Annotated in this window: 86 protein-coding genes and 1 pseudogene (2 of these 87 only partly in view); 32 read left to right on the forward strand and 55 right to left on the reverse strand. The window is 68.3% G+C overall.

The genetic code is table 11. The annotated features are described in order from the left end of the window. On the forward strand, positions 1–966 hold the 3' portion of the coding sequence (locus tag IPI67_16570; GenBank protein ID MBK7581808.1) for a hypothetical protein. 222 nt of this gene lie to the left of the window's left edge; the window shows 966 of its 1188 coding nt (coding positions 223–1188); its start codon lies beyond the left edge, outside the window; its stop codon occupies positions 964–966. A 168-nt stretch (positions 967–1134) separates the two neighbouring features. On the opposite strand, the gene IPI67_16575 is transcribed toward IPI67_16570, so the two are convergent. From IPI67_16575 to IPI67_16600, 6 genes are all read right to left on the reverse strand, one after another. Further along, positions 1135–2181, reverse strand: a complete 1047-nt coding sequence (locus tag IPI67_16575; GenBank protein ID MBK7581809.1) for a hypothetical protein — start codon at positions 2179–2181, stop codon at positions 1135–1137. A 33-nt stretch (positions 2182–2214) separates the two neighbouring features. Beyond that, complete coding sequence (locus IPI67_16580; GenBank protein ID MBK7581810.1) at positions 2215–2355, reverse strand: hypothetical protein; 141 nt, start codon at positions 2353–2355, stop codon at positions 2215–2217. A 162-nt stretch (positions 2356–2517) separates the two neighbouring features. Beyond that, a complete protein-coding gene (locus tag IPI67_16585) occupies positions 2518–3327 on the reverse strand; it encodes a rhomboid family intramembrane serine protease (GenBank protein ID MBK7581811.1) in 810 nt (269 codons plus the stop codon). Positions 3328–3337: 10 nt separating this feature from the next. Continuing rightward, positions 3338–4189: a hypothetical protein gene (locus tag IPI67_16590; protein ID MBK7581812.1), complete on the reverse strand. Its 852-nt coding sequence runs from the start codon at positions 4187–4189 to the stop codon at positions 3338–3340. Positions 4190–4233: 44 nt separating this feature from the next. Further along, the gene (locus IPI67_16595; protein MBK7581813.1) at positions 4234–4770 is read right to left on the reverse strand and encodes a hypothetical protein; all 537 of its coding nucleotides are present in this window, start codon (positions 4768–4770) and stop codon (positions 4234–4236) included. Then, the gene (locus IPI67_16600; protein MBK7581814.1) at positions 4754–5257 is read right to left on the reverse strand and encodes a hypothetical protein; all 504 of its coding nucleotides are present in this window, start codon (positions 5255–5257) and stop codon (positions 4754–4756) included. Before IPI67_16600 ends, IPI67_16595 begins: the two co-directional genes overlap by 17 nt. Before the next feature lie 90 nt (positions 5258–5347). Between IPI67_16600 and IPI67_16605 the strand changes: the two genes are divergently transcribed. Together IPI67_16605 and IPI67_16610 are read left to right on the forward strand one after the other, a co-directional pair. Beyond that, the gene (locus IPI67_16605; GenBank protein MBK7581815.1) at positions 5348–5899 is read left to right on the forward strand and encodes an NTP transferase domain-containing protein; all 552 of its coding nucleotides are present in this window, start codon (positions 5348–5350) and stop codon (positions 5897–5899) included. Further along, positions 5896–6234, forward strand: a complete 339-nt coding sequence (locus IPI67_16610) for a hypothetical protein (protein MBK7581816.1) — start codon at positions 5896–5898, stop codon at positions 6232–6234. The genes IPI67_16605 and IPI67_16610 overlap by 4 nt, the downstream gene beginning before the upstream one ends. On the opposite strand, the gene IPI67_16615 is transcribed toward IPI67_16610, so the two are convergent. Beyond that, positions 6222–7556, reverse strand: a complete 1335-nt coding sequence (locus tag IPI67_16615; protein MBK7581817.1) for a hypothetical protein — start codon at positions 7554–7556, stop codon at positions 6222–6224. The genes IPI67_16610 and IPI67_16615 overlap by 13 nt on opposite strands. A 60-nt stretch (positions 7557–7616) precedes the next feature. Here IPI67_16615 and IPI67_16620 point away from each other — a divergent pair, with 60 nt between their 5' ends. The 3 genes from IPI67_16620 (at position 7617) to nikR (ending at position 10351) form a co-directional block, all read left to right on the forward strand. Continuing rightward, the gene (locus IPI67_16620) at positions 7617–8861 is read left to right on the forward strand and encodes an anthranilate synthase component I family protein (protein ID MBK7581818.1); all 1245 of its coding nucleotides are present in this window, start codon (positions 7617–7619) and stop codon (positions 8859–8861) included. Between the two features lie 127 nt (positions 8862–8988). After that, positions 8989–9858 (forward strand): SPOR domain-containing protein, encoded by an 870-nt coding sequence (locus IPI67_16625; GenBank protein MBK7581819.1) that lies wholly within the window; start codon positions 8989–8991, stop codon positions 9856–9858. Between the two features lie 58 nt (positions 9859–9916). After that, on the forward strand, positions 9917–10351 hold the full coding sequence (gene nikR / locus IPI67_16630) for a nickel-responsive transcriptional regulator NikR (protein MBK7581820.1): 435 nt from the start codon (positions 9917–9919) through the stop codon (positions 10349–10351). Between the two features lie 9 nt (positions 10352–10360). Here nikR and IPI67_16635 read toward each other — a convergent pair whose 3' ends face one another. Then, on the reverse strand, positions 10361–11482 hold the full coding sequence (locus IPI67_16635; protein MBK7581821.1) for a hypothetical protein: 1122 nt from the start codon (positions 11480–11482) through the stop codon (positions 10361–10363). A 154-nt stretch (positions 11483–11636) separates the two neighbouring features. Here IPI67_16635 and IPI67_16640 point away from each other — a divergent pair, with 154 nt between their 5' ends. The 3 genes from IPI67_16640 (at position 11637) to IPI67_16650 (ending at position 17241) form a co-directional block, all read left to right on the forward strand. Further along, positions 11637–12977: an SPFH domain-containing protein gene (locus IPI67_16640; protein ID MBK7581822.1), complete on the forward strand. Its 1341-nt coding sequence runs from the start codon at positions 11637–11639 to the stop codon at positions 12975–12977. Positions 12978–13023: 46 nt separating this feature from the next. After that, positions 13024–14499, forward strand: a complete 1476-nt coding sequence (locus IPI67_16645; protein ID MBK7581823.1) for a serine/threonine protein kinase — start codon at positions 13024–13026, stop codon at positions 14497–14499. A 99-nt stretch (positions 14500–14598) separates the two neighbouring features. Beyond that, positions 14599–17241, forward strand: a complete 2643-nt coding sequence (locus tag IPI67_16650) for a response regulator (GenBank protein ID MBK7581824.1) — start codon at positions 14599–14601, stop codon at positions 17239–17241. A gap of 27 nt (positions 17242–17268) precedes the next feature. Here the strand turns inward: IPI67_16650 and IPI67_16655 are convergent, their stop codons facing one another. From IPI67_16655 to IPI67_16675, 5 genes are all read right to left on the reverse strand, one after another. After that, positions 17269–18246 carry a polysaccharide deacetylase family protein gene (locus IPI67_16655; protein ID MBK7581825.1) on the reverse strand — a complete coding sequence of 326 codons (978 nt, stop codon included), beginning with the start codon at positions 18244–18246 and terminating at the stop codon, positions 17269–17271. A gap of 83 nt (positions 18247–18329) precedes the next feature. After that, the gene (locus IPI67_16660; protein ID MBK7581826.1) at positions 18330–19325 is read right to left on the reverse strand and encodes an ABC transporter permease; all 996 of its coding nucleotides are present in this window, start codon (positions 19323–19325) and stop codon (positions 18330–18332) included. Next, the gene (locus IPI67_16665; GenBank protein MBK7581827.1) at positions 19325–21115 is read right to left on the reverse strand and encodes an ABC transporter substrate-binding protein; all 1791 of its coding nucleotides are present in this window, start codon (positions 21113–21115) and stop codon (positions 19325–19327) included. The genes IPI67_16660 and IPI67_16665 overlap by 1 nt, the downstream gene beginning before the upstream one ends. Next, a complete protein-coding gene (locus IPI67_16670) occupies positions 21105–21971 on the reverse strand; it encodes an ABC transporter permease (protein MBK7581828.1) in 867 nt (288 codons plus the stop codon). The genes IPI67_16665 and IPI67_16670 overlap by 11 nt, the downstream gene beginning before the upstream one ends. 54 nt (positions 21972–22025) lie before the next feature. Beyond that, a complete protein-coding gene (locus IPI67_16675; protein MBK7581829.1) occupies positions 22026–22856 on the reverse strand; it encodes an alpha/beta fold hydrolase in 831 nt (276 codons plus the stop codon). A 1030-nt stretch (positions 22857–23886) separates the two neighbouring features. On the opposite strand from IPI67_16675, the gene IPI67_16680 reads away from it, so the two are divergent. Both IPI67_16680 and IPI67_16685 read left to right on the forward strand, forming a co-directional pair. Then, complete coding sequence (locus IPI67_16680) at positions 23887–24405, forward strand: hypothetical protein (protein MBK7581830.1); 519 nt, start codon at positions 23887–23889, stop codon at positions 24403–24405. A gap of 389 nt (positions 24406–24794) precedes the next feature. Then, on the forward strand, positions 24795–25286 hold the full coding sequence (locus IPI67_16685) for a hypothetical protein (protein MBK7581831.1): 492 nt from the start codon (positions 24795–24797) through the stop codon (positions 25284–25286). A 74-nt stretch (positions 25287–25360) separates the two neighbouring features. On the opposite strand, the gene IPI67_16690 is transcribed toward IPI67_16685, so the two are convergent. The 5 genes from IPI67_16690 to purH all read right to left on the reverse strand — a co-directional run bounded on the left by IPI67_16690 (position 25361) and on the right by purH (position 30311). Continuing rightward, positions 25361–26440, reverse strand: coding sequence for a membrane dipeptidase (locus tag IPI67_16690; protein ID MBK7581832.1), 1080 nt, complete (start codon positions 26438–26440; stop codon positions 25361–25363). A gap of 293 nt (positions 26441–26733) precedes the next feature. Beyond that, positions 26734–27045 carry a hypothetical protein gene (locus tag IPI67_16695; GenBank protein ID MBK7581833.1) on the reverse strand — a complete coding sequence of 104 codons (312 nt, stop codon included), beginning with the start codon at positions 27043–27045 and terminating at the stop codon, positions 26734–26736. Next, entirely contained in the window at positions 27042–28175 is a 1134-nt protein-coding gene (locus tag IPI67_16700) for a ParA family protein (GenBank protein MBK7581834.1), read from the reverse strand. The genes IPI67_16695 and IPI67_16700 overlap by 4 nt, the downstream gene beginning before the upstream one ends. A gap of 72 nt (positions 28176–28247) precedes the next feature. Next, on the reverse strand, positions 28248–28730 hold the full coding sequence (locus IPI67_16705) for a dihydrofolate reductase (protein MBK7581835.1): 483 nt from the start codon (positions 28728–28730) through the stop codon (positions 28248–28250). A 15-nt stretch (positions 28731–28745) separates the two neighbouring features. Continuing rightward, the gene (purH, locus tag IPI67_16710; GenBank protein ID MBK7581836.1) at positions 28746–30311 is read right to left on the reverse strand and encodes a bifunctional phosphoribosylaminoimidazolecarboxamide formyltransferase/IMP cyclohydrolase; all 1566 of its coding nucleotides are present in this window, start codon (positions 30309–30311) and stop codon (positions 28746–28748) included. A 55-nt stretch (positions 30312–30366) separates the two neighbouring features. Here purH and IPI67_16715 point away from each other — a divergent pair, with 55 nt between their 5' ends. Then, positions 30367–30921, forward strand: a complete 555-nt coding sequence (locus tag IPI67_16715; protein MBK7581837.1) for a hypothetical protein — start codon at positions 30367–30369, stop codon at positions 30919–30921. Positions 30922–30963: 42 nt separating this feature from the next. On the opposite strand, the gene IPI67_16720 is transcribed toward IPI67_16715, so the two are convergent. Continuing rightward, a complete protein-coding gene (locus IPI67_16720; GenBank protein ID MBK7581838.1) occupies positions 30964–32001 on the reverse strand; it encodes an RluA family pseudouridine synthase in 1038 nt (345 codons plus the stop codon). Positions 32002–32020: 19 nt separating this feature from the next. Further along, positions 32021–32908, reverse strand: a complete 888-nt coding sequence (gene argB, locus IPI67_16725; protein MBK7581839.1) for an acetylglutamate kinase — start codon at positions 32906–32908, stop codon at positions 32021–32023. Between the two features lie 145 nt (positions 32909–33053). Between argB and IPI67_16730 the strand changes: the two genes are divergently transcribed. Next, on the forward strand, positions 33054–34478 hold the full coding sequence (locus tag IPI67_16730) for a glycogen synthase (GenBank protein ID MBK7581840.1): 1425 nt from the start codon (positions 33054–33056) through the stop codon (positions 34476–34478). Here IPI67_16730 and IPI67_16735 read toward each other — a convergent pair. From IPI67_16735 to IPI67_16780, 10 genes are all read right to left on the reverse strand, one after another. Then, positions 34371–35342 (reverse strand): hypothetical protein, encoded by a 972-nt coding sequence (locus IPI67_16735; GenBank protein ID MBK7581841.1) that lies wholly within the window; start codon positions 35340–35342, stop codon positions 34371–34373. The genes IPI67_16730 and IPI67_16735 overlap by 108 nt on opposite strands. Then, complete coding sequence (locus IPI67_16740; GenBank protein ID MBK7581842.1) at positions 35339–37333, reverse strand: M1 family metallopeptidase; 1995 nt, start codon at positions 37331–37333, stop codon at positions 35339–35341. Before IPI67_16740 ends, IPI67_16735 begins: the two co-directional genes overlap by 4 nt. Further along, entirely contained in the window at positions 37317–38150 is an 834-nt protein-coding gene (locus tag IPI67_16745) for a hypothetical protein (protein ID MBK7581843.1), read from the reverse strand. The genes IPI67_16740 and IPI67_16745 overlap by 17 nt, the downstream gene beginning before the upstream one ends. 31 nt (positions 38151–38181) lie before the next feature. After that, entirely contained in the window at positions 38182–40008 is a 1827-nt protein-coding gene (gene dnaK, locus IPI67_16750) for a molecular chaperone DnaK (protein MBK7581844.1), read from the reverse strand. Between the two features lie 35 nt (positions 40009–40043). Then, positions 40044–41537, reverse strand: a complete 1494-nt coding sequence (locus IPI67_16755; protein MBK7581845.1) for a DnaJ domain-containing protein — start codon at positions 41535–41537, stop codon at positions 40044–40046. Positions 41538–41605: 68 nt separating this feature from the next. Beyond that, complete coding sequence (locus tag IPI67_16760) at positions 41606–42538, reverse strand: lysophospholipid acyltransferase family protein (GenBank protein MBK7581846.1); 933 nt, start codon at positions 42536–42538, stop codon at positions 41606–41608. Further along, positions 42535–42906: a hypothetical protein gene (locus tag IPI67_16765; protein MBK7581847.1), complete on the reverse strand. Its 372-nt coding sequence runs from the start codon at positions 42904–42906 to the stop codon at positions 42535–42537. Before IPI67_16765 ends, IPI67_16760 begins: the two co-directional genes overlap by 4 nt. Before the next feature lie 65 nt (positions 42907–42971). After that, on the reverse strand, positions 42972–43565 hold the full coding sequence (locus IPI67_16770) for a hypothetical protein (GenBank protein ID MBK7581848.1): 594 nt from the start codon (positions 43563–43565) through the stop codon (positions 42972–42974). 1 nt (position 43566) lies between these two features. Further along, the gene (locus tag IPI67_16775; GenBank protein MBK7581849.1) at positions 43567–44193 is read right to left on the reverse strand and encodes a hypothetical protein; all 627 of its coding nucleotides are present in this window, start codon (positions 44191–44193) and stop codon (positions 43567–43569) included. Further along, a complete protein-coding gene (locus tag IPI67_16780; GenBank protein MBK7581850.1) occupies positions 44190–44909 on the reverse strand; it encodes an RNA polymerase sigma factor in 720 nt (239 codons plus the stop codon). The genes IPI67_16775 and IPI67_16780 overlap by 4 nt, the downstream gene beginning before the upstream one ends. A gap of 154 nt (positions 44910–45063) precedes the next feature. On the opposite strand from IPI67_16780, the gene IPI67_16785 reads away from it, so the two are divergent. Next, positions 45064–45909, forward strand: a complete 846-nt coding sequence (locus tag IPI67_16785; GenBank protein ID MBK7581851.1) for a rhomboid family intramembrane serine protease — start codon at positions 45064–45066, stop codon at positions 45907–45909. Positions 45910–45922: 13 nt separating this feature from the next. Here IPI67_16785 and IPI67_16790 read toward each other — a convergent pair whose 3' ends face one another. Continuing rightward, entirely contained in the window at positions 45923–47530 is a 1608-nt protein-coding gene (locus IPI67_16790; GenBank protein MBK7581852.1) for a hypothetical protein, read from the reverse strand. 108 nt (positions 47531–47638) lie between these two features. Between IPI67_16790 and IPI67_16795 the strand changes: the two genes are divergently transcribed. The 4 genes from IPI67_16795 to IPI67_16810 all read left to right on the forward strand — a co-directional run bounded on the left by IPI67_16795 (position 47639) and on the right by IPI67_16810 (position 51229). After that, entirely contained in the window at positions 47639–49069 is a 1431-nt protein-coding gene (locus IPI67_16795; protein ID MBK7581853.1) for a sigma-54-dependent Fis family transcriptional regulator, read from the forward strand. 113 nt (positions 49070–49182) lie between these two features. After that, positions 49183–49746, forward strand: a complete 564-nt coding sequence (locus IPI67_16800) for a prepilin-type N-terminal cleavage/methylation domain-containing protein (protein MBK7581854.1) — start codon at positions 49183–49185, stop codon at positions 49744–49746. A gap of 243 nt (positions 49747–49989) precedes the next feature. Beyond that, positions 49990–50520 (forward strand): prepilin-type N-terminal cleavage/methylation domain-containing protein, encoded by a 531-nt coding sequence (locus IPI67_16805; protein MBK7581855.1) that lies wholly within the window; start codon positions 49990–49992, stop codon positions 50518–50520. A 124-nt stretch (positions 50521–50644) separates the two neighbouring features. Beyond that, the gene (locus IPI67_16810) at positions 50645–51229 is read left to right on the forward strand and encodes a type II secretion system protein (protein ID MBK7581856.1); all 585 of its coding nucleotides are present in this window, start codon (positions 50645–50647) and stop codon (positions 51227–51229) included. Positions 51230–51323: 94 nt separating this feature from the next. On the opposite strand, the gene IPI67_16815 is transcribed toward IPI67_16810, so the two are convergent. Together IPI67_16815 and IPI67_16820 are read right to left on the reverse strand one after the other, a co-directional pair. Further along, a complete protein-coding gene (locus IPI67_16815; protein ID MBK7581857.1) occupies positions 51324–53396 on the reverse strand; it encodes a sulfatase-like hydrolase/transferase in 2073 nt (690 codons plus the stop codon). A gap of 50 nt (positions 53397–53446) precedes the next feature. After that, on the reverse strand, positions 53447–55252 hold the full coding sequence (locus IPI67_16820; GenBank protein ID MBK7581858.1) for a hypothetical protein: 1806 nt from the start codon (positions 55250–55252) through the stop codon (positions 53447–53449). A 115-nt stretch (positions 55253–55367) separates the two neighbouring features. Between IPI67_16820 and IPI67_16825 the strand changes: the two genes are divergently transcribed. Genes IPI67_16825 through IPI67_16835 form a run of 3 tightly spaced genes read left to right on the forward strand, consistent with a single transcriptional unit; the run spans position 55368 to position 60154 of the window. Beyond that, complete coding sequence (locus tag IPI67_16825; protein MBK7581859.1) at positions 55368–55853, forward strand: hypothetical protein; 486 nt, start codon at positions 55368–55370, stop codon at positions 55851–55853. After that, positions 55840–56787 carry a hypothetical protein gene (locus IPI67_16830; protein ID MBK7581860.1) on the forward strand — a complete coding sequence of 316 codons (948 nt, stop codon included), beginning with the start codon at positions 55840–55842 and terminating at the stop codon, positions 56785–56787. Before IPI67_16825 ends, IPI67_16830 begins: the two co-directional genes overlap by 14 nt. 4 nt (positions 56788–56791) lie before the next feature. Further along, on the forward strand, positions 56792–60154 hold the full coding sequence (locus IPI67_16835) for a fused MFS/spermidine synthase (GenBank protein ID MBK7581861.1): 3363 nt from the start codon (positions 56792–56794) through the stop codon (positions 60152–60154). On the opposite strand, the gene IPI67_16840 is transcribed toward IPI67_16835, so the two are convergent. Together IPI67_16840 and IPI67_16845 are read right to left on the reverse strand one after the other, a co-directional pair. Next, positions 60137–62107: a sulfatase-like hydrolase/transferase gene (locus tag IPI67_16840; GenBank protein ID MBK7581862.1), complete on the reverse strand. Its 1971-nt coding sequence runs from the start codon at positions 62105–62107 to the stop codon at positions 60137–60139. The two genes, IPI67_16835 and IPI67_16840, sit on opposite strands and share 18 nt — an antisense overlap. Further along, entirely contained in the window at positions 62104–64620 is a 2517-nt protein-coding gene (locus IPI67_16845) for a fused MFS/spermidine synthase (protein MBK7581863.1), read from the reverse strand. Before IPI67_16845 ends, IPI67_16840 begins: the two co-directional genes overlap by 4 nt. A 28-nt stretch (positions 64621–64648) precedes the next feature. On the opposite strand from IPI67_16845, the gene IPI67_16850 reads away from it, so the two are divergent. Beyond that, positions 64649–66541: a sulfatase-like hydrolase/transferase gene (locus tag IPI67_16850; protein MBK7581864.1), complete on the forward strand. Its 1893-nt coding sequence runs from the start codon at positions 64649–64651 to the stop codon at positions 66539–66541. Positions 66542–66543: 2 nt separating this feature from the next. Here IPI67_16850 and IPI67_16855 read toward each other — a convergent pair whose 3' ends face one another. Together IPI67_16855 and IPI67_16860 are read right to left on the reverse strand one after the other, a co-directional pair. After that, complete coding sequence (locus IPI67_16855) at positions 66544–68025, reverse strand: PEGA domain-containing protein (protein MBK7581865.1); 1482 nt, start codon at positions 68023–68025, stop codon at positions 66544–66546. 1370 nt (positions 68026–69395) lie between these two features. Then, on the reverse strand, positions 69396–72071 hold the full coding sequence (locus IPI67_16860; protein MBK7581866.1) for a hypothetical protein: 2676 nt from the start codon (positions 72069–72071) through the stop codon (positions 69396–69398). Positions 72072–72244: 173 nt separating this feature from the next. On the opposite strand from IPI67_16860, the gene IPI67_16865 reads away from it, so the two are divergent. Next, complete coding sequence (locus IPI67_16865) at positions 72245–72577, forward strand: hypothetical protein (protein ID MBK7581867.1); 333 nt, start codon at positions 72245–72247, stop codon at positions 72575–72577. Between the two features lie 40 nt (positions 72578–72617). Here IPI67_16865 and IPI67_16870 read toward each other — a convergent pair whose 3' ends face one another. From IPI67_16870 to IPI67_16890, 5 genes and pseudogenes are all read right to left on the reverse strand, one after another. Next, positions 72618–74057 (reverse strand): 2-oxoacid:acceptor oxidoreductase family protein, encoded by a 1440-nt coding sequence (locus IPI67_16870; protein MBK7581868.1) that lies wholly within the window; start codon positions 74055–74057, stop codon positions 72618–72620. Then, on the reverse strand, positions 74054–75430 hold the full coding sequence (locus IPI67_16875) for a 4Fe-4S binding protein (protein MBK7581869.1): 1377 nt from the start codon (positions 75428–75430) through the stop codon (positions 74054–74056). Before IPI67_16875 ends, IPI67_16870 begins: the two co-directional genes overlap by 4 nt. A gap of 250 nt (positions 75431–75680) precedes the next feature. Continuing rightward, a pseudogene (gene rimO / locus IPI67_16880) lies at positions 75681–77148 on the reverse strand (30S ribosomal protein S12 methylthiotransferase RimO). A gap of 37 nt (positions 77149–77185) precedes the next feature. Beyond that, the gene (locus IPI67_16885; GenBank protein MBK7581870.1) at positions 77186–78067 is read right to left on the reverse strand and encodes a hypothetical protein; all 882 of its coding nucleotides are present in this window, start codon (positions 78065–78067) and stop codon (positions 77186–77188) included. Then, on the reverse strand, positions 78067–79575 hold the full coding sequence (locus tag IPI67_16890; protein MBK7581871.1) for a protein kinase: 1509 nt from the start codon (positions 79573–79575) through the stop codon (positions 78067–78069). Before IPI67_16890 ends, IPI67_16885 begins: the two co-directional genes overlap by 1 nt. 75 nt (positions 79576–79650) lie before the next feature. Here IPI67_16890 and IPI67_16895 point away from each other — a divergent pair, with 75 nt between their 5' ends. Further along, complete coding sequence (locus IPI67_16895) at positions 79651–80490, forward strand: hypothetical protein (protein ID MBK7581872.1); 840 nt, start codon at positions 79651–79653, stop codon at positions 80488–80490. A 12-nt stretch (positions 80491–80502) separates the two neighbouring features. Here the strand turns inward: IPI67_16895 and carA are convergent, their stop codons facing one another. The 5 genes from carA to IPI67_16920 all read right to left on the reverse strand — a co-directional run bounded on the left by carA (position 80503) and on the right by IPI67_16920 (position 86847). Continuing rightward, complete coding sequence (carA, locus tag IPI67_16900) at positions 80503–81630, reverse strand: glutamine-hydrolyzing carbamoyl-phosphate synthase small subunit (protein MBK7581873.1); 1128 nt, start codon at positions 81628–81630, stop codon at positions 80503–80505. Further along, complete coding sequence (locus IPI67_16905; GenBank protein MBK7581874.1) at positions 81627–82934, reverse strand: dihydroorotase; 1308 nt, start codon at positions 82932–82934, stop codon at positions 81627–81629. Before IPI67_16905 ends, carA begins: the two co-directional genes overlap by 4 nt. Positions 82935–83238: 304 nt before the next feature. After that, complete coding sequence (locus tag IPI67_16910; protein MBK7581875.1) at positions 83239–84774, reverse strand: GMC family oxidoreductase; 1536 nt, start codon at positions 84772–84774, stop codon at positions 83239–83241. Further along, the gene (locus tag IPI67_16915; GenBank protein ID MBK7581876.1) at positions 84771–85199 is read right to left on the reverse strand and encodes a hypothetical protein; all 429 of its coding nucleotides are present in this window, start codon (positions 85197–85199) and stop codon (positions 84771–84773) included. Before IPI67_16915 ends, IPI67_16910 begins: the two co-directional genes overlap by 4 nt. A gap of 49 nt (positions 85200–85248) precedes the next feature. Beyond that, complete coding sequence (locus IPI67_16920) at positions 85249–86847, reverse strand: amidase (protein MBK7581877.1); 1599 nt, start codon at positions 86845–86847, stop codon at positions 85249–85251. Between the two features lie 112 nt (positions 86848–86959). Here IPI67_16920 and IPI67_16925 point away from each other — a divergent pair, with 112 nt between their 5' ends. Beyond that, positions 86960–88627 (forward strand): NAD(P)/FAD-dependent oxidoreductase, encoded by a 1668-nt coding sequence (locus IPI67_16925; GenBank protein MBK7581878.1) that lies wholly within the window; start codon positions 86960–86962, stop codon positions 88625–88627. Positions 88628–88885: 258 nt separating this feature from the next. On the opposite strand, the gene IPI67_16930 is transcribed toward IPI67_16925, so the two are convergent. Both IPI67_16930 and IPI67_16935 read right to left on the reverse strand, forming a co-directional pair. Further along, positions 88886–90148 (reverse strand): imidazolonepropionase, encoded by a 1263-nt coding sequence (locus tag IPI67_16930; GenBank protein ID MBK7581879.1) that lies wholly within the window; start codon positions 90146–90148, stop codon positions 88886–88888. A 72-nt stretch (positions 90149–90220) separates the two neighbouring features. Continuing rightward, positions 90221–92527, reverse strand: a complete 2307-nt coding sequence (locus IPI67_16935) for a CxxxxCH/CxxCH domain-containing protein (protein ID MBK7581880.1) — start codon at positions 92525–92527, stop codon at positions 90221–90223. Between the two features lie 459 nt (positions 92528–92986). Here IPI67_16935 and IPI67_16940 point away from each other — a divergent pair, with 459 nt between their 5' ends. After that, on the forward strand, positions 92987–93250 hold the full coding sequence (locus IPI67_16940; protein ID MBK7581881.1) for a hypothetical protein: 264 nt from the start codon (positions 92987–92989) through the stop codon (positions 93248–93250). After that, positions 93247–94401 carry a sensor domain-containing diguanylate cyclase gene (locus tag IPI67_16945; GenBank protein ID MBK7581882.1) on the forward strand — a complete coding sequence of 385 codons (1155 nt, stop codon included), beginning with the start codon at positions 93247–93249 and terminating at the stop codon, positions 94399–94401. Before IPI67_16940 ends, IPI67_16945 begins: the two co-directional genes overlap by 4 nt. Before the next feature lie 40 nt (positions 94402–94441). Here the strand turns inward: IPI67_16945 and hutU are convergent, their stop codons facing one another. Next, positions 94442–96106 carry a urocanate hydratase gene (gene hutU, locus IPI67_16950; protein MBK7581883.1) on the reverse strand — a complete coding sequence of 555 codons (1665 nt, stop codon included), beginning with the start codon at positions 96104–96106 and terminating at the stop codon, positions 94442–94444. Between the two features lie 809 nt (positions 96107–96915). Here hutU and IPI67_16955 point away from each other — a divergent pair. Further along, positions 96916–101634: a tetratricopeptide repeat protein gene (locus IPI67_16955; protein ID MBK7581884.1), complete on the forward strand. Its 4719-nt coding sequence runs from the start codon at positions 96916–96918 to the stop codon at positions 101632–101634. 69 nt (positions 101635–101703) lie between these two features. Here IPI67_16955 and IPI67_16960 read toward each other — a convergent pair whose 3' ends face one another. After that, the gene (locus tag IPI67_16960; GenBank protein MBK7581885.1) at positions 101704–102228 is read right to left on the reverse strand and encodes a hypothetical protein; all 525 of its coding nucleotides are present in this window, start codon (positions 102226–102228) and stop codon (positions 101704–101706) included. Positions 102229–102433: 205 nt separating this feature from the next. Here IPI67_16960 and IPI67_16965 point away from each other — a divergent pair, with 205 nt between their 5' ends. Both IPI67_16965 and IPI67_16970 read left to right on the forward strand, forming a co-directional pair. Then, complete coding sequence (locus IPI67_16965) at positions 102434–103240, forward strand: hypothetical protein (protein MBK7581886.1); 807 nt, start codon at positions 102434–102436, stop codon at positions 103238–103240. Positions 103241–103285: 45 nt separating this feature from the next. Next, positions 103286–105310 carry an alpha/beta fold hydrolase gene (locus IPI67_16970; protein ID MBK7581887.1) on the forward strand — a complete coding sequence of 675 codons (2025 nt, stop codon included), beginning with the start codon at positions 103286–103288 and terminating at the stop codon, positions 105308–105310. Positions 105311–105697: 387 nt separating this feature from the next. Here IPI67_16970 and IPI67_16975 read toward each other — a convergent pair whose 3' ends face one another. Then, a complete protein-coding gene (locus tag IPI67_16975; GenBank protein MBK7581888.1) occupies positions 105698–107341 on the reverse strand; it encodes a hypothetical protein in 1644 nt (547 codons plus the stop codon). A 71-nt stretch (positions 107342–107412) separates the two neighbouring features. Here IPI67_16975 and IPI67_16980 point away from each other — a divergent pair, with 71 nt between their 5' ends. Beyond that, on the forward strand, positions 107413–109473 hold the full coding sequence (locus tag IPI67_16980; GenBank protein ID MBK7581889.1) for an amidohydrolase family protein: 2061 nt from the start codon (positions 107413–107415) through the stop codon (positions 109471–109473). Position 109474: 1 nt separating this feature from the next. Here IPI67_16980 and IPI67_16985 read toward each other — a convergent pair whose 3' ends face one another. Then, positions 109475–110557: a hypothetical protein gene (locus tag IPI67_16985; GenBank protein ID MBK7581890.1), complete on the reverse strand. Its 1083-nt coding sequence runs from the start codon at positions 110555–110557 to the stop codon at positions 109475–109477. Positions 110558–110604: 47 nt separating this feature from the next. Beyond that, complete coding sequence (locus tag IPI67_16990; GenBank protein ID MBK7581891.1) at positions 110605–112797, reverse strand: PAS domain S-box protein; 2193 nt, start codon at positions 112795–112797, stop codon at positions 110605–110607. Between the two features lie 13 nt (positions 112798–112810). On the opposite strand from IPI67_16990, the gene IPI67_16995 reads away from it, so the two are divergent. After that, a complete protein-coding gene (locus IPI67_16995) occupies positions 112811–113050 on the forward strand; it encodes a hypothetical protein (GenBank protein MBK7581892.1) in 240 nt (79 codons plus the stop codon). Positions 113051–113454: 404 nt separating this feature from the next. Here the strand turns inward: IPI67_16995 and IPI67_17000 are convergent, their stop codons facing one another. Next, positions 113455–115343, reverse strand: partial view of a hypothetical protein gene (locus IPI67_17000; GenBank protein ID MBK7581893.1) — the end only. The gene runs 2059 nt beyond the window's last position; only the last 1889 of its 3948 coding nucleotides appear in the window; the start codon falls outside the window, past its right edge; it ends in the stop codon at positions 113455–113457.

Raw genomic sequence — 115343 nt, forward strand, 5'->3', positions numbered from 1 at the left:
GGCACGGCTTCGAGCTTCGGCGATCCCGTCGAAACCATCCGGCTCCTTGGTGTGAGCGGCGCGCTCCATCTCGTGCTGGTCGTGCCGTCATTCAGCCAGCTGCCCTGGTACGCCGACCACCCGAGCGATCTCACCGTTCGCCAGGAGAGCTACTTGGTCGATGACCTCGTGCCGGCGGTGGAGGCGCTGTATCCCGAGACGCCGGCCAACCCCGGCCCTCCGAGGAGGCTTCTCATCGGATTTAGCAAGTCGGGCGTCGGCGCGCTGAGCTTGCTCCTGCGCCACGGCAAGCTCTTCGATGCAGCGGCGGCGTGGGACGCGCCGCTCGCGAAGCAGGACGTGAGTCAACTACCGGGAGCCCTCGCGATTTTCGGCACGCAGGCGAGCTACGCGACGTACGCGATCCCTTCGGCGCTCCCGGCCCATGCCGCCGAGCTACAGGGGCCCGCGCGCATCTGGCTCGGCGGCTGGAGCGGCTGGCACGCGGACATGATCGCTGCGCACGACCAGATGACGAACCTCGGCATCGCGCACGCATGGGTCGACGGACCTCAGGTCGCGCATCGATGGGACAGCGGGTGGGTGCAAGGCGCCATCGAGTTCCTCGACCAAGCCGCGCCCGCCCTCGCGCTCGGGATCGACGCCGGCACGGACGCGGGCGAGGAGGCCGGCGCCAGCGACGCGGGAAGCGACGCATCCGGCGCGTCGGACGCGGCCGCCGACGCTGGGCCTGACGCAGGCGCTGTCGACGCTGGCGTGAAGTCCCCCGCCGGCAGCGCGGGGAGCGGGGAAGGCTGTGCGTGCGCGAGCGCGGGTCCAGGCCCGGGGGATCCAGCGCTCCTGCTGTTCATCGCGCTGGTCGGCGCTAACGCCGTGGCGGTGAGACGCGCGATGGGTTTCAGGCGCCCGGCGCCGCGGGCCCGACGCCAAGCTCGAGCTCCCAACTATGAGCGCGTCGCGTCGTGAAGCGGAGCTTGGGCACTGGGGCGGGGGCGGCAACGGCAGCGGGAACCGGAGCGCAGGGGAGCGGGAAGGTCTTTCCGATGACCCCATCTCTCCGTTGGCCTCGCGCGATCGCTTTGGTTGGGCTAGCCGCGCACGGACCTCGCGAAGCGCTCGTCGTTCGACTCGACGCTACGGTGCGGCGAGCCCCCAGATCTTCTTTCCGCTGATCCAGTAGACGCCGGCGGAGTCCGCGGCCACCGACTGGGTGCGGAACGAGTCGCTGGCACCCGTGGCAGCGGCCAGCGTCGTCACCGCGCCGCCGCCCCGCGGGACGCGGTGAAGCGACCCGTCTTGCGACGAGACGAAATAGACGAAGTCGCCCCGCACCGCGATGCCGTGCGGGGCCTCGAACCCCTTGGCGAGCTCTTCGGCGCTGCCGCCCGTGAGCGCGACACGATAGACGCTGCCGTCGTGGTTGTAGGTCGGCTCGAAGCCGCCGCTGGACGTGCCGTACCGCGTGAAGAACACGAACTCGTCGTCGGCTGCCAAACAGCCGATGCCGCCTCCGTCGTCTCCCTCGACGAGCACGGTCGGCGCGCCGCCCGAGATCGGCACTCGACTGATGCGGGAGCCACCCTGACGCGAAAGCCAGACCACGCTCTGACCGGCCAGTGCGAGGCAACTGCTCGAGTCCTGACCGTCCGCAGCCAACTCGCTTGGCGTGGCGGTCTCGGATCCGCTCATCACGGCCCCCGGCGAGAGGTTGACCCAGAACAGACTGGAAGCATCGGCGGTGATCGCGATCGGCGCGCCTTGATTCGGAACGAGCACCACCGGGGCGAGCCCGGTGCTCGGGACGCCAAACACGGAGCCCCCAGCCACCTGGGCGTCGAAGCCCACCCACGCGACTTGCTGACCTTGCGCCGCAATTCCGAAGAAGCTGAGCCCGCCGGCGAGCTCAGCCACCGTAGTCGTGGCCCCGCCGGTCTTCGGGACGCGATTGACCACCGCGAACCGCTGTGCGCCGTCGAAGCGAACGTCGGTAAAGAACAGATCGCCCGAACGCACGCTCAAGCTCGCGGGGACCTCCGCGGAGGCGAGCTCGACTGCCGAGCTCGTGCCGCCGGCGCCTGCGCTGCCGCCGGCGCCGCCGGAGCTGGCAGTTCCACCCCCGTCTTCCGACGAGCCACAGGCCGTCAACGAGAGCGCGAGCACCAGCCCCTGAGCGCGAAGCATCGGACCCACGCGTGCCAGCCCGCGCGGCGAGCGTCAACCCGGCCCGGCGCCGCAAGCGGTACACTGCACCTCTGGCTCCGAAGGTGCACCACGGAGCGGCATGAAATACGGAGCCACGAGCGCCGGCGGTGCCGGCAGATCCGTTGCGTCGCGGACGAACGCGACTCGCCCCATCGAATTCAGCTCATACCCCCATCAACTCGGACCCCAATGACACGTGGCCCAGTGCGCTTTTCACTTCGACCACCCGCTCCGGGGGTGCCAGCTACACGTAGCCGGCGTCTCCCCCGATTGCAGACGCTTGAAAGTCGCCGGTAGCGAGCAGCGTGCTCTCAGCTAGTTCAGCATTCTCCCGTCGGGTCCACGCCGATCGTCGTCGTCCCCGCCGCCCTCGATGACCCGCAGACCCGAGCGCGCGACGCGACGTTTGCGCTCGTCGGATTGTTTGCGCTCTTCGCGCTCCAGCTTGCCCAAGCGCAGCTTGAGCCAGGCCTTCCGCGCCGGTGAGGGCGTGCCTCCTCCGAAGAGCCAACCGGACAACATGCCGCCGAAGGGCGCGATGAGTCCGCACATGGGTCGCTCGAGGGTGATGACGTAGAGCACACTCACGCCGACCACGAACAGGATCAAGCCGCGGGAGGTGACCGGCAGCACGAAGAACAGCCGCACCGTCTGGCCACGAAACGTCAGCGCCCAGGCGATGCTCACGGCCTCGACCGCGGGCAGGGCGGAGAACCAGTACTCACCGATGAGTTTTTCCTTCATCGATGCGGGCAGGGCCAGACCGATCAGGAGCTGCAGGCCGTAGGCCACGAACGACGACAGCAACAAGAACCGGATCAGGCGCGCGCCGCCCCAGGTTTGTTCGAGGGTCGGCGTGAGGAAATAGAACCCGAACAGCACGAACAAGATCCCGCTCACACTGGGCAGGTGGAGCAGTGGCGCGGTGAACAGCCGCCAGATCTCGCCGTGCAAGATCTTCTCGCTGTTGCCCGCGAACAGGAAGAAGGCGTTCTCTCCGGCGCCGCCCCAGTTCACCCCGACGGCGAACGCCAACCACACCGCGAACAGAGTGATGAGGATGCCCCACAGGGCTCGTCCCGGCCGCGGCAAGGCGGGCATCGCGCTCGGGTCGTCACGACTCATCGGCTCTCCCTCAGGGTGGCAGCTCGACGAGGTTGTCGCACGCAGCAGGGACGATCGCGCCGTTTAGGGCCTTGCGGTAGCAGGTGGTGCCCCAGCGCGGGGTCACCGCACCGAGCTCGAAGGCCTCGATCGTGAAGGTGTAGTTGGCTCCTGGCTCGAGGCCGAGGAACTCGATTGAAGCGTCACAAGCAGCGCCTGCGGCCGGTTCGTTGCTGCCGTCGCGCTTGACCGTGAACAGGGAGACGTCGCCGCCGCCCTCGCCACAGCTGAGGGCGCCCAGGGCGTCGCCGAGGCCCACCCGGACCCCGGTGGGGGTCTCGGGAGAGGTCGAGGTCAAGGGAGCGCAGCCGCGCACGAACCGCGTCAGGTACCAGGCAGCCGTCACCGGGCCTTCGGCCACCGAACCGTCGAGCGTCCGGCCGCAGGTCGTTGTCCAGCGCGGAGGCACGTACTGTCCGCTCGAATCGACGAGGTGACGACTGCCCGCGCCGACGGCGCGCAGATCTTCGCGGTCGTAGACCTCCACCTCGGCGTCGTACCGGTGGCCGGGGATCACGAACGAAAAGGCGGTCGGGGTCTCACAGCCCACGGGGGCGAAGCTCCCATCCGACTGGCGCACGACGCTGGAGGGCAGCGCGAACGGAGTCTGGGGCTCCGCCGCCGTTCCCAGATCGAACAGCGTCACGACGTAGCGCCGCATGGCGCCGGGGGCGGCCGTGCAGGGCACGTCACCCATGAAGTCCGCGGGTGCGACTCCCACCAGCGTGGGGGTCGTGGGGCCGGTGCCACCCCCCGCCACGGTGCAGCTCGCGAGAAATGCCATCGACGCCGCGAGCGCGAGGGTCGGACGGCACAGCTTCATGGCGGCGCGTTCTAGCGGACCTCTCCGGGCGCAGCCAGCCCGTTTCATTGTTTCGGCAAGAACACGCGCTTTTCGCTCGGTGGCGCAAACCCAACCAGCTGCTCGTCCTGCAGCAAGAAACGCGAACCTCCGCCGGCGATTTGGATCTCCGGCTCGGGGAAATCACTCGGCTGACAGCGGCGGGACATCACCATCGAGGGGCGCTCGACCTCGAGCGCGGGCTGGCCGTTGCGGCGCCCGAAGCGCACGCGGACCCTCACCTTGCCGCGCGCGCGACACTGGAACACGGCGCCGTTCTTCAGCTCGAAATGCTCCTTCAGCTCGAGCTTCTCCTCGGCGCTGTTCTGGCCCTCGAAGAGCGTGAGGGTGCTGCGCTGCTTCAGGTCGAAGACGGCGATCTTGCTGCGGGCGCCGCTCGCCCCGTGCTCTTCTTCGAGCGCCTGCCACACGCTCGCGATCGACAGCACCTCTCGCTCCGCCGAGAGTTTCTCGAGCGGGGCCTCGGCGTTGCCATCGCGTCCGCCGCACGCGGCGAGCCCGAGAATGAACGCTCCGAGCGCCGCGTTACTCCACCGTGGCATCCGAGGCGTCCGTGCCGGCGTCGAGCTCGGCGTCGGGTGTGGCGTCGGGCAGCTCGACGGGTTTGTACAAGAACTCACACTCCTCGGCACCTTCGGGCTCCTTGACGATGTCGCAGCTCGTCGTGTGATAGGTCTTCTGCGAGGGCAGGGATAGCGTTGGGTCGGCGGCACACTCGGCGAGCGTCGTGTAGCCCGCCTTGGCGCAGGCTCCCGCCGCCCGAATGGTCGCGACACACTCCTTGACGAGCGGTGCGCCGGGTCGCTCTCCCGCCGCCAGACCGTGCAGGCACTGGTCGCGGTAGAAGCGCTTACACTGGTCCACGTCGTCGACCAGGCCGCAGAATTTCCCGGCCTCGCAGCGGGCGGTCTCGATGTCGCGGCACTCCTCGAGCCCGACGGCGTCGGTGCCGCAGCCAGACGCATGCACCACGAGGAACGCAGTGATCGCGGAGGTGACACCGGCCGCTAGGGCGCGCAGCAACATCATTGCTCGTGGCGCTATCACGCATCTTCGACCCGAGGCGAGTTTCTGGGCGGAGTTGGCCCGCCGGCCCGGACGGCGGCAAGGTCCGCGGTGATGGCGCCCCGTGCGATGGTGCTCTGTGCCGGTCTCGGCACTCGGCTCAGGCCGCTGACCCTCGAGCTGCCCAAGCCCTTGGTGCCGGTGGGCGACCGCCCGCTGCTCGCTCACATCGCGTCGCGGCTGAGCGCCGCAGGATTCGCTGAGCTGGTCATCAACACCCACCATCTGCCGGAGAGTTTCTCCAGGCTCGAGCAGGACTTGGGACTCAAAGCTCAGGTCGTGCACGAGCCGCGGATCATGGGCACGGCCGGGGGGGTGTACGGCGCGCGGGCCCTGTTCGGGCGCCCGCCGATCGTGCTCTGGAACGGCGACATCTGGGTGGAGCCGGACCTGCCAGGCCTGTGTGCGAGAGCCGAGTCCGGAGGACTCGTGCTCGGGGTGGTGCCGCGGCCGCGGGGTCAGGGGACCGTCGGGCTGACAGCAGCGGGTGATGTCGCGCGACTCCGCGGCGAGGTGTTCGGCGAGGAGATCTCGGGGGCCGACTACGTGGGGTGGCCGCTCTCGGCGCTCGCTGCCTCGACAGCCTGCCCCGAGAGGGCTGTTTGATCGGGGACTGGGCCCTGCCGGAGCTCCGGCGGGGCGGAGTGATTTCCACCCTCGCTTTGGCCGGTGAGTTCAATGACGCGGGGGAGCCGACGAGCTACCTCGAGCTCAACCTCAGCTGGCTGCGACGTCAGGGGGCCGGAGCGTTCGTTGCCGAGAGCGCCGAGGTGACCGGGTCGGTTCGAGTGTACGAGAGTGTGATCGGTGCGGGCGCTCGGGTCAGCGGCGAGGGGCTGCTACGACGCGTCGTCGTCTGGCCGGGGGCTCGGGCTGTGGCACCGCTCGAAGACGCCATCGTCACGCGGGGGCACGTGGTGAGGCTCTCTCACTCGGCATAGAGCTCGAGGGTTCGGGCGGGGCTGAGATCGGTGTGATTGCCCCCGACCAGGCCGACGTGACCGGTTGGAAGCAGCAACGCCGTCGCGGAGGAGCGGCTCTCCCGAAGCTCGAGCTCGGTCGCCTTGCCGTCGGCAAAACGGAAGGCTCGGGTGACCGCCGCGGTCGATGCACCGACCACGAGGGCCGCCTTGTCGCCCAGGGAAAACGTGCGTGCGCCGGTGACTTCGACGCTGTCCCCCGCGGGCTTCGGATCGCAGCCTTGAGCGCAACCGAGGGCGAGCTCGACGCTGGCGGCCGGCGCGCCGGCGACACTCCCGCCCAATCGAAGCACGCTGCTGCTGTCGAGCACCACGAGGGCCGCTCCGCGGGTCTCGTCTGGGGCTTGAGGGAGTGGGGTGAAGGCCTTTGCGCCCTCGGGCAGGAGCTCGGCGCCGGCGCTGGTTGCGTCCCCGCCGCCGACGACCAGGAGCCCGCGGCCGGACACCCACACCGCGGCGGCGCCTTGGCGCGGGCTGGACAACGCCACGTGGGACAGCACCCCGTCGGCGCCGACCACGAGCACACTCGAGCTCGGTGCGCTCTCGCGGGTCCCGCCGACGATGTACGCGGCGCCCTCGGGGCTCTCGAGCGTCTGCCCACCGGCCACGTCTGCGAAGCTCCCGAGGCCGTCCGGCTCGGCCAGATTTCCCGAGCCGCCGGACACCGGGTCGAACCAGAGTGCCCACCCATCACCCACGGCAAGGGTCAACGTGCTGTCCAGTACGGCCAGCGAGCGCGGGGTGCAGCTCGCCGCGCCGCAATCTAGCGCGGGCGGCGATTCGATCGGCAACCAGGCCGCAAAATCGTAGCCCGAGAGCTCGAGCCCCGCCGCGCTGCCCGTGGCCGAGAGCAAGTAACGAGAGGCGACGACGGTAGCGACCGGTGCGGGGCCGAGATCGAGCGGGAGCTCACCCGGCGGTCGGCCGAACTCCCCCGCGCGCGCGACGAAGAGGGGCAGCGTGCCACCGGCGAAACCGCTGGGATCGATCAAGAGTGAGTGGCCAACCACACGGGTCAGGTCGGCCTCGTCGACCCCGCGGACCGTGAAGCGGCCCGCCTCCCCGAGTCCCATCGAAAACGACTGGACGGCCCCGTCTCGCGCGTCGAGCTCGATGACCGTGCCGCTCGACTTCTCTTTTTCCACCAGGGTGCGGGTTGGCACCGGGCTGACCGAGAAGGGATCGGGCTCGTGCCCGCTCACGAGCCGCATCCGCCCGGCTTCGATCAGCTCTTCGCTGCAGCCGAGCGCCAGCAGGGCGAACAGGGGAGTGAGGCGCAGCACGGCGGACACCTACCTCGAATCGCGGACCGGGGCTCGGCAAATGGTTGTAGAACCCGCTGTGTGCTGGTCGCCGTGGTCGTCCCCATCTTGCCGGACCCGCTGGCCATTGCCCGGCGGCTCGCACAAAGACCGGGCCTGTCGCTCTTGCTCGGTCCGCCGGGGGAACGCTCGTACGTCGCCGTGGAGCCGGTCGCGACCTCGAGCTCGTTCGATCCGGAGCCGGCCCTCCCGGTCCGGCCGAGCGCGCTAGATCTGTCGCGGGCCCCTCGCTGGTTCGGTCTCTTGCCCTACGAAGCCTGCCGCAACCTCGAGCGTCGTAGTCCGCGCGAGCTTCGGCCCCCGCCCCACCTGAGCGCGCCGCGCTGGCAGCGTCATTCGGAGGTGATCGAGGTGGGGGATCGCGTGCGCGTGATCGGTGAGGATCGCGCGCGGGTCGAGCGACTCGCCCGGGAGCTGACCGGCGCCGCACCCGAGCTGCCGGCGACGCAGCTGGCCGAGCTCGGTCCCGCGGAGCCCGACTCGGTGCACTGTGATCGAGTCCGCGCCGCGCTCCAGCACATCGCGAGAGGTGACGTGTATGTCGTCAACATCGCGCGCAGATTCCGCTTCGCGACGCAGGGGCACGTGGTCGCGTTGCTGGAGCGACTGGGACAGCGAGCGCGTGCGCCCTTCGCCGCCGCTTTCGCCTGGGATGGCCTCGGCGTGGTCAGCCAATCGCCCGAGCTCTTCCTCCAGACCCACCCGGACGGCCGGGTCGAGACCTGGCCCATCAAGGGCACGCGGCCGCGTGGTTCGGACGCGCGGGCGGACCGTGCGCTGGCCGAGGCGCTTGCCCAGGATCCAAAGGAGCTCGCGGAGCTCGCGATGGTGGTCGACGTCGAACGCAACGACCTCGGGCGCATCGCGCGCATCGGCAGTGTCCGGGTGATCGACGCGGGCACCGTCGTCACTCATCGAAGTGTCCACCATCGGGTCGCGCGCCTGAGCGCATGGCTCCGCCCCGGCACGACGCGCGGGGAGCTGCTCGCAGCCATGTTGCCGAGCGGCTCCGTCACGGGCGCCCCGAAGATCCGTGCCATGGAGGTGATCGCCGAGCTCGAGGCCGACCGTCGCGGTCTCTACACGGGCGCGCTCGGCGCGCTGAGGCACGACGGCACGCTGACGCTGTCGATGGCGATCCGTACCCTCAGCGTCGTGAACGGCGAGGGGCACTACTTCGCCGGCGGCGGCATCGTCGCCGATAGCAATGAGGCCCGTGAAGCCGAAGAAACCCGCTGGAAAGCCGCCGGCCTGCTCGGCGACTGACGCGGCGTGTCCCCGCAAGATGGCGGCCAACGAGGGCGCAGGTGGACCCGCATGCCCCGGAAATAGCGCAGAAAATTGGGCACTTTCAGCTCCGCTCCCGTACGTCTCCGAGGGTCCCGGAGGAACGATGACCATGGAGTCGGTGAACGTGCGGAACCTCGAGCAGATCCAGGAGGAAGATCCGAAACGACGCTCGTCGCGCCTCGCAGTGATGTTGCTGTCTTCGATCGGCGGCGCAGCCATCGTGATGGCGGGCGTGATGGCGGCGAAGCGCACCGGGCCGCCGGCCACGTCGGGCGACGACCCGCTCTCGTCGCTGGTGGCGCAGGCCAAGTCGTCGGCCAGTGTGCCCGCCGACAAGCTCGACGGAACTCAGGTGACCTTCCCGGACATCCTCAGTGATCAGGGCAACGCCACGACGGCCCTGGCTGCGGTCAAGGACGAGCGCGGAAACCTGCTCCGGCAATCGGAGGAGCTCGTCCTGCCGCCCGGGGCGCCCACTGCGCCGCCGCCGGCCTCGGACCGGCTGCCCGTCGTGCCGCTGCCGGCAGGCTCACTGCTCTCGCGGACCAACGTCACCGCGCAGCCCAAAGATCAGCTGACCCAGTTCGCGGCTAGCGCGAGCAACGTCGACAACTCGGCGACCGCAGCTCCGCCCGGCGCCGAGGGCGGGTACCAGATCCAGGTGGCGAGCTTCCGCATCGCTGGCGAGGCCGATGCCTTCGCGTTGGATCTGCAGAAGCGGGGTCACCGGGCCTACCGGCAGGCGGCGTACGTCGCCGACCGTGGGCTGTGGCACCGGGTGCGCATCGGCCCCTTCAAGACCAAGTTCGAAGCCATCAAGTATCGCGAGAAATTCGAGAAGACCGAGCGGGTCTCGCCGTTCGTGGTCGACCCCGCGAAGGTCAAGCTCGCGGAGGACATTCGCGCGCAGAAGATGGCCATTCGCGCCAAGAAGAAGGGCTCGGGGCGCGTCGTCACCGGCGGTGGCGACTGAACGAAAGAGCGCCGCGCGCGCGGCTTGACGTTCCGCCCCGCATCTGGTCTCTGACCGCATGTCAAAGCTCGTGCGTTTCGGGGTCGCGATGGAGCAAGAGCTGCTCGAGGAGTTCGACGCTGTCGTTGCGGAGAAGGGTTACGCCAACCGCTCCGAGGCGCTGCGCGATCTGGTGCGTCGTGAGCTCGACCAGGCGGCCTGGCGCTCCGGCAAACCGGCGGTAGCGACCATCACGCTGATCTACGATCACCACGTTCGCGAGCTCACCGAGCGGCTCACCGAGATCCAGCACGACTACGGCGAGCACATCGTGTCGGCGCTGCACGTGCACCTCGACCACGACCACTGCCTGGAGGTGATCGCGGCGCGCGGCCCGGCACGCGCGCTGAAGGAGCTGTCGGATCGCCTGACCAACACCAAGGGTGTGACCAGCGGGAGTGTGGTGGCCGCCGCGCTGCCGCGCACGCGTGCCAAACATCGACACCACGCCTGAGCGGCGGCGCTACTTGCCGCCCTTCTTGCGCTCGATCTGCTGCCGCGCGGCCTGCTGCACTGCGCCGGGGATGTTCTTGCTCTTGGCCAGGTCGCGCAGATCGTTGTCGCGCAGGAGCGGGATGATGCGCGCGGAGAAGGAGAACGGGCAGCGCGGGTTGCGGGTCAGGTTCAGCTTCACCTGATAGTTCCGGGTGAACTCGCGGTTCTTGGCGATTTCCCGCAGGACTTCCTCGCCGACGTTGCGGCTCGCGCTGATCAGGACGGCTTCGCTCTCGCGCATGGCGGGGCTCTTGACCGCCGCGACGGACACGAGTCGGTTGGTGTCGCGGACCAGGAGCAGACGCTCCGCCGCGGTCCCGACCTGGGCGCGACGGATCTTCTGTGACGCCGTCATCATGGCGATCTGCGCGTACAGCGGCAGGAACTTGTCCTTCAGCTGCTCCTCGCCTTCGTCGTCGACGGAGTGAGTGTCGTCGTCGTCGCTCTCGATGTCGTGGGCCTTCGCCAGGTTGTCGGTGTCGGCGAAGAGCAGGTCATCCGGGCTCGCCTCGCCGCTGGGCTCGGCGATCAGCTCGTTGGCGATGGCGGCGGCGGCTTCCTTGAAGGCCGCGAGGTTCAGCTCCAAGCCGTTGCGCACGGCGAGCTCGAGCAAGCGGTCGGCGGTCGACATGCGGACGCGCTTGTTCATGTACAAGCGCTCGATCACGTTCGGGAACGCCAGCAGCTTCTCTTCGTTGGTGGCGATCAGCTCGCCGATGCGTTCGTCGGCGCGGTCGGCCAAGATCTCGAGAGCGGCGCCGCCGAGCTGTGGCATGCGCAAGAGGCGCTCGACCACCTCGGCGTTCGAGGCGTAGGCATCCGCCAGGTGTTCGAGCACGGGCGGCTGCAGGTCCGCTCCGAGCGCGCCTTGCAGCATGGCGTCGGGCAGCTTCCGCAGCGTCTCGTGAGCGGTTTCCGCGACCTTGGCGTCGGCCGAGGTCGTCAGTGCCGCGAGCACGGTCACGACGTCGCCGGGCTTGAGGCCGGGGATGATGCCCCGGGCGGCCATCATCTGGGCGGCCGCGGGGGCGGTGCCGCCGAGGATCTTCTGGGCGGGGCCCGGGAGTGCGGTCAGGTCGAGGCCAAGCATGTCGAGGCTCCGGAGCCTAACGCCGGGGGCCCCGGTCACCAAGCCGCACGGCGATTGCAGGGGGGGCGTTGCCGGCCGCCGACGCCATGGCTATGTTCCGCCGGTCGCACCAACGCGGAAGTTTATCCGGCGTTGGCGACCGAGAGGAGCTCACATGGGAATCATGGACTTCGTCAAAGGCGGCGTGCGCGAGATGATGATCGCTCGCCCCGACGATAAAAAAGAGCTGGTTGTCTACAAACACCCGGATCAGAACATCCCGTTCTGGAGCCAGCTCACCGTCGACTCCGACGAAGTGTGTCTGTTCTTCAAGGACGGTCAGTACGTGGGTGGGCTCGGACCTGGGCGCCACACCCTGCAGACCCAGAACATTCCGTTCCTGAACAACATCATCAACAAGTTCACCGGCGGCGACGTCTTCATCGCCGAGGTGTTCTTCGTCACCTCGAAGGCGCTCTTCAATCAGGGCTTCGGTGGACCCATCGGTTCGATGCGTGATCCCGAGCTCGACATCCGCGTGAACCCGCGCGCCTTCGGCACGTATTCGTACAAGGTCGCCGATCCGGTGAAGTTCGTGCTGGAGTTCATCGGTCAGACCGGCACTGCCGACCCCGATCGCGCGATGCAGTGGGTGCGTGATCAGCTGATGATGGGGCTGAAGACGACGCTCACGCGGCTGATCAAGGCCGGCGACATGACCATGATGGATCTGGGCACCGCAGGGCCCGACGTCGCGCGTGCCATCGTTCAGGACTGCCCCGATCTGGTGAAGATCGGCGTGCAAGTGCTCGAGATTGCCAAGCTGAACATCAACCTCTCCGAGGAAGATCAGGCGCGCATCGACGAGTTCCAGGACCAGATCGTTCAAGCCAAGATCGACGCTCGCAAAGCCAAGATCGGTGTGAGCCAAGCCGAAGCGCAGGCTCAGCAGCGTCAGTACGAGCTCGATCAAGATTTCGCGAACCGCGCGCGCTACGTGAACCAGCTCGACATGGGTCGCTACCAGCAATACGCCGGCGCCGAAGCCATGATGGGCTTGGGTCAGGGCATGGCGCAGGGCGGCGAAGGGGCCGGCGGGGCAGGGGCCATGGCCGGCATGCAGGCCGGCATGGGGCTTGGCGCGGGCATGATGTACGCCCAGCGCATGCCGCAGCCCGGATATCCGCCCCAGCAGGGTTATCCACCCCAGCAGGGTTATCCGCCCCAGCAGGGTTATCCGCCCCAGCAGGGTTATCCGCCCCAGCAGGGTTACCCGCCCCAGGGTGCTCCTCCGGGCTATGGCCCGCCTCCGGGTTATCCTCCGCAGGGCGCGCCGCCTCCGGGCTACGGCCCGCCGCCCGCGGGTTACGGGCCACCGCCCGTTGCGGGGGCTCCACCCGTTGCGGGGGCTCCGCCCGCCGCCGCCGCTGGCCCGACCTGCGTCAAGTGCGGCGCAGCCAACGCGGCGAACGCGAAATTCTGCGCCGAGTGCGGCACCAACATCGCTGGCGGCTGATCTCCGGCAGACTCAACGGCAGATTCGCGGTACGCTCGATGACAGCGTGCCGATCGCGTCGACCGTGCTTTTCGGGAGCGGCGCGGGCGGGGGATCCCCGCCCGACGCCGAGCCGGCGTCCGTGCGCGGGCGGATCTGCCGCAGCTGCGGGCAGCAGTTCTCCGGCTCCGAAGCCCAGTTCTGCCCGTTCGATGGCGAGCTGCTGGAGGATTCACGCTGGGATCGGAGCAACGACCCGCTGATCGGCACGGTGGTCGATCAGCGCTACGAGGTGCAGGCGGTCCTCGGTGAGGGCGGTATGGGCACCGTCTATCGAGTCAAGCACAAGGCGCTCGAGCGGCCCCTCGCGATGAAGGCGCTGCGGAGTGATCTGTCCAAAGACGCTGACCTCCCCGCTCGCTTCATCCTGGAGGCCAAGGCCGCCGCGGCCGTCGAGCACCCGAACGTGGTGCAGATCACCGACTTCGGGACACTCCCCACCGGGCAGCCGTATTTCGTGATGGAGCTCTTGGAAGGGGATGCCCTCAGCCTGCTGATCCGCGAGCTCGTGCGGCTGCCGCAGTCGCGGGCCGTGGCCGTCGCCATTCATGTCGCGGAGGCGCTCGCTGCTGCCCACACCGCAGGCGTGGTGCATCGGGATCTGAAACCCGACAACGTCAACGTCCGCCGAGTCGGACATCACGATGTCGTGAAGGTGCTCGACTTCGGTCTGGCGAAGATCGCGGGGACCAGCCGCCTGACACGCGCGGGCATGGTGTTCGGCACGCCGCACTACATGAGCCCGGAGCAGGCCGCCGGTGAGCCGAGCGATCACCGGGTGGACATCTACGCGCTCGGAGTGATGCTGTTCGAGATGCTCACGGGCCGCGTGCCCTTCGAAGCAGAGACGTTCACCGGCGTGTTGGCGATGCACATGTACATGGAGCCGCCTTCACCCAGTGCCATCGTCGGCGTGCCTCTTGGCGGCGTGGAGGACGTGGTGCTGCGCTGCTTGGCAAAGAAGCCCGCGGAGCGCTACGCGACCATGGGTGATCTGCTCGCGGATCTCGACCGCGTGAGCGCACAGCTGAGTGTGCCGCCCGAACCCAGCTCGCGACGACGGCTGGAGGAATCCGGCGAGCTGTCGATGTCGCTCGAGCGGCCCCGGGTGCGGCGCGGGTTTCCGTTGCCCTGGGTGGCGGCCGGGGTGCTGGTGGTCGTTGGTTTGGCAGTCGCGGGGTTCCTCGCGGTGCGCCCCTCCGATCCCGGCCCCTCGTCTGCGGTCGCTCAGGTGCCCTCCGGTACCGCGCGGGAGCAGGAGCGAGAGGTGAGCTCGGGTGCAAGCCCCGCCGCCTCGACCGCGCCATCCGCGCCGGCCAACCCGCCGGATTCGGCGGCCGCCGCGGCCGAGCCGGCGCCGGCGAGCGCGGACACGGCGCCGAAACGTCCGGTCATCGGGGCGCAAAAGGCGTCGTCGGCGCCCCCGTTGAAGCGGACTCCGAAGGCGGGCGCAGGGGAAATCATCGATCCCTGGGGACGCTGACCGGCCCGGCGGCGGGCAGGCGCGTCGTCCCGCCTGGCGCGGGCCGCCCTGGCTCGCTATAAGCGGGAGTGCGCTCGAAACGAGGGCGGAGCTAGCAATTTGGCGAAGCGGCAACTCCTCCTGGTCGATGCCGACCCGCGCAGCGTGCGCGTGCTCGAAGTCAGCCTGAAGAAGTCGGGTTACAGCGTGACCACGGCTTCCGATGGTGCAGATGCGCTTGCGAAGATCGAGTACTCGACGCCCGACCTGATTCTCACCGACACCCGCCTGCCGACGCTGGATGGCTACGAGTTGGTTCGGCGGCTGAAACAGAATCCCGATCTGAGCGCGATCCCGGTGGTGTTCCTGACGAGTCAGAAATCCATCGAAGACAAGATCCGCGGATTAGAGCTCGGGGTCGAGGACTACCTGACCAAGCCCATCTTCGTCCGCGAGCTGACGGCGCGGGTGAACCTGCTCCTGGCACGTCGCACGCAGGAGCGCATGGCGACGAGCACGGCAGCCGGGGCGCGCACACGGCTCAGTGGCTCCCTGGCCGACATGGGGGTCGTCGACATCATCCAGACCTTCGAGGTCAGCCGGAAGAGCGGCGAGGCTCGCATAACGTCCGGGCGGCTCGAGGCGCTGATCTATTTCAGGGACGGCAAGGTCGTCGACGCTCGGCTCGGTCGGCTGCGCGGCGAAGAGGCGGTGTACCGCGCCTTGATCTGGGGTTCGGGGAGCTTCGAGGTCGAGTTCAAGCCCATCTCCAACGACGATGTCGTTCCCACGACGACACAGGGTCTGCTGATGGAGGGCATGCGGCGAGTGGATGAGTGGGGGCGTTTGCTCGAACAACTCCCGCCGCTCACGACCGTCTTCGAGATCGATCAGGATCAACTCCTCGACCGGCTGTCCGAGATCCCGGACGAGCTGAACGGAATTCTGCGTCTGTTCGACGGACGACGGACGCTCACCGAAGTGGTGGACGACTCGCCGTTCGAGGATCTCTCGACGCTGTCCACCGTGAGCAAGCTGTTCTTCGAAGGTTTGCTGGTCGCGGCCGAGCCCGGCTTGGACGAAGGCATCGATGACGTCGTGCCAAGCGCCGAAGGGGACTCCCTGCCGGTGTCGCGCACGGCTGGAGAGCTCGTGCTCGGCGAAGTGCCAGGGAGCGAGCCCAAGGTTCCAATCGCCGCGCCCGCGCCGTTCGCACCCTCTCTGCCATCGACGTCGGAGACTCTCCCGCGCGAAGCGCCGAGCGTTGGTCCGCGCACGATCCCGGGCGTCGATCCGCCAGACCGCGCCGCGGCGCAGCGCGAATCGGGGCCCATGCGCATGGTGGTGCCCCCGGTGGAGGTGCCGATCTCCCGCTCGCCGGACACCCGGTCGGGACCGCCGGCGTCCTTGTCGAGCACCCAGATGGGGCTCGGCCCCGAGCCGGCGCCGAAGACGACCCTGCCGGATACGCCGGAAGCACGCGCTGCGGTGGCCATCGCGGCGAGCGCGCTGGCATCCTCTGGCCCTGCGACTACGATGCGCGAGACGCCGGAAGCGCGGGCCGCTTCTCCCATTGTGCCCGCGAAGGTGATTCCGTTTCCGGCGAAACGACAGGACGAGTGGGCGGCGCTCCCGGACGCGGAATCGGACGAAACTTCGGGGGAATCGGCTCAGGAGGATGACGTGGGCAAGAAACGCTCTGCCGCCAAGAAGAAGAATAGGAAATTGGACGCACCGGCCGAGACGGTGCGTGCGACGCCAGCGGCTCAAGCGCGCAGCAGTGCCACGTTGCCGAGCGCGGAGGCCGAAGCCAGCGCGGCCATCGCCAAAGCTACGACAGCCGAGAAAGGCGCACCGGCGGAGGCAGCCTCCAAGGCTACAGGTGACAAGGCCGCGAGCAACGACAAGGCCGCGAGCAGCGACAAGGCCGCGAGCAGCGACAAGGCCGCGAGCAACGACAAGGCCGCGAGCAGCGACAAGGCCGCGAGCAGCGACAAGGCCGCGAGCAGCGACAAGGCCGCGAGCAGCGACAACGCCGCGAGCAGCGACAAGGCCGCGAGCAGCGACAAGGCCGACGCAGCTGCGGGCAAGGCCGGCGGTCCGGCGAAGCCGGGCGGCAAGGGCAAAGGCGCGGAGGACTCCTGGCACGGTCACCTCACGTTCTTCGCCGAGGGCGACGCTGGACGCTACGAAGGCGGGCCCGCCCACGGGCCCCAGCAGGATCACGCGGAGATGGAGGTGGAAGCCCGCCCACGACTCTCGGTGACACCCGAGCAAGAGGCCCGGCGCGCCAAGTTCGTGCGCTACGTCGCGATGATCACCGGCGTCGGTCTGGCCGTCGCGGTGTTCGCCATCTACCGCAGCTCTCAGAACACCGAGCTGGAGCCGGCGCCCACCCCCAGCGCCGTCGGCGCGCCGCCTGCATCGACTCCCGCGCGTGTGCTCGAGCCGAAGCCGGAGCCACCGCCCGCGCCAACGCCGACCGCCGAGTTGACGGCAGAGCCGCCGGCTCCAACGGCTTCGGTCGAGCCTGAGCCCCAGCTCGCGCCACCGCCAGAGCCGCCAAAGCCCGAGGCTGTGAAGCCGGAGCCGCCCACGCCACCCGTTGCACCGCCCAAGCCGGTTGCGCCACCGAAGCCGGCAGCGCCACCGAAGCCCGTCGCGGTCGCGCCCAAACCTCCGCTGCCGACACCACCGACACCACCAACACCACCGCCGACGACCACCGGCAAGCCCCCAACCGCGTCGTTCCCTCCCAACTGAGCGCGCCCGCTGCCGAGGCCGCTCGGTTCAGTCTCGCCCGCGCGCCGGATCACGGCGTGCGTCGTAGCTGACCTGCGCCAGGAAACGCGCTCCGTAGTAGTTCCAGAGCATGCCCGCGGACTCGCCGTGGAAGATGCTGACCCGTGGCAGCCAGAACATCGGGCCGGCGCTGGCGGCAATGGGCGCTCCCGTAGCGCGGAACGCGGCCCGATAACCCGCTTGCTGGACCGCCTTCGCACTCGACCGGTCATACGCGCCAAGCGGATAGAAGTAGGCCACCGGCGTTACACCCAGCCGCTCCTCGATCAGCTGGCGACTCAGCTCGAGCTCCTCCTTCAGCAAGCGACCAGACATGCCCGCCAGGCGTCGGTGCATGTGACCGTGGCTGGCAATCTCGCACAGCCCCGAATCGAGCAGCTCGCGCACTTGCGCCCAGTTCATGACGGGGGCGTTCTTCGGAGACTCCAGCATGCCCGTCGGGAGTCCGAGCGTGAAGCGAGCCTTGTGCCTCGCGAGCACCGGCCACGCCTGCGTGTAGACACTCGAGAACCCGTCGTCGATCGTGATCAGCGCGACCCGCGCGGGCAGCGCGATCCGGCCGTCGAGGAAGTCCAGGAGCTCAGTCGTAGTGACGATCTCGACTTCGTGCTGCTCGAGCCAGGTGAGCTGGGCATCGAAGTCGCGCGTCCGGACGCTGAGCGGAACGTTGCCCCGATTGAAGGAGTGATAGAGCAACACGACCGCGCGCGTCTCGGCGCGCGGGGCCAGGGGAAGCGTGAACTGACGCGCCGCCGCCGCCGCGGGTCGCACGGGCTCGGCTGGCGGCTCACGGCGCGTGAGCTCAGGGGCCTCCGTCGAGACCGTGCGGGTGCCGGGCAGCAGGGGCGGCTCCTGCGCAGACGGACGCGCCCGAGCAGGCCCGCGTGCCGTGGGGCCGGCCGGGGCAGGCGGCAGAGCAGCGCAGCCGACGGCCACCGAGAGCGCGAGCAGGGCGAGTTTGTGCACGTCGGCCCGAGCATGCGGGGTGGGGCCCCACGCGACAAATTTTCAGGGAACCTTCCCGCGGGGCCGCAATCGCCCCGGGGGCATCAGCGCCTCCGCACCCGGGGATCGAGCACGGCGTAGGACAAATCCACGAGGAAGTTCGCCAGCACCACCACCGTGGAGAACAGGATCACGACGCCCATGATCACAGGCCCATCCCGCTCGACGATCGCGTCCACGCTGAGCGCGCCGATGCCGGGCCAGCGGAAGATCTTCTCGGTCACGATGGCGCCCCCGACGAGCGAGCCCATGCTGAGCCCGATCACGGTCACCAGCGGCATCATCGCGTTGCGCAGCGCGTGCCGCACGACCACCACCCACTCCCGCTGCCCCTTGGCGCGAGCGGTGCGGATGTAGTCCTCTTTGAGCAACGTGATCATCTCGTCGCGCACCAGTCGTGTGTAGTACGCCGCGCCATACAGGCCGAGGGTGAGGGCAGGCAAAAAGGCAGCGTGAAGCTGCTCGGCCGTGGTCTGACCGTAACCGTCCAGCGGGAACAGCCGCAGCTCGCGCGCGAAGAAATGTTGCAGCAAGAGTCCGGTCAAGAAGGTCGGCGCGCTGATGCCCACGAGCGTGAGTGTGACAGTGCCGAAATCCAGGATGCCATGGCGCCGCATGGCCGCGAGCACGCCCGCCGCAGCCCCGAGGGTCACCTCGATCACGAGCGCGAGGAAACCCACGAGCAGGGTAGGGGGCAGCGCTTTGGCGAGCAACGTGGTGACGGGCTTGCGCTTCAGGTAGCTGACTCCCAGATCGATGCCCAACGGTCCGAGCCGCCAAGCACTGTCGTTCTTGAGGTCCGCGGGTGGCTTTCCGAAGCTCACGAGCCCCGTCATGTAGCGGGCGTAACGAATGTGGACTGGCCGATCCAGCCCGAGCTGCGTGCGGATGCGCGCCACGTCGGCGGGGCGGGCCTGGGGTCCGGCGATGACGCGCGCGGGATCCTCGGGCAACACGTTGTAGATGAAGAAGGTGGCGGTCACGACCGCCCAGATCGTGAAGGCCGACCACAACATGCGGCGCGCGAGGTAGGCGAGCATCAGCGACCGCCTCCGGCGAGGGCCAGCGTGGTCCTGGCCTGGTCACGCCCCAGACACCGGAGGCGATCGAATACCCCGCGGCGGCCGGAGCAGCGCTCCGAGAGCGCCACACTCTTCCGTCCTCCGTCGTCCAGCCAGGCGTCACGCAGGTACTGGCTGAGCACCGGGTGCGGTCGATACCCCTTCACGTACGGCTGCCAGATCTCGAAGTAGCTGTAGGTGTAGGTCGTGGCCCAGGGCGCCTCTCGCGCTACGACGGCCTCAGCCTGACGATAGAGCTCCTTGCGCTCGCCGTCGTCGGTCGAACGCCGCGCGCGATCGAGCAAGTCGTCGAAGCCCTTGTCGGAGAAGAAGGCTGCGTTCTGGCTCTCTTCGTCCTGAATGCTCTTGCTCGCCAAGATCGGCTCGAAGAAGGTGGAGGGGTCGGGGAAGTCCGCGTGCCAGCCGGAGAAACCCATGGGCGCCGTCTTGCGGCGGCCGGTCTTCGCCAGGAAGGTCGGCCAGCCAACAACCTGGATCTTGATGCGGAGTCCGATGCGCGCGAGCTGCTGCTGATAGACCTCGGCCGCGGTCTGCGCGTAAGAATCCAAGATCGCGAGGTAGGGGATCTCGTGTGGATAACCCCCCTGGCCGGTCTTCGGGTCATACGCGAAGCCCGCCAGTCGCATCTCTTCCAGGGCCAGAGCGTAGTCGTAGTGCTGCTGGGGGTAGTCCGCGGACGCGGGGATGAGCACGTTGGGGACCATCTTTGCGTGCGCCTGTACGTGGCCCGGTCGCACGCTGGCGACCTGTTCACGATCGATCGCGTAGCTCACCGCGCGGCGCACGTGGCGATTGTCGAACGGCGCCATCTCGGTGTTCATGAAGGTGCCGCCCGTGGTCAGCGACGGCTCCCACTCACCGCGGCCCTTCCAGGCCGGGCTGGTGCGGTAGAGCAGGCTGTCGGCCTCGCTCAGCTCGCGGATGTAGTCCAGATCCCCCTGCTCGAACTTGAAGCGCTGAGTGAAGCTCTGCATCGACAAGAACCAGTCGATGCCATCGAGATACGGGCGGCCCTTCTGCCAGTAGCCCTGGTGGCGGACCATGCGGATGATCTGGCCGTTTTCGTAGCGCGTGACCTTGAACGGTCCGGCGCCGCAGGGGCTGCCAGCGAAGCTCCGATCCCAGACCTTGCCCGCGCTCTTGCAGACCGGCGCCACGATCGGCAGGGCCATGATGTGCAAGAACGTCGCGTCCGGCTCGCTGAGCAAGATGGCGATCTGATAGTCCCCCTCGACGACGACGCCGGCCAAGGCGTCGGTCTTGCCGTCGTGGTAGTCGCTGAACCCGACGATGCGTTCGTAATAGGACGGCACGGGGCAGGGAGTCTTCACGTGTAGCGCGCGTTCGATGCTGCGCTTCACGTCGGACGCCGTGAGCTCGGTGCCGTCGTGAAACGTGACGCCGCGGCGCAGCGGAAAGACGTAGCGCTTACCATCGGGGGATTTGTCGATGCGCTCGGCCAAGACCGGGACGATTTTTCCCTCCTTGTCGTAACTGACCAGGCCGTCGTAAATCAGTGACTCGATGGCGCTGGCGGCGGTGTCGAACGCGGTCGCGGCGTCGAGGCCGCGCACGTCGGTGAAGAACGCAGTCCGCAGCACGCCGCCGCGCGTGGGAGGCACGTCGCGATCTTCGCCGATCGGGGCAGCCACGCCCGTGCTGCAGCCGAGCGCGAGCACACAAACAATGCCGCTGGCGAGGCCCTTCGCCCCGCCCCGGCGGTCGCCGCTCCTCGACTCAGTCTTCATGTGGGTCGAGCGCGTCTCGCAGCCCCTCTCCCATCAAGTTGAAGCCGAGCACGGCCAGGAAGATCATGATCCCGGGGGCCAGCACCAAGCGCGGTGCGACGGTGTAATAACGCTGACCCTCGAGCAGCATGCGCCCCCACGTGGCCGTTGGAGGTGGCAGGCCGACCTGCAGATACGACAGCACACTCTCGGCGATGATCATCTGGGCCACGGAGGCCGACGCGATCACGATCAGGGGGCCCGCGACGTTGGGCAAGATGTGGCGTGCCAGGATCGCCGGGGTCGATTGGCCGAGGGCGCGGGAGGCCACGATGAAATCGAGGTGTCGGACCTGAATGGTCTTGCTGCGGATGATGCGCGCGGTGCCAAACCAGCTCGTCAGGCCGAGCACCATCAGGATGGTGACGATGGTGGTGTCACCGACCGCGGCGCCGATCGCCATCACCAAGAGCAGGTAGGGGAAGCTCAGTCCCACGTCGACCAGCCGCATCAGCGCGGTGTCGAGGCCCGCCGCGCGGGTGCCCTCGGCGTACCCACTCACCAGCCCAACGAGCGCACCGACCACGATGCTGATCGTGGTCGCGAAGAAGGCCACCAAGAGTGAGATCCGCGCGCCGTGGGCGAGGCGGCTGAAGGAGTCCCGAAACAAGGGGTCGACGCCGAGCCAGTGGCCGGCGCTGACCCCCAGGAGCGCGCCGCCCGAGTCGCGTCCTCTGCCGAAGTCGCTGAGGTTGGGGTCGTGTCCGGCGAGCACCGGTCCAACCACGGCGAACAGCACCAGGAAGACGACCAAGATCGTGCCGATGACCGCGCCACGGTTCTTCTGGAAACGACGGAAGGCGCGCGGGTCGAACATGGTCAGGGCGGACGCCCGATCATTACCCTCATTTTCCGTCGCGCAGAAAGCCGCTCAGCGCTCGTCGGTCAGGAAGCGGCGAATCACCGCGCCGACCTGCTCTGGCCGCTCTTCCTGCGGGCAGTGGCCCGCGTCCACGAGCTCCAGGCGGGCGCCGCGGATTTCTCGCGAAAGCCGCTGGCCGAAGGCCGCGGGGCAGATCCGGTCGTGGCGACCCCAGACCACCAGCGTCGGCGTCTCGACCCGGGGTGTCAGGGCACTGATCGCGCGAGTGTCCGCCGTGCGACGCAGCGTCGCCAGGGCGCTGCCGCGGGCGGCCGGGGTGTTGAACAGATCGTAGTAGTGATCGATGCGCGCAGTCTCCAGATCGGCGTTCGGTGCGAGCAGCGAGCGGCGGAAGAAGGTCCGGAACGCGACCCGCCCGAGCAGCTGCTTGACGACGATGCCGCCCAGCAGCGGGACTGCAGCGACACGCGTGGGCCAGCTGGGCTCCGGCTGGTGCCAGGCCGCGTCGAGCAGCACGAGCTTGCTGGTCAGCTCAGGGTGACGGGCCGCCAGCGCGATCGCCACGGCGCCGCCGAGACCGTGACCCACCACGATGGAGCGCCGGAGCGCGAGCCCCGCGTACAGGTCCACGATGGCGTCGGTGAACGCTCCAATGTCGTAGGCGAAACGGCTCGCCGGAGGTTTCTCGCTGTCACCGAAGCCCGGCAGATCGGGCATGACGTGGTGGAAGTCCGGGCCGAGGGCACGGATGAGGGGCCTCCAGGTCGAGTGATCCAAGTACAGGCCGTGCAGGTAGAGCACGGGGGCCCCGGTTCCGTCCTCGGCAACACGCAAACGGACTCCGCGTGCCAGGACGTCGCGGTGAGCCCGCTCGGTCATGGCGCGAGACTAGGCATGACTCGCCGATGCGCAAAAGCAAAGCCGGGGACTGCGGAAGGAAGGCAACGAAATCACGAGGCTCCGTCCGCGCGGGCGCGCGGCCTCGGGCGCGAATCAGGCGAGCCGTTGGGCGCGCTCGGTGTGCGCCGCGTTTCGGCGACAGCCGCAGGCATGCGCCCGCGCGCCGCGCCGCTCACGCGCGACACCGATCATGCGCCTGCGCTAGCGCGCCGCGCGCCGCCTCCGCGCTTGCTCCGGCGCACGCCCGAGCGTCCAGGCATGCACTCGTACCCTCGCGTCATGGCTCTCGCCCTGGCTTTCTCCCACCCCCTCGCTCTCACCCGCGCCCGCCCTCGCTTTCGCCCGCGCCCTCGCTCTCGCCCGCGCCTTCGCCCGCGCCTTCGCCCGCGCCTTCGCCCGCGCCCTCGCTCTCGCTCTCGCCCGCGCCTGCTCCTCCGCACGACGCATCAACGACAGCGCGCCGCGCGCCGACCCGTATCGCGCTCCCTTCGCGCTGCGCAATACGACACCGCTCGCCCCGACCCCGCCGCATCGCTGAGCGCTGCTCGCTGCAACGCGCACTCCACTCGATCTCGAGCGCTCGAGCAACACCCCTCCGCTCGCACCGCGTGAGTCAGACTCACCCCGCGTGCGCGAATTCGTCCCGCGCCAAGCCGCGGCGAGAGCGTCTCTTTGAACCTGCGACAGGTAGTTCCATCTGAGTCCATGTGTGATGGAGTGGGGAATGGACACTCACCTGCACACGTGTGCGCGCCCAATCGTCCAGTGCGCAGGCGCTCACCCACGGTTAACGATGTAGTTCCATGTGTGCATGGACAGCAAATCAACCCGATGGACAACTCTTCAGGCAGGACAAATAATGTCTCACCTCAACGCGGGTTGAGCGTCCATGGAGCTGTCCCGGTTCGGCTGCAAAAAAAAAGGTGGAAAGCGTTTTGGGCGATCCACTCAATAGAATATATTCGCTCGCGTCAGAGGGTGCCGCGCTGCGGCGAGGACGACACAGACGATGCCGGGAATCGACGACGCCACACTTCAGCGACTCGAGCGAGACCGCGCCTCGGGCCTGAGCTCCGCCGAGATCCTCGACGTGTTCGCGACCCACGGGGTGGCGCTCTCGGAGGCGACGCTCCGCAAGTACGTGCAGCTGGGCCTCTTGCCCCGCAGCGTCCGGGTCGGCAAGAAGGGCAAACACCAGGGCTCGCAGGGGATCTACCCGGTGAGCGTGGTTCGCCAGATCCTGCGCATCAAGCAGATGATGGCGGAGAGCTACACCATCGAGCAGATCCAGCGTGAGTTCCTGTTCATGCGCAGCGATCTGCAGGCGCTCGAGCAGACCCTCGAGGGCCTGTTCGACAAACTCGAGCACATGGTGGGCGACAAGAAGCGGGGCGAGGCGACGGCCAAGGCCGTGGCGCGCGACGTGAGCGAGGCCCGTACGCTCAGCAAAGACTTGTTGGCACGGCTCGTGGCCATCGAATCGCGGCTGACGTCGCGAGCGAGGCTCGAGCGAGCCGTGGCTTCATGATGGGTTCAGTTGGAGAGGTCTCGGGGCAAGAATTGACTTAGCGCGACTCGAGCGAGGGAGATCATCACGACGGCGGGTTCGTCGTGGCGAGCGCTCGAATCGTCAGGCTTCGAACAAGGGATAGCGAAAACCACGTGATCGGGACGGGCTCCCGGCCGCGACGGGGATCGTGCGTGCAAGCGGTAACGGAAATCTCTGGAGGCAGGCGCATGGATTCGAACAATCAGGGCGGCACGCCCGACACGGCGGCGAACGAGACGACGGTTCAACCCGAGACGGTGGGAGCCACCGCTCTGGCCTGTGAGCCCGACAGCGAAGAAATCACCCGGGAACAGCGGCGGTCGCGCCGCAAGCGGGACGTGCGCGCGCGCACCATCAGCGTCAAGCGCATGACCAAGCGCGAGCTGGAGATTGGGCGACTGCTCTACCCGGAGTCGGACTACGAAAAACCCTCGACCCGCGCCGAGTGCGCCGAGGGCCCGCGTCCGTGCCCCTACGTCTCGTGCAAACACCACCTCTACATCGACGTGTCGCCGCGCACCGGCGCCATCAAGCTCAACTTCCCGGACCTCGAGGTCTGGGAGCTCAACGAGTCCTGCGCCCTCGACGTCGCGGACCGTGGCGGGACCACCCTGGAAGACGTCGGAGCAATCATGAATTTGACCCGTGAGAGAATTCGTCAAGTTGAAGTCAAGGCTCTGGCCAAGCTCGAGGCGCTGCGCGACATGCTGGCGCTGCGCGACTACATCGATGAGGGCCCGGTCGGCAAACGTCGCCTCCCGCAGCTGACGAAGGCGGATCTCAGCGCGAAGGACAAGGACGACGACGCGAGTGACGATCTCGATTCGGACGACGTCGACTTCGACGGCCTGGACGCCTGAGAAAGAAGAGCTCCCGTCCCCCTCTGCCGCGCCGCCCAAAGCTCGGGGTCGCGCGGCAGAGACGCGTCTGGGTCTCAGCCTCGCAGGGCTTCCACCGTGCGCAGGAAGCTCCGGCCCAAGATCTTCTGGATCGTGTCGCTGTCCATCCCGGCATCGAGCATCCGCTGGACCAGCCGCGGCAGCTCGAGGCACGTCGGCATGTCCCGCGGCGGCCAGATAGCGCCGTCCCAGTCGCTGCCCAGGGAGGCGTGATCGGCGCCCACCGTCTTCACGATGTGGGCGAGGTGTCGGACGACGCTCTCGGCCCGGCCGCCGAGGAGCGGGTCACCCAGGAAGCTCGACTGGTACATCACGCCGATCGTGCCGCCGCTGTCGGCGATGGCGCGGAGCTGCGCATCGTCGAGGTTCCGCCAGTGTTCGAACACGCCCGAGACGCCGGTGTGCGTGACCATGAGCGGCTGGGTCTTGTCGTGGATCTCCACCGCGTCCCAGAAGCCGCGCTTACTGATGTGGGCGAGGTCCACGAAGATCTTCTTGGCGTTCAGCCCTCGGACGAATTCCCGCCCGCGTCCCGTCAGGCCCGTGTCACGCCGTGAGGCGAGCGGAGAGCTGGTGACCCCGAGGCTCGACGACGACAGGTGCACCACCGTCACCCGTAGCACCGAGCCGTCGGCCAGGTGGTCCAGCGCTTCGGGCTCGACGTCGAGTGCGTTGCCGCCCTGAACGCCGATGAACGCCGCGTGCCGACCGCTGGCGCGCGCCGCGCGGTACTCGGCGACGTTGCGCACGAGGCTGAACTGCTCGCTGACTCGGCTGAAGACCCGCCGGAGCTCGGCGAGGTTCCGCACGAAGGTCTCGGCTCTGGAGGCGGCGGGTCGCGCCGGGTTGGTGGTGATCACCCAGGTGGCTCCGCCGAGCTGCGCCTCGAGCACGCGAGGGAAGTCGACTTGACTGTAAAAGCGAGCACCGAAGAGCCCGTGACCATGGCGCTTTTCGAGGTCGTAGACCCCAACGCGGTGCCAGATGAACGAGTCGACGTGAAGGTCGATGACGTCGCTCGCGAGGTAGAGCTCGACCGCTTCTCGGGAGATCCCGAGCTCGCGGGCCCAAGCCTCGGGGTCAGCTCGATGGTTCCGATATTCGAGCCGCGGCATGGCGACTCCATAACACGTGGCCCGCGGCGGCCGCTTCAACATCTGGTCGAGGGACGAAGGAGCGCGGGCGCGTCCGGGCACGGGAGGAGCGCGGCCGCACTCCCGTGCGTGGGAGTGCGGTCGGCCCCAGAGCGCCGAACAGGTTGAACGTCGTTTGTTTTCAGCGACTTGCAATGTGTTCGGCGCTCGCGCGCGGAGCGCGCACGGCCGAAGGCCGGGGGTTTGGGGCGCAGCCCCAACGTAAAGGTCCTAGAACACGAGCAGCGCAAGCTGATCGGTGTTCTAGCTGGCGGTCAGAGGCCCTTGGGCACGCTCTCGAGGTCGACCCCGGCGAGCGCAAACCGGATCAGCGCGCTGCGGTTCGCCTTGGTGAGTCCCTTGGACTTGAGCGTATCGACCATCTCGTCGAGCCGCTTGAGATCGTCGGTGTACATCGAGATGCAAATCACCTTGTAGTGCGTGGGTTTTTCGTCCCTCGCCCGCGCGGGTCGCGCGCTCGCGATGGGCCGGGGGCTTGCGTAGAAGTTCGAAGAGAGCACACCTTCGACCTCCTCTCGGTCGAGCACCCGCGCCGTTGCATCCCTGAAATCGTCTCTTTCCGTCACGCCACACCTCCCAATCGAGAAAGCTCGGGCGTCAGCGTGACGCCCACCGTATCTGCCAGTAGTTTTTCGACGACCTTGTCGTAGTCCGCGGCGGCGCCCAGGCCGGGGGCGTACTCGCGCAGGGTCTTACCCTCGGCGGGTGCCTCTTTGACCTTGATGGCGGTGCGCACCGGATCGAGGCAGCGCTCCTTGAAGTGTTCGCGCAAGGTGCCGAGGGCCTCGTGGCAGATGCGCGCCCGGGAATCGAACATCGTCGGCAGCACGCCCCACAGCGCGACCGGGTGGCCGAGCAGGCGATTCACCTGACGGATCGTGCGCAGCACCTGGCGCACACCGACCAACGACAGGTAGTCGCAGGCCACCGGGCACAGCACCGAATCGGCGAAACACAGCGCGTTTTGGTTCATCAACGACAGACTCGGGGAGCAATCCACCACGATGAAGTCGTAGCTCTCGCGGGCGCTCGCCAGGCGCTCCGCGAGCACGCGGTCACGCTGTCGGCGGCCTGCCAGGTAGAGCTCGGCGGCCGCGAGGGTCTCGTTCGACGGGAGCAGATCGAGGCCCGGACGAACCTCGGTCACCGCGTCGCGGATGGGCAGCCCCATCACCAGCACGTGGTACAGCGAGCGCTCGGCGCTGACTCCGAGCGAGACCGCGACGTTGCCCTGCCCGTCCGTGTCGACCAGAAGGACCCGCTCGCCACGAGCGGCGAGGCCGGCGGCGACGTTGACCGACGTCGTCGTCTTCCCGGTCCCGCCCTTGTGGTTGAAGACCGCGAGCACACGTGGCGACCCGGGGCGGCGCGACGGCCTCGCTCCGGCGCTCGGGCGGTGGTCGGCGGAGCTCGCGTTCGCAATGCGCGCGCGACACGTCTCGCTGCAGGCGTAGTGGCGGCGCCCGGCGAGATACAAGACCTCTCGGGCCAGCTCGACGGCGAAGCGACTCCCGCAGCTGTCGCAGGCGACCAGGCCGCTCGTCGCGGCGGCGTGACTGTGCGCCAAGCAGGCCTGCGAGCAGAAGAACAGTGTCTCCGGGCTACCGCCGCCGGCCCGCGGCCGGAGCTCCGCTTGATAGCGGAACTGGACCTCGAATTCGGCGTGACAGATGCTGCAGCACGGCTTTGGTTTCATCACATCCAGGCGGCGCTTGGTTAATGAAGCGTCGTCGAATCGGATGTCATGCCCCCCGGTCCAGGGCCAAGTTTAGGGGCGTTCCAGCACGAAATAAACCAAACCCTGGCTGCCCTGCCGCTCGCTCGTCTGCTCGAACCCGTCCGAGTCGAAGTCAAAGTGGGTGTCGCCTGCTGGCGCCCCTGGCACGCGAGTCAGGTGCACGCGCCGCACGTGCGGCATGGCGGCTTCGAGCAGCACCGCTCCGCCGATCACGAAGGGCTCGGGATCGAGCTCGAAGGCGAGGCGGAGCGCGGACTCGAGGTCCGGCACGGCGTGCACTCCGGGCGGCGGAGTGAACGAGCGACTGACGACGATGTTCGTCCGTTCGGGGAGTGGCGCGCCGACCTCCTCCCAGGTTCGGCGCCCCATGAGCACCACGTGACCGCTTGTGGTGCGGCGGAAGTGCTCACGGTCCTCCGGGTAGTCCCAGGGCAGGCGACCTCCGCGTCCCATGACCCCGTTCTCCGCGACCGCGAAGATCGCTTGCAGGCAGCGCGCTCGAGCGGGGGTCACGCGTCCTCGCTCGAGTCAGTGGCGGAAGTGCCGCACGTTGGTGAACACCATGGCCAGGCCGAGTCGATCGGCCGCGGCGATCACGTCGGCGTCCTTCTTGCTCCCGCCGGGCTGCGCCACCGCGGTAACCCCTGCGGCAGCCGCGGCCTCGACGCCGTCCGGAAACGGGAAGAACGCATCGGAGGCGAGTACGCTACCGCGTGCGCGCTCTGCCGCGGTCTTGCAGGCTACCTCGACGGCGAGCACCCGCGCGGTCTGCCCGCCGCCGATGCCTGCCGTGACGAAGGCGCCGGGCGTCTCACCCGGTCGCGCGAGCACGATGGCGTTGCTCTTGACGTGCTTGCAGGCGCACCAGGCAAACTCGAGGCCGAGGAGCTCCGTCTCGGTCGGCGGCCGTGCGCTGACGACCTTGCCCGCGCGCACCTCCCCGGCACCGGTGGCGTCGCGGCTCTGCAACACGTAGCCGCCTCCGACGCGTTTCAACGTGCGCGCGTGATGGTCACGTCCCAGCCACTCTCCGGTAGCGAGCAGGCGCAACGCGCTCTTCTGGCGCAGCCGCTCGAGGGCGGCGCTCGAGAAGCTCGGCGCGATGACACACTCGAGGAACGTCTCTGCGCAGAGCGCCGCGGTTGTTGCGTCGACCTCGCGATTGAGGGCCACGATGCCGCCGAACGCGCTCATGGCATCGGCGTCCCGCGCTGCGCGATAGGCGTCGGCCAGCGTCGTAGCAACGGCGACGCCGCAGGGGCTCGTGTGTTTGACCACCACCGCCCCGGGGCCCTCGAGCTCTCGCACGGCGTCCAGCGCGGCCTCCGCGTCGACCAGGTTGTTGAACGAGAGCTCCTTGGCTCCGCTGCCCAGACTCTCGGCTCGGGCAAGCGAGCCCGCCGGCGCGCCGCGCTCGCGGTAAAAGGCCGCCGACTGGTGCGGGTTCTCTCCGTACCTGAGGCCGTAGGCCTTCTCCATCGGCAGCGTGAGGTACCTCGGCCAGCCATCGGTCTCACCCTCGGCGCTGAGCCAGCCGCTGATTGCCGCATCGTAGGCCGCCGTGTGAGCGAAGACCTTGGCGGCCAGGCGGCGGCGGGACGCGAGGCTCGTCTCGCCGCTGGCCTCGAGCTCGGCGAGGACGAGGGCGTAGTCCTCGGGATCACACACCACGGTGACCCGGGCGTGGTTCTTGGCGGCGGAGCGCAACATGCTCGGGCCACCGATGTCGATGTTCTCGATCAGCTCGTCGAAGGCCGCATCTGGGCGCCCGAGGGTTTGTTCGAACGGGTAGAGGTTCACGACCACCAGATCGATGAGTCGAGCGCCGATGCGCTCCAGATCGGCTTCGTCGGTGCCTTCGCGGGCGAGCAGCCCGCCGTGTACCCGGGGGTGCAGCGTCTTGACCCGCCCGTCCATGACCTCGGGCGAGCCGGTGTAACTCTCGACACCCTCGACGGGGATGCCAGCGCTCTTCAATGCCGCGAGCGTTCCTCCCGTGGAAAGCAGGGCGACGTCGCGCTCTGCCAGCGCTCGTGCAAAATCGACGAGACCGGTTTTGTCGGACACCGATAACAGCGCGCGTCGAATGGGCATGGCGCGTCGCTATCGCGAAGGACGGTGCGGCGTCAATCGTGTATGCTCCGCGGCCATGCGGCGACTCCTCCTGGGCCTATCTTGCGTACTTTCGGCGGTCAGCTTGCTGGGCGTCGGGGCTTGTTCCTCGGACGACTCTGGCGGCGGGGGCAGTGGTGACACCAGCTACGAGCCGCCGGGAAACGGCGTGGGCCTCGGGGAGAGCGAGGCTTGCAAGGCCATCACCGGCGCCGAAGACGCCAAACGCGCGGAGCTGTCCTGCGGTCCGGTGACACGGCCGCCGTGCCCGACCTACCTGCAGAAGGGCAACCCGGCTTGCTCGGAGTACGATCAAGGGACGGTCAGCGCCTGTGTCGCCTACATCGCAGGGCACACGAGCTGCGCTGCGCTCACCCAGAAGAAGTGTGTCGTCAAGGTGCTGGCGGGCTCGGCGCCGAACGGCTGCCCCTCGAACGACGCGGGGCCAGATGCGGCCGACGACGCGGAGGCGGACGCAACCCCGGACGCCGGCAGCGACGCAGAGATGGACGCAACGAGCGACGCCGAAGCCGACGCGACGGCGGACGCAACGCCGGAAGCGGAAGCCGGGACCGACGCCGCGACTGACTGATCCCGGAATATCGCGTCCTCGGTCCGCGTGAGCGCTCGCGGCTCAGGTCGCGGCCGCGCGACTCTGCCAGAACGCCGCCAGATCTGCCGCGAGCGGGGACTCGAGCTCGAGTTGCGCTCCGGTGATGGCGTGGGTGAGGCGATAACGATGCGCGTGCAAGGCGTGGCGAGGCAGCTCCAGCGCGCGCAGATCGGCCTCGGTCAGCTCCCCGTCGGCGGCACGCGCCAGCATGCGCTCGTCGGGGCCGTAGAGTTTGTCGCCGACGATGGGAGTGCCGGTGACGGCCAGGTGCACGCGGATCTGGTGCTGGCGCCCCGTGTGCAACCGGCAGCGGCTGAGGGCGTAACCCGCCACCGAGTCGAGCAGCATCACCTCCGTGCGCGCCTCGAGGCCGCCCTGTCTTGCGACGCGCATCTTCACCCTCAGCGGGTTGTCCGTGTCGGGCTCCAGGGGAAGCTCGACGAAGCCAGCTTCGGGCACGCCCCAGGTGATGGCCAGGTAGTCCTTCTCGACGTCGAGCTCGGCGCGCCCCTTCGAGACCGCGACACTGCGGTCTTCGAGCTGTTTCTTGAAGGCGCGGTCCGAGGCGCGGGTCTTGGCTACCAACAGCAGGCCGCTGGTCTCGCGATCGATGCGGTGGATCAACGAAAAGAACTCGCCCGGGCGGGTCTTTTCCAGCTGTTTCATCACGGTGCCGTGGTGATGACGGGCAGTCGGGTGGACCGCCATCAGCGGAGGTTTGTCGATCACCAGCAGATGTTCGTCTTCGTAGACGACCGGTAGCGGTGCGGGTTCGTCCAGCTCTTCGAACGGGAGACGCCAGAGCACGACGCGATCTTCGGCGCGAACCCGGTCGTTGTGCTTGAGCTTCTTGCCTGCCGGCGAGTAGGCCGTGTTGTCGACGATGGAGCGGGCGCGGGTGCGGCTGGTGTTGCGCAGCTGTCCGGCCATGAACACGTCGAGGCGCATGCCTTCGGCTTCCGCCGGCACCCGCACCACGCGCAAGATGGCGTCCTCGGGGATGCCCGGGGGGCGCACGAGCGCGAGCTCACTGGCTCCGGAGTCGGGAAAAGCTGCCACTCTGCTGCCTTCGCCTCGGTCAGCCGGCGCGTCGGATCTCCGTGCCCACGCCGTGGTCCGTGAAGATCTCCAGCAAGAGAGCGTGGCTCCGGCGCCCGTCGATGATGTGCACCTTCTCGACGCCAGCGCTCACCGCGGCGAGGGCACAGCGCACCTTGGGGATCATGCCCCCGCGGATGACCTGGCGAGCGATCAGCGCCTCGGCCTCGGCGGCGTCGAGCGACGACAGCAGCGCGCCGGTCTCGTCCTTCACCCCGTCGACGTCAGTCATCAGGACGAGCTTGGCAGCACCGAGGGCGCCGGCAATGCGCCCGGCCGCGGTGTCGGCGTTCACGTTCAGCGCGAGGCCTGCCTCGTCCACCGCGATCGGCGCGATGACGGGCAGGAAGCCGCTGTCCAGGAGCTTGTCCACGATGCGAGGCTCGACTTCATCGACATCGCCCACGCGTCCCAGATCGACCAGCACATCGCCGCCCGCCGCGTCTTTTGCTGGCACCTCCGCCAGGCGATGTGCGCGCATGAAGTGGTCGTCCTTGCCGCTGAGTCCGACGGCGCGCCCGCCGTGTTTGCAGATCAGCCCGACGATGTCCTGGTTGACGGCGCCGCCGAGCACCATCTCGACGATGTCCATCGTGGCGTCGTCGGTGACACGCAGGCCGGCTTGAAACGACGAGTCGAGCCCGATGCGCGCGAGCATCTGGTCGATCTGGGGTCCACCCCCGTGGACCACCACGATCCGGATGCCGACGTAGCGGAGCAAACACACGTCGCGGGCGAAGCTCTCCTTGAGCTCGGCGTCCACCATGGCGTGCCCGCCGTACTTGACCACGAAGGTTCGGCCGTGAAAGCGCCGGATGTAAGGCAGCGCTTCGTGGAGAATTTTGGCCTTTTCGACCAGCAGTTCCATCGCCAAGGAGCGTAGTCCAGGCGGGGCGAGTGGAGAAGAACGGGCTGCCCGCCGGGGCGCCGGACCCGCTTCGACCCGGCGCCACAGCCACAGCCCGAAGGGCAGGGGGGACGCACGCGGGGTGTCGTGATAGACCGCCCCCACGATGGAAATCTTGATGGTCGCGCTCGAGCTCAGCCCGTTCGTCCGCGAGACGGAGGCGGCTGACGCCGTCCACTCGTTGGCCAAGGCGATGCGGCAGCTCGGACACAACGTCACCGTGGCGATCCCCCGCCAGCCTGGCTTCGAGGAGTCCGGGCTCTTGATGGCGCGGCGCCTGACGCCGCTGCCACTGCCGGACGGCGGTGAGGTTCCGGTGCTCGACGCGCAGCTGCCTTCGGGCGTGCAAGTGACCCTGTTCGACGCCCCGGTCTTGTTCGATCGTCCGGGTGTCTACTCGGAAAATGGCGTCGACTACCCCGACAACGCCAAGCGCTTCACCCTGCTCTCACAGGCGGCCGCGGCACTGGTGCGGCAGCGCGCCCAGCAGGGCACGGCGTTCGACATCGTCCATTTGCACGACGCGCCGGCGGCGCTCGTGCCCCTGGCGCTGGGCCGAATTCCCGGGCCGCCGGTGCCCACCGTGCTGACGATTCACGACGCCGCACGTCAGGGCAGCTTCGACAGTGATCAGGCCGAAGACCTGCTCGCCGAGATCAAGAAGGACACGTCGCTCGCGGTGGACGGCAAGCCGAACCTGCTGCGAGCAGGCATCGCCCACGCCGACGCGGTGACGACGGTCTCGCCCACGTACGCGACGGAGCTCGCCAGCGGTTTCGGAGATTTCTCCCGCGCCGTCGCCGCTTCCGGCAAGACCATCGTGGGCATCACGCAAGGGATCGACTACGCCGTCTACAACCCCGCGACCGACGCGGCGCTGCCGAGCCGCTACGACGCGGAGGACGCAACCAACAAGGGGATCTGCAAAGGCGCCGTGCTGCGCGAGCTGGAGCTGCCCATCGACGTCACCCGGCCGCTGCTCTTGATCGACGGTCCGCTGACGCACGAGCGGGGAGGGGAGCTGCTCGTCGGCGCCCTCGCGGGGCTCTTGAAGAACGATCTGGCGATCGTCGTTGCGTCCGAGCTCACGCCTGCCCAGGCCAAGAAACTTCGCCTCCTGCGCACGCGCCGCCCGGACGACTTTGCGCTGGTCGAGCGCCCGACTGCGGCGGGTGTGCGGCGCCTGTATGCGGCCGCCGATCTGGCGCTGATGGCTCCACGCCTGGCACCCTCGGGCCAGGCGCAGCTCATCGCTCAGCGCTACGGCGCGTGGCCGATTGCGCGGGCTGTCGGTGGGATCCTCGACACGGTGGTCGACTGTGAAGCGGAGCTCCTGACCGGCACGGGTTTCCTCTTCGACGAAGAGACCGAGGCTTCGCTCGCGGGGGCGGTGGCGCGTGCCCTCGCTGCCTACGCCTCGCCGTCAATGCCCCGGCTGCGGCGTCGGGTCATGCGACTCGACGTCGGCTGGGATCGCCCCGCTCGCCGCTACCTCACGGTGTATCGGCAGATCCTCGGCGCCGGGCGCTGAGGGGGGCGCAGTCTTCGCCCAGGTGCGCAGGTGCATCAGTGCACCCAGCCACACACTCCGTAGGGCGATCAGGCCGAAGATGACCGCCTGATGGACCAAGGTGGCGGCCGTCACCCGCGCCGCACCCGTTCGACCCACATCGATCGCGCCAAGCAACGCGCCGCCGCCGAGCGCGAGGCACAAGCCCGCCACGAGCAGAAACGTAGCGAGCGCGAGCATGACGAGGGCATGCTGCCGTAGGCTGCGGAGCGCAGCCCGGAGCGCGGCGAGCACGCGTGCGCCGCCGGCCACTTCGACTCGGGCGAGATCCTCGATTACCCCCAGCCCCAGCACGATGCACACGGACAACAGCGCCAAGCCGAGCTGCGCGAGGTCGGCACGACGTTCGTCCCAGACCAGATCGAGTCGGCGGCCGAGCGCGCCGATGCCGAGTGCCGCGATGACCGCGATCAGTCCCTGGAAGAACAGGCGGGCGCCGAACAGCACGCTGAGCCGAGGGAGCAGCTCGATACCACGCCGAGTCCACTCAGCCGGGCCGGTCCGGCGCGGCTCCGCCAGCGCACACAGCAGGCCGCCGACGGGGATCAACGTCAGCCACGCCAGCACTCCACCAATGATCAGGGAACCGCGGAGCTGGGACGCGAGCACCGGCAATGAACCTCTGATTGCATCCAACAGCTCCAGCCCACCGGGCTCGAACAGGATGGCGTCACCCCGCGGATGGGACGTGGCCCCTTGGCTCGTGAGCGCCCGCGAGAGCGGGCTCGCCAGGATCCACGCAACGAGCAGGCGGAGCGCCCAGACGCAGCCGACCGCGCGAATGGCCTTTCGCGTCGCTACGAATCCGGACCGGAGCGCACTCATGGGCCGACCGAGCCGAGCGCGAGCTCGGTGAAATAGGTGAATCGTTCGAGCACACGGTGACCAAAGGCAGGGCGTTTGCGGCGGGCGTTGTTGCCGAAGTCCTGGTCCAAGAGCACCTTGCGCTCGGGATCGACGATGGCGCCGACGACCTCGTCGGGCCCGGTCGCTTCGAATGTGGCCCAGTCGCCGTGACCGTCGAAGTAACGCCGTTCACTCTTGCCCGACGCGAAGATCAGATCGACGTGGACTGGAAACTCGAGCGTTCCGCGGCGGCGAACCAGCACGCGGCAGGAGTGGAGCGGGGCGTCTTTGGGTTTCTCTCGCTCGACGGTGGTCCGACCGGTCTGCCCGTCGAACACACCCGGGCTCGGTGTGCTCGGCACGCAGTCGAGGTCCGCGAGCACGTAGTCGACCCACCCCTTGTCGAACAGAGCCCGCTCCGCCATGTCGTGGGCGTCGCTGCCCATCTCGGCCCGGAGCTCGTCCAGGAAGTTCTTCGGCAGCGGGTGGCCAAAACGCTGGCGCCGAGCGTAGTTGCCGAGCGCGCGCTCGAGCGCTTCGCGCCCCCAGACGTTGCCCAGGGTCTCCAGGATCAGAGCCGTGCGGGCGTAGACCAGCGCACCGATGCTCTGGAAACTGGAGAAGCGTGCTGCAGGCTGTGCGACGGGATCGTCGTGAGCGCTCTCGAGGGCGACCGCGCGCCGCGCCGCCGAGCCCGAAATCTCCAGCCCGAAGCTGGACACCAGCGAGCCCGAGCCGAAGATGGCGTTCATCGCGCCCGTCTCCGCGAACGTGTTGAGTCCCTCGTCGAGGAAAGGCCAAGTGTATTCGTCCGACGCGAGCATGCCCTGAAACCACTGGTGGCCAAGCTCGTGCACGGTCACGCCCTCGACCATGCGCAGGCCCGACCAGGGTGCCCACCACGGCCCGCCGGTGGTGATGAGCGTCGGGTACTCCATGCCGCCGGCGTTCTTGGCGTGTTCGGGGGGATGAACGACGGTGAGCGTGGGGTGCGGATAGGGGCCGTACAGCTGGTTCATGCGAGGCAGCGCCGCGCGCACCGCAGACAGCTCGACGCCCGCGTTCTTTTCATGCCCCGGCGGATACAGCACCCGCACGTCGACCCCGGCGATGGTCTCGCGCTTTTCTCGAAAGTCCGGCCAGGCGGTCCACGCGAAATCGTGGACCCGATCCGCTTCGAAGCTGAGGTGTCTGCGGTCGCCGTCGACCTCGTTCTTCGTCTCGCGTCCGGTCGCGCCGACGATCATCTGGCGCGGCACGTCGAGGTTCACCTGGTAGCGACCGAAATCCGCGTAGAACTCCGCCTGCGGATGAAAGGTGAAATGGGCCCAGCGCCCGTCTGCTTCGCGGCGGGCGAGCTTGGGAAACCACTGGCCGACGAAATGGAAGTTCCCGGAGTAACCGCTGCGCTCCACGATGCTCGGCAAACGACTGGTCCACTCGAAATCGATCGTCAGGGTCTTGCCCGGCAGAACCTCGCTGGGCAACGGCAGGCGAATGTCGGTTTGGTCTTCCGGATCCCCCGGGCTCACGCGCGCCGCGTCGGGCCACAGGTCCTTGTTGCCGAGCTCGCGGATCGAGAGCCGCGAAACGTCGATGTAACCCCAATCGGTGCCGTGCTCTCCGCTCCGGCCTGCACCAAAAGGTGAGCGCAGAAAGACCGTCCGTTCGTTCTTGAAGGCGTTGAGGTAGAGGTGAAACCACAGCTCACGCGTGGGTTCACGCGCGGTATTGAGCCAGGTGAGCGTGCCCTTGCCGGTGATGATGTGAGTGGCCGCGTCGAGGCGGGCGTCGAGCACGTAGGAAGCCACCCGCGCAGGCTCGGCGCTGGGTGGGGGAGCCGGCGCGCTATCGGTCGGCTTCGGTGTCGCGCCGAGGGTGTCCGCGAGGCTCTCCCGGCTCCCGGCCAGGAGCAGCAGCCCCAGCGCCGAGAGTGTGACGCCGCCGAGCAGCTCAGCGAGTCGCGCCATCTTCGCCGAGCGCGATGACTCGCTGCTCGAGCAGGGTGTGCATGATTCGAAGCGCGTCGAGGCGAGGCATGCCGCTGATGTCCAAGATCTCCTCGAGCGACGAGCTGCCGTCGACCAATGAGAGCAGGAACCCGGCGCGGTGGTCGAGCGAGAGCCAGCGGACCTGGTCGGGAGCGATGGCGACCTTCACGGACTGTTCCAGCGAGCCGAGCCGAGCCGAGTACATCTGCAGCAGCACCTCGCGGCAGCTCTCGGCGAAACGGGCGGCGTCCTCGTTGCCCGGCTCTGACTCCAGGAGCGCCTCGGCCAGCTCCAGCGCGCCCGTGAAATCGCCGGCGGCGTAGCGGTCGCGCATTCGGCTGACGACCGGCTCTTCGACCGCGGGCGCGATGGGCGTCTCGAAGTCGGCCTCGAGGGATTCCGCGCTCAGACCGAGCTGCATTGCGTCGGGCGCTTTGTCGGACGGCAGGTGGAGGCCGAGGTCGTCGAACTTCTCCCGCTCGCCCATGGGCTCGTCGAGGTCCGGCACACTGTCGCCGAGGCCGATGGGGGTCCGGCGTTCGAAGCGGTGGTCGCCGAGAGGCTGCACGCCCGAGGCCTCCTCCTTCTCCTCGGCCAGCGCCATCGCGTGCCGAACGTAGTCGTCGCTTGGCTCCTCCGGGATGCTCGTGACCCGCTGAAACTCGTCCGCCTCGAGATCCGGGACAACCTGCAAACCGGCGAGGGGGATCGTCCCGCTCGCGTCGTCGTCCCACGCCATGTCGATCAGCTCGAGATCGGCGGGGGACTTGCTGGGTTTGCTGCTGTCGTTGCCCATTTACCTTCGTCCAGGCGCGGCTTCGATCACTTCAGGAACGTGCCACGACCCCCTTGAACATGCGCTCGGTGCGCTGAAGCTGCTCGATCTGCTCCTTGAGACCGTCGCTGTCGCCCTTCTCGATGCACGCGCGCGTCGCTTCCACGATGCGCTTGGCCTTGCTCATGGCGTCGCGTCCGAAGTCGGCTCCGCCCACCACGCGCTCCACGTCGGGGAAGAGGCGCTCGACCTCGGCGACCAGGGACTCGGCCTGTTGTTTCAGGCCCTCGAACGCCTCGTCGTGACGGCGCTCGACCATGTAGTCCTTGGCGTTCTCCATCATGCTCTTGATTTCGTCCTGGGTCAGACCGCTGGTGGCGGTGACCTGGATCGACTGAGCCTGGCCGGTCTCGAGATCCTTCGCGTGCACACTGACGATGCCGTCCGTGTTGATCTCGAACGTGACCTCGATCTCGACGTGCCCCTTGGGCGCGCGGCGGAGTCCGGTGAGGATGAACTCGCCGAGCAATTCGTTCTCGTCGGCCTTCTTGCTCTCGCCCTGCATGACGAGGATCTTCACCGCGGTCTGATCGTCGCGGCTGGTGGTGAACACCTTCGTCCGGCTGGTCGGGACCGTGGTGTTCTGGGGGATCAGCTCCTCGAAATAGCTGCCAAACGTCATGATGCCGAGCGCGTGCGGCGTGACGTCCAGCAGGATCATCTCGTGTTTCTCTTCGACCAGGGCAGCGCCCTGGATCGCCGCGCCGAGGGCCACGACCTCGTCCGGGTGCACGGTCTTGCTCGGCTCCCGGTTGAAGAAGTCGGCCACGGACTTCTGGATCGTGGGCATGCGGGTCATGCCGCCGACCAAGATCACGTCTTCGACCTCGTCGACGCCCAGCTTGGCGTCGTCGAGGGCCTGTTTGCAGATGTCGACGGTGCGCTCGACCAGGTCCTCGGTGAGCTGTTCCAAGGTCTGGCGGGTCAGCGTGCGCTGCAGATGAAGCGCCTCGTTGCGGCCGGTCGAGATGATGAACGGGAGGTTGATCTCCGTCTCTTTCACGCTCGAGAGCTCACACTTGGCCTTCTCCGCCGCGTCCCTCAGCCGTTGGAGGGCCATGCGGTCCTGGCGGAGATCGATCTCGTGCTCCTCTTTGAAGCTCTCCACCAGCCAGTCGATGATCCTGGCGTCGAAGTCCTCGCCGCCCAGGAACGTGTCACCGGTCGTGCTGATGACCTTGAACACGCCGTGGGCCCCGATCTCGAGGATGCTGATGTCGAAGGTGCCGCCGCCGAGGTCGTACACCGCGACGGTGCGGTCCAGGTCCTTGCCGAAGCCGTAGGACAGCGAGGCCGCCGTCGGTTCGTTGATGATGCGGATGACGTCGAGCCCGGCAATGGCCCCGGCGTCCTTGGTGGCCTGGCGCTGATTGTCGTTGAAGTACGCCGGCACGGTCACGACGGCCTTGCTGACCGGGTGCCCGAGGTAGTCCTCGGCGATGACCCGCATCTCTTGCAAGATCATCGAGCTGATTTCGGGCACGGAGTAGGTCTTGTCGCGCAGCTTGATCCGCACGTCACCGTGGGGCCCTTCGACGATCGAGTAACTCGACGTCATCAGCGCGTTCTTGACCTGTGGCGAGTTCCACTTGCGCCCGATCAGCCGTTTGGCCGCGTAGACCGTGTTCTCGGCGTTGGTGATCGCCTGACGCTTGGCGATGTGGCCAACGAGACGCTTTCCCGCTTCCGTCACGGCGACGATGCTCGGAGTGGTCTTGTAGCCCCCGCGATTGGGGATGACGACGGGCGCTTCGCCCTCCATGACCGCGACGCACGAGTTCGTCGTGCCGAGGTCGATTCCGATGACCTTTTCCGCCATTGTTCCCTTTCCAAGTCTCCGAGTCGTTCAGCGGATCAAGCGTCTCCGCGCTTGATGCGTTTGATCCAGTCCTTGATCGTATCATCGCCCGGATTCATCTGGCCGATGCGCTCGAACTCCGCCAAGGCGCTCTCTTTCATGCCCGCTTTGACGTAGATCTTGGCCAGGGTGAGCCGAGGTTCGACGGCCTTGGGGGCCAGCGCAACGGCCTTCCGGGCCATGTCCCCGGCCTTGCGCAGGTCGCCACCCCCCTCGTACAGGCAGGTCGCCACCTTGGCGAAAATGTTCGCGTTGGGCTTGCCACGCGAGACCTTTTCGTAGGTCTGCGCGGCCTCCAGGAAGTGCTTGTTGGATTCCTCGTACTTTGCCTGCTCGAGGTAGGTGTCGGCGAGGAGCGCGCTGGCCTTGTCTTGCACCATCTCGAAACGCTCCTTGAGGGCTTCGTCGTCGGGCGCGAGGCTGACCGCAATGCGCAGAGCATTGGCCGCGGAGATCACGTCGCGGGTGGCCATCGCGCCTTCGGCGGCGTCGACGTACTTCTTGACCTGGTTCTCCCGCGCCTGGCTCAGCCGCGCTTCGTAGCGGCGCTTGAGCTCGTCCGCCACGTGCTCCTGGATGGCAATGCGGTTGGACGGCGGGGCTTCCGGCGGCACCGAGGCTCGCCCCGGAGGTACCATCGAGCCGCGCAGCTTTCGCGCCAGCGCGCGCCGCCGCTCTTCAGGGTCCGCCGCCGGTGGCCAGGACGTGCTCGGTGGCGCCTGGCTCGCGCGCTCCGAGAGCCGCGCTTCTTGCTCAATTCGCTGCCTCACCGCCTCGAGCTCGGTGCTCTCGGTGCGCATCGCTCGCTCCAGCGCCTTGGTCCGACTCTGTGCGGCAAGATAGATGTCGTACTCGTCGCGCGTCGCCTTGCGCGCCAAGACCTCCTGCGCCTCGGTCAGGCGCTGGAACACCCGCTCGAGCTTGAGCTTGAAGCTGCCCAGCTTCTTTCCGTAGTATTTATCCGGGTGGAAGATCCCGACGACCTTGAAGTAGGCATCCTTGATGACCTTCTTGTCGGCGTCGGTGCTGACCTCCAGGAGCTCGTAGTGAGAGACCGTCTCGAGCCGATAGTAGTAGTCGAGGATCTTGCGCTTGCGCGGCAGCTCGAGCTCGACGTCCTCGTCCAGCTCGCCGGGATCGTAAAGGGCGGAGGCGGGGTGGGCTGCGTCCTGTTGCTCGGTTGATTTAGCCTCGATGACCGGGTGCGAAATTCGCACGCCCGGAGGGACGGTCGGCTGCTCCCTCTGCGGAGGCGCCGAGGACGTGGCCGCAACGGCGTCTTCGTAGCGAACCGCCCCGAGCTCCACGAGGCGCTTGAGGCTCTCCTTCACCCGACCACTGTCGATGCCCGTCGCGGCAGCGATGTCGGCTTCACTCGAGCGGCCATCGACGCGTGTCAGGACGAAGGCTTCCTCTGGACCGATGGGCAGCGCGCGCATGTCGATGCCGTCGACCACGCGAGGCAGTCGAGCCTGTTCACGCGATTGCACTATCCCTCGGTCTCCAAGCGCCCAAAATACCCGTCGAAGCCTAGCCCGTGGGTCGATTCTTCTGCAAATCAGCCAGGGTCGCCCGGAGCCATCCACAGCCACCAGTCTCGCCCGCTGGAAATGGCCTCCGATAGCGCGGACACAACGCGCTGCGTCATGACGTGCGCGTCGGCGTTTTCACTGTCGATGCGCCGAACGTGCAGCTGAAATCGGGCCGAGCCAGTCGGGCGCGTCAGGGACGCCACCAGCAGTGGAACGTGCGCGGCCAGGGCGAGGCGTGCCGGTCCCGTCGGCAAAAGAGTCCGCCGACCCAGAAAAATCACGTCCGTCGTCTCCACCCGCGCGGGCAGATCCGCGAGCACACCGAGCAGGCGTCCGGTGCGGAGCGCACGCACCATGCGCGTTGGCGCGCCCGCTCGCCCTCGGTGGATCACGGTCACCCCTCGCGCCAGCCGATGCTCGTCGATGTGAGGGTCCAGGTCTTTGTCGTAGCTCTCTCGCACGACGACCGCTGTCGGGAGCCCCAGCTCGGTGACACGCGGCGCGATCAACTCGAAGGGCCCGAGGTGCGCGCTGACCACCACCGCGCCGCCGGCGCACCGGAGCGCATGCTCCGCCGCCGGAGCGACGTCGATGAAATCACTCGCCCGTACGTCGGGGCGTCGCAACAACAGACTGAGCGCCAGGCTCTCGCCGGCATTGACGAAGCAGCGCTGGGCAACACGTCTCGCTTCGTCATCCGACATCACGTCGGTCGCCCGCTCGCGCGCGCGGCGTCGCAGGCCGGGGGAGAACCACCAAACCAGTCGACCAAGCCCGCGTCCGAGCTGCCTCAGCGTCGAAGCCGGTAGATGATCCGTGAAGCCGAGCGCGCAGCGCACCGCCGCGCGGATGCCGGCGTTCTTGCAGCGCTGCCAGGTGCTCCAGCGTTCGCCGAGGCGCTGGTCTCGCACGCGGACCGGTAGGCCGCCGCTCGGGCTGACGAGAGCGGCGCGAGTCACGAGTCGCAGCCGCGCCGCAATCGCTCCCGAGCTTCTGCGACGCGCTCGGTTGCCCTCTTGCAGCGGGCGCCGGGGTCGTCGGGCCCATTGAGAGTGCAGATCCGCGCCTTCGCGCGCTCCATCGAGGCCAGGGATTTCCTTGCGGTATCGCAGTCTCTGCCGGCCGAGAGCTCGCTGCCGAGGCGCTCGGCGCCCAGCTCGAGGGCCCGTTCGGCGTCGCCCAGCGAGGTCGGCGGCGGCTCGGCATATCCGCCCTGCAAGCCGTCCCCGTCCGAGCCCTCACCGCCCGGAGCCGGGCCGGATTCGGGGCTCTTGGATTCGGATTCCTTCGCTGCCGGCGCGCTGGTTGGGGCTCCGGCGGGAGGCATGGGACTCGCTCCACACGCCGCGATGGCGAGGCTCAGTGGTAGGCATACGAGGCCGAAGCGGCGGGTCATTGGCCCGCCTCCGCTGGGCCCGTTGCTTTCTCGATCACCTCGGCTTGGATCACCATCGACTTCTCGAACGCATCGAGGGCGCGCTTCTTGGCCTCTTCAGCCGCCGCAGACTCACCCTTGTCTTTCAAGCTCTTGCCGAGGCGCTCTTCGACCAGGCCTCGGATCTCGAACAGGTGGCCTCGGAAGTAGGTGGTCTCCTTGGCGAGCTCGAGTCCACGCTCGACGTCGCGCGCGGCTGCGGGATACAGGCCAAGCTGACTCTTCAGATCGGCGAGGCGCGCCAGGCTGTCGGCCAGCACCTCGCGAACTTCGGGCGCGCTCGGCGATGCGCCGCCCGGCGCGGGGCCGTCGACCAGGCCCTGGAGCGCGTGGACCGCTTGTTCGAGCCGGCCGGCTTCTTCGTGAAGATCTGCGCTGTGGTGAGCAGCCTTGGCTCGCGAGAGGAACGCCAAGAGCACAGGATCGATCGGCGCGGCGGCGTCGCCGTCCGGCGCTCGCTCGCTCGAACCCTTGCTGCACGCGCCGAGCGTGAGGGCCAGCGCGACGCCGAGCAGGCAGACCAGCCGAGAGAGGGGGTGTCGACGGGACATGTCAGCGAACCCCCCACAAAGCGTAGCGGTTGGATCTGAGCTCCCTCGAGCGGGCCAGGGCGATGCGATCGACGCGCGCCGTGGTCTCCGTCGCCTCGAATTTCTCCGAGAACATGGCGGCGGTCGAGCGTGAGACGGCGAGGTCTGCGGCGCGCCGCGCGAACCCCTCGTGACCCGCGTCGAGCGCGGGCGCGAGCACCAGGAACCAGCCTGCAGCGAGCGCTGCGATGGCAGTGGCTGCAGTCCCGAACGCCACGAACCGCACGTTGTTTCGGCGCGGGGCACCGGTGCGCCGCCCGAGCACCCGGGCGGCGACCCGCTCGGCAGCGAGGGCGCCGAGCTTGTCCGGAGTGGCGGCCGAGCGGAGTGCGTGGGCCAGCTCAGCAGCCGGATGTGCTCCGCGGCCTTCGAGTGCCTCGCGGAGTCGCGTGCTCTCCGCGATCTCTTCCGGGCTCGGGGGCGCCAGCGGATCTTCCAGTGCCGCGGCGATCAGCGCCTCATTGACGGCCTCGTCCAGCGCGCTGGGTGCGAAGGCCGCGCGGAGTGCGCGGCACAGCTCCTCCTCCTGCTCCTCCGGCAAGAGCGGGAGGTCGGCGTCGGTCGCGGGGTCTTTGGGGTGTTCGGTCATGTCCCACCCGCCTCGCTCGCGAGGGCCTTTTTCAGCGCGGCCATCGCTCGATGCAGTACCACGTCGAAGGTCGCCACGCTGACGGATAACTCGCTCGCCGCTTCCTCTCGCGAACGCTCCTCGAGCACTCGCAGGCGGATCGCCGTCGCGTAGCGTGGGTTCAAGCGCCCGAGCAGATCGTCGACCTTGCCGCGGGCGCGAGCCAGATCGTGCTGCTCGATCACCTCGGCTTCGCGCGAGTCCCGCTCGGCGGCGTCAATCTCACGTTCGATGTCCGCGGGCTCGAACAACACCTCGCGCTTGCGGGCGCGAAGTTGGTCGAGGGCCACACGCAGGGCGACCACGCGCAACCAGGGGTAGACCCCGACACTCTGCCAGCTGAACTGGTCGAACCGCTCCACGACCTTCATGTAGGTCGCACTCAGTGCTTCTTCTGCAGCCGCAGCGCTGCCCAGGCGCGGCAAGAGCACACTGCGATACAGGCGCGGGCCGTAGCGCCGGAGCAACGAGCCCAGCGCGTCCCGCTCGCCGGCCTTGGCTCGCTCGACGAGCAGGCGCTCCTCCTCGAGCTCTGCCGGGTCCCGCTCCTGCACCGCCCGGACTCTACACGGGGGGTTTGCCTCGAACAGCCCCGAGAAGAGCTGCCAGGCGAGCGCGGCGGCGGCGGCCCGGGGGTCCGGGAGGCTGGGGTAGGCCGGGAGGCACAGCGCGCTCATGCCAGCCGAACGGGCGAAAGGCCCCGGAGCTTACGCCCGTGTGTTCAGTGCCCGCTCGGCGGTCCGCTCGGACCCCGTTCTCGCCGCGCGAAGTGGGGCCGAGACACGATAGGGCTTGCCAGCACAGCCCTTGGCCGAAAGATTCCCGGGCACCGTGCCGCCCGGCTCCAGCATCTGCCCTCACTGCGGGGGACTGAACTCCGTCACCGAGAAGGTGTGTTTTCGCTGCGGCCAGAAGCTCCCGGGACCCCTCGGTCGGAGTGCAGCAGGGCTCGTCGCGACCGCGCTCGGTCGCGAGTTCCCCCTGACCAAACTCTACGTGATCCTGTGCGTCGCGGTCTTCGTCTTGACGGCGCTGGCGAGCGGCAAGCTGCAGATGCTCGGGGGGATTCGGGTCTCGGAGGCGCTCAAGTGGGGCGCGCTGTTCGGCAACCTGGGACGCGTCGAGCCGTGGCGTTACCTGTCCGCCATGTTCGTTCACTTCGGGCTCCTGCACCTCGGGTTCAACATGATGGCGCTCTGGGACTTCGGCCGCGCGACGGAGCAGCGCCTCGGCTCCGGCCGGTTCTCCCTCGCCTTCATCCTGACCGGGGTGCTCGGCTTCGTGACCAGCGACCTCTGGTACGCCTTCACCGGAGCGCCCGCGTTGACGGCGGGAGCGAGCGGCGGACTCTTCGGTCTGACCGGCGCGCTGATCGGTTATCTGTATGCGGCGCGCGATCCGGCGTGGAAACAGTTCTTGGTGCGGGTGGTGATCTACGCCGCGATCTTCGCGTTCGCATTGTCGGTGAACAACGCGGCGCACATCGGCGGCTTCCTGAGCGGATTTCCCCTGGGTTACGCGTTCTACAAAGAGCGTCAGCCCTGGAAGCGCAACAAACTCTTCGGCATCGTCTCCCTGGTGTGTGTGTTGCTCAGCGTGGGCTCCATCGCGCTCTGCCACGCGTCCGGCGTGTGGCAGGATGCGCGCCGGCAGGAGCTCCTGATGGGCCGCGACTGAGCTCGGCTCGCGGTCAACGCGGCGGCGGGGGTTTGTCCGCGCTGGCTGAGCCCGCGACGGGCTCCGTGTTCTTGCCCGAGCTGAAATTACCAACCCATGTCCCCGAGAACGAGCTGGGCCTGGCGAGATCGTCGACGATTGCGTTGGCGGTTGCCGCGATGACCAGCGAGGCGGAGGGAGCCAGTGGCTCCGCCGAGGCTTCGCTGGCCTTCTGCCACAGGCTGTTCATTGCCGCTTCGCACAGCGTCTCACAGCACGAGGCGTCGCACTTGTTGAACGCTTCGCCGGGGGCCGTTCCGTTGGCGACCAACGTCTGCGCGACCTTCTTGCAGCTCGCAACCTCGGCCAGCGCTTCTGCGACCGAGCCTGCGCCCGTCACCTGGGCCTTGGCGGGTCCGAGGGCGAGCGCCGTCAGGAGTCGCGAGGGGAGCAGATTGAGATCGACGCCGAGCGCGATGCTGTCGTCCGGGTGGGCCTGCCAAGCGGCCAAGAACTGCGTCGGAAATCCTGCCGCCGCGGCGTCCGCTCCGGCGACTTGCTCGAGCGACAGCCAGATCTTCGAGCTTACGCCGCTGGCGCTCGAGAGGTGGCCGCGAAAGGTGTCGGGGGATGCCAGCCCTTCGGCACCCTGGGTCAGCCAGGGTTTGACCCACGTGCGGAGCGCGCTCGGACCGCCGAGGGTCGTCTCGACGAGGCCGTCCCAGCCTGCCGTCTTGCGGGCAGCGGTGAACGCAGCAACGTCGGTGGCTTTGGCCTGCATGCCGGAGAGCAGCGCGGCGGCGTCGTTCGACGCCGGGGAGAGCGCAGCCAGCACGGCGTCGACCCCCAAGAGTGCGCCCCACTTTTCCTTGGCCCCCTCCAGTCCCAGGACCAGATCGAGCTCGGCGCCGTCGAGGTTCATGGGCAGATCGAGCACGGGCACAGTGACAGCCTTGACCTCCCCGGCATCGACCTCGCTCACGTCCTTGCAGCCAGCGATGGATTCCGCTCCCCGCAGCGTCACGGCCAGCGCGGGGCCGACCGGCACGTCCTCGACTTGCGGGCTCTGGCCTGCCGGAGCGCTGCCCTTGAGATCGCCGTCGGCGAGCAAATCGCCAGAGAGCTCGGCACAGGTGACCCCGGTTCGAACACTCGCGACCCAGCTCGAGATGCTGCGTTTTCCGGTGTAGCTCGGCGTCACCTGCAGGGTCGCAAAGCCGAACGCGCTGACACTTGCGCCGAGACTCGCGGAGACTTTGTCGCCGGAGCTAGCTCGGACGCTGAAGGTCGTGGCGGAGCTCGGGGCGGTGACGACCACGTCGGCTCGGCCGGCGGTGTCCGTCGTGACCTCGCTCTGGTCGAGGGCGGCGTCCTTGGCGTCGCCGAGCAGGGCGAACCGGACGGCATAGTGACCGGGCGGTGAGGCCTGAACGGTCAGCGTCTGCACATCCCCCGGGACGAGCTTCAGGGTTTCTGCGGGCGTGAACGCCAACGCGCTCGGCCCGCTGGTGGCACCGGCGGAGCCGCCGGTCCCGTCGTCTCCAGGCGCCGCCGCGCCGTCGCCGCAGCCCACACATGCGCAGACCACGCCGAGGGGCAGCGCCCAGCGAACGCTGCGAGGGAAGTGCCAGTAGACCGTCATCACAAAGCTATGAGTTACGCTCACAAGCCTAGGCTTCTGGCTGGACAAAGCAAGGGAACCGCCCGTCAGCGCGCCGGAGCCGGCCGCGTGATATGAACGGAGCTGTCGATGGATTCACTAATCCCGAGGCCCCTCAGCGTTCTCGTGGTGGACGACGAGCCCGGGATCCGGCAGCTGCTCCAGATCGCCCTGCGGCGAGAGGGGTACAACGCAGTTCTGGCCGCGGGGTACCGCGCCGCCATCGAGGCCATCGAAAAGAGCCCCCAGCCCTTCCCGGTCGTGCTCACCGATCTGGCCATGCCCGACGGCTCGGGCTTCGACGTGCTCGCGGCCGCCAAACGTCGGGAGCCATCGACCGAGGTCGTGCTGATCACCGCCCACTCGACGGTCGACAACGCCATCACTGCCATGCGCGGCGGCGCGTACGACTTCGTGACCAAACCCTTCCAGCCCGGGGAAATCACGGCGCTGATCCAGAAGGCGCTCGAAAAGCAGCAGCTCTCGTCGGAAAATACCCGGCTCAAGGCTCAGATCGGTCGCTCCGACAGCGGGGTGCTCGGGCGCAGTGCGCCGATGCGGGCGGTCATGGAGCTGGTCGACCGCATCGCCGCCACCAAGACCACGGTGCTCATCACGGGTGAGAGTGGGACGGGCAAGGAGCGCGTGGCCCGGGCGATCCACGAGCGCTCCGATCGGCGCGCCGGGCCGTTCCTGGTCGTCAACTGCGGCGCCCTGCCCGAGGCCCTGATGGAGAGCGAGCTGTTTGGCCACGAAAAGGGCGCGTTCACCGGTGCGCAGACCCGGCACCGCGGGCTATTCCGCGACGCGCACGGAGGCACACTCTTGCTCGATGAGGTGGGGGAGCTCCCCCAATCGCTCCAGGTCAAGCTGCTTCGCGTGCTGCAGGAGCGCAGCGTGCGCGCGGTGGGAGCAACGCAGGAGACCGCCATCGACGTGCGCGTGCTCTCGGCCACCAACCGTGACATCGAAGCCGAGGTGACTCGCGGCGTTTTCCGGCAAGACCTCTACTATCGCTTGAACGTGATCCGGGTGGAGTTGCCCCCGTTGCGCGAGCGGCGTGACGACATTCCGCTGATGGCAGAGCGGTTCTTGAAGCGCTTCGCGGCGGAGATGGGCAAGGACGTCAGCGGGTTCACGGCCGATGCGCTGCGCGCTCTCGAGCGCTATGAGTACCCGGGCAATGTTCGGGAGCTCGAGAACGTCATCGAGCGGGCGGTTGCGCTGGCCGGTTCGCGCTCCATTGGGCTGGGTGATCTGCCCGCGGAGGTGAGCGGCAGTGCCAGCGCCCCGACCGCCTCGCTCCTGACCCTCGCGCCCGAGGGGATCCAGCTCGACGAGGTCCTGAACGAGGCGGAGCGGCGCTTGCTGCTGGCCGCGCTCGAGCAAACCGGCGGCAATCGCACGGCGGCCGCCAAGCTGCTCGGGATCACGTTCCGCTCGCTCCGCTATCGGTTATCGAAGCAGGGCTTCGAGGACGGAAGTGATGGGGAGCCGGAGCCGGAGTCGGGTACGCAATAACTTCAGGCCCCGCCGCCGTTTGCGAGGCCAAAAAGCAGGCGCTCTGGCGAACCGCGGGCTAGAATCGATCGTGTTTGATGGTACGCACCGTGCATCTGTACACTGGATCGATCATGCGGCGGGTAGGACGTAAGACCACACCGCGACGCGGCCGCGGCTTCAGCTTGGTGGAGCTGATGATTGTCGTCGTGATGGTGGGTGTATTGGCGACCGTCGGCATCGTGATGTTCCGGCGTTGGATCTTCCACTCCCGCTCGGTCGAGGCCATTGGCATGGTCCAGAGCATCCGAGTGGCCCAGGAACGCTGGCGCGCGGAGACCGGGGGATACATCGACGTTTCGACGAACATGACCGCCTGGTACCCGACCACGACGCCCGGCCGGACCCTCTACGACTGGCAACAGGTCACCGGAAATAACTACGCGAAGTGGCAGTTACTGAACCCCACTGTGTCGGGACCGGTGCAGTTCGCCTACGTGACGAAATCCGGGCGACCGTTCACCGCGATGGCGGTACCGGTGACCGTCGACAAACCCACCTGGCCGGTGATCGCCGCAACCATCGAGCCCTGGTATGTGATCCAGGGGATGGGGGATACCGACGAAAACGGCGTGAAGTCGTACTACGTCGCGTCGAGCCTGAACGGCGAGCTGTTCAAGGAACACGAGGGCGAGTGACGCGGGGCGGGCGGGGATTTCCCTCGCGCAGCCGCTGTGCGTTCGCCGGGGTGTTCCGGGGCATATGTAAGTGCGCACGCTACCCTGTCACCTGTCGAACATTGGCAGTCTCGCGCGCACGACTGACGAGAATCGTCACTTCGATTTAGCCGCCTGAGCCTCAGGCATGGGAGGATTGCTGAAATGCCGCGAACAACCCCGCCGGAGCACTGCTGGTATGGTTGCTGCACTAAGCAACCGCAGATGCGTGGGCGTTCACCAAGAGGTTTCACCCTCGTCGAGCTGATGGTCGTGGTGGCCATCGTCGCGGCGCTGGCGACCCTCGCGGTGTACGGCGTGCGCAAATACGTGTTCGCGAGCAAGGCCGTCGAGCCCATCTACATGATTGGCCAGATCAAGACGGCGCAGGAGGCCTGGCGCGAGGAGTTCAACGCCTACTACGACGTGTCCACCTCGCTCAGCAGTTATTACCCGGACAACCCGAACAACGCGAAACGCCACTGGGTGAACACGGGCCACGGCGACTACCAGAAGTGGTTGTTCTTCGGGGTCTCCACGCCCAACCCCGTCCAGTACGGCTACGTCACGAAATCTGGCGGGCCGAGCGACACGCCCCCCGCCATGGGCACGACGAAGGTCTTCAACTGGCCAGCCACGGGCGAGCCGTGGTTCGTGGTCAAGGCTGTCGGTGATCTCAACCAGGACAGCAAGTACTCGATGTTCGTCGGCTCGAGTTTCACGCAGGAAATCTACGCGGAAAACGACAGCGAGTGATTCAAATCGATCGCGCCCGACCGTTCTCAGGAACCGGGCACCTTCTGTAACCGTGCGCGCGCGGCGGGTGGCCGGGCGCGGAGGAATGGCCCGTCCACCCGATTCACGAAGACAAGGAGCAACCATGAAAAAGAAACTGCAAAGAGGCTTTACGCTCGTCGAGCTCATGATCGTCGTTGCGATCGTGGGCGTGCTCGCCGCGCTCGCAATCTACGGCGTCCGTAAGTACATCGCCAACGCCAAGACGGCAGAAGCGCGCAACTCACTGGGCCAGATGTCGAAGGACTCTGCGAGCGCGTACGCCCGTGAAGGTATGGCCGGCGCGGTCCTGGGTTTGGGCTCCGTGGCCAACATCAGCAACAAGCTGTGCGACAAGGCCTCGGCGACCATCCCAGCGTCTTCTGCCTCGATCAAGGGCCAGAAGTATCAGTCGAGCCCGGCCGAGTGGTCGGTGGATTCAGCCAAACTTCACACGGGCTTCGCCTGCCTGAAGTTCACGATGACCGACCCGCAGTACTACATGTACACCTACGCCTCGAACGGCGCGGGTGACACTACCGGTTGGTTCAACGCCGTTGCCAACGGCAACCTGAACGGCGACGGCACGCTGTCGACCTTCACCATGGCCGGCAAGGTGCAGTCCGGTACGGCCGGTGGTCTCGAAGTGAACGTCGCGCCGAACATCCAGGAAGTCGATCCGGAGGAATGAGCTTCTCCTGACGCTGCAGCGTGCCCGCGGACGTTTCGTCCGCGGGCACTTTGCTTTTTGTGGACCTGGCTTTCCGACTCGCGTTTCGCTTTCCTCACTGCGTCGAGGTGCGACCGACTCGCCAGGAGCGGATGGCGTCCAGCTCGGTGTCCACGACGCTGCCCAGCAGCTGGCCAGTTGCTTCACTGCCCGGTGTACCGAGATCACGCGTCTCGTGGGGATCGGCGCACAGATCGAAGCGAGCCCGCCAACCGGCGTCGAGGTCTTCGATCCACTTCTGGCAACCTGTGAGGAGCGTCTGGGTGCGCCGTTCGCTCGACCAGCGCTCGGCGAAGACCCACGGCCGCGGCAGCGGACGCCCTGAACGCAGGTGGTCGACCAGACTCTGGCCGTGCCACGGATAGGCGTGAGGCAGGCCCAGGAGATCCATCAGGGTCGGCAGCACGTCGACCAAGCCCACGAGGGTGTCGATGGCTCGTGGCGGGCCGAGGTCGAAGCCGGGCGGCGCGCACAGCACCAGCGGCACGTGCAGCTCCTCCTCGAACAGGCTGTGCCCGTGGTTCGTCGTGCCGTGCTCCCCGAAGGCCTCGCCGTGGTCCGCGGTGAGCACGATGAGCGCACTTTCCGGCAGCTCTTGCAGGAAGGCGAGCAGCTCGGCATCCATGTCCCGCGCGGTGCGCAGGTAACCGCTCTGTCCCTCGCCGCCGCGATACGGCACATGCAGGTCCATCAGGTGAATTCTGAGGTGCAGCGGTTCGCTGGTCGGGGTCTCGCGCATCTGCGCTCGGGCTCGCTCCAGGCTGACCGAGAGGGAGGGGAACGAACCGTCGCCGGTGTTGGGCAAGGTTCCGCCCCGCGCGTAGCCGGTGAGGAAGGCGAAATTGTGCAGGTGAAACGGCGGAAAGACCACGAGGGTCGAGTAGCCCGCCCCGTCGAGCAACGAGGCCAGGGTCGGCGGCGTCGAGAGCAACTTGTTCTTGGGATCTGCGAGCGCGACCCGCCATGCGTCGCCGTCTTGCACGTGCCGTGCGCTCATTCCGGTGTGCAGCGAGAGCAGGGACTCCCCGGTCGAGTTGGCGTTCGCGTGGGCGTTGGTGAAACGGTGGCAGCGCTCGACGAAGCGGCGGGTCTGGGGCAGCGCCGAGCCGTCCTCGAACCAGTCGCCTCTGAGGCCGTCCACCGTCAAGAGAATCACTGCGGGTCTGTCCTTCGGAGCGGCGCGGTCCGAGCGCTGAGCGCGCGGGCTGGTGGGGCCGAGCGTCGCCGTCGTCAGCTGGAGGTTCCCGTCCTTGCCCGTGCAGTTTTGATCGCTGCCGTCGTCGGGGAGGTCGACGAAGGCGGGACTGCGGGTTGGATCGAGATCGTCGCAGTCGAGCCCGAACGGCCCGGAGCTGCCGTCGCCGTCGAAGTCCGTGAGCTCCTGCAGACCGCGCAGGGCGAGGGCGCTGAAGGGCGCGCGGGCAGAAGCAAACCGGCGCAGCGCGGCGTGGGTCGAGTCGAGCCAGAGTCCCACGAGCGCGAGACTGGCGATCAGGCCGAGCACGCGACCTCGCCAGGGCGGGACGCGCAGGGGGCCGCGGCCGAATAGCGTCATCGCGACCAGCGCGAGCGCCGGTCCCAAGACCGGCGCGTCCGCTGCCGACGTGAGGCTCGAGGCTGCCACGCCGAGCAACACCAGCCAGAGCAGGCCGCCGGCGAGGTTCGGCCGTTTCGCCAACGACTTGCCGCGCAGCTTGGCGAAGCCGAGCTCGAGAGCTGCCCAGACTGGCAACGCCCCGAGTGCGAACAGCGCGCCGGCGTGCCAGCGCAGCTGATAGTCGAGGGCCAGCGTCTTCGTGAGCGCGAGCGTGCTGACGGCGTAGAGCAGCGCGGCTCGCACGACGGCAGCCGGTGCATGCAGCACCTGGAGGGTGAACGTGGCGCGGCGCGTGAGCGGTTCACCCAAGGCGCGCGCGCGGCTGGCCGCGGTCAGCGCCAGGTCGAGGCCGGTGACGGCAGGCGCCAGGACCAAGAGCCGAGCCGTACGTGTGGCGAGCTCGAGCGCCGCCGCGCCGAGATCCGGGAAGTGAGCGGCGAAGGTGACGGTGCGGACGAACGTCTCGACGGCCGCGACCGAGAGCACGAGCAGCACACCGCGCGTTGCGCTGTCGCGCAGGGTCAGTGCCAAGGGTCCGATGCCTTGGGCTCTCGGCTCCGGCTCGGAGGCGGGGGTCTCGGTCACCGGCTGCTCCCCGCCCGAACTCCCGCCGCGGCTGCGTCGAAGACCGCGATCAGGGGATGACCGGGCACCAAACGCGTGAGCTGCGCACGAGCGCGGCCGAGCCGCGCAGTGTCACCGGTGCTGATGGCGGCGGCGGCTTCGAAGAACCACGCGCGGGGGTCATCGGGCGACTGCTCGATGGCCAGCTGCGCGTCGTGGTCGAGATCACTCGGCGCGAGCTGGCCGCGAAGCACCGCTTCGAGTGCCATCTGGGGAGCGGTCAGGTGTCGGAGCAGCCGATAACCGCGGGCAGCCAGCGCCGCGTTGGGGCCGGCCTTTCTCACGTACACGGCGCTCATGCCGTCGAGATACACCAGCGTCCACGCGGGGGACTTGGCGATGGGCGCGCCGAAGGGTTCGTTGGGTTTCGCGCGCACGATGGCCCACTCCAGGGTGTATTCGCTGACCAAACTCTCGAACGCGGCATCGTCTCGCAGGCTCGCGTGGAACTGATCGACCAGCGCCGGCGCGTGAACCCAGCTGCTGCGCCCGTCGATCATGACCAGGTGCTCCGGATACAATCTCCAGCTCAAGTAGCCGCCGAAGTCGAGATAGTTCCACATGCGGCCGGCGGGGTGCTCGCGTTCGATGAAGCTCACTGCGGCCTCCGGAAAATGTGCAGGCTCGAAGCCTCGGCCGAAGCTGGTGGGATTTTGCACCAGCAAGATCGGGCCGACGACCGTCAGGGATAGGCCCGAGAGCCAGTGCAAGCTGGGGGTGACCGGCGCGAGCGCAGCCAGGCGTCGGGCCACGATGGGCGCGGCGATGATCACTGCCACCGGGAGCATGCGGAGTGCACTCAGACCCAAGAACACCGCCACGGCCAGGAGCCCGAGCTCGTAGGCGGGGGGCACCCGGCTCTCGTTCGGCTCACGCCCGAACGCCAGCGCCAGCGCAACAACGACGCCGAAGGCGAGCATCCCGAGCTCGTGACGGGCCAGAAATTCCAGGCTCGTGCGCTGCCACTCGCCGATGCGCGAGAAGTCTCCTCCGACCCGGAGCGGCGCAGTGAGCAATTGATAGCCGGCGACGTTGGCGCCGGAGGCCGCGACGCACAGGCTCGCGACGATCAGAGTCCGACCGGCGTCACCCCCGTCTTGTTTCGGGAACAAGCGCGGGAGGCGGCCGCGGGTCAGGCGGCATGCCCCGCGGTAGCCTGCGTGAAATACGAGCAGAACCAGGCCCAGCACGGCGAAGCCGTGCAGGTTGACCCAGAGACCGAAGAGCGGGACGAGCAGCATGAGCCATACCCGGGTTCTCTTGCGGTCTGGCTCACGGCGATGGGCGTCGAGCACCCAGAGCGTGAAGGCAAGGAGCACGAACGACAACGTCGCGGGTCGCACCAAGATCCAGTCGCCGATGGCGGCGAGCGCGAGCGCAACGACCACGAGCGCGATCGGTCCGGCGCCTCGGCAGCGTGCCAGCAGCAGGAGCGCGAGCAGCGCCAGCAACACCGCGCCGAACAGCTGGAGCAGGAGGGGCCCCCCGACGCGCATCAATCCATAGAACCCGAGGTCACTCAGAAACTCGATGTACTGCACGGGTCGGTGGGTGAACGCCAACGGGTCGATGCTCGGGATTTTTCTCTGGCTCGCGATGTAACGGCCGAGCGCCAGGTGCCACGGCAGATCGGGGTCGGCGAGCCGCTTGAAGGCCTGGACCGCGAGCGCGCCCAGGAGTCCCACGCGGCCGATCCACTCGGCGATGGTCTCGGCCCGAGTGGCGCCCCGGGCGGCGTCAGGCTCGGGAACCGCGCTCAGCACAGCGCAAGGACAGTCCCATTCAGCCGCCGCGTCAACGTGAGGGCGGCGCCGAGGCGGGGCGTTTTTCCCGCAGGCGGCTTGTGTCTTTTGTTCGAACGTAGAAGGCTAACGGGGCGTGCGTTCGCTCACCCCCGTCGAAGCTGCGGTTGCGGTCGCGGTGGCCGCGTCGGTCCTCGCAACGGCGCTGCCCGCGTTCGTGAGGAACCTGCACGCATCCAAGTTGGTCGAGCCCATCGACGGGCTCAATCGCATCGCCACGCGAGCCACGGCCATGGCTGCGGCCCGCCCGGCAGCTTCCGCATACCCGGAGAGTGTGAGCCTGACCCCCGCCCTGGTACCGGCGGGCACGCGGGTCACCGACCCGCCTGGAACCTGGGAGCATCCAACCTGGAGGCTCCTGGATTTCGGCTTCACGGTGCCGCACTCGTTCAGCTTCGCCTTCGAGAGCGGCGGCAGCACCGAGCAATCCAGCTTCTACGCCCGGGCCCTCGGCGACCTCGACGGGGATGGCAGCACCAGCGAGTTCAGCATCTCGGGCGCGTCGCGCGCTGGCGGCGAGCCGACGGTCTCGGCCATGGACATGTATCGTGAAATCGAGTGAAGACCGCCCGGGTCGCGCGGGGCGGCTGCGGGGCGCGCTGATCGCAATGGCGCTGATGCTGCTCTGTGCAGCGGTGATCGAAAAGACGCGGCCGAACCTGGCCCAGCAGTTTCACGAGCTGAAGACCGGGACCGACATCTATGCGCTGCCGAGCCCCGAGCAGACGGTCGCGCTCAGTCTGGGTTTTCGCTCGGCCCTCGCCGATCTGCTCTTCTCCCAGGTGCTCGTGTCGTACGGCATTCACGTCCAAGAGAAGCGCCGCTTCGAGTTCGTCGGGAACTACCTGGAGACCATCAACGAGCTCGATCCGACCTTTCGCGGACCGTATCGCTACGCGGACACTCTCCTGACCCTCGGCGCGGTGAATCCACGCGAGGCGGACTACGTGCGCGCGCGCACGATCCTCGAGCGGGGCATGAAAGAGCGACCCCTCGACGCGGAGCTCTGGTCGCAAGCAGGGCAGTTCATGGCCTACCTCGCGCCAACGAACTTCAAGGACGCCGAAATGAAGCAGGAGTGGCGCCTCGAGGGTGCGCGGCGCCTGGCTCGGGCGTGCGAGCTGGTGGGGAGTAATGAAAACCTGCCGTACCACTGCATTACCGCCGCCACGATCCTGTCGAAAGCCGGCGAGCGGGAGGCGACGGTGCAATTCCTGGAGCGGGTACTGACGGTCGTCGACGACGAGGAGGTTCGGGCGCTGGCCCGGAGCTATTTGCAGAAGACCGCAGGCGAGCAGGCGCGCGACGAGGTCCAGTGGCGAGTCGAGCGCTTCAACAACGTGTGGTTCTCGGATCTGTCCTACCTCGGCAAGGACGCGCTGCTCGTCGCGGGCCCCCCGCTCGACGTTGCCCGCTGCGCGGGGCAGAGCAGTGGTCGCGGTGGCGACTGCAATGCCAGCTGGCGGTCGTGGGGCGAAGGGATCGATCGACGGTGAGGTCATGAAACCCGTCACGCCAAGGGTCGCAGTCTTCCTGTTCGGCTCCGGGATGGCGGCGCTGATCTATCAGACCGCTTGGGAGCGAATGCTGCGTCTCGTGTTCGGCGCTTCGACCGCCGCCTCGTCGGCGGTGCTCGCGATCTTTCTCGGCGGCCTGGGCCTGGGCGGGGCCTGGCTCGGCAAGCGCGCCGAGGCGACCGATCGGCCGCTCCTCCTGTACGGAAACCTCGAGCTTGGCGTGGCGATGTCTGCAGCGGTGACGCCGTTCCTCGTCGACATCGTGGCCCGCGTCTACTGGTCCATGGGGGGTAGCTCCGCGCTCGGCACCGGAGTGGCCACGGTGCTCCGGGTGGTGCTGGCCGCGCTCGTGCTGGGGCCTTCGGTGGTGTTGATGGGAGGCACCCTGCCGGCGGCGGCGCGGGCGGTCGAGCGTGACGAAGATCTCGCGCGCGGCAAGCTCGCGCGGCTCTACGCTGCCAACACCGCGGGCGCGGTGCTCGGTGCGCTGCTCGGCACGTTCGTGCTGTTCGAGCTGTTCGGCATGCGACTGTCGTTGTGGGTGGCCGCGCTCTTGAACGCGCTGGTTGCGATGCTGGCGCGGCGCGCGGGCGCCGAGCTGCCGAGGGTGCCCGCGAGCGAGGAGACCAGCGGCGCGCCGGACGCCGATGGCACCGCGGAACCGTCGGCTCGTCCTACGCGCGTCGTCTACCTGGTCGCCGCGGTGGTTGGTTTTGCCTTCTTGGGCCTCGAGATCGTGTGGTACCGCATGCTGGGCCCGATCCTCGGCGGCTCGAGCTTCACGTTCGGGCTCATCCTTGCCGTGGCGCTCGCGGGCATCGGCATCGGCAGCTTCGTCTACACACGACGCCGGGAGACGGAACCCGCCACCCTCTCGCTCTTGGCGTTCACCGTGGCGCTCGAGGCCGCATGTGTGATCTTCCCGTTCGCGCTCGGGGATGGTGTCGGATATTTCGCGGTCTACACGCGGCCGATGGCGAGCCTCGGGTTCGCCGCTCTGGTCGTGACCTGGGTCATGGTCACGGTGATTGTCGTGCTGCCGGCGGCGATCGTCGCCGGCTACCAGTTCCCGGTGCTCTTTGCCCTGCTGGGCACCGGTCGCACGCAGGTGGCTCGTCAGGTGGGGTTGACCTACGCGTTCAACACCGCGGGTTCCATCGTCGGCGCGCTCCTGGTTGGGTTCGTGCTGCTCCCGCGGCTCGGCGCAACCGGATGCTGGAAGCTGGTCGCCGCTGTCTTGCTGGGTTTGTGCCTGGTCTTGTTGGTGATCGAGGCCAGGACCGCTGCCAAGAAACGCCTGTTGGTCGCGCTGCCCGCGGTCCTCTCTGCGGGACTTGCCGCAGCCATGCTCACGGCCCGGGGCCCGACCGCGGTGAGCCGACACACTCCGATCGGCGCCGGACGCGTCTCACTCGGCGGTTACGACAAGAACGGCCTGCGCGACTGGAGCAACCGCATGCAGCTGCGCATGCTCTGGGAGAAGGACGGCGTCGAGAGCAGCCTGGGTGTGGCCACCGGCAACGGCATCACCTTTCTGGTCAGCGGAAAATCGGACGGCTCCGTATTCGGGGACCGGGGCACGCAGGCATTGCTCGGGATCTTGCCGGCGCTCTTGCACCCCGAGATGAAGTCCGCGTTCGTGCTCGGGCTCGGCACGGGCATGACGTCTGGCTGGCTCTCGAGTGTACCGGGCATGGAGCGCGTCGACGTCGCGGAGCTCGAGCCGGCGATCGTCGAGGTCGCCCGGGCGTCGGCCGCGGCGAACCAGAAGGTGCTCGACCAACCGAACGTGCACCTGTTTCTCGGTGACGGGCGCGAGTTCCTGCTGACCAACGAGCGCAAGTACGATTTTGTCGCGAGTGAACCCAGCAATCCCTACCGCGCGGGCGTTGCGTCGCTCTTCACACGCGAGTTTTACCAGGTGGTGGCGCGCCGTTTGAACCCGAACGGCATGTTCGCGCAGTGGGTCCAGGGTTACGAGGTCGACACCGAGACCGTGCGCATCGTGCTCGGGACTCTCAGAACCGTCTTCCCGTTCGTCGAGGCGTGGCAGACCCAAGGCGGCGATTTCCTGTTGCTGGCGGGCATGCAGCCGCGAGTCTACGACGTCGATGAGCTGCGTCGCCGCGTTCAGCTCGAGCCCTACCGCACCATCTTGCCGCGGGCCGGACTGATCGCGGATGCCGAGGGTGTCCTGTCGCACTTCCTCGCGGGGGACGCCTTGACGCGAGCCATCGCCGAGTCGACCTCGCCGCCGATCAACACCGACGACAACAACGTGCTCGAGTATGCGTTCGCGCGTCAGGTCGGGTCGGGTGGTGCGGACATCTCCGTCGAGCTCACGACCCTCACGCAGTCGCGTGGGCTCGCGAAGCCGGAGGTGCGTGGCAAGGTGGACTGGCGTCGCGTCGAAGAGCAGCGTGCGCGCGCCTGGCTCATCATCGGCTCGGGCCGCGCGCCGGATCTGCCGTATTCCGATCCGACGGTGCGCGCGCGGGCAGACGCGTTCGCGGCCGGCTGCGCCGGAGACTACGAGACCGCCGGTCGCGCCTGGTTTTCTCAGCGGGACGTCGCGCCGCACGACGTCGTGGAAAAATACGTGCTGGCGCAGGTCCTCGCGCAGAACAAGGACGAGCGGGCGCTCGTCTTGGCCAGCGAGCTCGGTCTGGAGGGTTACCGGGCCGAGGAACACGTGGTGCGCGCTCGTTATCTGGCCGGCAAACGCCGACAGGTCGAGGCGCTCGACGAGGTGCTGAAGGCGCTCGTCGATCTGCGGACGACGGCGCTGCCCCTGTGTGACACGGCACATCAAGCCGTCGAGCTTCTGCCGCACATCATCGGAGGGCGGGTGGATCTGTCGGCGACGGCCGCTCGGGTGCTGATCGAAAGCCCGCTGGCGGTCTACAACCAGGACGAGCAGCGGCTCATTCTGGGGCAGCGACTGGCGTTCGTCTCCGGCGACTCGGCGCTGTGTGTGCAGGCGCTGGGCGCGAACCTGGAGCTACCGTGGTGGCAGCTCGGGTTCTTGGCCGCACGGGCCGAGTGCCTGGAAAAGGCCGGCCATCCGTGGGCCGCGCGGGCTCGGGTGGACGTCGCCGAGTGGGTGAGCGCGTCCCTCGGGAACATCTCGGCCGGTCTGATCTTGCCGCCGCCACTGGTCCCGACTCCTCCGAGCGAGCCCCGGGACGATGCCGGGGTGATTGCGCCGATCGTCGAGGATGCAGCGGCGCCCGATGCGGACTCGCCCGATGCCGGTGCGGGCTTCGCAGACGCGACGCCTGCGGATTCGGGCAAAGACGCCGCGGGGGCACGCATGGCCGCGCCCGACTCAGCCACCCGAGAGTGAGCGGAGCTCCGCCGCAAAATCTAGACGCAGCCGCGACGCGAGCTCGGCATTGGCGCTTCTGTCGGGGAGCAGGCGCCCCAGCTCGTCCTCGAAGCCCTTCAAGCGCACTCGGGGTTTTCTGAGATCGAGCTCGAGGCGCAAGCGGTCGTTGCCGGAGATCAAGAGCACGTCGGCGACGTTGCCGTCCCAGGCCGTGTGGGCGAGGAGCTGAGCCGTTCGGGGCGCACGGTCAGCGAGCAGGTCGCGCCCGCCGAAGCGCTCGAGCTCCGGAAGGGGGCCGCCGAAGAGCTCGGGCTTGGCGGCGGGGCCGCCGAGCACGTGCCCGATGGTCGGCAAGAGGTCCGTGTGCAGGGTGGGGGTCTCGACGCGACGCGGCCGGACTCCTGGACCGACGATGAACGCTGGAGTCCGGGCAACGATCTCGGCGAACGAGTAGCCGTGACCGAAACGGCGATCGTCGAAGATGCTCTCGCCGTGGTCGCCGGTGACGACGATCAGGTTCTTGTCCGCTGCCAGGCGATCGAGGCTGTCCGCGATCAGCGCGTCCAGAAACCCCATGCTGTTCTTGTAACGATTCATCAGCGGCACGGCGGCGGCCTCGCCCAGCGACGCCATCGGTGTGCCGAAGCGGACCTCGGTGTCGGCCGGGAGGTGGGTCTCGTACTCTTTGGGGTACTGGTATTCGAAGTGCGAGCTCATCAGGAAGCTCAGGAAGAAGACGGGGCTCGGCGCCGTGTTGGCCGCGTCGACCAGGCTGCCGAGGGCGCGCCGGTCCCACCCGACCCAGTCGCCGTGGTCGTCATGGGCAAAACGGTCGAAGGTGGAAGCGTTGACGAACTCTTCTTGGCGCATCCAGCTGAGCGGCTGACCCGAGAAGTACCCTGATGAGTAGCCCGCGCGGGCGAGCAGTTGATTGAGCTCGGGTCGTAACTTCTGGTCCAGGGTCGCGTGATATTCGAGGGCGGAGCGGCCGTAGAGCAGGGCGAACAGGCCGGCCTCGGAGTACATCGACCCGGCGTAGTGGCGCTCGAGCCGCAGCCCGCGGGCGGCCCACGCACTCAGACGCGGCATGAGCGCCGGCGTGAGCGCGTCGTAGCGCCAGCTCTCGATGACGATCACGATCACGTTGGGGCGCGGCCCTGGGGCCAGCTTCGCGTCGCTCTGGCGCTCGACGAAGAGGCGGGCGAACGCCGTGCGGTACTCGTCGCTCAGCGCCTGTTCGAGAGCCGCGAGGGCGGGATCGGAGAGCTGGCTCGCAGCAGCATCGTGTCGACGCAGATCGAACGGCAGTGCAGCGAACAGCCGCTCGAGCAGCAAGGAGTGACGCCAGGCTCCGGCCAGCACGGGTGGGGCGACGGCAACCCCGAGGGTGACCGATACGCAGAGCGCGGCGGTCGCGGCGCGAAACCCGGGCGTGAAACCTCCGAGAGCCCGCAGCACCAAGCGGCCGAATCCGGCGAGCCCGAGCGCGGTCAGTCCGATGGACCCGAAGGTCAGGAGCGCCGTCTTGAGCGCCCAGCGCCCGCTGTCGCCTCCCGCCACCCGCCCGCTGGGCAGGGCCAGGAAGCGGAGCACGTCGCTCAGGTGTCGCCCGAACTCCGCGTAGATGGCGAGATCCACCGTCACGGCGGCGGCGCCCAGACCGCCGAGCAGCGCGGCGCACACCAGCGCAGCTCTCGAGCGCCGAACGGCAAAGAGCGCAGCAGCGGTCACGAACCCCGGCAGCATGAACGACACACTCACGCCGACGATGGTGAGAGGGATCAGCCAGCGCTCGTCGCCGCTGGGGGGCGCGAGGTCGAGCCCGAGGATCTGCTCGTAGGTTCGTTTGCCGAGCAGTCCAAACGACAGCGCCGCGTAGCCCCACGCGGTCAGGCACAGCGTCGTCAGTCGCATCGCGACGCTGGGTGTCGTGCCCGCGGAGGTAGGGGGGGCGTCGGGGCCGGAGCTCATGGCCCGAGCAGCGCCTCGATCTCGGCAGGGTCGCGGAACTCGCGCATGTCGGCGAGCAAGGTGTCCGTCGCGTTCCACGGCAGGACGTTGCCCCGCGGCGTCGCGAACTCGAGCCGCACGTTGTCGTCGTTGCTGATGAGGGCGGCGGGAGTCGTCCCGGAGCGCGTGGCCATCGAAGCGATGAAACGATCGAGGCCGTTCCCCGTCAGCAGGCAGTCGGCCAGGATCTCTTCGTGGGTCCGCTCCGCAGGCCAGGTGGCCTCGACGCGCGGATCGCGGCGCAGGGCTTGGATGCGGCTCCTGGAGCTGACCAGCGGCTCGAGGGACGCAACCAGGATGCCCTGGCCGCCGCCGTTGAACAGCGCCACGTGGGGGAACTCGGCGCGGAGGGTCGCGAGGATGCTGCCGGCATCGGCGCGGGTCATGTGGTGCAGCTGGATCCACTGCTGGAACACGCCGCCGGGGGCCAGGTGCTCCCGCACGATGTGGTAAAAATCACGCGAGTAGAGCGAAGAAGCGCCGGCGAACCAGATGCTCGACAGCTCCATGCCGATGACGTCGTAGCGCTGAGTGTCGACCATCAGGTGATGACGTCCGTCGTCGAGCACGAGGCGAACCCGCGGGTCTTCGAGCACCCCCCGGTTCACGTCGCGGAAATATCTGCCCGCCGCGGTGGCGATGGCCGGCGAGATTTCCACCGCGGTCAGCTGCCGGAAGGGAAATTCGGCGAGGGTGCCCAGCGAGTGCGCGGTGCCGAGCCCGATCACCAGCGCCTGGTCCGTTCGTCGGGCAAACAGCAGCGGATAGAGCGAGAAATAGCGCTGGGCAGCCATTTCATAGGCGTTGTTCCCCTGGAATTTGCCGTTGGTGTAGAGCGTGTACACCGGGCCGGTCTTGGTCACCGTCGTGACGCCGCCCTGCACGTCCTCGGCGATGAACACGACGCCCTCGACCGGGCGCACGCCGCCAAAATACACGTTGGTGCCCGCGGTGAGCTTCGAGAGATCCCAGCGCGGAGTGGCGAACGAAGCCAGCGTCGCCGCGACACCAAAGGCAAACACGACCCATAGCTTGCGCGGGGACGCCGCCGTGCGCCGGTGGACGAAGGCCCAGAGCACGGCCGCGGCGCTGAGCGCGAGGGCCACCGCGATCAGGCTGCCCTGGGAGCCCAGGCGCGGCAGGACGACGAAGCCCGCGACCAACGAGCCGAGCACGGCGCCGACGGTGTTGACGGCGGTCAGCCTGCCCGCCAGCTGGCTGACGTTGCCGAGGGCCGCGATGCGCTGCAAGAGCAGCGGGAAGGTGAGCCCCATCGCGGTGGTGGGGACCACCAGGATGCCAAACGCCACCGCGCCGCGGAACGCCTCGCGGGCCTCGAAGGAGCGGTAGTCGAGGCTCTTTTCACCGAACAACAGCGGCAGTCCGTCCCACCGATGCAGCGTCACGCCGAGGGCGAACCCCGCGAGCGCGAGCGCAAAGGCCGGAGCGAGCACGCCGAGGCGTCGATGGGCCATCGGCGCGAGCGCGGCGCCGAAGCCCAGGCAGGTCAGGAAGATCGCGAGGATCAAGCCGAAGGCGTAGGCGCTGTTGCCGATGATCAGCGCGAGCAAGTGGGTAAACACGACCTCGGCGCCGAGCACCACCAGACCCGAGAAGAGCGCGAGCGCGTACAGCACCCCCGCGGTCCGAGGGGGTGCCGGTTCGGCGGGCACGGCGACGCGAGCCGGCGCGTCTTCAGCGGCCGGCGGTGCGTCGCGACCTGGCGAGTCATCCGTGTCGGGCGACGCGGCGGTCCGAGGGGGCGAGGCGCGCATGCGGGAGCCCGCGAGCAGCGCTATGACTCCGACGCTCGCGCCCGCGACGGCGGCGTACGAGAGAGTTCTTGCCAGTCCCAGCTTCGGCAGCGCGACGTAGGCTGCACCGAGCGCACCGAGCGCACCGCCGAAGGTGTTGGCGGCGTACAGGGCGCCGAGCCAGCGCTCGCGGTGGCGGCTCTCGTGTTCGTCTCGGGCGTTCTCGGAGCCGAGCAGGCGAGACAAGAGCGGCAGCGTCGCGCCCATGGCAGTGGTCGGAACCAGCACGACCAGGAACGCGAGCAACCAGCGCACTGACGTGACCAGCAGCACGGACTCGGGGTGCGCTCGCACCAGGCCAACGTAGAACGGCGTGATCGCGGTGAAGGCTTGCGGGGCCAGCGCAATGCCCGCGGCGACAGCCAGCTCGAGCAAACCGTAGGCGACCAGGGGGCGCTGTACGTGTCGAGCCCAGCGCCCGGACAGCTGGGCGCCGAGCGCGAGTCCCGCCATGAAGGCTGCGAGTACCGAGCTCACCGCGTAGGCGGTCGCACCCACGACGTAGGAGAGGTAGCGCGAGAAACACAGCTGCGCGATCAGCGCCGTTGCGCCCGATATCGCGAACAACACCAGGGGTACCCCCAGCTCGAGCAGCCGGCGCGGTCGGGGCGGAGTCACGCTGCCGGAGTATTGCAAGTTTGAGCCGTGAGAGCGCGCCATTTCGGACGCTCGCTCGCGGTAGAGTAGCATGCGAAAGCGTCGGATCATGTCGAGCTCGCTGCGAAACCCGCTAGTCCGACCGCCCACCTTGCTCGCGACGCTCGGCCTGGCGTTTGGGACCGGCCTGTTCGCGGCCACGCTTCACTTTCGGCAGAGCGGAGCGCACGCGTCGGCGCCGCGGGTAGTGCTGGTGCTGGTTGCGTACTTCTTGGCGTGCGCTGCGGTGGTGATCGCCGCGCGGCTCGCCACCACACGACCGGACGCGGCTCTCGGCGCGCACGTCCGCACGGGTGTTGCGGCGGCGTTGGTCTTGGGTTTCACCCTGCTCGACCTGCTACATTTTCAGCTGTTCAAGCGCCACATCGACGCGGCGGCGCTGCATCTCGGCTGGCAGGCCGTGCGCTCGAAGTCGATCGCCGTCGGCTTGCCGGATCTGCTCGCCGCGCTGCTTGCGCTCTGCGTGCTCGGTCTCTTGGCGGCTTTGGCTCACGCGGCGCTGTCGCGCTTCGGAGCCGGCTCGCGCAGCGAGCAGCTCGCCCGGGCGATCTCGGGCTTCACGCTGGTGTTGGGCTTGCTCGGTGGCCTCTTGCGCGAGCGGTTGTGGGACGAGGATCACGTCGAAGCGGCGCGCCTGGCGCGAGCGCTGCCGTTTGCCTCGAACGCCGACGCGCGCGGAGCGGAGCTGAGTGAGCGAGGTTTTGGTGGTGAGCTGGACGCGGCGGTGTTCGCCGAGCTCGGTCGGGCGCGGGCAGCGCTCGGGACGGCATCGCTCAGCGCCCGCACACGGCCTGATCTGTTGATTGTGCACGTCGAGTCGCTGCGCGGTGACATGGTCGTCCCGGAGCTCATGCCGGGCTTGGTGGCGCTCGGCAAGGAGTGCCACACCCCTCAGCGCCACTACGCAACCGGCAACAACACGGGCAGCGCGGTCTTCGGGCTGGTCAGCGGGCTCAACGGATTCCAGTACCCGGCGGCGCGAAAACAGCGCGCCACAGCGCTGCCGCTCGTGGTGCTGAAGCGGCTCGGTTACCGCGTGTTCACGCATTTCGCGAACAACCTCCGGACCTACGACGACGTGTTCGAGGTCGTGTTTGCCGGCGGGGTGGACCAGAGCTTCGTGCCAGCGGATGGGCCGTCGGAGCAGATGGATCGCGCCGTCGTTCAGCACTACCTCGGCTCGCTGGGTGAGGGGACGGGGCCGCGCTTCGACTACCTGGTGCTCGACTCGACGCACTACGACTACGCCTACCCACCCGAGTACGAGAAACACGTGCCCTCCGGCACCCTCGCGCTGGGGCTCCGCGACGGTTTCATCGAGGACGCCGAGGTCGCTGCGCGCGCCAAGGAGCGAGCGCAGCTGGTGAAGAATCGCTACCTGAACGCGGTCGGCTGGGTGGACGCGCAGCTCTCGGAGTTGGTCGCGGAGCTCAAGGCCAAGAACCGCTGGGCGTCGACGCTGGTGGTGATCGTCGGCGACCACGGTGAGGCCTTCTGGGAGCACGGCAGCTTCGGCCACGGCATGGGCCTCGAGGAGGAGCAGATCCGAGTTGCGTCGATGTTCTGCGGCGTCGGACCCCTGGCCGCCGAGGTCAGCTCGCATGCCGACGTCTTCCCGACCTGGTTTGCCCACATGGGGCTGTCGGGAGTGCCGGGTCCGTTCATGAACGGTCGCTCGTTACTCGAGCGCCGCCCCGAGGCCGAGGTCGCGGTCTCGGCCATGGGCATCACGGGGGCGTTCTCGAGTCGGCGCTTCGTCGCCGTGGGCTCCGGCCTGAAGCTCCACTTCGATAACTCACCCCGGCTGCCCATCGTGAGCGCGACGGATCTGGACGACCGCGCGCTCGGACAGGTGCCCGACGACGCCGAGCGGGTGCTCGCGCAGGCGCTCGCCACCAAGCTCTTGAGAAGCCCGGCGCCGTAGCCTCAGGGGAAGCGCACGGCAGCGGTCGCAGAGCCGCCGACCGGCACGTTCACGGAGCGGGCCTTGCGGCCGTGCTCCGGGTGAATGAACACCACGCTGTGCGGACCGGCGGGCACACTCAGCCCGACCTTCGGGGTGGAGCCCATCGGGCGCCCGTCGAGGATCACGTTCGAGACGGGGATGCTGTTGATGTTCAGCGTGCCCGTGCCGGCCGCCGCGACCGGCTTGTCGGGGACGCCGGGGAGCGGCTTGCCGACCTCCGGTTTGGCGGTGCCGCCAACCGCGGTCTGGCCACCGGTCGCGGTGGGCGTCTCGGGCTTCGGCTGTTTGCCCTTCTCGAACAGGTCGATGACGAAGGTCTCTTCAGCCTTTCCATCCTGAAAGGTGATGTCTTTCTTGAAGTCCTCGAAGCCCGCCTTGGTCGCGACGATGCTCCACGGTTTGTCCGTGGCGATGTCGATCTTGATCGGCAGCTTGGGGATCGGGCGGCGTTCACTGCCACTGACCAACAGCACTCGAGCGCCGTCGGCGCCGCTGCCCCCTTTGATGGTGGCCAGGCCTTTCACGACCTTGAGCTTGGGCTCGATGCTCTGGATCTGCCCCTCGTCGACGTTGATGCGTTTCTCCCACGACTCGTAGCGCTCGCCGGAGATCTTGATCACGTGCTCACCCGCGGTCATGTCGCGGAGCTCTTGCGGGAGCGGCCCGATCTCTTTGGAGTCGACGTGCAGCTTGACCGCGCCGATGGTGTCGGCCGAGACCTTGATGCCGGTGCCTTCGCTCGCCCGAGAGAGCGTGACATTCAGCACTGCGTCTTCCCCGGTCGACACCTTGACGCCCTGCTCGGCGGTGGCCTGGTAACCCGCGGCCGTGACCTTCACCATGTGGGTGCCGGAGGCGAGCTCGACGACGCGGCACGGCGAGGTGTCGCAGCGTTTGTTGCCGTCCACGAAGACCTGCAGTGCATCGACGCTCTTGTTGCCTGGACCGGCCACGGTCACGACGAGGGTGCCTTTGCGTGGGATGAAGAACACCACGATTGCGGCCACGACGCCGACGACGAGCAAGCCCGCGACTGCGAGCAAGATCATGCGAACGGCGCCGCCGGCGGCGGTCGGCGGGGCGACATACGGCGCCGGGACGACGGGTGGCACCTGTGCCTGCGCCACGGGCATCGGCCCGGGCGTGTGCATCATTTGACCGGGCATTCCCGACATGGGGCCCGACATCGGCCCCGACATCGGCCCTGACATCGCAGCGCTTGGGATGCTCGGCGGGCCCGGCATGCCTGGGCTCGGGAAGCTCGGAGCCGCGGCTCCGCCGGAGCTGCCCATCAGCGCGGCGGCCGCGCCCATGCGTGCCGACGCGGCGGGACCCCCGGCGGCGGGCACGGGCGGTCCGCTCTTGAGCAGCGCTTGCGACGGAGCTTCGTTCGGGTCCTTGTCGAACACCGCCGTCTTTTCGTCCTCGTCGTCCCAATCCATGTCGACCGGAGCCGCACCGGCAGGCGGGGGCTTGGGCGGCAACGGCCCGGGCATGGACGGCTTGGAGGTGGGTGGAGGAACGGCTGGCGGTGGCAGCGCGCCCGCGCGACTGGGCGGCGGGAGCGGTGCGCCGCTCCGCAGGCTCGGCGGGGGCAGCCCCTTGTTCGACTGCGGGGGCGGGGGAGTGGGGGCAACCCGAGCAGGGTCTTCTTGAGTCCCGGCGGTGGCGTTGGCGCGGGCAACGACCGAGGAGCGGGCGCCTGTGAGGGCGGCCCCGGCCGGCCCGACTTTTTCGCCAGGCCGTCGAATACGTCCAGATCAGATCCGCCTTTTTCGCTCATCCCGATCATCTCCTGCGGACCGGAGGCGGCTTGGGCTGCCTCCGTGGGGAACAGCTGTCCCATCAAGTGGGCCAGTCGTGCTCGGTCCCCGGCCGCGGGTAGCGTTCGGGCGAGCGCATGCAAATCTGCTTCTAATTCCGACGCGGTAGCGTACCGCTGGTTTGGGTCCTTGGCGAGCGCCTTGAGGACGATGCCGTCGACGCCCCGGGGCAGCCGAGGGTTCTCTCGGGACGGCGGGGAGACCGAATCGGTCCGGATCCGGTTCATCACGAGGATCTCGTTGGGGCCGTCGTACAGGCGCTTTCCGGTCAGCGCCTCCCACAGGCAGATCCCCAGGGCAAAGATGTCCGCCCGTCGGTCCACCTCTTTTCCGGCGACCTGCTCCGGCGCCATGTAGCCGAACTTTCCCTTGATGGCGCCGGCCTGGGTACGGGTGATCTTGCCGGCCGCCTTGGCGATGCCGAAGTCGATCAGCTTCACCCGGCCGTCGTAGGAGACGAGGATGTTCTGCGGGCTCACGTCGCGGTGCACGATGTTGAGCGGGCGCCCCCGAGCGTCGTGGCGATCGTGGGCGTAGGTCAGGCCAGCGCAGACCTCGGTCAGGATGTAGATCGCGACCTCGGGCGGGAGCGACCAGTTCTTGGCGGCGGCGCGGTCCGACAGGGTTCGGAGCGGCTGCCCGTTGACGAACTCCAGCGCCATGTAGTGGCTGTGGTCGACCTGGCCCGCGTCGATGGTGCGCGCGATGTTGGGGTGGTCGAGCTGCGTCGCGATCCGAGCCTCGTCGTGGAAGAGCTCGATGAACTCCTCGTCTTCCGAGACGTTGGGCAAGATGCGCTTGAGCGCGACCAGCTCGTTCGTGCGCATGTGCCGCGCCAGGAAGACCTCCGCCATCCCGCCGACGCTGATGCGATGAATGAGCTCGAACTGGCCGAAAATCGCCTGGGGCAACGGGTCTCCGAGGGGCAAGTCTCGCACAAACCCGCACGGAATTTCACAAGAACTGCGACTCCGGCTCGAGCCGACGGCTCACTCGGTTGGTTCGGCGCCGCCGGCCTCGGGGGCTTCTTTCTTGGGCTTCGGGAAATAGCGCACCCGCTTGGCCTGGAGCGGGTACCAGACGTTGACAGGGACCACGGGCGTATCGGGGAAGATCCGGGTGACCCCGGGGGTGAGCCGGCGCACCAGTGCGAGCGCGCCGGGGCTCGGTTCGAGCGCGCGGCCGCCCAGGTCACGGTCGCCTCCGAGCGACAGCGCGAGGGGCTTCGATAAGTAGAGCTTGGTCTCGACTCCGAGGTCGTGGAGCAACGTCTCGAGCAGCTTGCCGTCGCGCGCCGCGTCTCGTGCGGTGGAGACCTCGGCGTAGAGCAGCATCCCGGCGCGGTCGACGCCGAGCGCCGCCAAGCTCGTGGTCTCGGGACTCGAGGCGCCGCGTGCCAGCGCGACTCCGGATGGATCGGGGCTGGTTGGGCCGATGGCAAATCCTCGACTGCCAAGCCAGAGCGCGGGCCCCAGGGCGGGTGGGGCCGGGAAGGACACGACGACCTTCGGCTCCTTGTCGTCGCGGGCAGCCAGCCTCACCGCCGCGGCGTCGACCTTCAACAACGTGATCTTGGTGTCGGCCCGGGCGGGCTCGGCTCGGAGCCAGGTGGTGGCGAGGGCGTAGGGCCAACCGTGTTGGGGTAACCCCTTGACCTTCCATTCGCCCTCTCCGGGCTCCGCAGGAGTCACCCGCGCCGGCAGCGCGTCACCCGGCACCAGGTTCCTCAGCGTGAGGTAGAAGAAGTCCCGGGACTCGCGCTGGATGTAACGCGGGAAGTTCATCAAGCCCATGTAACGCAGCATGCGGCGAGAGAGAAAACGCCAGCCGTCCATGCCACTGACGGTGCCCTCCGCCTCCCACTGCGGGTCGAGCTTGCGACCGACTGCGGGCAGCGCTGCCGCCGGCGCAGCGCGGTAGAACTCGAAGCCGGTGTGGCCTGGGTTCATGTCGAGGTGAATGCCGTAGACGCAGCGAGCACGCTGCATGGCGAGTGCGAGGTGATCCGCGTCGATGCTGGCCCCGTAGAGGTAAGCGACGAACCCTTCCTTGGTTTCACACACGGCGCTGCGAGTGGTGCGGCTCTCATCCGTCCAGCCGGGCGGCACGCCGCCCCACCAGTTGCGTTTGTACGGGTTCACCGTGCCGTCCACCACCAGCGGCGTCATGTTCTGGCGGAAGCTCACGATGTTGTCGGGGACCTTCTCGTCGTTGGGCCAGGTGCCGAATGCGGTCGAGCCGTCTGTCAGCTCCGCGACCGTCGCCGAGTAGGGTTTCGGTGGCAGGTACACCACGCCATCGGCCATCATCCCGAATTCGCCGTGGGTCGCCTGGAAGCCGCCGTTGAAACCGCCGACGAGTCGGCTCATCACCTCGGGCTTGCGGGGGACGAGACCCGGTCCGGTCTCGCCGGTCGCACTCTTGGGTTCGACGGTACCGCTCATGCTGTGCAGAGCGATCTGTCGCGGGTCCCACACCAGCACCCAGGTCTGGTTGTACGCGCGCTTCTGATCCGTGCGGATGAAAGACTGCACGAAGGGCGCCGGTGCACCAGCGTTTCTGGGAATGAAAGGGTCCTTGTCGAGCGGGCGCCACTTGCCCTCGCCGTCGAGCGCCGGCGAAATCATCGGCTCCATGGGGGCGGGAGGCCAACCCGTCTCGGGATCCGGTAGCTCCGGCGCGAGAGGCGCGTCTTCGAGCCCGGCCAGCTCCTCCTTGACGCGCTCAGCACCGGTGTCACCCGTCAGCTTGCCGACGACGCGCTGAAACGCATCGAGGCCCTCGAACGCCACGGCCTTCACCAGCTGCATGCGGTCACTGCCGAACCACGACAGCGCGCGGACCCGGTCGACCGCCCAGGTCACCAGATTTCCCGGGCGGCTCTTCTCCGGCGTTTGCTCGAGCAAATAGTGGCCACCCTCGATCGGCCCGTCGCCGGAGGTCGGGATGCGGATCTTGCGACCGTCGGCGTCGGCCGAGAGTCCATCGCCGTCGAAGTGGAGGCGCGTGTGTTCCGCGGGTGGATCGAGACGGAACGAGCGCTGTCCCACGCCGGTCTGTTGCCCGGTCTCCTGCAGATTGGTGATCCGGCTCTGCCAGCGGGCGAGGGTCGACCAGCCGCTCGGCCGTGGCTCCCCGCTGAGATCGGCGAGCTTGAGGGTGAAAGCCTTGCCGTCGCTGCCAATCACCCATGCCGCGCGCAGCCCATCCACCACCAGGGACTGCTCGTCGACCGCCGAGGTGTCGCTCAGATCGTAGCTGCCCGTGATTTCCAGGAGCCGCCCCTCCGGCGACCAGCGACTGGTGAGCAACCAGATGTCCGACGGGTCTTCGCCAGCGCGCGCGCGCACCAGCGCTCGCACCGTGGTGCGGATCGAGGCCAAGGTTCCCGGTTCGGGATCCAGGAAAAAGACCTCCTCCGCTACGGCGTGCAGGCCGCGCTCTTCGAGGGCGAGAGCGACCGCCTTTTTTCGATCGGCCTCGGCGCGCGCGGCGGCCAGAGGAACGCTCGGGCGCAGCAGCCAGGCGACCGCGAAAAAAAGCGGCAGCGGACGCGCCAGCATGAACAGCCGCAGCAGCGCCGCGGGGAGCTGGGGAACGCGCGCCAGCAGCGACCGCCAGCTCACTCGGCTCTCTCGCCCCGTCGGCGTGCTCTCCACCGTCATCTCCGAACGCAAACGCGAGCCCGCGGTTAGCATCTTCCCGAGGCGGCAGCCATGCCCCAACCGGCCGCGCCCTGGGGTGGCCGAGACTGGCAACCGAGTTGGCCATCGCGGACGGGTTTACCGGAGAATAGCCGGGGATGGCCGTGGCACACGCCGTGCTACTCTGTTGGCGAATGGCTCGGGTCTCCCGTCGACTGTGGCTGAGCGGGTTCGCCCTCGCGGCGACCGCCTGTTTGTCGCCGACGCTGCCGCTGCCGCCACCGAGCAAGCCCGTGGTGGAGGGGCCTGATCGCCAGGGAAACGTCACGCTGGACGGCTACGTCGAGAGTGAGGCGACGGTCTTCGCGGCGAACCTGGGCACCGGCGAGATCCGCGGGCACTTCACCGATCCGACCGGGCACTACCATTTCGAGCTCCCGGCTGAGGTCGGGGCCGAGCTTCAGCTCTGGTATCAGGTCGGCACCACGACCAGCCCGAGCATCGTGTTCAAGGTGCCGAAGCCCTGACGAGGCCACGGCGGGGTAGGCCGGCGCAGCGCCTCCGCCGTCAGTCCAGCCGGGTGATGCCCTCGCGCACGGCGCGCACTCCCCAGCGAAACGCCTCGTCGTTCACCGCTACGAGCGCCGCCTTTCGGGCGAGGCTCTTGCGCAGCACGGTCAAGAACGAGTCCTCCTCGAGCAGCTTGCACGCCTCCTGCAGCGCGCCGAGGGCGACGATGTTCTTCACCACCACACTGCCCAGACTCTGGGCGATGGCAGCGCAAGGCACACCAATCACCCGCACACCCTCGGCGACCTGTGGAGGCTTCTGGATCATGCTGGTGTCGTAGATCAGCGTGCCGTTCGGACGGACCGACGCCGCGAACTTGTCGAGGCTGGGCGCGTTGAACGCGATCAGAATGTGGGGATCGGGTGCGCCCGGCGACAGCACTTCTTCCTTCGCCACGTGCACGTCGGCGTACGATGTTCCGCCGCGTGACTCGGGTCCGTAGCTCGGGATGTGGGTTGCGTCGAAGCCCTCGTTGATGGCGGCCTTTGCCAGGAGCAGCGCCACGGTTTGTGCGCCGTCGCCGCCGGAGCCCGCCAGCTTGATCGAGACGTCGGCCGGGTCGAGGTGCTCCGGGAACTTCTTGCAGAAGGTCGGCGGCGGCTCGCGCCCCGCCTCGAGCACGTCGAGCACCTGTCCGACGTCGAAGCTCGGCTTCGGCGGATCGAACCACGGCTCGCGTTGTTCGTTCTTGATCACGCCGATGGGATACACCTTCGTCATCACGTCGCGGACGTGGGCTTCGCTCTCGGTGGGGGTGAGGCCCCAGTGAGTCGGGCACTCCGCCAGGATCTCGACGAAGCCAAAACCCCGCCGCTCGACCTGCAGCTCGAGGGCCTTCTTGATGGCTTGTTTGGCCCGCTTGCGGTGTTTCTGATCGAACAGCGCGCAGCGCTCCACGTACGAGGCACCGTCGAGCTGGGCGATCACCTCCGAGACCTTCATGGGCAGGCCTTGCATCGGGCCACGCCCCTCCGGGGTCGTGCTCGAGCGCTGCCCCATCAGAGTGGTGGGCGCCATCTGCCCGCCGGTCATGCCGTAGATGGCGTTGTTGACGAAGATGACACTGATCGGGATGCCGAGCTGGGCGGCGTGCATGATCTCCGCCAGGCCGATCGAGGCCAGATCACCGTCACCCTGATAACTCACGACGATGGAGTCGGGGTTGGCGAGTTTGTGGCCGAGCGCCACGGCGGGCGCGCGCCCGTGGGCCGCCTGGGTGTTGCCGGTGTCGAAGTAATAGAACAGGAAGACCGCGCACCCGACCGGCGAGATCATCACCGTGCGATCCTCGACGCCGAGCTCCACCAGGGCCTCGGCCAGGTATTTGTGGGCGAGGCCGTGGCCACAGCCCGGGCAGTAGTGGGTCGTTGCACCCTTGAGCCCCTTGCCGTGGGCATGGCGATCGAAGTGTTCGAAGAACGCAGATTCGGGGCTCATTGCATCACCTCCGTCAGTGGACGCACGGTCTCGTAGATCTCCTGAGCCGTGGGCAGAATGCCGCCCATGTGGCGCAGGTGGTGGAGGGCAACGCCCTGAACGTCAGCGTGGTGGAGCGCCAGCCGCAGCTCGTCCTCGAGCTGCCCGTCGCTCGCCTCGACGACGACGATGCGCTGCACGTGGCCGAGCAGCTGTTTGAGATCGTCGATGGGGAAGGGCCAGATGCTGATCGGCTGGAACAGCCCGACCGGCCGCCCCTCCCGCCGCAGGCGTTCGACCGCCGACTTCGACATACGAGCCGGCGTGTTGCACGCGATGACCAGGGTGCGGGCGTCGTCGGCGCGATGACTCTTCGAGCGCTGCTCGTGCTTCTGCATCGAGCGATACTTCGCGCTGAGATGTTCGTTGTGGCGCTCGAGATCGTTCCAGTCCTGGAAAATCGAGCTGTTCAGGTTGCCGCGGTGCGCGGCGTCACCGTAGACGGACCACTCGGGGAGCCCCGGTTCGATCATGCAGTCGGGCAGACTGACGCGACCGGTGATCTGACCCAGGTAGCCGTCCGCCGCCACGATCACCGGATTTCGGTACTTGAAGGCCAGCTCGAAGGCCAGGAACGTCAGGTCGAGCATCTCTTGCGGTGACGTCGGCGCGAGCACGATGGCGTGGGTGTTGCCATGCCCGAGCCCGCGGCACGCGAGCTTGATGTCACTCTGCTCGGGACCGATGTAACCGAGCCCGGGACCGGGTCGCATCACGTTGATGAACACCGCGGGCAGCTCGGTCCCGATCAGGTAGCTGATCCCCTCGAGCATGAGGCTGAAACCCGGCGAGCTGGTGAAGGTCATCGTCGGCAGACCGGCCCCGCCGGTGCCGTACATGTGGTTGACCGTCGCTACCTCGCTGCACGCCTGCAGGAACACCCCGCCGAGCTTCGGCAAGAGCTTGGCCAAGAGCTCGGCGCCCTCCGTCGAGGGCGTGATCGGATAGCCAAACACGTGGCGGCAGCCCGCCAGGATCGCGCCGACGGCTGCGGCGTGGTTGCCCTTCAGCACCATCGGCTCGGTCTTGGGCAGCGCAAGCCGGCGGTCGGGGATCGCCTGCGGCTTCGGGCGCGGCGCTCGCTCTCCGAACAGATGTGCGGGGTGCTCGAGCTCGTAGATTTCGTGGCCGAGTCCGTAGGGCTCGGGGCAAGCCGACAGGCAGAGTCCGCAGTGGTTGCACAGGTCGTAGTCGATGTGGACGGGGATCAGCCCGGAGGTCTGATCGATCTCGGTCCCGGCGACGATGGCGTGTTTTGGACACGCATCGACGCAACGCCCGCAGCCCTTGCAGAGCTCGGACGTGATCAGGACCTCGGGTCTCTCTTTGGCCATGGCTAGCTCTTCCTTTGCGGTCGAGGAGCCGGGGCGCTTCCGTCGCTGCGGCTCGTGGTGCCGGTCGCTTCGCGAATGTGATGCACGATCGGGTACGGTCTCAGCTGCCCATCATGCTCGTCTCGCTCAAGCTATCCCGCTTCGGCACAGCTCACGTCGGCAACCTTTGCGTGCGGCTTCGCCGCCGTGGTTCCCGAGGAGTTCACACGAGGGAGGACGGGCGGAAGGAGGCTCTCGCGTGAGGGCCGGCTCAGCCGTTTCCGGGCACGGTTCGCAGCGACACGCGGCGGCCATCGCTGGCGCGGTGGACGACGCCCGCGCCCGCGCCATGCGGCGCTCGTGTCCCGCGGGCTCGCGGGCTCGCCTCGTCGATGACCTCCCCGAGCAGGTCGTAGTCGGTCGTGCGTTCGACGCGCACGCGCCGCATCTGACCTGGCCGGACCTCGGCGCCCGAGAGGAAGACCTGGCCGTCGATGTCCGGGGCCTGCCCGGCGTGCCGGCCGACCATCACCAGCTCACTCTCTTCACTCGGTCCTTCGACCAGCACGTCGAGCTCCGTGCCGATCAGGGCCCGGTGTTTCTCTCGGCTGATCTTGCGCTGGAGCGCCATCAGTTTCTTGGCGCGCGACGCGGCCACTCGTGCGGGCACCTTGTCCGAGAAGGCGTGGCTCGGCGCGGTCTCTTCGTCGGAGAAACGGAACACTCCCATGCGGTCGAAGCGGGCCCAGCGCACGAACTCACACAGCTCCTCGAATTCGGCCTCGGTCTCGCCCGGGTGCCCGACGATGAACGCGGTCCGGAAGGTCAGGTTCGGGACCCGCTCGCGCAGGCGCGAGACCAGCTCCCGCAGGCGCGCCCCGCCGTGCCCGCGGCGCATGCGCCGGAGCATGGCGTCGGCCGCGTGCTGTAGCGGCATGTCCACGTAAGGCACGACGCGCTCGTGGTTGGCCAGGAGCTCCGATCAGATCGTCGCCGAGCTTCTCGGGGTAGAGGTAGAACAAACGCACCCAGCGGATGCCCGCCACGTTCGCCACGCGCGCCACGAGCTCGGTGAGCGTCGAGCTTCGCTTCGAATCGCGCCCGTACGAGACGGTGTCCTGGGACACCAGGTTGATCTCGAGCACGCCCGCGTCCGCAAGGCGCTTCACCTCTTCGACCACGTCGGCGGGAGCACGGGAGCGCTGCACCCCGCGCAGCTGCGGGATCACACAGAACGAACACTTGCGGTTGCAGCCCTCGGCGATCTTCACGTACGCACTTGCGCCGCGGGTCGAGAGGGTGCGCGGGTCACGGGCCCTCACCACCCAGTCGGCCGGATTGCCAACCAGAATGCGCTCTGCCTTGCCTGTGAGCACCTGTTCGAGCTTCAGCATGTCGCTCGAGCCGAGCAGGTGGTCCACCTCCGGCAGACCCTCCGCGAGCTCGTCGGGGTGACGCTGGCTCAAGCAGCCGGTCACCACGAGCTTGTCGCAGCTGCCGTTCTGTTTGTGGCGCCCGAGCTCGAGGATCGTGTCGATGCTCTCCTTCTTGGCGGCGTCGATGAAACCGCAGGTGTTGACCACGATCACCGTGGCGTCCGCCGCGTCTGCGACATGGCGAAACCCCGCGCGCTCGGCGACACCGAGCATGACCTCGCTGTCCACGCGGTTCTTGGGGCAACCGAGCGAGACGAAGTGGATGGTCTTTCGAGGAGCGCGGGCCACGGGGACGGGGCTCATAACCCCGCGGGCTCGCTTTGACCAGGCTCGGGCCGATTCAGAAGCTGCCCACGGCGCGGATCCCGGTCGGGGAGACGCCCAAGCGGAGCGAGGCGCTCGGTCTGTCATCGCTGGGTTTGCTGGCGGTCAAGAACAGCACGCCGGCGCCTGCCAAGGCGGCGACCCCGACGCCCAACGAGACGTCGGCGATCAAGAAATCTCGCTGCATGTCGTTGAACTCGGCGCGGCGGCTGCCGTCACAACCCGGGGAGCAGGCCTCGAGCTTTTGTTGTTTCGAGCGACCCGTGAGGCCGAAGTAGGAAAACGAGGCGAGCCCGAGCACTCCGACGCCGGCCAACACGTAGGGCAGCACACTCTGTGTTGGCGGTGACGCCGTCGTGCGGGCGGAGTGGGCCGGGGGTGACACGGGTTCGTTCGCGGGTTTGGTCTCCGCCGGCTGCTTTTCTGCCGCCGGTGTTTGCGACGACAGCTCCACACCCACCGGGCGCAGCCGCTCGCCCTCGCGCACCACCACCTTCTTGTCGAAGCTCCGACCATCTGCCAGCTCGAAGTGCACCAAGTGGGCTCCCGGATTGACGGCGACCCCACTTCCGTCGAGGCGGCTCTGCATCAGCTTGCCGTCGACCGAGACCTTCGCCTCGGCAATGTCGTCGCCACCCACGTTGCGCACGTAGAACACGACCGTCGGTATCTCGGCGTTGAGCGCCTCCAAGAAGCGACCGCAGTCCGAGCGGATCATGGCGGGACAAGACCGTTGTGTGCAGCGTGAGAGCTCGGCCTTCGCGCCGACGAGGTCGTTCTTTCCCCGGAGCTCTTGCGCGCGGCCGTGGGCATCGATGCAGGATTGTTTGTCTTCGGCGTGAGCCGGCGACGCCGACAGGCAAAGCCCGAGGCAGAGCAGAAGTTTTGCAGAGCGCATCAGAAGCATTCCGGCAAATAGCGCTTGATGCCCTTGTCGTCGATGACGTAGGGCGGATTGCAGCCAGGTTTTCCGGCTGCTGGGGCCGGACGGCGGGGCTGAGGTCTGGCGGTCGCCGCGGCCTTGCCCGCATCCACCGCCGGAGGTTCTTCGATTGGGGCTGGTGTCGCCGTGGGCGCTGCAACGGAGGGCGTTGGCGGAGGCGCCTCGGCGGTCGCCGTCTGGAGCGCGCTCGGCGGGGGCTCGCCGCTCGCGGTCTGGGCTCGCTCCGTCGCAGTGCCGGGGCGGAAGAAGATGGCGCCGGCGATCAGCACCCCCGCGAGCAGCAGCGCAAACGCGATCAGGCCGAAGCGCGCGCCGCGGGCGGGGGCGCGCATCGAAGCGACGATCGCGCCGGCGGTGCGAGCCGAATCCCCGGCGAGCAGCTGGGCGTGGCTCGCGCGGGCGCTGGGGGTGTGCAGCTCGGTTGGCAAGTCGTTGCCTGGCGCTGAATTCAGAGAGAGACGACCGGAGCCGCTCTCGTCCCCATCGGCCTTCGCCGCACGCGCAACGAGCGCCGCTTGGTGTGCCAAGTGCTCGCTGGCAACCTCCCGCACGTACTCGCCGACGACGAGCTGCGACGCCGCGGTCACGGCGCCCTCGAGGGCCGCCGCGAACTCTCGTGCCGTAGCAAATCGCAGTTCCGCGCGTTTTTCCAGCGCCCGCAGCACGACGACGTCGAGCGCGGGCGGTGCCTCGGGAGAGAGCTGGCTGGGGGGCTCCGGCGTGCGCTCCATCACGGCGCGAATCGTCGCTCCGGCTTCCTCGCCGTGAAACAGTCGCTGCCCCGTGAGCAGCTCCCAGAGCACGATGCCCATGGCGTGGATGTCGACCCGCCTCTCTGCCGGGGCTCCGGCGAGTTGCTCCGGTGCCATGTAGCCGAGCTTGCCCTTGAGCGCGCCTTGTTCGGTCGATTGCAGTCGGAAGGTCGCCTTCGCAACGCCGAAATCGAGCAGGTGTGGCACCCCTTCGACCCCGAGCATGATGTTCTGGGGTGAGACGTCGCGGTGGATGATGCCAAGCAGCTCGCCGTTGTCGTCGCGCGCCTCGTGCGCCGCGTGGAGCCCATGCAAAGCTCCGATGATGGCTGCGGCCGTGATCCCGACGGGGACGCGCCCCCCGCGTTTCTGCTCGTTGCGGAACAGGAGCGACAGCGGTGCGCCGCGCACGTATTCCATGACCAGGAACAGCTCACCGTCGAGCGCCAGGGCGTCCAGGGTCGAGACCACGTTCGGGTGCTGCACCCGGGCGGTCAGGCGCGCTTCATCGAGCAACCGGGCGAGCCCTCCCGAGTCTGCACCGATGTCGTCCCGCAGTCGTTTGATCGCGACGACCTTGCTGAAACCAATCGGACCCACCAGACGCCCGAGGTGCACAGTTGCCATGCCGCCCGCCGCAATCGGCTCATGCAGGATGTAACGACCAACGGTGCGGGGGCCGACTGGAGGCAAGACGTTCAAGAATATCATGGCCCGGCGGCCAGGGGGCGGGCCGATCGGCGACGCTTGACTCGGGGGCTTTTCGCGCCGAAGGTCGGGCACGAAGTGGAGCTTTCGGCCGGGATCACGCGGGGGGTCTCGATGGTGGCGGCCGTGCTCGCGACCTTTGGTTGTTCGCTGGCGGCTCCGAGCGAGGACGAGATCTTTGGGGGGCCGAAGCTGTATCGACCGGCTGCGGGCACCTACACCTACGATGGGGCGTTGCACCAGTCGTTCGACATCCCCGCCCTCAGCGCCAAGACACCCCAGGACTTCACTGGATTTTCACTGGCCAGTGTCACCCACGAAGCGGCGGGCTGCTGGAAGTTCCGTCTGAACGCCAGCGTCGATACCTCCCCGCCGTTCTGGGAAGAGAGCTCGCTGTGCTCCGATGATGGCAACCTCGAGCGCGCTCGTGTCGTTCAGCTCGTCAAGGTCCAGAGCCTCGGTAGCGAGACCCAGACGACCATCGATTGCAACCCCGCAGATCGCCAGATCCGCGCGGGCATGCAGGTGGGTGACCAGTGGAGTCTGGTGTGCTCCGGCAGCAGCAGCACGAAGCCGGACACGTTCGACTTTTCGTACCCGTTCCAGTCGGCGGGCACCTACACGTTCGTGGGAGAAGAAGAATCAACGGTGGGCTCCAAGAAGCTCGCGACCTATCACTTCTCCGAGGCGCGGCAGATCTCCGGCACGAACCCGGCGGGCGAGGGGTCTTATACCGGTACGACGGCCACCGAGATCTGGCTCTCCAAGCGGGACGCTCTGCTGGTGAAACGCACGGGCTCGGTGTCCTTGAGCACCGACACCGGCAACAAGACCCTCGGCACCATCGACTACACCGAGACGAGCAGCTGGCAGCTGTTGGCGACGGAGCCCGCCCCGCTCGCGGACGGCGGCACCTGAGCCCGCGACAAGTCACGCGCCCATCAAGCGGCGGAAACGCTCGAACAGATACAGAGCGTCGTGGGGGCCAGCTGCGGCCTCCGGGTGATACTGCACGCTGAAGGCCCGGGCCTCGGGGGCCTCGAGCCCCTCGCTCGTGCCGTCGTTCAAATGCACGTGGGTCGAGCGGGCCCGCCCTTCGAGGGACGCGACGTCGACCACGAAGCCGTGGTTCTGCGTGGTGATCTCCACGCGGCCCGTCGACAGATCTTTCACGGGCTGATTCAAGCCGCGGTGACCGAACTTCAACTTGTAGGTGCGGCCGCCGAGCGCCAGGGCGAGCAGCTGGTGGCCCAGACAAATGCCGAAGATGGGTTTCTTGCCGAGCAGGTCCCGGATGCTCTTCACGGCGTAGGTGACGGCGGCGGGATCGCCGGGCCCACTCGAGAGGAAGATGCCATCGGGGGACAGCGCGAGGATCTCCGCGGCGGTCGAGCTCGCGGGCACCGCCGTGACGCGGAAGCCGCTGTCCACCAGGCAGCGCAAGATGTTCTTCTTGGCGCCGAAGTCCACGGCCACCACGTGGGGAGTGGTGTCGCCGGCTGCGCCGCCCAGCTGGCCCACGCTCCAAGCCCCGCGCCCCTCGCTGAACTCGTAGCGGGTCTTGGGTGTGACGCGCGCGGCGAGGTCGAGTCCCTCCATGCTCGGCAGCGCTCGGGCGCGCTCGACCAGGACGTGCGGAGCTTCGGTTCCAATGCAGCCGTTCTGCGCGCCCTTGTCGCGGATCAGGCGAGTCAAACGCCGGGTGTCGACGCCGCCGATGGCGGTGACGCCGTGACGCGCGAGATAAGTGTCCAGGGTCTCTCGAGCGCGCCAGTTGGAGGCCCCCAGGCTCGGATCCCGCACGATGAAGCCGGCGACCTGCGGGCGACCATCGACGGACTCGTCGTCTTCCGGGGTGATGCCGGTGTTGCCGATCTGCGGCGCCGTCATCGTGACGATCTGCCCGGTGTAGCTCGGGTCGGTGAGCACCTCTTGGTAGCCGGTCATGCCGGTCGTGAACACGACCTCACCGCCCGCCGGGGCGTCGGCGCCGAACGAGAACCCGTCGAACACGGTCCCGTCCGCCAGGGCTAGGTGGGCCTTCGCTCCGCCGCTCATGCCCGCGCTCTTGCCGCGTCGAAGGCGGCGTGTCCACCCGCCAGCGTCAAGAGCACACGACCGCGGAGCTCCTTGCCGAAAAACGGGGTATTTTCCCCTTTTGATCGCAGATCCGCGCGGGAGGCAGTCCAGACCGCGGCCGGGTCGACCAGGACCAGCTCGGCGAGCGCACCCTCGGCGAGCGTCGGTGCGTCGATGCCCGCGATGCGTGCCGGTCGGGTGGACAGTGCGTCGATCAGACGCGCGAGGGTCAGGCCGTTCTTGCCGACCAGACCGAGCAGTAGGCCGAGACACAGCTCGAGCCCGAGCATGCCCGGCTTGGCGTAGGAGAACTCGCAGTCCTTCTCGAGCGAGGTGTGCGGCGCGTGATCGGTGGCGATTGCGTCCAGAGTGCCGTCCGCGAGGGCCGAGCGCAGGGCCTCGACGTCGGCCTCTTCACGCAGCGGCGGGTTCACCTTGCAAGCGGTGTCGTAGCCAATGACGGAGGCGTCGGTCAGCAGCAAGTGGTGCGGCGTCACCTCGGCGGTGACCGACAGGCCGCGGCTCTTGGCTTCGCGCAGGATGCGCACCGTGCCCAGCGTCGAGGCGTGGGCGACGTGGTAGCGCGCGCCAACGTACTCGGCGAGCAGCACGTCTCGGGCGACGATCACGTCCTCGGCCACCCGCGGCCAGCCGCGGAGCCCGAGCCGAGCGCTCACCGCGCCCTCGTGCATGTCGGCGCCAGCGGTCAGCTCGTGATCCTCGGCGTGCTGGATCACCGGTAGATCGAAGGTCTTGGCGTACTCGAGGGCGCGGCGCATCACCGCGCTCGAGCTCACACACACGCCGTCGTCGCTGACCGCGACGGCGCCGGCATCTCGCAGCTCCGCCATCTCGGTCAGCTCCTTGCCGCGCTGCCCGACGGTGATTGCGGCGATGGGGTGCAGGCGGGAGCCCCCGACCTCGGCTGCGCGGCGCAGCATCATCTCCGTCACGGCCCGGGTGTCGTTGACTGGTTTGGTGTTCGGCATCGCGCACACGTGGGCGAACCCGCCGGCGGCGGCGGCGGCGAGCCCGGTCGCGATGTCCTCTTTGTATTCCTGGCCTGGCTCGCGCAGGTGCGCGTGCAGATCGACGAAGGCTGGCAGGAGCCATTTGCCCGAGCCGTCGATGATCTGGGCGCGTTCACTCTGCTCGACGTCGCGGGCCGCACCGGGGCCGACGCGCAGGATCTTTCCGCGCTCGACGACCACGTCGACTTCGGCGTCGAGCCCTCGGCTCGGATCGACGGCTCGCACGCCCTTCACGACCAGGAGATCGACCAGCGGCGTCACGGCGGACCTCATTAGCACGCTCCGCCTCGCGCCGGGCAAGCCGTAGTTCCGGCCGGGAATTTCAGCTGCCCTGGCGCGCGCGTGGCGAGCTGGCGGCAAGAAGGTCGGAGGGGATCACAGGAAGGCGGAAGGACGAGGATTCAGAATTCAGAGTTCAGAGCTCAGAATGCCAGAGGGATCACAGGAAGGCGGAAGGGCGGGGAGGAGGATTCAGAATTCTTAACTCCGAAAATTGCAAATCTTCTGCCCTTCCGCCTTCCTGTGAAAATTCCAAGTCTCCTTCTTCGACACATCGTCACTGTGCGCCGAGCGCCGCCACGCGTTCGGCGGCGAGCCAGGCCAGGGCGCTGATGGTGTGCTGGGGGTTCACGCCGAGGTTGGTCGGAAACACGCTGGAGTCGATCACGAAGAGTCGCTCGAGATCGTGCGCCTCGAAGGTCGGCGAGACGACGCTGTGGAAGGCGGAGGCGCCCATCACGGCAGTCCCGAACAGGTGCGCGGCGATGGTGTGAAACAAACGCGGGTCGTCCGCCGCGTCGAATAGCGGGGCGAGCTGGTCCATGTTCGTGATGCGATGGGGTAGGCCGTGAACCCCGGGCAGGACCTCGCGCGCGCCAGCGGCGAACATCATCTCGGTCAAGCGACGCACTCCCAGCTTGAGCACCTGGATGTCGCGAGCGGTCATGTCGTAGTCGATGCGCGTGCCGCCGAAGAACGCCGGTCGGACCGAGCCCTGCGCCTCGGCGCGCACTTGCACACCCCACACGGCCAGGTGGGCGTAGGCGCCGAGCTCCCGCATCAGCTCGGGGCCGAGGCCGGGCAGCCGCGCTGCGGCGAGCTCCGGCGGCATCGAGACGGTCTCGAACTTCATGCGCTCGTCCCAGTAGTGGAGGCTCTCGAAGCCCTGCGTTGCGCCCCGGGACATCGTCACCGGCGCATCGAACACACCCACCACGGCGGTGCCCGGGTGGGCCTGCAGGCGTTTGCCGAGGGCGCGTGAGCCGCGCCCGATGCGGTTTGCCCACAGGAACAGCGGGGATTGGATGGCGCTCGCGGCCAGCAGCACGGCACGTCGTGCCACCACCGTCAGCTCGGGCCCGCGACGGCCGGTCAGCGGATCGGCGAACTGCCCAATCACACCCGTCACTCGGGTGCTCGTCCGCTGAAGTCGCGTCGCGGTGCAGGTCGCGTAGACCCGCGCGCCCTGGGCGACGACCCGGGGCACGTAGGAGACGTTCATGCTCTGGCGCCGCGCGGTGGGACAACCCTGGTTGCAGTGGGCGCTGCCTTCACAGTCCTTCACGTTGCGGCGGATGGCGTTGCTGCGGATCCCGAGCCGCTGGGCCGCGAGCCGCATCAGCGTGTTGTTGTTTCCGAGCATGGCCTCCGGGGCGGGCGCCACGTGCAGCTCCTCGTCCAAGAGGTCCCAGATCCGCTCGAGCTCGGAGTAGGGGAGCGCGCCCCCGAACCCGAACTCGTCGCGCCAGCGTCCCCAGATCTTCTCCGGCATGCGGTGGATGATCGCGCCGTTGATGGCGGTCGTTCCGCCCACACAGCGGCCCTGCAAAATGGGCGTGAATGCCCGGCCGTTTGCCACTTGAAACCCGGCGTCACGCCAGACGCGTTTCATGCCGGACCACAGATCACTGCGCAGCTCCTCGGCCGGGATGTGGGGTCCCTCCTCCAGCATCACGACGTCGAGGCCGGCCTCACTCAGCACTCGAGCGGCCGTCGCACCCGCCGCCCCGGTGCCGATGATCACGACGTCGGCGGCGTCCTCCACGCGCCGCCTGTCGGCGACGTCCCGGTGCTGGACGATCGCGCCGCTCACGGCTCGGTGCCTCTGGCCCAGGTTGGTGGCGACTCGTCCCGCACGTCGATCGAGAGCGCGGCCTGCACTGCTGGGAGGCCCGCGAAGCCGAGCGCACCGAGCATCTTGAACAGCAGCGGCAACTCGCGCACGAGGTACACGTCGCTCGAGCGAAGTTTCTCCAGCACCTTCAGGCGTTCGTCGTCGGAGAGGGACGGGAACAAAACAAAGCGGCGGATCACGAACAGCGGGCACAGGACCAGGAGCCAGAGACACACGCGTGCACCCAGCGTCACCCGCGCGGGCGCGTGGGTGAGCAGCTCGTCGAGGAAACGCCCGAGATCGACGTCCCGCGCGCCGATGCTGAGCCCGCCCGAGGTTCCGCTCGGCAAGAGGGTGGCCCACAGCTCCGCGAGCCAGCGGCGTTCGAAACCAAACCAGGTCACGGGCTGGACTCTACTCGAACGCGGACGAATGCGGCGGTCGACCGGGTTTTCACCACACCGGTGTGCGCGGGAAATCGACGTCGCCGCTCACGTTCGTCTCGATGGCCTGCATCAGCGCCAGCACCGTGCGCTCTTGCCAGGGGCGCGCGACCAGCTGTACGCCGACCGGCAGGCCTGCGCTGGCCTCGTCGATGCGGCGAGCGAGCCGCCCCGTCTGCCCCTTCGCCCGGTCGCGCCGGGCCTCGGCGCTGTGCACCCGTGTGACTGGCACGACACCCGCGACGAAACCGGCGGCGTTCCAGGGCAGGGTGTAGGAAGCCGCCAACATCAGCTCGGCGGAGAGGCCGTGGGGCACGGCAGGCGTGGCGTAGGGCGGACAGAGCAGCGCGTCGATCCCGCTCGCGGCCAGGGCATCCGAGAGGGCCTCCGTCAGTGTGTCGAGGCTCGCTGCGAGCCGTTGGGTCTCCCCGACGCTGCGTTCCCCGATAGCGCCGAGCAAGCGTGCGAAGGCGCGATCGCCCGAGAGCTCCGCGACCTTGGCCATGGTGGCGCGCACCGCGCCTGGCAGGCGTACGAGTTGATGTAGCGAGCGCAGTGACTCCGCGACTGGGCCTCCGCGCAGCGCCTCGATCATCGTCTTGCCGCCCTCGGCCCCCAGCAACTTGACCGCGTCGTAGAACAACTCCGTGAGCCCCGGCGCATCGAAGGGCCGCACGCTGACGCCGGCCGCGGCCAGGGCATCCTTCGCGCGCTCGATGGCGCCGATGATCGCGCTGGACGGCGCGATCAGCTCGTTGCCTTTCAGGATGCCGACGACCAGCGTGCTCAGGTGTTTGGCGGGCAGATCCGTGACCGGCGGAACGCGGGCGTCGAGCTTGGCGAGGAGCGTGGCGGGAAGCGCTTCGAGGGCGAGCTCGAGATCTGCGGTGGTGCGCGCGAGCAGCGAGGTCTGGAGCGGGATGCGCTCGAGGCCCGGCAGCGGTCCGTGGCTGCCGGCGTTGGGCAGACGAAACGCCGTGGGTTTGAGCGCGGCGATGCCGCAGAAGTGTGCCGGAACGCGCACGCTCCCGCCCAGATCGGTCCCGACTCCGAGGGGTGAGAGTCCGGCTGCGATGGCCGCCGCTTCGCCGCCGCTCGATCCACCGGCGGAGTGTCGCGGGCTGAAGGGGTTTGCCGTGCGACCAAAGAGTGGGTTGTCGCTCTCGTACGCCATCAGCAGCTGGGCCAGGTTGGTGCGCCCGAGGATGATCGCGCCGGCGTCGTTGAGAGCCCGGACCATTGCGCTGTCCGACGCGGCGCGGGAGTCGCGTCTCGACACCACGCCGAGCGTGGTCGGACGACCCGAGAAATCGAAACACTCCTTGATCGTGACCGGCAGCCCGTGCAGCGGTCCGCGGGTATTGCCCTCGCTGCGCTCGGCGTCGAGGCGGTCTGCGCTCGCGAGCGCCTCGGCGTGGAACACCTCGCTGAACACGGACAGCTCGCGGTCCACCTCGTTGATGCGCTCGAGGTGTGCGCTGACCAGCTGTCGGCTCGTGAGCTCTCCGGCGGCCAGCCCTTGCTGCATTTCCCGGGCCGAGCGCCGATGCCATTCGGGCGGTGGTTTTCCGCTCGGTGGCTCGCGCAGGGAATCGGGGGGGGCGTTCACGTCGGCGCGGAGGCTACCTCACGGACCGGCGAGCTGGGAACGGTGTCCCGCTTTCGCTCGGTGGGCGTGGCCAAAGCTCGGTGCTAGCGTGCGCCCCGAAGCGGAGGCAGGCATGGCGCGACAGGATCGATTCCGCAAACTCGACCGGGACCATTGGGACGTGATCGTGGTCGGCGCCGGCATCGGCGGCCTGACCACCGCGGCGCTGCTCGCGCGACGTGGGCTCGGGGTGTTGGTGGTCGATCAGCACTACGTCGCCGGCGGGAACGCCACCATCTTCAAGCGGCCGGGCTACGAGTTCGACGTGGGTCTGCACTACATTGGGCAGTGTGAGCGGGGCCTGTTTCCCCGCGTGCTCGCCGATGCGGGCGCCGAGGCCGTGGGATTTCTGCCGATGGACCCCGACGCCTTCGACACCGTGGTCCTGCCGGGCTTCGAGCTTGGCGTGCCTCGGGGCATCGAGCGATATCGGTTGCGTCTGGTGGACGCCTTTCCTTCGGAGAAGGCCGGCATCGATCGCTACGTGAAGTATCTGAGCGAGCAGTCGCGGATCGACGCGGCGCTGCGCAAGCCGCGGCGGCTGCCGGGAGTGCTGCTCTCGTCGCCGCTCTTGCTGCGTTGGGGCGCGGGCACGCTGGGCTCCTTCCTGGATACTTGCACGAGAAATCCCGAGCTTCGCACGGTGCTCGCCGCGGAGAGCGGCGACTACGCGGAGCCGCCGAGCCGCGCATCGCTGGCGCTGCACGCGGGGCTGATGCTGCACTACCTGTCGGAGGGTGGATATTACCCCGAGGGCGGCGGGCAGGTGATGAGCGATCATCTGGCCGACGCCATCGAGGCCCACGGCGGCAAGCTCCTGCTCTCGACGCGCGTCTCGCGCATCGTGGTGGAAAACGGCCGCGCCGTCGGTGTGCGCCTGGCCAACAAACACCTGGGTGAACGCGAGGTCCGGGCGCGACGCATCGTGGCGAACACCGACATCAAGAAGCTGTACCTGGATCTGCTCGGTCCCGAGCTGGTGCGCGCGCGCACCCTCCGCAAAGCGCAACGCTGGCAGATGGCTCCCGCCCTCGGCATGGTCTATGTCGGCGCGCGGCGCGCGGCGCTCGGAGCGCGGACGAAGAACACGAACTACTGGATCTACAACAGCACCGACGTCGAGGCTGCTTACGCCGAGAACCGAGCCGGACGCTTCGCGAAACAGGCGTTGGTCTACGTGTCGCTCGCGTCCCTCAAAGATCCGGAGAACCGGCGGGTCGCGCCGCCGGGCATCGTCAACCTGCAGCTGATGAGCCTGGCGCCGAACCAACCGGAGGCCTGGGGTGTGCGCGATGTGGACGTGGTGACGGGCGCGTATCGCGACAGCCCCGAGTACCAGGCGCGGAAGGCCGAGTACACGGAGCTCTTGTTCCGCGGCGCCGAGCGTGTGTTTCCGGGGTTGCGCGAGCACGTCGTGTTCGAAGAGACGGCCACGCCGCTGACCCACAGCCGCTACACCCTCTCGACCGGCGGCACGTCGTATGGCCTGGCGTTGATCCCGGAGCAGTTCCTGTGGCGCAGGCCGGGGCCGAAGACCGAGATCGAAGGTCTGTTCGTGTGCGGTGCGAGCACCTATACCGGACACGGCATCGCAGGGGCCATGGCCTCCGGGGTGAACGCGGCGGCGGCCATTGCGGGCAGCCAGGTGTGGAGCGAAGTGACCCGCGCGCGGCCGCAGGGGGTGCCGCACGAGAAGGCGTCGATCCCGAAGCCGGCGCCGGAGCTCAGCGCCCGCGCCTAGCCCACGCCCGTCGGGGGGCCGGCAGCGAAGCTCCGCGCTCGCTTGCGCTCTCCTTACGCTCTCCCGCCGCGTGCTGGTGGTTCCTCGTCTCCGCAAAGAGCTTGTCATAGCAAGTATTGACCGGACGAGGCACCCGCGTCCCGGCCATCCGCCGCAGCTTTGGCGCCGAACACCTTGCAAGTCCCGGAAAACAAACGACGTTCAACCTGTTCGGCGCTCTAGCGCCCACCCCGGTGGGAGTCGCACGCGCGGCGTTCTTCAGTCGAACACACGCTCGCCGCCGATGACGACGGCGCGCACGGGGTTCATGCCGAACGCGTACCCGAGCCAGCGGTGGTCCGGCACGTCGCACACGATCAGATCGGCGCGTTTTCCCGGCTCGATGCTGCCGATCTCTGCGCCGCGGCCGAGGGCGTGGGCGGCGTTGATGGTGCAGGCCACGACCGCCTCGCTGGTGGTCATGCCGAGCGTGCGACAGGCCAGTGCGATGCACATTGGCAGCGAAGGCGTGAACGACGAACCCGGGTTGAAATCCGTGGCAATGGCCAAGGGGACGCCGGCCTCGATCAGGCGCCGGGCTGGCGCGTGATCGTGCATGGCGAGGTGAAACGGTACCCCGGGCAAGAGCACGCCGATGGGCGGTCGTTCAGCGCTGCCGAGGGCGGTGATGGCATCGTCGCTGATGTGTTCGAGGTGATCGACGCTGGCGGCGCCGAGCCTCGCACCGAGCGCCGCCGCACCGCTCGACGTGAACTGCTCCGCGTGCAGCTTCAGGCCGAAGCCCAGCTCCTTCGCGCAGCCGAGGATGCGCTCGGCCTCGTCGAGGGTGAACGCCTCTTGTTCGCAGAACACGTCGACGAACTCGGCCAGCTGGCGGCCCTTGATCTCGAGCATCAGCTGCTCGAGCAGCACCAGGTAGGCCTCGCGGTTGTCTCTGTACTCCGGTGGCACGACGTGAGCGCCGAGGAAGGTGCTGACGATGCGCAGGGGCAGCTCACTCTGCACCGTGCGGGCGACCTCTAGCAGCTTGATCTCCCCGTCGCGGTCGAGGCAGTAGCCGCTCTTGGCCTCGAGGGTCGTCGTTCCGTGCACCATGCACTCGGTGGCCCAGCGCACGGCGTTGGTGTTCAAGGCGCCGATGGCCGAAGCGCGGGTCTTCTTGACGGTGCGCTGGATGCCGCCGCCCTCCCGCAGGATCTCCAGGTAGGGTTTGCCACTCATGCGCTGCTCCCACTCGACGCAGCGGTCGCCGGCAAAGACCAGATGGGTGTGGCAGTCCACGAAGCCGGGCAACACGATGCCGCCGGCGGCGTCGAGCACCTGGTCTTCGTCCACGTGGTGTTCGCGCCGCAGGCGGTCGCTCGCGCCCACGGCGAGGATGCGGCCCTTGGCGATGGCGACGGCACCGTCGCGGATGACGCGGACCACCGCCTGATCGGCGCCGCGCGCCGGGCGATCCGAGAACCCCGCGCAGGTGACGACCTCAGCGGCGTTGACGATCAGCAGATCGGCTTCCGACATCGCGGCACCTCTTAGCGCGGGGCGGAGGCCGGCAGGGAAGATTTCGGATCGGGGGGGCCAGCGCGGCCGGGACTACCAGCAGTCGTTGTGGTTTTGCCCGTGACACGTGCCGTTGCAGCGAGGGTCGCCGCCGCTGCAGGCGTTCTTGGTCACGTTGACGGAGCCGCCGCTTGGCCCGGTGATCGGTTGTTTGGTGTCCTTCGCGCCGTTCATGTGGGTCGGCGTGTTGGCCGCGTTGTGGCACACGGTGCACGCGAGGTTCTCGCCGTTGACGTGTTTGTCGTGCTGACCGGTATTGGGGCTGGCCTGGTGGCAGCTGCCGCAGCTGCCAGTGTTCCAGGTGCCACCGGCCCAATAGGGCGTCACCACCGGCGCCCCACCGTTTCCGTTCGAGTGGCATGAACCGGTGCACGTGCCGCGGGCGGTGACCGGGGCTCCCTGTGTTGCGTTCACGTTCCACGCCATCGCGGTGTAGGGCGCTGAGAACAGCACATCGCCGTGGTGGCCAGCCGTCCCGAGCCCGGTCGAAGGGACGTATTGGAGGGCGTGGGCCACATCACCGCTGGCCGGCAGCGTGTGGCAAGCGCCGCATGCAAACGCAACGTGCGTCGCGCTGGCCGTGAGGTGCGGGACGTGCCTGCCGACTGCCAGGGTGTTGGTCGCCGTCTCGTCGCCGACGCCGAAGGGCGGGTTGTTCTGGTTCGGCGGTGTGCCGTGACAGAAACTGCAGCTCTTCCAGTTCTGACCGGCGTGACAGCTGGCGTTGTCGCACGAGACCCCTACCGTTCCGCCGTCGAGGTTGGCGCCGTGGCAGGCGCTGCAGAGCACGTTGTGCTCGTCTCGCTGCTGGTTCGTCAGGAAGTACTTGCTGCCGTGGTGGTTGGCGTTCGTGTTGCCCTTGGGCGACGTCCAGTTGGCGAGGTCGTGGTATTTGTTCGTCTCGACGACACCGTTGACGTGAAGCTTGCTGTTGGTCCAGCCCGTCGCGCTGGTGCCCGGATTGAACGAGCTGACCACCGCGCTGTGGCAGATCGCGCAGTCTTGGTGGGCCACGTGGGAGCCCCCAGGCGGATTGCTGTGGCAGGTGGTGCCGCAAGCGTCCCACGATCCGTCCACGACGTTCCAGATCGGGCTCTTGGCGACGCTGCCGCCGGGTTTTGCTCCGGCGAGCGTGGCGCCGTGGCAGTAGACGCCGGTGCAGGTGAGCGCCGAGGTGCTGAAGCTCGGGTTGGCACCGGTTGCGGTCGGGCCGCCGTAGCTCATGTCCCACTGACCGTTGCTGTGTGAGGTCGAGGTGGGCACGACGTGGCAATCCGTGCATTGCCCGTCGCGGTGCCAGGTGCTCGCGGTCAGGTGTTCCTGGTGAGCGCCGACTGCCACCTGGCTCGTGGTCGTTTCACCCTTCGTGCCGAGGGGAGGCGAGGGGTCGTTCTTTGCGACGTTACCGTGACAGCTCGTGCAGGTGAGGTTCCCGCCGCTGAATTCGACCTTGCCGTTCACGTGCAGGTTGGGCGCGACCCAGCTCGCGGTTGGGGGGGTGCCAGGTGTGAAGCTGGCGATCACCGCGGCGTGACAGGTCGGGCACGCCGTGCTGGTGGAATGGCTGCCTCCCGGAGGCGTCGTGTGGCACGACTTGCCGCACGTGACCTGGGAGCCGTCGACGGTGGTCCATTTCGGTGTGCGATTGGAGCTCTGACCCGCCAGATCCGGCTTCAACGTGGCGCCGTGGCAGTAGACGCCACTGCAGGTGTTCGCGGCGGAGTCGTAGCTGCCGGACTTTGCCAGCGGACCCCAGATCACGTCGTCAGTGCCGTTCATGTGAGTCGGCACCGACGGATCGACCGGAGTGCTCGGCACTTTGTGGCACTCGGTACACGTGACCTGCAGATGCCAGGTCGAGGTGCCGAGGTGGCTCTGGTGAGCGCCGACCCCGGGGGTTTGTGGGCTGGTGTTGCCGCCGAGGTCCTTCGGCGGGGCTGCGTTCTGAGCGCTGCCGTGACAGGTGGTGCAGACGCCGGACGAGCCTCCTCCGCCGGAGCCGGCGGCGCCGCCCGAGCCGCCCGCTCCCCCCGCTCCGGACGCTCCCCCCGCTCCGGCGGCGCCGCCACTCGTGCTCGTGCCACCGCTGCCGGCCGCTCCACTCGCGCCAGCCACGCCGCCACTCGCGCTGCTGCCGCCGCCCGCGCTGCTGCCGCCGCTCGCGCTGCTGCCCCCACTCGCGCTGCTGCCTCCGCTCGCGCCGCTGCCTCCGCTCGCGCTGCTTCCCCCGCTACCGCTCACTCCGCCGGTTGTGTTCTTGCCGTCGCCCGAGTCGCCCCCTCCACATGCAATCACGAACCCGAGTGCGGCGCCGGTCAACAAGAGCGGGACTGTCTTCATCAACGACCTCCAAAGGGCGAGTGTGTCCTCCTCCCGATAGTGTCAGGATGCTCGCGGACCAGGCGCGCGATCCATGCCTCGGATGGCCGATCTTGCGATCGATCAAGTCATGCGAAATCTTGCGCAATGCTTGCGGGCGATCTGTGGCCTCGCGCGCGGCAGCACACAATCTCGCGCGTCGCCCGCTTCGCCGATCACCCAAAAGTGTCCCCGTCGAAGCCCCAGTGCTCAGCCTCCGCTTCGGTGAGCTCGATGTAGAGCCGCGCTGGTCATGACCACGCCTCGGGTTTGGCGAAATGCCCAGAAAGCAGGCGTGAGAACTGGGTGAGTCGCTGCGTTCGTGCTTCGGCGGGCGGGGGTTCGGTGGAGCTCGTGTCGTGGATCAAGGGCGTGGCGCGGAAGGCTACGACAACGGGATCGGGCTTGCTGTCCCGTCCGCGGCGCGAGAAAGTGGCCGCGATGCCTCGCGCCTGGCTGGTCTTTTTGGTGTGCGCCGCGGGCTGCAAGGGTGAAAGCGGCTCCGCCCAGGCCGAACGAAGCGCGCGCGGGACCCCCGGCGCCCGTTCGGCAGCGAGCCAAACCGGAGAGCCGGCTGCCGCGCAGCCGGGAGAGCCGGCCGCGGCAAGCCCTTGTGTGCAGCGCTGCATCGACAGCCGGCAGATGCAGGCGGTGTCGGCGGAGAAAATTGCCGCCGACTGCCGGGCAGAATGCGAGAAACAGTGAGCGCGCCAGCCGACGAGCGCATCGAGCAGCTGGAGCGGGAGAACGCCGCGCTCAGGCAGGCGGTGGATCTGCTGCATCGGGTCAGCAACCTCGTGCGCCAGTCCCTGGAGCTCGAGCCGACGGCGTATGCGCTCTTGACCGGTGTCACCGCCGGCGTGGGGCTCGGCTTCAATCGCGCGATGTTGTTCTTCGTCGACGACGCCGACCGCACCACCCTGCGGGGTGTCGCCGCCGTCGGGCCCGCCAGCCGGGACGAGGCCGATCGGGTCTGGAAGTCGATCGAAGGCGACGCTCCGGATCTGCTGACGTTGTACGAAGCCGGGCTCAAACAGCGCGCGGAGCACAGCGCGCTCGACGCCCGGGTGCGAGAGCAGAGGATCTTGATTTCGGGGGACACCCCGGTGGCGCTCGCGCTCCGTCGCGCGGCGCTGGTGCACCGGGAGGGAAGCGACGATCTCCTCGGCCTCTTTCACCTGCCGACCGCCGTCGCCGCGCCGCTCCGAGGTGTGGGGCGAGCTCGCGGCGTGCTCTACGCGGACAACTGCTTCACCGGGCGCCCGCCGGGGGACGCCGTCGAACGCGTGCTGTCCTTGATCGCCGATCAGGCGGGGCGCGCCCTCGAACACGCGCATCACTACGAGGAGCTGGCGGAGCGCGCACGCATGGACGCGCTGACGGAGCTCGAGCACCACGGGCGGATGATGGAAGCCCTCGCCGCGGCCCTCGGACGTGACGCCGACGAGCCCATGGGACTGGCCATGATCGATCTCGACGACTTCAAACGCGTCAACGATACCCACGGCCATCTCGCGGGGGACGCGCTGCTCGCCGAGCTGGGCAAACGCCTGCGCTCGGTGCTCAGGGCAGGGGAGCGCCCCTACCGTTATGGCGGCGAGGAGTTCACCGTGCTCTTGCCGGGCGCCACCGAGGGAGATCTGTTTGCCATCGGAGAGCGGCTGCGCCTGGCCGTCGCCGACACTCCGTTTGCGGTCGGTCCCGAGCGGCGATTGGTCGTGACCTGTTCGATCGGTGTCGCAGCCCGCGCGCGCGGCGACGATGCCGAGCGCCTGATCGACGCCGCGGATCAGGCGCTCCTGGTGGCCAAGACCAGCGGAAAAAATCGGGTTCAAGTGGCGCAGCGTGGCCGCTGAGCGCGCGGTTCGTGTCTGATTCGCGCGGGCAAGAGCCGGCTCACGGCATGTTCAACTTCTTCTCGGCGGCCGTCTCGCTGGCCTCGGCATAGCCCGCGATGGCGTGGCGTGCGACGCCGATGCCCGGATCCACCGTGAGCACGCGATCGAGGCGCTCGGCACGCTCGTCGGTGCCGTCGGCGACCACGACCATGCCGGCGTGCAGAGAGTTGCCGATGCCAACGCCGCCGCCGTGGTGGAAGCTCACCCACGACGCGCCGGCGGCCGTGTTGAGCGCGAAGTTGAGCAGCGCCCAGTCCGCGATGGCGTCGGAGCCGTCTTTCATCGCCTCGGTCTCGCGATCGGGGGACGCCACGGAGCCGCAGTCCAGGTGGTCGCGGCCGATGGCCACCGGCGCGCTGACCTTGCCGTCGTGGATCAAGCGGTTCATCGCCAGCCCGAACTTCGCGCGATCGCCGTAACCGAGCCAGCAGATGCGGGTCGGCAGAGCGAGGAACGGCACCCGCTCACTGGCGAGCTTCAGCCAGCGACGGAGCCCCTCGTCTTCGGGAAAGACTCGCGCGAGCTCCTGGTCGATGACGTGAATGTCCTTCGGATCACCGCTGAGCGCGGCCCAGCGAAACGGACCCATGCCCCGGGAGAACAGCGGCCGGATGTAGGCGGGGACGAAGCCGGGATACTTCCAGGCGCCGGCCTCGTCCCGCACGTTCACGCCGGCCAGCTCGGCTTGGGCTCGCAGGTTGTTGCCGTAGTCGAAGGCGATGGCCCCGCGGCGCTGCATCTCCAGGATGGCGCTCACGTGGTCCGCGATCGCCGCCAGGCTTTGCCGGTGATACTCGGCCAGATCACGGCCGCGCAGGCCGTCGAGCTCCTGCACGTCGCCCCGCGGCAGGTACGCGCCGAGATCGTGCGCCGGGGTCTGATCGGTCACCATGTCGGGGATCACGTTCCTCCGAACGAGCTCCGGGAAGACGTCCGCGGCGTTGCCGACGAGGCCAATGCTGAGGGCACGGCCCGCGCGTTTTGCCTCGTCTGCCCACGCCAGCGCCTCGTCGAGGGAGTGAGTCGACTTGTCGCAGTAGCCCTCGGCCACCTTGCGCTCCACCCGTTCCGCACGTGCCTCGACGTCGATGACCACGCCCTCGTTCATGGTCACGGCCATGGGCTGAGCGCCGCTCATGCCACCGAGTCCGGCGGTGAGCACCAGCTTCCCCTTGAGCGACGGCACGCCGTAGTGTTTCTCCGCCGCCGCCAGGAACGTCTGGTAGGTGCCCTGCAAGATGCCCTGCGTGCCGATGTAGATCCACGAGCCGGCGGTCATCTGCCCGTACATGGTCAGGCCCATGCGGTCGAGGCGATCGAAGTTGTCCTGGGTCGCCCATTTAGGGACCAGGTTCGAGTTGGCGATCAGGACCCGCGGCGCGTGTTCGTGGGTCTTGGCGACGTAGACCGCGCGACCCGACTGCACACACAGGGTCTCGTCAGGCGCGAGCTGATCCAGTGCCCGGGTGAGCTTCTCGTATTCGTGCCAGTTGCGCGCAGCGCGACCGCTTCCGCCGTACACGATCAGGTGCTCCCAGTCGACGGCGTTGGCGGGATCGAGGTTGTTGATCAACATGCGCTTGGCGGCCTCGGCGTCCCAGCTCTTGGCCGTCCGGCTGATGCCGCGCGGGGCACGCGGCGGAGAGCTCGGCTTCGCCGCCATGTGCAGCGGTCGGCCGTGGCGTAACAGCTCGCCTTCGATGTCGCAGCGGCAAGCGTATTTCGTGCGTTCGTGCTCGGCAATGACCCGATCTTGCATCGGCGCGCAGCATATCAGGCCCGTTCCCGCGCGCGGCGCCCAAGGGCCGCGGCCCGCCGGACGAACGAGAATTTCCCGCGGCGGGCGTGATAACGTCCAGTCCCGCGCATGGCAGAAGACGACGCATCGGGACCGAAGAAACCGTCGAAGCCGGGGGCGTCGCGCTCCATTCCTCCGCCGCCTCCGCAGCGCAAGGGGGCTCCCCCGCCGCCAGCGCCGCCGGGTTCGAACCCGAAGACCGCCGTGCCGCCGCCGCCTCAACGGCGTGCGTCCAGCGCGCAGCAGGAACGCGTGCACGTCTCGCCACCGCCGACGCCCGTGGGCGCTCCGTCACCGCCTCCGTCCCCCGCGCCCGCAAGCGCAGCGCACAGGCGCTTCGCCTGCGGTCCGCGCGCAACCCAAGTCGATCCCTCCTCCGCTCCCGCAGTCACCACCGCCGCCCGCTGTCGCACCGGCGCAGCACTTGAAGACGGACTCGGGTCTCGGAACCGGCGCGCCGAGTCAGACGCCGCTCTGGGCTCAGCGCGCCGTGAAGAAACTCGAGACGGAGCTGGCCAAGGAGCGACCCGCTGCGCGTCGGCAGGCTGCACTACGAGATCGCGCGTCTGTACGAGGCGCCGATCAGAGAGCTCGGAAGCGCCGCGGATCATTACCAGAAGGCCTACGCAACCTGTCCCGATCACCTGCCGACTCTGCGCGGGGCGCGCCGCGTCTTGTGCGCCAACAAGAACTTCCAGGCCGCGTTGCCGCTGTTCGACGCCGAGGCGCGGTTTCTGTCCGAGCCCGGGCTGAAGGCGCAGAGTTTCTACGAAAAGGGACGCGTTCTCGAGGATCACCTGGCCCAGCGCCGCGAGGCCCGGGAGGCCTACGCGGCCGCGCTCGAGCTCGATGGCCAGAACATCACGTACCTGAAGGCGCTCGAGCGCTCCGACGCGCAGAGCAAGTCGTGGGACGCGCTCGACAACATCCTGGAGCGCTCCGCCAACGCCGTCGCCAGCGACACCCGGCATCGCGCCGCGCTGATCGTCGAGCGCGCGCGCCTGGTCGAGTCGCGCAAGGGAGACAGCCGCACCGCGACCGAGCTCTACAACGAAGCGCTGGGTTTCGACCCGCGGGCGCCCGCCGCGCTGGAAGCGCTGAAGCGTCTGCACTACACCCATCAACGCTGGCGCGACCTGACCTTCGTCTTGCAGCGCGAGGCCGAACAAGCGACCGACCCGAATGTGCGGGCCATGGCGTACTATCGCATGGGCCGGGTGCTCACCGATCGCTTGGGCCACGTCGATGAGGGCCTGTCGGCCTTCGAGCGTGCGGCCTCCGAGGTACCGAACGAGCCGATGGTGCTCGAGGAGCTCTCGCGGCTGTACGAGCTGGGAAAACGCTGGGAACAGCTCGCCACGGTGCTCGAACGCCTGGTGGAGGGCGCCCGCTCGGACGCCGAGCGAATCGGCATCTTGCATCGCATCGGCCAGCTCGCCGAGGAGCGCCTGAACGATGAGGCCCGCGCCATCACCTGGTTCTCAAGGGCGCTCGCCCTCGATCCGACCTACCTGCCGGGGCTCCAGGCACTGGGGAAGATCTACACCCGGCGCCAGCAATGGGCCGAGCTCATCAACATGCACCTGGCGGAGGCCGGCGCGACCGCCGACGCCGCGCGCAAGGCGAGCTCCCACGCCCGCGTCGCCGGGATCTTCGAGGAGCGACTGGGCAACATCGAGCACGCCACGGCCCACCACGCTCGGGCGCTCGGGCTCTTGCCGGGCTACTCATCGAGCTTCAAGGCGCTCTCTCGCATCTATCAAGAGGCCGGCAAGTGGCGCGAGCTGATCGAGCTATTCGAGCGGGCCGTGGACGAGGCGAAGGACGTCGAGACGAAGATCACCTACCTGTTCAAGATCGGGCGGGTGCACGAGGACGCGCTGGGCTCTCCAGCCAACGCGCTCAGCGCCTATCGGCGTGTGCTGGAGGTGGCGCCGGATCACGTTGGCGGAATTCACGCGGCGCAGCGCGCAGCCGAGCGCGCCTTGCGCTACAAAGATCTGGTCTGGGCGCTGGAGCTCGAGGCCGAGAAGGTCTCGGACAAACGCCAGGCCGTCGTGCTCTATCACCGCGCTGGTGAGGTGCTCGAGGACTCGCTCGGCGACGTCGACGGTGCACTCGTGCGTTTCAAGCGCGTGGCGGAGCTCGACAAGACCTATCAGCCCGCGCTGAGCAGCCTGGGGCGCCTGTATTATTCGGCCGGTCGCTGGGAAGATCTGCTCGACACCTACAAACGCGAGCTGGAGGTCGCGCCCAAGGGTAACCCGAGCGCCGCGCTGCTCTACAAGATGGGTGAGCTCAGCGAAGAGCGCATCGGGCGGGACGACGACGCGGTCAACTTCTACCGCCGCGCCATCGACGCAGACCCATTCCACCGCCCCGCGCTGCACGCGCTCGAACGCAAGCTCTCGGAGCGAGGGCAGTGGGGCGAGCTGGTGAAGTTGATCGAGCTCGAGCTGTCCGGACTCAAGGAGCCAGCGGAGCGCGCCCGCAGCGCGTTCCATCTGGGTGAGGTCTACGAGAACCGACTGGCGCAGCCCGACAAGGCACTTGCGGCGTACGAGCAGGCGCTGGTCGCGGCGCCGGAGTTTCGGCCAGCCGCAGACGGTCGCTCACGCCTCTTGACCCTGTCCCGCGAGTTCAAGAAGCTGGCCGAAGATCTCGCGCGCGAGGTCTCGACGGCCGAGGACCCGAGCGTGGCGATGGTCGCGTTGTTCCGCCAGGGTGAGCTGTACCGCGACGAGATCGGCGACAGCCGCCGGGCCATCGAGTCCTTCGAGGCGGTGTTGTCCCGCGATCCGGCGCACCTCGGCGCGCTCTTGGCGCTCGAGCCGCTGTACACCGAGATCGGCGCGTGGGAGCCGCTGGCGCGGGTGTTCGCGACCGAGGCCCGCATCTTGACCGACGTCGGCGCGCGCGTTGCCGCGCTGAAGGAGCTGGCTCGGCTGGAAGAGACCCGCAGCGTGGGTAAACCGGAGGAGCTGCGCGCGGCGTACATCGCGGTGCTGCAGCTGTCGCCGTCGGATCCCGGGGCCCTCGCCGCGCTGGAGCGCCTGGCGTTGAGCTCCGGCGACATGCAGCTCTTGACGCACGTGGACGCCAAGCTGGGCGCGACCCTGGCGTCACCCGTGCTTGCAGCGGTGCACCAGACACGGCTCGCCGAGGCGCTGGAGGCGATGGGAGATCCGAGCGCGCTCGAGACCTTCCGCGCGGCCTTGGCCCGCGACCGCGACAACCTGGCCGCCGCGCTCGGGATCTGCCGGATTGCGGCGGAGAGCGACGATCCGGGGCTGGTGGGCGAGGCGGCGGAGCTCGCGTTTCGAGTGCTGCTCGACAAACCCTTGGGCTCGGGGCTGCTGGTGCGTGCGGCGGCCTCCCTCGCCACCAAGAACGACGTGGACGGCGCCATCATGGCGCTGGAGGCCGCGCTCGAGAAACACCCCGAGAGCGCCGAGGCGGCCGCCGAGCTGCGCAGGATCTTGCTGGGGCGCCGGGAGTTCGATCGCCTATTCGATGCGCTGTGTCAGGCCGCGCAGTGGTGCAAGGACCGCGAGCGCATGGCGGTGCTGTGGCTCGACGTCTCGGAGCTGCTCGCGGATCAGAAGCGCGACATTCCGGCGGCGCTCGCCGCCCTGCAGCGCACCCTCGAGCACCTGCCGCGGCACGTACCCACGCTGATGCGCCTCGGTGATCTGTATTCGCGCGACAAGCAGTGGGCCGAGGCCGTGGACCGACTCAAGCAAGCGCTGGCCGCGTCCCCGCCGGTCGAGGTGGAGGTCGCCGCGCACCTCATGCTGTCGCGGATCTTGAAAGAAGAGCTCGGCGACGAGGCACGCGCGCTGACCAGCCTGGAGCGGGTGCTGGCCCTCGAGCCCAAGAACCGCGCGGCGCTGGCCCGCGTGCTCGAGATCCAGATGCGTCGCGGGCAGATGAGCGACGCGACCAACACCGCCGCCGAGCTCGTGGCGGTGGCGTCGAGCGCCAAGGAACGCGCCGAGACGTTGGGGCTGCTGGCGCGGCTGCATCGGCAGAACAAGAACCTGGACGCTGCTGCCAACGCCTTCGAGCAGGCGGTCAGCATGGTGGGCACCGAGGGCACCGTCGCGGCGGAGTTCAAGGATCTGCTGCTGGAGCAGAAGCTACTCGGAGAAGATCCGCGCTGGGACTACTACATCGGCGCGCTCGGTGGTTACGCCGAGCAGCTGGCCGACGTGCGCAAGCGCTCCGGCATCTTCCTGGAAATCGCGCAGGTGCTGGCGGACGAAATGGAGGTGCCGGATCGGGCGCTGCACACCCTGCAGCGGGCGTTGGCTGCGGATCCGGAGAGTGTGGAGCTGCGCACCGAGCTGTCGAAGCGCCTCAAGCTCGCGCGGCATTTCCCCCAGGCGTTGATCGAGCTCCGACGCCTGCTCGAGGTCGACGTCACCAAGGTCGAGACCTGGGGCAGCATCCTCGAATGTTTTCAGGGGCTCGGGCGCACGGAAGAGGCAACGCTGGCCATGGCGCCGCTGGTTGCCCTGGGTTTCGCCAACGATCTGGAGCGGGCTACGGTCTCATCGCGGCCCTCGCGTTTTGCCCATTCGCGACCCGGCGCGTTCGACGAGACGGCGTTCCGCGGCGTCGATGGGCGCGGGGCGGATCCCGCGCTCGCGGTGCTGGCGGCGATCACCGAGGGTCTCGGCAAGGTCTATCCACCGGAGCTGGAGCGTTACGGCCTGACCAGCAAAGATCGCATCACGACGCGCTCGGGGCATCCGCTCAAACAACTGGCGGATCGGGTGGCGAGTGTCTTCGGCACCTTCGAGTTCGATCTGTATTTGCATCGCGCGCATCAGGGGCTGCTCGAGGTCGAGTTCACGGATCCCCCTGGGATCTTGGTGCCTGCGCACGTGGCGAACCTGCGCGAGACGGAGCAGGTGTTCCTGTTGGCGCGCCCGCTGGCGCTGGTGGCGCGGGGAGCAAACGCCATCGGTCGGCTGGCGCCGGCGGAGATCGGGTTGCTCTTGGTGGCGGCGTGCCGTGCGCTGGACCCGAGCTTCGGAGCGGGGCTCTCGGACGAGGACTTCCTGCAACAACAAGCCAAGCGAGTGCAGAAGGCGATCTCCCGGCGTTCGCGGCGCACGTTGGAAGAGGTGGCGCCGGCGTTCATGGCAACGCCGCGACCGGAGTGGGAGGCGTGGGCGTTCGAGCACCGGAAGACGGTGGCGCGCACCGCGGTCCTGCTCGCGGACGAGCTGCCCTCGTCGATTGCGCTCGTGCGGCGGGTGGAGGGCGACCTGGCCGGCCTGCGCGGAGCGGCGCTGGCCCAGGGCATCGGCCTCACCCATGATCTCTTGCGCTTCTGGGTCAGCGATGCGGCGTTTGCACTGCGGCGTCGTGTCGGCGTGCTGTGACGATGGTCGCGGTCCTCGGTAGCGCGAGTTGCGAGAAGACCCGTTCCGACCCGAGCGACTCGCGTCGGGTCACTCGGCCGCCACACTCACCGCGATCGCGGGGCGCTCTTCGAGCGGCGTCGTCGGGCCGCCGCGTTCGTGCGCTGTGACTCGCACGACTGTGCGCTGGCCGCCGTCGATCTCGAAGCGGCGCTGTGCCTTCACGCGGAAGCGATAGCCTTTCAGGTACGCAAACACTCCGTATCCCGCTCCACGAAAGTCGAGCTCCACGCGCAGGTCGTGCTCTCCCGCTTCCAGCTGGGCGTCGTACACGGGCAGCTCGGACGCGCCCGCGAGGTCCTCGGACCTGCGCTCGTAGATGGGCCGTTCGTCCAGGCTGAGCTTGGCGCCGATCAGACGAAAACTGGAGCTCATGCGGCTCTCCACGACGATGCGCACGGACGCCGTGCCGAAGCGCCGGCGCGGCGCAGGTTGTTTTCCGGCGCAAGCGAGGAGCGGAGCAGCGAACACGAGTGCGAGGCTCGCGAGCCACGCGCGCCGGCTCACGGCTGACGGTGTGGACGGGGCTCGTCGGAGGGCGCTCTCGCGATTCACCGTCCGCATGCTACTCGCTCCGCCCGCCGCTGGCGGGGCGCGCCGCGCAATCCGACGGGCCCTCTGGTCCGGAGCGAGCAGCTGCTGGGCTCGGCAGCGCGCGGCACGTGCGCCCTGACATGCTGCGCTTCTGCGCGTGTGCCAGCGCCCCGGCGTGGCACACGCCCGGCCGAAGCCCGGGGAAATTGCGCAGAAAGATGCTGGCATGGACGCTGCACACATCGGGCGCATGACTCCACGAGCGAACGCTGTCCTTTCGGCGCTGACTTTGGTTCTGGTCGCGGGCTGTGGTGGTTCCACCAACGATGATCAGCCCTCGACGGGCGGGGTGGGCGGTGGCAGTGGCGGCACCGCGACCGGGGGCAGCGGGGGCAACACCGGCGGCAGCCCGGGTGGCGGCAGCGGTGGGCTTGCTGGCAGCGGTGCAGTGGGCGGTGCGGCCGGCGCAAGCTGTGCTCTCTACCTCGATCAAACGGGCCAGGCGACGACCGTGCGCCTCACCAACCAACGCACCGAACCCATCTTCCTGGGAGGCTCCAACGACTGCGGTCCCACGGAGCCTTTCGGCATCGAGGGGCCCGATGGCAAACCAGTGAAACTCTGGCCCGGCGGCTGCGGCCACACCTGCGAAGGGCTGCAATCCCACGGCAACTACTGCAGCGGCGCTTGCATGATGCCGCCGCTGATCCGCATCGAGCCGGGGGGCACCTACGAGCGGAAGTGGCAGGGCGTCGTGTTCGAGCCGGCATCGATGCCGGACAGCTGTTACTCCGACCCGAACGATCTGCTGACGAGCTGCGAGCAACAGCTCCCGGCGCCGGCCGGCAAATACGCCTTCAGCGCCAGCGCGTCGGCTCAGGCAACCTGCGGCTCGGGCTCCTGTGTCTGCCCCGCCGGGAGCCCCGGTTGGTGTGAATTGCCCGGCGGCGGACAGCTCGGCAGCCCAAGCTTGGCAGCCAGCGCGGACCTCTCCCTGCCGGCGGCGAACCTGGTCGAGCTCTCGTTTCAGTGAGCGCAGACTTCCTTCGCGCCCGAGCCCGGATTACGACCGGCCGCGATGGATCTCCGAAGCCTCTCGTGTCTGGTTTGCCTGTGCTCGGCCTGCGGCTCACCGGCGTTGATCGAGCCTGCTGCCCCAGGCAGGCCGTCGACGCCGCCCGCACCGGTGAGCGTCGACTCCGTCCCCGGCGCGGCAAAACAGGGGACGCCCGCGCTGTCCGGCGCGGGTCCCTTGGTGCTCGATGGCGTGCCGGAGATCCCGGCGGCGCTCCGGGAGCGTCTTGGTCGATATCTCGAGACCCGCTCCGCCGCGCTCGGGGCGCTCGCTGATGACGGACGCTCGTTGCTCGTCACGACGCGCTTCGGCTCCACCGGGCAGACCCACTGGGTACGAGAGCCCATGGGCGCGCGCACGCAGCTGACCTTCGGTGAAGAGCCGGTGCGGAGCCCGAGCTTCGCTCCTGGCGCGAAGAACGTGATCACGTTCAGCAGCGACAGCGGCGGCAACGAGGCGTTCCAGGTCTACCGGCAAGATCTGAAGACGGGCGAGACGATCCGTCTCACCGACGGCAAGAGCCGCAACGAGGCCTACGTCTGGGCGTTTCAGGGCGACCGCCTCGCGTTCTCGAGCAACGCGCGGAACGGCAAGGACATGGATATCTGGCTCAGTGACGGCAAGAGCGCCGACGGACGGCGACTGCTCCTGGAGCGCAGCGGCACCTGGGTTCCCCTCGAGTGGTCTCGCGACGGTAAACAGCTGCTGCTCGCCGAGTACATCTCCATCAACGACTCGCGGCTGTTCCTGCTCGATGTCGAGTCGCGGGTGGCTCGGCGGATTGGGCCGGAGTCGACCCGCGCCGCCGACCGCGCAGCGGTGCTCTCGCCGAACGGCAAACGCGCATGGGTGACGAGTGATCGCGAGGGGGAGTTCAGCGAGATCTTCGAGGTCGAGCTCGACAAGGCGAACGCCGCCTGGAAATCCCTCACACGCCACATCAAGTGGAACGTCGAAGAGCTCGCGCTCTCCAGCGACGGAGCCACACTCGCGTTCACGGTGAACGAAGATGGGGTCTCCGTCCTGCGGTTGCTCGACACCCGCACGCGGAAGGATCGCGTCGTCGGCGGTCTGCCCAAGGGAGTCATCTCGGGCCTCCGGTTCGCAGCCAAGGCGGGGGTCGTGGGTTTCACGCTCGCGAGCTCGGCGGAGCCGGGCGACGCATTCACCTACGATGTGGGGCGGAAGAAGCTCGAGCGCTGGACCGAGAGTGAGATCGGCGGCCTGCCCCGCGCCCGCTTCAGCGAGCCCAAGCTGGTGCATTTTCCGAGCTTCGACGGGCGGCAGATCCCAGCGTTTTACTACGCCGCGAAGGCGACGGGCCCGCGCCCGGTCGTGATCTGGATCCACGGCGGCCCGGAGTCCCAGGCGAGGCCGGTGTTCTCGGCGCTGGTGCAGTACCTGGTGACCGAGAGCCAGATCAGCGTACTGATCCCCAACGTGCGCGGCTCCGACGGTTACGGCAAGAGTTATCTCTTGCTCGACAACGCCGAGAAACGCGAAGACAGCGTGAAGGACATTGGCGCGCTGCTCGACTTCGTCGCGAAGGAGCCGGCGCTCGATCCCAAGCGGGTCGCGGTGCTTGGTGGCTCGTATGGCGGCTACATGGTGCTCGCGTCGCTGACGCACTTTCCCGAGCGCATCGTGGCGGGCGTCGACGTGGTCGGCATCAGCAACTTCGTGACCTTCCTGGAGAACACCAGCGCCTATCGGCGTGATCTGCGGCGTGCGGAGTACGGCGACGAGCGGGACGCAAAAATGCGCGCGACGCTCACGCGCATTTCACCGACCACGAACGTCGCCCGGATCCGGAGCGCGCTGTTCGTGGCCCACGGCGCCAACGATCCGCGAGTGCCAGCGGCCGAGGCCGAACAGATCGTGAGGGGAGTCCGCAAGGGCGGCAAGGACGTGTGGTACATGCTGGCCAAGAACGAGGGCCACGGCTTTGCGAAGAAGGAAAACCGCGACACGTTCTCGCTCTTGTCGCTGATGTTCCTCGAGAAGTATCTGGGGGCGACCGGCAACTGACGCGGGAAGGGGTGGGTACTAAGCCCACGCCCGCCGGGGGGCCGGCGGCGAAGCTCCGCGCTCGCTTGCGCTCTTCTTGCGCTCTTCTTGCGCTCTCCTGGCGCTCTCCCCCCGCGCGTTGGTGGTTCCTCGTCTCCGCAAAGAGCTTGTCATGGCAAGTATTGCCCGGACGAGGCACCCGCGTCTCGGTCATCCACCGCACCCTTGGCGCCGAACACAATCCATTCGTGTAAGCGATCGACTTGATCCAGCTTCTTCGCCACCGGAACAAGGACACCCCCTACGCTCAAAGCTTGATCAGTCCACGTCGCCGTCAAGGTCTAGGTCAACGTCAACATCAACGCGATCCGTCGCTTCAATGGAATCGGAGTACTCGCTCGCGGGCGGTCAGCAGCTGAAGACCTTCCACTCGAAGATGATCGGGTTGGACTTCTGGCCGGTCGAGCTGGTCGCGTGTACCCCGTAGATGCGGATCTTCGTGGTGCTGACGGCGCTGGGGAAGCTGTAGCTCCAGTCGTTGACCTTGCCCGAGACCGTGCCGGAGGTGACCCAGGCGCCGCCGCTGTAATACTGGACGGTGCCGCCGGCGAGTGTACGCCCGCTGGAAGAGCACGCTGCGCTGGTCGACAGCGAGGTGTCGATGTCGAAGCGCTTCACGGTCTTTGCGCTCGGCCAGCTGAGCTCGATGTACGCCGTGCCCGGCGTGCTGCCGGCGCTCACCCAGTGGAACTTGTTCGTCGAGCAGGTGCTCTCGAGGAACCCGTCGATCATGCGATCGGGGCCGACTCCGTTCGCGCTGGTGCCACCCCCGCTGGAGGCGGCCGTCGCCGTCGGTGCGATGTTCGTGGTCGGGTCGCAGGTGGAGACACAGCTGCTGTTTTGGCAGGCCTGGCCCGTGCTGCAGGCGTTGCCGCAGGCGCCGCAGTTCTTGTCGTCGGTCTTGGTGTCGAAGCAGGCGTTGCCGCACTTGGTCTGGCCCGCGGGGCAGACCAGGGTGCAGGTTCCGCTCTGACAGACCTCCCCCGCGGCGCAGCTGGTGCTGCAAGCACCACAGTTCTTTGGGTCCACGTTGGTATCGACACACACACTGCCGCACTTGGTCTGGCCGCCGGTGCAGACCAGGGTGCAGACGCCTGCGATGCACGAGAGGCCCGCCGCGCAGCTGTTGCTGCACGAGCCGCAGTTGTTGGGGTCGACCTTGGCGTCCACACAGGCGTTGCCGCAGTTGATGGTGCCGCCGTTGCACACCAGCTGACATTTGCCGCTGACACAGCTCTGCCCCGTGGTGCAGGCCGTGCTGCAAGTGCCGCAGTTGGCCGGGTCTTGGGCGAGATCAGCGCACTTGTTTCCGCATTTGGTCAGCGCGCCCGAACACACCAGGCCGCATTGACCATTCTGACAAGCCTCGCCGTTGGCGCACGGCGCCGCGCAGCCGCCGCAGTGCATCGGGTCGACCGCGGTGTCCACACACTTGCCGCTGCAGTTGGTCGAGCCGCCGGAGCAGACCACCCCGCACGTTCCCTGAGAGCAGACTTGCCCGCTCGCGCAGGCGCTGCCGCAGGTTCCGCAGTTCTGTGAGTCCACGAGCAGGTCGGAACACTTGCCGGTCTGTCCGCTGCTCGAACAGTTCGTCGTTCCCCCCAGGCACTCGCTGGCACACTTGCTGAGGGTGCAGACCTGTCCGGCCGCACAGATGTTGCCGCAGGTCCCGCAGTTGGCGGGATCACTGGCAACGTCGGCGCACTTGTCGCCGCACATCATGGTGCCGCCGCCACAGGTGTCGTCGCATTTGCTCTGAGAGCACACCTGGCCGGACAGACACTGGGTGTGGCAGGCGCCGCAGTTGAGTGGATCGGCCGAGGTATCGATGCAGGCGCTGCCGCACTGGATCTCGGGCAAGATGCAGGCCCCCGTCGACCCCCCCCCACCGCCGCCCCCGGGGATGCCCGTGTCGTCCGTGCCGTTTGCGCAGGCCGCGACGCCCAGGCAAAGGCCGAGCGCCGCCCGACCGAAGCTCCGTAACAAAGCCATGCTGAGCCGAGTCTACCGCATGTGTGCCCGGTTGACGATGTCGGGGGGCGCGGGGACGATGCGCCCCAGAGATGCGTCTCGCCGCCGTCCTGTGCTTGGCTCTCGTGGGCTGCGGCGTTCCCGTCGTCGTCAAGAGTGTGCCTCCGGGCCGCCTTGTTTGTGCAGGGCGCGAGGCCGTCGTGTTCCGAGACGTCTCCATCGTGGCGCTGGAAGGTGTGACGCCTCGGGCGGCACAGACGGTCGTGGTCTGCGACGGAAAGATCGCCGCCATCGGTCCGCGCGCCGACACCCCCGCACCGTCGCAGGCCCGTGTGGTGGAGGGCCGCGGCAAGTTCCTGATGCCGGGCCTGATCGACATGCATACGCACCTGATGCGAGAGGAAGATCTGACCCTCTACCTCGCGCGGGGTGTGACGACGGTCCGCAACATGTGGGGGACACCGCTGCACCTCGAGTGGCGCGAGCGCATCAAGCAGGGTGAGCTGCTCGGGCCGAGCATCATCACCGCTGGCCCGATCATCGACGCCGAGCCGCCCATCCACGACGGAAGCCTGGGGCTGAGCTCCGAGGCTGATGCCGATGAGGCGCTCGTGCTGCACCGCCGGCTCGGCTACGACTTCTTGAAGGTCTACAGCCGCGTTCCCGCAGCGGCCTTCACGCGACTGCTCGCTGGCGCCAAGCGTGCCGGTTTCGTGGTGGCCGGGCACGTCCCGCGGCCGGTTGGTCTGGTCGAGGCCGCGAACGGAGGACAGCGCACGCTGGAGCACCTCGACGCATTCCTCGAGGCGCTGCAGCGCGACGACTCCCCCGCGAAGGGGCTCTGGGACAGCGCTTCGCGGCGGAAGAAGCTCGACTATCTCGATGAGACGAGGCTGCCTGAGCTGGCGCGGCTGCTGCAGCAGCGCCACGTCGCGGTCTGCCCGACCCGCAGCGTCTCCGATCAGCTGGCTCCGCCGGACGAGCTTCGCGCGCGCCTGCAGCGACCGGACGTGCGCTACGTGCCCGAAGCCGACCGGGCGATCTGGCAGCCGACGGAGCCGGACGCGGCGGAGCTCGAGGCCAATGCCCGCTGGCTGGCGCTGCAAGAGCGGGTGATCCGCGCGCTGGTCAACGGCAAAGTCCAGCTCCTGGTTGGGACCGATCCGGGCAACCCCTTCGTGGTCCCGGGTTTCTCCCTGCACGACGAGCTTGCGCACCTGGTGCGGCTCGGGCAGCCGCCGCGCGAGGTTCTGCGGGAAGCGACGCTGGATGCAGCGGAGGTGCTGGGGCGACGGGCAGAGCTCGGGCCCATCGCCGTTGGGCGTCGGGCGGACTTGCTGCTGCTCGATGCCGATCCGGAAGAGGACATCGGCAATACCCGCAAGATCGCCGGTGTGATGTCGGGGGGACGATTTCACTCGCCGGACGAGCTCTCGCGCTTGCTTGGCTCCGTCGTGACGGGACTGGAGCGCGGCGCAACTTCATTCGGTGCGTCGGCGACCTGGGACGAGGGCGGAGAGCCGGAGTTTCTGGGCACGTTCGTGGTCCGGTGGAAGGGCGCGCGCTTCGGTGCGGAGCGCATCTTCGTCGGCACGCGGCAGGACGGTCGCTCGGTGATCCGGGCTCGGAGCTTCGATCAACACGCGGGGCAGACGCTGAGCTTCGAGCTCGAGCTCGGCGCTCCTGGGATCGGCGAGCGCCTGCGCATCGAGAGTGATGGCGCAGCCGGCCGCGGCGCCATCGACGTCACTCGGCTGGACGCGGAGCTCGAGCTCGGCGGGCGGTCCCTGCCCGGCGCGGTGATCGCGCTGAAGGCCCCGCTGCCCGAGACCACACTCCTCGGGGTCCAGCGCATGTTCGCGAGCAAGCTCATCCTCTTGCCGCGGGTTCGACTGTTGCAGGTGGGGGAGTCGTTCTCGGCAAAGCTGGCGGAGGTTGCGCTCGGGTCCCGCGCGACCCTGGCAGAGAGCGAGTGGACGGTGACGCGCATCGCAGACGGTGCAGCGGAGCGCGGCGGGCAAACGGAGCGGCGGTTCGAGCTTGCGCCGGCGCACGGACCGAAGGCCACCCTCACCCTCGACGGCACGGGAGCTCCGATGCTCTACGAGAGCTCGGTCTTCGGCGCGACCCTGCGCTACGAACGCGTGCAGTGAGTCAGCGGGCGCGCACCATCACCGAACCCGAGCCGTTGCTCAGTCCTTGATTCGTCCAGTAGACACAGGCGTCGTCGAGGGCCACATCGCGAGGGATCACGAGCTCGGTGGCGAGGGTCTCGACCGGACCCCCCGCACGCGGCAGCCGTGCGAGCCGGCCGCTGGTCGTGGCTCCGCCTTCGACGAAATAGAGGTAGGGCCCGCCGAGCGCCACGCCGCTGGCAAAGACACCGGGCGAGAGCGGCTCGCGCGGGCCGCCAGTGCGCGCGACTCGGCCGACCTCGGCGTTCATCGCGTAGTAGACGTGAGTCTCATCCAGCGCGAGGTCATTGCCGTTCGCCGCGGGGAGCGGCGTCACGAGCTGCGGTGCGGCGGTGGCGGAGGGTGCGTAGTGCCAGATACCGGGGGTGCCCCCGCTGGTGTTGTCGATCCAGTAGGCGTCGGTGCCCTCGATGGCCAAGGCGCCGGGATCGTCGAGCCCACCCGCGAGCTGAATGCTTCCGGTTGCGGGCTGCCAGGCGAACAGCGCGCCGGCCTTTGCGCCGGGGCCCTGACGAACCCAGAACGCGCCATCGGTGGTTGCGACGATGCCCTCGGGGTGGCCGGGAGAGATGGGCATGAGGGTCTCCAGTGCGCTGCCGTCCTTTTCGACAGCGAGCACACGACCGTCCATGGGCGAGGTGACCCACGCTCGCGTTGCGTCGAGGGACAGGCGCCGTGGACGACCGAGGCCCGGCACCAAGGTGGTGACCTCGCCGCCGGTCTTCGGAACACGCAAGAGCGCGCCGCCATCGACGGCGGTCGTCACGTAGACGAACGCGTCATCGACGGCGATGGCGTAGGCTTGCGGCAACCCCAGTGCGAGTGGGAAGGGGTCGGTGCCGAACGCACACGCAGGCGTGGCGCCGGAGCCCCCGCTGCCGGCGGCGCCTCCGCCGACTCCAGCGCTACCCCCGCCCGCGCTGCTTCCGCCGGTGCCTGCGAGGCCCGCATCGGCCGAGGGCTCGAGCAAACCCGAGCGTGAGCCGCAGGCGACGAGGCAGAGGCTGGCAAGGAGTGGGGTAGAGAAACGCGTGCGTGGCATGTTGGGCGAGCTTGCGGCATCCGAGGGCGCGCCGTCCAACGGAGCGCTCAGCCAGCTCCGCGACCGGTGACGCCATCGAGCGCGCGCCGGAGCGCGTGGGCTAGATCGGCTCGATTCACGGGTTTGTCGAGCACCTCGAGGCCGAGCTCGCTGGCGACTCGCGCGTCGACCCAGCGTCGGTATCCGGTACACACCACGAGCGCCAGCTTCGGGTCGATGTTCCGCGCCTCCGCTGCGAGCTGAGTGCCAGTCATACCGGGCATCGTCTGGTCGGTGAGCAGGAGGTCGAAGGCCTCTGGGTTTTCCCGCAGTGCATCGAGGGCGTCGTTCGCGGAGGTGAAGACCGTCACCTCGTAACCCAGGGCTCTCAGCACCCGGGCGTTGACCTTCGCCACCAGGGGTTCGTCATCCACGCACAGCACCCGCTCGTCGCCCCTTGGGACAGCGCTGGCAATGGGTCCGGTGGGTGGCAGCGACGCGCGCGTCGGGATGGGAAGATAGACCGCGAACCTGCTGCCTTTGCCCAGCTGGCTCTCGACGACGATGGCCCCGTGGTGGTTCTTGATGATGCCGTGCACGACGGCCAGGCCGAGGCCGGTCCCCTCAGTCTTTTCTTTGGTCGTGAAGTACGGCTCGAAGATCCGCGGCAGAACCTCCTCGGCGATGCCAACGCCGGAGTCTTCGACGGTCAAACGCGCAAAGGCGCCTGCCTCCAGATCGGGGCTGACCAGCGCCTCCTCGGCGCAGAGCTCGACGCGCTCCAGGCGAACCTGGATCACACCACCCGACTCTCTCATCGCATGGGCGGCGTTCGTACACAGGTTCACGATGACCTGGTGGAGCTGGGTGGGGTTTGCGGCCACGGCTGGACAGCTCGGGTCCAGGTGCTGCCGGAGCTCGATCGTCGAGGGCAGCGCCTGGCGCAGCATGCGCAGCGCTTCCTCGACCAGAACCTGCAGGCGAAGCTGTCGCGGTCGCTCCTCCCCACGCCGGCCGAAGGTGAGCACTTGTTCCACCAGCTCCCGAGCGCGCTGGGCGGCCGCCGTGATCTCCTCCAGATCGCCAGCAATGGAGTCGCCGGCGGCGAGCGAGTGGGTCGCGCTCTCAGCCACACCCAGGATGATGCTCAGGATGTTGTTGAAGTCGTGGGCGATGCCGCCCGCCAGGGTCCCGAGAGACTCGAGGCGCTGGCTCTGCTCCAGCAGGTTCTCGAGCTGCTGGCGTTCTCGCTCTGCCCGCCGTAGCGCAGACAGGTCCGTGAACACCGACAGGCTGCCGGCGAAAGTCTGGCTTTCCACGCGTGGCACGGAGCTGACGAGCGCCGGCACGGCGTGTCCGTCCCGATGCCGCAGCACGAGCTCGTAGCGGTCGGAGAGGCCGCGCGCGCGTCGCTCGTTCGCCGCTTGCATGACGCCAATATCCACTTCCATCACCGTGTCCGCGCCGGTGAGTCCGATCAGTTCTTCCGGGGTGTAACCGAGCATGGCGGCGCCGGCGGGGTTCACGTACGCCCAGCGTTGCTCCGAGTCGAAAATCGCGATGCCCTCACTGGTTGTGTTCACCAGCTCGGAGTGGAAGTCCTTGAGCCGTTCGAGCTCCGTTTGGCGTTCGCGGCGCTCGGTCACGTCCTGGAGCAGGCCGATGAGGTGCGTCTCGCCGCTGCCAGTGCGAAGCGCCGAGACCGACAGCTGCACCACGCGCGAGGCTCCATCGGCCCGGGCGATCGTCCACTCTTCGGTGTCCACGCTCCCGCCGGCGCGCAGGCGGTCGACTCGGTCCAGGGCTCGAGACAGGACCTGGGCGTCCGGTGCCAGCTCGTGCCAGCCGCGCTGGTTGAGCTCGGCCATGCCGTAGCCGGTGAGCTCGACCATGCGCTCGTTCCAGACCGTGAAGCGTAGGTGCGGCGCCTCGGGGATGAAGTGGCACACCGCGATGCCCTCGGCCGCCTCGTTGATCACGGCGTTCTCGAACCACACCTGTTCGGCCAGGGTCCGCTCGCTGCGTCGCCGCTCGAGCGCCGGCGCCGCGTGCCGCGCGACCCGCTCGAGCTGCTCTGCGAGCTCGTTGGCGTCGGGCAGCGGGGCGTCGTGTGTGACGCAAAGCTGGCCGATCGCACGACCGTGGCTGTCCATGAGCGGCGCTGCCAGGTAACACTGGGCGTTCACCTGCGCGAGCCAGGCATCGTCGGGGAACTCCGCGCCGACCTCGGCGAAGTACACTGGACGTTGCTGACGGAGCACCTCGGCGCACGGAGTGCCGGCGGTTTCGTATTCGACGCAGCTCGTGCTCGGCGCCAGCGTGCCAGGCGCCGAGCATGCGAAGCCGCTCGGGCTGTCGCTCCGGGGAGATCAGCTCGGCGATGAACGTCGTGTTCACGCCGAGGCAGGTCGTGAGCTCGCGCGCGAGGCGCTGGAACGGGTCTTCCCCCTGCGAGCCAAAACAGCGTTCCAGCACCGAATGGAGGGGATCGACGCTCATGGGTCTTGCGCCTAGGAGGTGAGCACTCCCAACAGGGTAGCCGGTTGGGTGGGTTGGGTCGACGGTGCCCGGGCGGGGCGGCCAGTGCCTGAGATCCCTCGAATCGCCCGCAGGGGGGGACGCTGACGTTGAGTGAGCTTGACGTTCCCGTTGACGTTGACGGCGACGGCGACGTGGACGTTGACGGCGACGGCGACGTGGACCTGGCCCCCCGCACGTTTGACGCTCAGGGCATCCTCGTAAGATGGCGACGACGCGCTCGATTTGCTCCGGCGGAGTGCAGAAACGCTTCAGGTCCACGTCAACGTCGGGTCAACGTCAACGAGACCCGTCGCTGCAATCGGAATCTCAGTGCGAAGGAGAGGACTTGAACCTCCACCCCATTTCTGGGACTGGAACCTGAATCTACGCGGGCGGGGTCAGAGCAAGCTCTCAGCGTTCGACCAGGGTCGCCAGTTTCGTGAGCGACGCCCGGGCCGACCGCCGCGTCGGCTTGGTCGAGCTGTTCGCCGCCGCCGGAGCGCAGCGAGCGCGAGCGCTGCGAGCCAGTAGGCACTCGTTCCGCTTCCGCTCGACTGAACTCGACAGCCACAACCACCGTCGTCACCTGAGCCGCTGCTCTTCTTGCCACCGGTCGAGTTACCGCCCGTGGCACTGCCGCCCGTGGCACTGCCGCCCGTAGCGCTGCCGCCCGTGGCACTGCCGCCCGTGGCGCTGCCGCCGCTGCCGCTCGTGCGGCCGAGCCCCGAGTCCGTGCCGCCATCAGCCGCGACACACACCGCGCCTTCGCAAGTGAATCCCGTCGCGCAGTCATTCGCGCTGGAGCACTGCTGCTGGCAGGCACCACCCACGCACCTGTACGGGGAGCACGACTGGGACTGACCGTTCGGAAGCAGAACGGTGAAGGGGTCCGAGCAGGTGGCGGATGTCACCGCGCACTTGCCCTGGGTCGTGTCGCACTTCGCACCCTGGGCACAATCGGTGTCCGACGAGCAGGTGGCGTTGCAGGCGCCACTGCCTGCGTTGCAAGCATAGGGCAGGCAGTTCTTGGTGGAGGGCAGCGCGCAGAGCCCGACGCCGTCGCACGCGCCTTGCGGTTGAGAGACGTCGCCGGTACACGCTGCGTCCTTGCAGCTCGTTCCCGCGGCGGGATACGTGCACGCCGTGGGGTTCGCGCCGTCACAGGCGCCCTTGCACTTGTCGGGCGCAGTACCGAGACACGCCTGGCGCGGCGCACGCGGCTCGCCGGAGACCACCTTGCACTGACCGACACTGCCCACCTCGGCACAGGCCTGGCACTGACCCGCGCAGGGCGAGTCGCAGCACACCGTGTCGACGCAGAAGCCGCTCTTGCAGGTGTTCGCTGCCGAGCAGCCCTTGCCGTTGTCGGATTTGCCGACGCAGACGCCGCCCGCGCAGTAGAAGTCGGTCTGACAGTCCGTGTCGGCGGTGCAGGGGCTCGAGCAAGCGCTGCCCTTGCACACATACGGCGCACACTGCGCGTTGGTCTGGTCGACGCAGACGCCGGAGCCGTTGCAGATCTTGCCCGAGACGGCGCCGTTCGCGCAGGTGGTGGGCCCACAGCTCTTGCCGTTCGCTGCCTTGGCGCACTCCCCGGGGGTTCCGGAACAGGTGGCCTGATCACCGCAAGGATCGCTGGAAACAACGCACCCGTTGCCCGGGTTGGTGCCTTGTTTGGCAGCGTCGCAGGTGCCAGCTGCGGTTCCGGACTGCTTGTTGGCCGCGGAGCAGGCCATGCATTTGCTAGAGCAGGTCGTATTGCAGCACACGCCGTCCGCGCAATAAGTGGACGTACATTCATTCGCAGCGCCGCACGTCAGGCCCAAGCCCTTGGTCGGCAGGCAAATGTTTCCGCCGCAGTAGTGGCCTGGGGCGCAGTTCTGGTCCGAGCTGCAGCTGGACGGACAAGCTGCGGTGCCACCGCATTTGTAAGGACTGCACTGGCCCGGCGCGCCCGAGGCGAGCACGCTGCACGTGCCGTTTTGGGTCGCGCCCAGCGCCGCCGAACACACGTCGCAGCCGCCGCTGCAGGTGCTGTCGCAGCAGTAGCTGTCGATACAGTTTCCGCTGATGCATTCCGTGCCCGTGGTGCAGCCCTGGCCGGTCTTCTTCTTGCAGTTACCGCTGCCGTCGCAGCTGTTGATGCCACCGCACGCGGTGCCATCCTCCTGATTGACGACGGCCGTCGTGCAAGTCCCCGAAGCGTTCGCGCAGGAGCGACAGGGTGTGGTGCAGGCGTCGGTGCAACAGGTGCTGTCGGCGCAATTGTTGCTGGCGCAGTCGGTCG

It is taken from the genome of Myxococcales bacterium (assembly GCA_016706225.1).
Taxonomy (GTDB): domain Bacteria; phylum Myxococcota_A; class Polyangia; order Polyangiales; family Polyangiaceae; genus JADJKB01.

Bases quoted from the DNA above. Each gene is read 5' to 3' on its own strand.
- IPI67_16575 (MBK7581809.1), bottom strand. From the start codon at position 2,181: ATGCTTCGCGCTCAGGGGCTGGTGCTCGCGCTCTCGTTGACGGCCTGT.
- IPI67_16580 (MBK7581810.1), bottom strand. From the start codon at position 2,355: ATGGGGCGAGTCGCGTTCGTCCGCGACGCAACGGATCTGCCGGCACCG.
- IPI67_16585 (MBK7581811.1), bottom strand. From the start codon at position 3,327: ATGAGTCGTGACGACCCGAGCGCGATGCCCGCCTTGCCGCGGCCGGGA.
- IPI67_16590 (MBK7581812.1), bottom strand. From the start codon at position 4,189: ATGAAGCTGTGCCGTCCGACCCTCGCGCTCGCGGCGTCGATGGCATTT.
- IPI67_16595 (MBK7581813.1), bottom strand. From the start codon at position 4,770: ATGCCACGGTGGAGTAACGCGGCGCTCGGAGCGTTCATTCTCGGGCTC.
- IPI67_16600 (MBK7581814.1), bottom strand. From the start codon at position 5,257: ATGATGTTGCTGCGCGCCCTAGCGGCCGGTGTCACCTCCGCGATCACT.
- IPI67_16605 (MBK7581815.1), top strand. From the start codon at position 5,348: ATGGCGCCCCGTGCGATGGTGCTCTGTGCCGGTCTCGGCACTCGGCTC.
- IPI67_16625 (MBK7581819.1), top strand. From the start codon at position 8,989: ATGACCATGGAGTCGGTGAACGTGCGGAACCTCGAGCAGATCCAGGAG.
- nikR (MBK7581820.1), top strand. From the start codon at position 9,917: ATGTCAAAGCTCGTGCGTTTCGGGGTCGCGATGGAGCAAGAGCTGCTC.
- IPI67_16635 (MBK7581821.1), bottom strand. From the start codon at position 11,482: ATGCTTGGCCTCGACCTGACCGCACTCCCGGGCCCCGCCCAGAAGATC.
- IPI67_16640 (MBK7581822.1), top strand. From the start codon at position 11,637: ATGGGAATCATGGACTTCGTCAAAGGCGGCGTGCGCGAGATGATGATC.
- IPI67_16660 (MBK7581826.1), bottom strand. From the start codon at position 19,325: ATGCTCGCCTACCTCGCGCGCCGCATGTTGTGGTCGGCCTTCACGATC.
- IPI67_16665 (MBK7581827.1), bottom strand. From the start codon at position 21,115: ATGAAGACTGAGTCGAGGAGCGGCGACCGCCGGGGCGGGGCGAAGGGC.
- IPI67_16670 (MBK7581828.1), bottom strand. From the start codon at position 21,971: ATGTTCGACCCGCGCGCCTTCCGTCGTTTCCAGAAGAACCGTGGCGCG.
- IPI67_16675 (MBK7581829.1), bottom strand. From the start codon at position 22,856: ATGACCGAGCGGGCTCACCGCGACGTCCTGGCACGCGGAGTCCGTTTG.
- IPI67_16680 (MBK7581830.1), top strand. From the start codon at position 23,887: ATGCCGGGAATCGACGACGCCACACTTCAGCGACTCGAGCGAGACCGC.
- IPI67_16685 (MBK7581831.1), top strand. From the start codon at position 24,795: ATGACCAAGCGCGAGCTGGAGATTGGGCGACTGCTCTACCCGGAGTCG.
- IPI67_16690 (MBK7581832.1), bottom strand. From the start codon at position 26,440: ATGCCGCGGCTCGAATATCGGAACCATCGAGCTGACCCCGAGGCTTGG.
- IPI67_16700 (MBK7581834.1), bottom strand. From the start codon at position 28,175: ATGAAACCAAAGCCGTGCTGCAGCATCTGTCACGCCGAATTCGAGGTC.
- purH (MBK7581836.1), bottom strand. From the start codon at position 30,311: ATGCCCATTCGACGCGCGCTGTTATCGGTGTCCGACAAAACCGGTCTC.
- IPI67_16715 (MBK7581837.1), top strand. From the start codon at position 30,367: ATGCGGCGACTCCTCCTGGGCCTATCTTGCGTACTTTCGGCGGTCAGC.
- argB (MBK7581839.1), bottom strand. From the start codon at position 32,908: ATGGAACTGCTGGTCGAAAAGGCCAAAATTCTCCACGAAGCGCTGCCT.
- IPI67_16730 (MBK7581840.1), top strand. From the start codon at position 33,054: ATGGAAATCTTGATGGTCGCGCTCGAGCTCAGCCCGTTCGTCCGCGAG.
- IPI67_16735 (MBK7581841.1), bottom strand. From the start codon at position 35,342: ATGAGTGCGCTCCGGTCCGGATTCGTAGCGACGCGAAAGGCCATTCGC.
- IPI67_16740 (MBK7581842.1), bottom strand. From the start codon at position 37,333: ATGGCGCGACTCGCTGAGCTGCTCGGCGGCGTCACACTCTCGGCGCTG.
- IPI67_16745 (MBK7581843.1), bottom strand. From the start codon at position 38,150: ATGGGCAACGACAGCAGCAAACCCAGCAAGTCCCCCGCCGATCTCGAG.
- dnaK (MBK7581844.1), bottom strand. From the start codon at position 40,008: ATGGCGGAAAAGGTCATCGGAATCGACCTCGGCACGACGAACTCGTGC.
- IPI67_16765 (MBK7581847.1), bottom strand. From the start codon at position 42,906: ATGCCTCCCGCCGGAGCCCCAACCAGCGCGCCGGCAGCGAAGGAATCC.
- IPI67_16770 (MBK7581848.1), bottom strand. From the start codon at position 43,565: ATGTCCCGTCGACACCCCCTCTCTCGGCTGGTCTGCCTGCTCGGCGTC.
- IPI67_16775 (MBK7581849.1), bottom strand. From the start codon at position 44,193: ATGACCGAACACCCCAAAGACCCCGCGACCGACGCCGACCTCCCGCTC.
- IPI67_16780 (MBK7581850.1), bottom strand. From the start codon at position 44,909: ATGAGCGCGCTGTGCCTCCCGGCCTACCCCAGCCTCCCGGACCCCCGG.
- IPI67_16790 (MBK7581852.1), bottom strand. From the start codon at position 47,530: ATGACGGTCTACTGGCACTTCCCTCGCAGCGTTCGCTGGGCGCTGCCC.
- IPI67_16795 (MBK7581853.1), top strand. From the start codon at position 47,639: ATGGATTCACTAATCCCGAGGCCCCTCAGCGTTCTCGTGGTGGACGAC.
- IPI67_16800 (MBK7581854.1), top strand. From the start codon at position 49,183: ATGCGGCGGGTAGGACGTAAGACCACACCGCGACGCGGCCGCGGCTTC.
- IPI67_16805 (MBK7581855.1), top strand. From the start codon at position 49,990: ATGCGTGGGCGTTCACCAAGAGGTTTCACCCTCGTCGAGCTGATGGTC.
- IPI67_16810 (MBK7581856.1), top strand. From the start codon at position 50,645: ATGAAAAAGAAACTGCAAAGAGGCTTTACGCTCGTCGAGCTCATGATC.
- IPI67_16835 (MBK7581861.1), top strand. From the start codon at position 56,792: ATGAAACCCGTCACGCCAAGGGTCGCAGTCTTCCTGTTCGGCTCCGGG.
- IPI67_16840 (MBK7581862.1), bottom strand. From the start codon at position 62,107: ATGAGCTCCGGCCCCGACGCCCCCCCTACCTCCGCGGGCACGACACCC.
- IPI67_16845 (MBK7581863.1), bottom strand. From the start codon at position 64,620: ATGGCGCGCTCTCACGGCTCAAACTTGCAATACTCCGGCAGCGTGACT.
- IPI67_16850 (MBK7581864.1), top strand. From the start codon at position 64,649: ATGCGAAAGCGTCGGATCATGTCGAGCTCGCTGCGAAACCCGCTAGTC.
- IPI67_16855 (MBK7581865.1), bottom strand. From the start codon at position 68,025: ATGGATTGGGACGACGAGGACGAAAAGACGGCGGTGTTCGACAAGGAC.
- IPI67_16860 (MBK7581866.1), bottom strand. From the start codon at position 72,071: ATGACGGTGGAGAGCACGCCGACGGGGCGAGAGAGCCGAGTGAGCTGG.
- IPI67_16865 (MBK7581867.1), top strand. From the start codon at position 72,245: ATGGCTCGGGTCTCCCGTCGACTGTGGCTGAGCGGGTTCGCCCTCGCG.
- IPI67_16870 (MBK7581868.1), bottom strand. From the start codon at position 74,057: ATGAGCCCCGAATCTGCGTTCTTCGAACACTTCGATCGCCATGCCCAC.
- IPI67_16875 (MBK7581869.1), bottom strand. From the start codon at position 75,430: ATGGCCAAAGAGAGACCCGAGGTCCTGATCACGTCCGAGCTCTGCAAG.
- IPI67_16885 (MBK7581870.1), bottom strand. From the start codon at position 78,067: ATGCGCTCTGCAAAACTTCTGCTCTGCCTCGGGCTTTGCCTGTCGGCG.
- IPI67_16890 (MBK7581871.1), bottom strand. From the start codon at position 79,575: ATGATATTCTTGAACGTCTTGCCTCCAGTCGGCCCCCGCACCGTTGGT.
- carA (MBK7581873.1), bottom strand. From the start codon at position 81,630: ATGAGCGGCGGAGCGAAGGCCCACCTAGCCCTGGCGGACGGGACCGTG.
- IPI67_16925 (MBK7581878.1), top strand. From the start codon at position 86,960: ATGGCGCGACAGGATCGATTCCGCAAACTCGACCGGGACCATTGGGAC.
- IPI67_16930 (MBK7581879.1), bottom strand. From the start codon at position 90,148: ATGTCGGAAGCCGATCTGCTGATCGTCAACGCCGCTGAGGTCGTCACC.
- IPI67_16935 (MBK7581880.1), bottom strand. From the start codon at position 92,527: ATGAAGACAGTCCCGCTCTTGTTGACCGGCGCCGCACTCGGGTTCGTG.
- IPI67_16940 (MBK7581881.1), top strand. From the start codon at position 92,987: ATGCCTCGCGCCTGGCTGGTCTTTTTGGTGTGCGCCGCGGGCTGCAAG.
- hutU (MBK7581883.1), bottom strand. From the start codon at position 96,106: ATGGCGGCGAAGCCGAGCTCTCCGCCGCGTGCCCCGCGCGGCATCAGC.
- IPI67_16965 (MBK7581886.1), top strand. From the start codon at position 102,434: ATGGACGCTGCACACATCGGGCGCATGACTCCACGAGCGAACGCTGTC.
- IPI67_16970 (MBK7581887.1), top strand. From the start codon at position 103,286: ATGGATCTCCGAAGCCTCTCGTGTCTGGTTTGCCTGTGCTCGGCCTGC.
- IPI67_16975 (MBK7581888.1), bottom strand. From the start codon at position 107,341: ATGGCTTTGTTACGGAGCTTCGGTCGGGCGGCGCTCGGCCTTTGCCTG.
- IPI67_16980 (MBK7581889.1), top strand. From the start codon at position 107,413: ATGCGTCTCGCCGCCGTCCTGTGCTTGGCTCTCGTGGGCTGCGGCGTT.
- IPI67_16985 (MBK7581890.1), bottom strand. From the start codon at position 110,557: ATGCCACGCACGCGTTTCTCTACCCCACTCCTTGCCAGCCTCTGCCTC.